This window comes from Pseudomonas sp. 910_23, from assembly GCF_052850795.1.
Genome location: NZ_VXCZ01000001.1, coordinates 1 through 115,343, shown reverse-complemented (window position 1 = coordinate 115,343; position 115,343 = coordinate 1). Strand labels below are relative to the sequence as shown.

Sequence of the window (115,343 nt, the reverse complement as noted above, 5' to 3'; positions counted from 1 at the left end):
CCAAGGCACTGCAGGTCGACACCTTGCTGCCGCCCGTCACCGAGCGCTTTCCCTGGGCCGGGCATATCGGCTTGAAGATGTTGCCGCAAGTGGTCGCAGAGGTAGAGGCCAGCAGCAGTTGCCTGGTCTTTACCAACACCCGGGCGCAATCGGAGATCTGGTATCAGGCGATTCTCGATGCCCGCCCGGACTGGGCCGGATTGATTGCCCTGCACCACGGCTCGTTATCGCGGGAGACCCGGGATTGGGTGGAGCGAGCATTGAAAGATGGGCAGCTCAAGGCGGTGGTGTGCACCTCCAGCCTCGACTTGGGTGTGGACTTCCTGCCGGTGGAGCGAGTGTTGCAGATCGGCTCCGCGAAAGGTGTGGCGCGGCTGATGCAACGCGCCGGGCGCTCCGGCCATGCACCGGGTCGGCCGTCACGGGTGACGCTGGTGCCGACCCATAGCCTGGAGCTGGTGGAGGCTGCTGCCGCCCAGGATGCAATTGCGCAGCGGCGCATCGAAGCGCGGGAATCGCCACACAAGCCGCTGGATGTGCTCGTGCAACACTTGGTCAGCATGGCCCTAGGGGGTGGGTTTACCCCGGATGCGCTGCTGGCGGAAGTGCGCGGCGCCTGGGCCTATCGCGATCTCACCGAAGCGGATTGGGCCTGGGCCCTGGGGTTTGTACGCCATGGTGGCCTGTCACTTACCGCCTATCCGGATTACCGCCGTGTGGAGCCCGATGAGCATGGCATCTGGCGTGTCCCGGATGCCCGCCTGGCACGCCGTCACCGCATGAGCGTCGGTACCATCGTCAGTGATGCCAGTATCCAGTTGAAATTCTGGAGCAAGGGTGGCGGCGGCAAGAACCTGGGCAGTGTCGAAGAGGGCTTTATTGCGCGGCTCAAGCCGGGAGATGGGTTTCTGTTCGCCGGGCGTTTGCTGGAATTGGTGCGCGTGGAAAACATGACCGCCTACGTGCGCCGCAGCAGCGCGAAAAAAGCCGCGGTGCCACGCTGGAATGGCGGGCGTATGCCGCTTTCCAATGAACTGGCCCAGGCGGTGGTCGAACGTTTTGATGCGGCGGCGCATGGGCACTTCGACGGCCCGGAGATGCAGGCGGTACAACCGTTGTTGCACACCCAACTGCGCTGGTCTGGCCTGCCGACGCGCGACAACCTGCTCGCCGAAACCCTGCAATCGCGAGAAGGCTGGCACCTGTTTCTGTACCCCTTCGCCGGCCGTCAGGTACACCTGGGCCTGGCGAGCTTACTGGCGTGGCGGGTCAGTCAGCAGCAGCCGGTGACCTTCTCCATAGCCGTGAATGATTATGGCCTGGAACTGTTGAGCGCCACGCCGGTGAACTGGTCGTTGTTGTTGAATACGGCGTTGCTGAGCCCCCAGCGCTTGCTGGAGGATGTGGCCGCCAGCCTTAACGCAGGAGAACTGGCCCTGCGCCGCTTTCGCGAAATCGCGCGGATCGCCGGGCTGGTGTTTGCCGGGTATCCCGGTGCGCCGAAAAGCACGCGGCAGGTGCAGGCTTCCAGCGGATTATTCTTTGAAGTGTTCAAGCAATATGACCCGCAGAACCTGCTGCTGGCCCAGGCAGGGGAAGAAGTCTTGCGCGATGAGTTGGATATTCGTCGGCTGGAAGAGACATTAAGTCATCTATCGGCACTGAAACTGGACGTGCATACGATTCAGCGGCCCACGCCCCTGGCCTTCCCGCTGTTGGTGGAACGAATGCGCGAAAGCATGAGTTCGGAGAAGTTGTCGGAGCGCATCGCACGGATGGTCAAGGACCTGGAAAAAGTCGCCGACAAAGGAAAAGCTTGATGCATTGTGCACTGACGCTTGCAGGCGAAGAACTGTGGTTATTGGCGGACAAGGCCGTGTACTGGCCCGCTCGTCAGTGCCTGCTTATTGCCGATGCGCACTTTGGCAAAGCATCGGCCTATCGCAGCCTGGGACAACCTGTGCCCCAGGGCACCACCACGACCAATCTGGAACGCCTGGACAGGCTGTTGTCGGCACTGCCGTGCGCGCAGTTGATCTTTCTCGGTGACTTCCTGCATGGCCCAGGTTCTCACGCCAGCGGCACCCTCAGCGCGATCCGGGCCTGGCGTGCACGCAATGGCGAACTGGCCTTGACCTTGATTCGCGGTAATCACGATAAACGCGCCGGCGATCCCCCGGACGACTTGAGAATTGAGGTGGTCCCGGAGCCGCTATTGATGGGCCCTTTCGCCTTGCAACACGAACCCGACGTTCACCCCAGCCACCACGTATTGGCGGGGCACGTGCATCCGGTGTATCGCTTGCGCGGCAAAGGCCGTCAGCGCTTGCGCCTGCCGTGCTTCCAGATCGGTGAGCGGGTCAGCCTGCTGCCGGCGTTTGGCGCATTTACGGGAGGTTATGCCGTGGAGCAGGGTGATGACCGCCGAATCTTTGTGATCGGCGATCAAACCGTTTGGCCGATTCAGTGAAGTGCTGACCGGCCGTCCGAATATCAGGCGACGGGGGCCGGTGGTGGCTCGTCAGGCAGGGTAGGCTCACCTGGTTCGGTGGGCTGTGGGTAATCGGGCTCTGGTTGGCCGGGGGGAATGCCGCCCGCGTGAGCGGGGTTAGCCATCAGGGACCAGGCCAGAACACCAATCTGGTTGGGTTCAAGCCGGGCGAGTTCTGCGCTGATTCGCGGGTCGATCTTCATAAGGTACTCCTCAAGCGTGGCCCGACGCGTTTTGCACGCGCCGAGGCAGTACACCTGAATAGAGTCACTTTGTGCAGACTAATTCCCTTTAACCGTAGGAGCTTTCGATCAAGCGCGTGGGAGAGTGACGCCACGCTGGCCCTGGTACTTGCCGGCGCGGTCTTTGTAGGACACTTCACAAGCCTCGTCGGACTGCAGGAATAGCATCTGTGCCACGCCCTCATTGGCATAGATCTTTGCCGGCAAGGTGGTGGTGTTGGAGAACTCCAGGGTCACATGACCTTCCCACTCCGGCTCAAGCGGGGTGACGTTGACGATAATGCCGCAACGAGCGTAAGTGCTTTTACCCAGGCAGATGGTCAATACGTCGCGGGGAATGCGGAAGAATTCCACGGTACGCGCCAGGGCGAAGGAGTTGGGCGGGATGATGCACACGTCGCTCTTGACGTCGACGAAGCTTTTTTCATCGAAGTTCTTCGGATCGACAATCGCCGAATTGATGTTGGTGAACACCTTGAATTCATCGGCGCAACGCACGTCATAGCCATAGCTGGAGACCCCGTACGAAATCACCCGCTCGTCACCTTCGCCACGAATCTGGCGCTCGACGAACGGCTCGATCATGCCGTGTTCCTGCGCCATGCGGCGAATCCACTTGTCCGATTTGATGCTCATGGCGGTGTCCTGAATAGCGAGGTGGAAAAATCTGTGGGCCATCTTACCGGGGCCAGCCTTGGGGTTCAAAGGCCGCAAGGGTTTTCTTGATCAAAGCCCTGCCCGCTATAAGCCTCAGCCAACGCGGCCGGGGCCGGGATTGCCGTCAGGGATGGCTGTAAATACCACCGCCAGTCACGAAAATAGAGAAACCTTCGGAAATACCATTGGCACGTTCCGGAAAAAGGGTTAAGGTGGCGCCACTGTGCTGCTTGTGTCACTGAGAATCTCTACACGATATGTTGAATTTCGATCCAACCATCTCCAAGAATTTTTCCTGCTCTTTGCACTCAGTCTCGGCCAGGGCTTTTCCTGAGTCGCAGTTAACTTTGTCCAAGGAGTTACACCATGTCTAATCGCCAAACTGGTACCGTTAAGTGGTTCAACGATGAAAAAGGCTTCGGCTTCATCACTCCACAATCCGGTGACGACCTGTTCGTTCACTTCAAAGCTATCCAATCCGACGGCTTCAAAAGCCTGAAAGAAGGCCAACAGGTTTCTTTCATCGCTACCCGCGGTCAGAAAGGCATGCAAGCTGAAGAAGTTCAAGTTATCTAACTTGTACTGACTCAGTCGAAAAAACCCCGCCCTTAAAAGCGGGGTTTTTTTATGCCTGGATTTTGAGAGAGGCCTGAACAAAAGCCGGGCATAAAAAATGTGGGAGGGGGGCGTACCCCCTCCCACATCCAAGCTTTCAAGCTTTCAAGCTTTCAAGCTGCGTCGCTTACTGGAACAACGACTCACTCGACAAGCCATTCTTCTCAAGGATCTCACGCAAGCGCTTGAGGCCCTCCACCTGGATCTGCCGCACCCGCTCACGGGTCAGGCCAATCTCCAGGCCTACATCTTCCAGGGTGCTGCTCTCGTGACCACGCAGGCCGAAGCGGCGAATCACCACCTCACGCTGCTTGTCCGTAAGCTCTGACAGCCACTGGTCAATACTTTGGGAAAGATCATCGTCCTGCAACAGCTCGCAGGGATCGGTCGGGCGATCATCCGTCAGGGTGTCCAGCAGGGTTTTATCCGAATCCGGCCCCAGCGAGACATCGACCGACGATACACGCTCGTTAAGGCCCAGCATGCGCTTGACCTCCCCTACCGGTTTTTCCAGCAGGTTGGCGATCTCTTCAGGCGAAGGTTCATGATCGAGTTTTTGCGTCAGCTCACGCGCCGCCCGCAGGTAGACGTTGAGCTCCTTGACCACATGGATCGGCAGCCGGATCGTGCGGGTCTGATTCATGATCGCCCGTTCGATGGTCTGGCGAATCCACCAGGTGGCATACGTCGAGAAGCGGAAGCCCCGCTCGGGGTCGAACTTCTCCACCGCCCGAATCAAGCCCAGGTTGCCCTCTTCGATCAAGTCCAGCAGCGACAGCCCACGATTGACGTAGCGTCGGGCGATTTTCACCACCAGGCGCAGATTGCTTTCAATCATGCGTTTGCGCCCAGCCGGATCGCCCTTCTGCGACAAGCGCGCAAAATGGACTTCTTCTTCGGGAGTGAGCAGAGGGGAAAAGCCGATTTCATTGAGGTACAACTGAGTCGCATCGAGCGCCCGAGTGTAGTCAATGTACTTGTGTTGCTTTAACGCGGAGGCGTTCCTGGATTTGGTACGAACTGAAGGTGGTGCCGCTCCTTCATTATCTGACATCGGATCCGTATCGATGCCGGCCTCCATAAGGAGAACCTCATCGTCGATGTCAAACTCCGGCGCTTCTTTACTGAGAGCCATTGTTATAGTCCTTTGGTGAGTTCGACCTCAAGCTCAAGCGACGCCTTTATCCTTGGCAACGCTGGAGCCTGTTCCTTCTACGTGAGGGAACAGGCTGTGCAACACATCAACGACGGGGCAGGAATTGCAGCGGATCTACAGGCTTCCCTTGGCGGCGAATCTCAAAGTGCAGTTTCACCCGGTCTGTGCCCGTTGAACCCATTTCGGCAATTGTCTGTCCGACTTTGACCTGCTGCCCCTCCCGAACCAACAGCCTGCGGTTATGACCGTAGGCACTGACGTAGGTATCGCTGTGTTTGATGATGACCAGCTCGCCGTAGCCCCGTAGACCACTCCCGGCGTACACCACCGTCCCATCAGACGCAGCTAAAACAGGCTGTCCCAAATCCCCGGCGATATCAATGCCTTTATTCAAACTACCGTTTGAAGAGAATTTTCCAATCAGTACGCCATTTGAAGGCCATCCCCAGCCGGTCGGCGCCGGCCCTGCAGGTGGCAACGGCGCGGGTGCGGGCTTGCTTGCAACGCTAGGCGAAGCACTGCCTGCAGGCCGGGTGATGACGGTGGTTTTGCTCGAAGACGATGGCGAAGATCCCGACTTTGTCACAACTGCCGTAGCCGCCGAACCTGTGCGGCCATCGAAACGAATGGTCTGCCCTGGATGAATGGTGTAGGGCACGGGAATGTTGTTACGAGCGGCCAGCGCCTTGTAGTCCCAGCCATAACGGAAGGCAATGGAGAACAGTGTGTCGCCTTTGCGCACCACATACTGGCCCGTGGTCACCGTGGGCCGCTGCGGTGCTGCGTTGGTGCGGTCAACGACACGCGCACCGCCCGATGGAGTGCTCGAGCAGGCGGCCAATAAGGAACTCAAGACAAGGCCAAGCACCAGTCGCTGAAAGCTTGTTTTACTCATTCGCTGCGCAGGACCTGTGAGACTCACCCGCCGCTCCCTTTGTGGTGGCTGAACGTTAACGCCTGGATCAGGCTTGAAATATGACGCAAGTATAACTGGGCATTGGCTTTTTACTGGCACCCGACTGAAACGAAAAATTCATCTTGTTCAATTGCGGCTGCCAAGCCTGTTGATTCAATAGACCCCGGCGTAAGACACATCCTCGCCAGCAGAATTCACTGCCAGGGAATAAATGCTCAGGCCAAGGGGCCATTCAACAGCGGCACGAAGCGCACCGCGCCCAGCACGTGCCGGGAAAAACCTTCTTCCTCGCGGATAATAAGCATCAACTGTTGCACTTCGCCGGAGCCCACCGGGATGACCAGCCGCCCGCCCGGCGCCAACTGATCCAACAGAGCTTGAGGCACATCGGTGGCCACGGCGGTGACAATAATGCCGTTGTACGGCGCCAGCGCCGGCCAGCCTTCCCAGCCATCGCCCCAGCGAAACACCACGTTGCGCAGGTTCAGTTCTACCAGGCGCTCCTTGGCACGGTCCTGCAGCACCTTGATGCGCTCTACCGAAAACACTCGCTCTACCAACTGTGACAGCACAGCTGTCTGGTAACCGGAGCCGGTGCCGATCTCCAGCACCTTGTCCAGGGGCCCGGCCGCCAGCAACAGCTCGCTCATGCGCGCAACCATGTAGGGCTGGGAGATGGTCTGGTTGTGGCCGATAGGCAACGCCGTGTCTTCATAGGCGCGGTGCGCCAGGGCCTCATCGACAAACAGGTGCCGCGGCGTACGCCGAATCACTTCCAGCACCTGGGCGTTGGACAAGCCTTCTTCGTACAGACGCTGGATCAACCGCTCCCGGGTGCGCTGGGAAGTCATCCCGATGCCACGGCGCAACAAGTCGTCTTGTTCACGAGCCATCAACGCAGTCCCTCCAGCCAGCCATCGAGGCCACTGAAGGCATCACTGAAGGTGCGATCCAATTGCAACGGGGTAATTGACACATAGCCTTGCATCACCGCATGAAAATCCGTGCCTTCCCCGCCATCCTCGGCATCACCGGCCGCGGCGATCCAATAGCCTTCCTTGCCGCGCGGGTCGACCACCTTCAGGGGCGCCGCCGCGCGCGCGCGATGGCCCAGGCGTGTCAGCTGGATACCGCGGATACGGTCGAGGGGCAGATTGGGAATATTCACGTTGAGTACCGTACGCGGCGGCAGGTCCAGAGACTCATGGGCCTGCACCAGCTTGCGCGCGAAATACGCCGCGGTCGCCAGGTTATCCAGTTGCCGCGAAGCAAAGGAAAAGGCGAACGCGGTGCGCCCCAGGAAGCGCCCTTCAAGGGCCGCCGCCACGGTGCCGGAATACAGCACGTCATCACCCAGGTTGGCGCCCAGGTTGATTCCCGACACCACCAGGTCCGGCTCATGCTCCAGCAAACTGTTGATTGCCAGGTGCACGCAGTCGGTGGGGGTGCCGTTTACGCTGATAAAGCCATTGGCCAGAACCTGCGGGTGCAGCGGACGGTCGAGCGTCAGCGAACTGCTGGCGCCGCTCTTGTCCTGGTCGGGGGCAACCACCACGCACTCGGCGTAATCCTGCAGCGCAGCATAGAGCGCGGCAAGACCGGGTGCGGTGGCACCGTCATCGTTTGATATCAGAATACGCATGGGCTGTCCGTCTGCCCCACCGGCACCAGATCAACAAGCTCGCGCACCAAGACAGTGGCGAAGCATCCGGCCGGCAGGACGAATTCCAATTGCAGAATGTCAGGCCCGGGATAATGCCACGTCAACCCGCCAATGGGCAGTCGCAGAATGCGACGTTCCTGGCTCATTCCTGCATTCACCAGCCAATCACGTAGGTCGGATTCGCTGGCAGCGACAGATTGTTCCAGATCATGCGTAAGACCTTTCGCCGGCGAGTCGCCTTCGCCCCATTGTGGGCCAGTCGGGTGCAAGTCCAGGATCGCCAGGCGCGGGTCGCTGCATTCAGCCTCCCCGGCAGGGAAAAAGCTGCGACTGTCGGTAAAGGCCAGCAGGTCACCCACCTGGGCGCGCTGCCAGGAACCGTCGGCGACACGCGCTGCCAGCACTTTGTTGAACAAGTAGCTACGAGCGGTGGACAGCAACCGCGAACGCACGTTGCGTTGCTCCGGCAGGGCCTTGCGAGCAGCCCATTCACGGGCATCCACCACGTTGCCACCGTTGTGGCCAAAGCGCTGGGCGCCGAAATAATTGGGAATGCCATGCCGGGCAATCAACTGCAAACGCGCGTCGATGGCGGCGGTATCGCCGGCCAGTTGGGTCAGACGCAAGGTAAAGCCGTTGGCCGAATGCGCACCACGTTGCAACTTGCGCTTGTGGCGGGTGGTTTTCAGGATCTTGAGGGTGTCGTTTTCCGCACCGCTCAGGTCCGGGTCGGCCTTGCCGGGCAACTGTACGCTGAACCATTGGCGGGTCAGGGCCTGACGGTCCTTGAGCCCGGCATAGCTGACGGTGCGCAGCGGCACACCGGCGGCCTTGGCGATACGCCGTGCGGCCTCTTCAGTATTCAAGCCGCGCTTTTCCACCCACAGCCACAGGTGCTCACCGTCACCAGTCAACGGAATGTCCAGCACCTCATCAACCTGGAAGTCTTCTGCCGTCGCCTTCAGCACCGCGCTGCCCAAGGCCTCGCCGTAGGCCCGCGGGCCCAGCAGTTGCAAATCGTTCATGCGCGCAGCAACAAGGCAACGGAGTGCACGGCGATGCCCTCTTCACGACCGGTAAATCCGAGCTTTTCGGTGGTGGTGGCTTTCACGTTGACTTGATCCAGTTCAATTTGCAGGTCTGCGGCAATCAGCGCACGCATCGCTTCGATATGGGGGGCCATCTTGGGCGCCTGGGCCACGATGGTGTTGTCGACGTTGCCGACCTTCCAGCCCTTGGCATGGATCAACCCGACCACATGGCGCAGCAACACACGACTGTCCGCACCTTTGAAGGTCGGATCGGTGTCCGGAAAGTGCTTGCCGATATCGCCCAATGCCGCCGCGCCGAGCAAGGCATCGCTCAAGGCATGCAAGACAACGTCGCCGTCGGAATGAGCCAGCAACCCATGGTGGTGTGCGATGCGCACGCCGCCCAAGGTGATGAAATCGCCCTCAGCGAAACGGTGCACATCGTAGCCGTGGCCAATACGCATAAAAAAACGCCCCGATTTAATTCAGGGCGTGATTCTACCTACTTTTGCCTCACATTAACCGAGCAAAGCACGACCATGATGGCGCAAATGGTCTTCGATGAAGCTGGCGATGAAAAAGTAGCTGTGGTCGTAGCCAGGTTGCAGGCGCAGTTCCAACGGATGGTTGGCCGCCTTGGCCGCTTGCTGCAGGGCCTCGGGCTTGAGCTGAACCGCAAGGAAGTCGTCACGATCGCCCTGGTCCACCAGTAGCGGCAGTTTTTCCGAGGCTTCGCTGATCAGCACGCAGGCATCCCATTCACGCCACTTGGAACGCTCTTCGCCCAGGTAACGGGAAAAAGCTTTCTGGCCCCAGGGGCAGTCCATCGGATTGTTGATTGGCGAAAACGCCGACACCGATTGGTAGCGTCCCGGGTTACGCAGCGCGCATACCAATGCGCCATGTCCGCCCATGGAGTGACCGCTGATGCCGCGTTTAGCCGACGCCGGGAAATGCGCCTCCACCAAGGCCGGCAACTCCTGCACTACGTAGTCATGCATCCGATAGTGCTGGGCCCAGGGCTCCTGCGTGGCGTTCAGATAGAAACCAGCGCCGAGGCCGAAGTCCCAGGCGTTGTCCGGATCGTCCGGCACACCGGGGCCGCGCGGGCTGGTATCCGGTGCGACGATAATCAAACCCAGCTCGGCGGCCATGCGCTGGGCGCCAGCCTTCTGCATGAAGTTCTCATCGGTGCAGGTCAAGCCGGACAGCCAGTACAGTACCGGCAACTTACCGCCCTGCTCTGCTTGCGGCGGCAGATAGACGGCGAAGGTCATGTCGCAACCGAGCACATCGGAATGATGCTTGTAGCGTTTATGCCAGCCGCCGAAGCTCTTCTGGCATGACAGGTTTTCCAGACTCATGGCCGACCTCAGAAGTGAATGACGGTACGAATGCTCTTGCCTTCATGCATCAGGTCAAACGCTTTGTTGATATCTTCAAGGCCCATGGTGTGGGTGATGAAGGTGTCCAGCGGGATCTCACCGGTCTGGGCCATTTCCACGTAGCTTGGCAGCTCTGTGCGCCCACGCACGCCACCGAATGCCGAACCGCGCCAGACGCGCCCGGTGACCAGTTGGAACGGACGCGTAGCGATTTCCTGGCCGGCACCGGCCACGCCGATGATCACCGACTCGCCCCAGCCTTTATGGCAGCACTCAAGCGCCGCACGCATCAGTTGCACATTGCCGATGCACTCGAAGGAAAAGTCCACGCCGCCGTCGGTCAAATCGACAATCACGTCCTGGATTGGGCGGTCGTAATCCTTCGGGTTAATGCAGTCGGTAGCCCCCAGTTGCTTGGCGATTTCGAACTTGGCCGGGTTGATGTCGATGGCAATGATGCGACCGGCCTTGGCCTTGACCGCGCCGATCACGGCCGACAGGCCGATACCGCCCAGCCCGAAGATAGCCACGGTGTCACCCGGTTTGACCTTGGCGGTGTTGAGCACCGCGCCGATGCCTGTGGTGACGCCGCAACCAAGCAGGCAGACTTTTTCCAGCGGCGCTTCCTTAGGAATCTTGGCCACGGAGATTTCCGGCAACACGGTGTACTCGGAGAACGTCGACGTGCCCATGTAGTGGAAAATCGGCTGGCCCTTGTAGGAAAAGCGCGTAGTGCCATCCGGCATCAGGCCTTTGCCTTGGGTAGAACGGATGGCCTGGCACAGGTTGGTCTTGCCCGACAGGCAGAATTTGCACTTGCCGCATTCCGGGGTGTACAGCGGGATCACATGATCGCCGACAGCGACTGAAGTTACGCCCTCGCCGATGGCTTCGACCACTGCGCCGCCTTCGTGACCCAGGATCGACGGAAAAATGCCTTCCGGGTCCGCACCCGACAACGTATAGGCATCGGTGTGGCACACGCCGGAGGCAACCACCCGCAACAGCACCTCGCCAGCCTTGGGCATGGCGACGTCCACTTCCACGATCTCAAGGGGCTTCTTGGCTTCGAAGGCTACGGCGGCGCGGGACTTGATCATCCGGGTTTCTCCAGGGGGTTAAAAATTGATTGCAGCAGTGTAAAACATGGCTGTCTGATTAATAATCCAGGCGAAAGCAAAACTTTATTGCTGTACAGGGATAATGACCATGCTGGAAAACCGCTGGGAAGGCATCGACGAATTCGTCGCAGTGGCCGAGTGCAGCCAATTCACGGCGGCGGCCGAGCGCCTGGGAGTATCGTCGTCCCATATAAGCCGCCAGGTGGCACGCCTGGAGGAGCGGTTGCAAACGCGCCTGTTGTATCGCAGTACACGCAAGGTGACGCTGACCGAAGCGGGTCAGACGTTTCTGCAGCATTGCCAGCGTTTGCAGGATGGTCGCGAAGAAGCCCTGCGGGCGGTAGGCGACCTCACCAGCGAACCCAAGGGCATGTTGCGCATGACCTGCGCAGTGGCCTATGGCGAGCGCTTTATCGTGCCACTGGTGACCCGGTTCATGGCGCTCTATCCGCAACTGCGGGTGGATATCGAACTGAGCAACCGTCAATTGGATCTGGTGCACGAGGGCCTGGATTTGGCCATCCGCCTGGGTCGCCTGCAAGACTCGCGCATGGTCGCCAGCCGCCTGGCACCGCGGCGCATGTACCTGTGCGCCTCCCCTTCCTACCTGGAACGCTATGGTCGGCCACATAGCTTGTCGGAACTGAGTCGGCATAACTGCCTGATCGGCAGCTCGGATATCTGGCAACTGGCCCAGGACGGGCGGGAATTTTCCCAAAGGGTTCAGGGAAACTGGCGCTGTAACAGTGGGCAGGCGGTGCTGGATGCGGCGCTGCAAGGTGTAGGGCTGTGTCAGCTGCCGGATTATTACGTGCTGGAGCATTTGCACAGTGGTGCGCTGGTGTCGTTGCTGGAGGCGCATCAGCCACCGAATACGGCGGTGTGGGCGCTGTACCCGCAGCAGCGGCATTTGTCGCCGAAGGTCAGGAAGCTGGTGGACTTTCTCAAAGAAGGCTTGGGTGACAATTCGGTCTATCGAACATAAACAGCTACCGTTCGTGCATTGCCTGGACACCGGTTAATAACCGCTTTCATTAGAAAACCAGGCAAGCCCATGACGTCCAACACTCGGCAACTCCAGCATATCAATCATTTTGTCCGAAAGGTTCTGGCCGACTTTCCGGTGCCCAGCGCAATCGCAGCCCAATTGCTTTGCGAGCAGCTACAACCATTCACTCAGGAACAACTGGACCCGGATACTACGTTCCTGACCACTCTGGAATACAACCTCGACAATCCCAATGCACCCTACACTGCAGTGATAGTCCAATCCATGAGCCTGACCGAGGCCATGATCTGCAATGCGCCCCATGCCCCTGGCGGCATGATCAACAACACGGGCTTTTCCACTATCGCGCCGTACTTCAATATCGTCGATGAACTGCCGCGCCTGATGGATAACCGCATACCGCAAATGTTCAACGAAGAGTTCATCACTTCCGGCTGGATCCCGCCCAGACGGTATGAGGCGCTTTACCGGCAAAGCGAACCTCAGGTCTACGACCCGACCACCCAACTGGAGATCGCACCTGCTGTTCTCAGAAAGGTGATTGACTCAAGCAACTTTGAACAAACCTATGACAAGGCCATCACCCAATTCTGGGGGGAGCATCGGGACAATTACACCACCCTGATGCGCATTGCCTTCGCCAAGGCTTACCTCAATCAGTACGAAGAATTCACGCTCACCGAAGCAGAACGGCAACTGGCCGCACGAGCGGCAGGTATCGGCGTCGACAGGGACGCCAGCAACCTGACCCTTGAAGATTTTCAGGCGCCCTACTCACCGGATAAAAACTTATCCGTGCGCGTGCTGCGCATTCATCAGTTCGACGCCACCGACATTCTTACGATTACCGACACCCAGAGCCAGATCACCCTGCTGTACGTCCCCGGCAACTCCTCCCCCATCCATGGTTTCAACAGCCCAACGGACATGCGCAATGCGCTGGTGAAAGTGGCCAAGGACCCGACCCAGCGCAAAGCGCTGACCAACCACTTTGAACCCGACTCGATTGACTCCGGCCTGATCTACTGTGGTGTCGAGGAAGCATTGATCGGTATGGCGATGTACCCGGAATCTTCCAGCCCCCCCGGTTTTTTCAATAGCTTGTTGCGCAACGGTTATTGGGACCCCGAGCAATACATTAATAACCCAATGTATCCGGCGCTCAGAAGCAACCCATTTGCGTTTATCGCACGACAGATCCGCAGTCGGATTGCAAAATTGGCAGCCAAAACCTTTATCTCGCCCTTGGACACATTCAAAGCCGACACCCTCGACGCCTTGGATAAAGCCTGCCTGCTGGCGATCCCCGTGGCTCTGACCATGGGCACCGCGTTGCTGGCGGAGTTTTGTTTCATTACCTCAGGTTTGACTGGCATGGCGATCGGCGCCGATGACGTGCTCAAGGACAAACCCCACGCCGTTGAGCGCATGGTGTTCGGCGCCCTGAACGCGCTCCCGGTGGTTATCCACGGCATCAGCAAAGGCGCGAGCAGTCTCGAGGCGTTACGCCCCGTGCTTGGCCCGGCTACGCGGGCAGAGGAGGGCCAGATCAACGTCAAGGTGATCACTCAGGCCTCCGCCCAAACCGAGACTCGCCCCCTGGTCGCTGCAACATCTCCCAGCGGCTTGCAGACCGTCAAGATTCAGGGCGAGACCTTCCTGACCTACAAAAGCCCGAATGACTGGGGTTCTTTTGAGCTGTTCGTGAATAATCCAGAAGCCCCCGAGAAGACTCAAGCCACGGGTCTCTACGCTATTCAGAGCTCCGACCTGCAATGGCGACGTGCCGGATTGACCGGAGGGGGGGCATTTCGCAATGCCTGGCAACGGGTTTACAAACTGTTCGATAGCACCCAGCAGTTGAGTTTCTTCAGCGCCTACCAGATGCCAGCGCCCGTGCGCGAGACCGTCGTGCAGATGCTCACCGACACCAGCTCATTTTCGGAAGATTTCGAACCCTTCGGAATGGATGCACAGTCGATCAGCAACGCCCGGAGACTGTTCTTTGAGAAAAGGAGCCAATTAAACCAGGATTCGGCGATCTTCTTTCACCACCTGCCCTACTCGCCCCTGCAGCCGGTCCTCCCCCGCTTGAGCTTGAACGAATCACAGCAAAGCATTATCGAGAAACTGCTACGTGCCAGTGACGGCCTCGTGATCGGCGAAAGCCACAGCGCCGAATCGAGCAAAGCCTTTCTGATCGACAACATGCAGATACTCGCCAGCCAAGGTGTCAAACGCATCTACTTCGAACATCTGCTGACGGATGTGCATATTCCGATGCTGAAGGCTTTTTACCGGTCGAAGAACGCCCCTATGGCCGAGGCGCTGACAAACTTCCTGAACGGGATCTACCCATTGCCCCGAAACCACTATTACTCATTCACAAACGTCGTGACCAAAGCCCGAGAGGCCGGAATCAAGATCCAGCCGATCGACTGCACCGTGAGCTACATACTTCGCGATATGCGCGACAGTGCGGGAACCCTGCGCCAGCGGATGATGAACTATTACGCTACCGAGGTGATTCAGTGGATCCAGACCTCCAAGCGCCAACCCGGTAAATGGGTCGCACTGGTGGGCGATACCCACACCAATACGTTCAAGGACATCCCTGGGCTGGCCGAACTCACCGGCAGCATCGGCCTGCGGATAGAAGATAGGATGGGCACCCACCCGTTGGGCATCGAAGTCGATCCGGGGCGCACCGCCAGCCTGGGCCTGAACAAAGGGGAAGGCACGGTCAAAGCCAACCTGGTCTTGCGCGTTGATCCTGCCGCGTTGCAGCACTCAATGGAATCACAGCCCGGCCCTTCGCACAGTCGAGTGGTGAAGTCGGCCCAGGCACTGCTGACACGGCCAGGCCAATTCATGCTCACCGAGGCCACCCACATTGACTATCGGTCCCGACGCGGGGACCTGCGCAGTTTCAGGATCAACAGCCAGGAAGGCCGGAACTCCATCAACGTGGTCGGCTGGCCTATTGATGAGAAGCCATTCGACAGCATTGAGGCATTGGTGAGCGAGCTGAAAACCCTGCCCGGGTTGGAGCAAGTCTACGGCTGAGGGTCAGGACGCCTGATAAGCCCGGCGCTGACGCAGCCATTCAAGGTCTTCGGGGCGGGTGACCTTGATATTGTCCGCACGCCCTTCGACCAGCCGCGGCGCCTGGCCGGACCATTCCATGGCCGACGCTTCGTCGGTGATCACGGCGTCCGCCACCAGGCTGTCGGCCAAGGCGCGGTGCAAGGCCCCCAGGCGGAACATCTGCGGCGTATAAGCCTGCCAGATCAGGCTACGGTCAACGGTTTCCACCACGCGGCCATGCTTGTCGACGCGCTTGAGCGTGTCGCGAGCCGGCACCGCCAGCAGACCGCCCACCGGGTCATCCGCCAGTTCAGCCAGGAGTTTGTCGAGGTCATCACGGCTCAAGTTAGGCCGCGCCGCGTCATGCACCAGCACCCAGTCATCATCGCTGGCACCCAGGGCATTAAGGTGCAGCAGTGCATTAAGCACCGAGCCCGAGCGTTCCGAGCCACCGTCCGCACGCTGGATGCGCAGGTCTGTGGCGCACGCCAGGGTGGGCCAATAAGGATCATCAACAGCAAGACTGACCACCAAGCCCTTGAGCGAAGGGTGGTCGAGAAAACAGCCGAGGCTGTGTTCGAGAATAGTGCGCCCGCCCAATTGCAGGTATTGCTTGGGACGGTCCGCGGCCATACGGGCACCGACGCCCGCGGCAGGAATCACGGCCCAGAAGGCCGGTAGATCGTTGTTCATTGGGCCAACTGGTAGAGGGTCTCGCCCTCCTTGACCATGCCCAACTCATGGCGAGCCCGCTCTTCAACGGTCTCCGTACCTTTTTTCAGCTCAAGCACTTCGGCGTCCAGGACACGGTTGCGCTCCAGCAGGCGTTCGTTTTCGGCACGCTGGTCGGCAATTTGCTGGGTCAGCTCTTCCACCTGCGCAAAGCTGCCATTACCGACCCATAGGCGGTACTGCAGGCCAGCCAGCAACAAGAGCAAGACGAGGAACAACCAATTGGGACTGCGCATCGAAATCCGGATATCCAGTGAAAAAAGACAGTCATGCAAACCTTTTGCAGCAACTGATAGCACAAAGCCTGGAAAAACCAGGCTTGCGCTTGTCAGTCAGCAGATTAGCGCCGAAATTCACACTTTCGTGAAATTTCTGACGCAACCCGCCGACTTTTTACCATTTACTGCTTAGCCGCGAAACTCGCCGCGACCGTTGTACTTTGCTTTACCTGCCAATTGCTCTTCGATGCGCAGCAATTGGTTGTACTTGGAAACGCGATCGGAACGGCACAGGGAGCCGGTCTTGATCTGGCCCGCCGAAGTGCCCACGGCCAGGTCGGCAATGGTGGAATCTTCGGTTTCGCCGGAGCGGTGGGAGATCACGGCGGTGTAGCCCGCAGCCTTGGCCATCTGGATGGCTTCCAGGGTTTCGGTCAAGGTGCCGATCTGGTTGAACTTGATCAGGATCGAATTGGCGATCTTCTTGTCGATGCCTTCTTTAAGGATCTTGGTGTTGGTCACGAACAGGTCGTCGCCCACCAGCTGGATTTTCTCGCCGATCTTGTCGGTGAGGATTTTCCAGCCATCCCAATCGGACTCGTCCAGGCCGTCTTCGATCGAGATGATCGGGTAGCGCTGGGTCAGGCCCTTCAGGTATTCAGCGAAACCTTCTGAGTTGAACACCTGGCCTTCGCCGGACAGGTTGTACTTGCCATCCTCAAAGAATTCGCTGGCCGCACAGTCCAGGGCCAGGGTCACGTCGGTGCCCAGTTTGTAGCCAGCGTTGGCCACAGCTTCGGAGATCACTTTCAGCGCATCTTCGTTGGACGCCAGGTTAGGTGCGAAACCACCTTCGTCACCCACGGCGGTGCTCAGGCCACGGGCCTTCAGTACAGCCTTGAGGTGATGGAAAATCTCGGTGCCCATGCGCAGGCCTTCGGAGAAGGACTTGGCGCCCACCGGCTGCACCATGAATTCCTGGATGTCGACGTTGTTATCCGCGTGCTCGCCACCGTTGATGATGTTCATCATCGGTACCGGCATCGAGTAGACGCCCGGGGTGCCGTTCAGGTTGGCGATGTGCGCGTACAACGGCAGGTCCTGGTCCTGAGCTGCTGCCTTGGCGGCAGCCAGGGACACGGCGAGGATTGCATTGGCGCCGAGGCTGCCTTTGTTTTCAGTGCCGTCGAGCTTGATCATCGCGTGGTCCAGGGCTTTCTGGTCCAGCGGGTCCTTGCCCAGCAACAGGTCACGAATCGGACCGTTGATGTTGGCTACAGCCTTGAGTACACCCTTGCCCAGGTAACGGCTCTTGTCGCCATCACGCAGTTCCAGCGCTTCGCGCGAACCGGTGGAAGCACCGGACGGCGCGCAGGCGCTGCCGATGATGCCGTTATCGAGAAGCACGTCGGCTTCGACGGTGGGGTTGCCACGGGAGTCGAGAACTTCACGACCTTTGATGTCGACGATTTTTGCCATTGTTGTAAACACTCCAAAGTTGACGAAAACGACGCAGCTGAAGGAAATCTTTTGACCGACCGCAAGGGTGGAACAACGGGGCAGGCTTGCAGACGACAAGGCTCAGGCCCAAGGGCCTGAGCATTTAGCGTGGGAAATTCTACCGGAGAAATGGCAGTTACGCGGTCTCTACCGTCGGAAAACTCTTGACCAGCTCGTCCAACTGCTTGAGTTGGGCCAGGAATGGCTCCAGCTTGTCCAGGCGCAGGGCGCATGGGCCATCACATTTGGCGTTGTCCGGGTCTGGGTGGGCTTCAAGGAACAGGCCTGCCAGGGACTGGCTCATGCCCGCCTTGGCCAGGTCGGTGACCTGGGCACGTCGCCCACCGGCAGAGTCCGAACGACCGCCGGGCATTTGCAGCGCGTGGGTCACGTCGAAGAACACCGGGTATTCGAACTGTTTCATGATGCCGAAACCGAGCATGTCCACCACGAGGTTGTTGTAGCCGAAGCTCGAACCACGCTCGCAGAGGATCAACTGGTCGTTACCCGCTTCCACGCACTTGCTCAGGATGTGTTTCATCTCCTGAGGGGCGAGGAACTGGGCTTTCTTGATGTTGATCACAGCGCCGGTCTTGGCCATGGCCACCACGAGGTCGGTCTGGCGCGACAGGAAGGCCGGCAACTGGATGATGTCGCACACCTCGGCGACCACGGCAGCCTGCTCAGGCTCGTGGACGTCGGTGATGATCGGCACGCCGAAGGCTTGCTTGATGTCCTGGAAGATCCGCATGCCTTCTTCAAGCCCCGGGCCGCGATAGGAGGTCACGGAAGAACGGTTGGCCTTGTCGAAACTGGCCTTGAACACGTATGGGATGCCCAGCTTCTGGGTAACCCGCACGTATTCTTCACAGACCTGCATCGCCATGTCGCGGCTTTCCAGCACGTTCATGCCGCCGAACAGCACCATGGGCTTGTCGTTGGCAATCTCGATATCGCCTACGCGAATGATCTTCTGGGCCATCAGGGTTACGCCTTCTTCTGATGTTGCGTCAGTGCTGCTTTGACGAAACCGCTGAACAACGGGTGACCGTCGCGCGGCGTCGAGGTGAACTCCGGGTGGAACTGGCAGGCCACGAACCACGGATGATCCGGCGCTTCGACCACTTCAACCAGCTTGCCGTCACCGGAGCGACCGGAAATCTTCAGGCCAGCCTCTTTGATCTGCGGCAGCAGATTGTTGTTCACTTCATAGCGGTGACGGTGACGCTCGACGATTACGTCCTTGCCGTAGCAGTCGTGTACCAGCGAGCCGGCTTCCAGCAAGCAGTCCTGCGCACCAAGGCGCATGGTGCCGCCCAGGTCGGACGTTTCGGTACGGGTTTCAACGGCGCCGGTGGCGTCTTCCCACTCGGTGATCAGGCCGACGACCGGGTGGCCGCTGCTGTGATCGAACTCGGTGGAGTTGGCGTCTTTCCAGCCCAGCACGTTACGGGCGAACTCGATAACGGCCACTTGCATGCCCAGGCAGATACCCAGGTAGGGCACCTTGTTCTCGCGAGCGTATTGCACCGCGGTGATCTTGCCTTCCACGCCACGCAGGCCGAAACCGCCCGGCACGAGAATCGCGTCAACGCCTTCGAGCAGCGCAGTGCCCTGGTTCTCGATGTCTTCGGAATCGATGTAGCGCAGGTTGACCTTGGTACGGTTGCTGATGCCGGCGTGGCTCATCGCTTCAATCAGCGACTTGTACGCGTCCAGCAGCTCCATGTACTTGCCGACCATGGCGATGGTGACTTCATGCTCAGGGTTGAGCTTGGCGTCGACCACGGCTTCCCACTCGGACAGGTCCGCGCCATTGCACTGCAGGCCGAAACGCTCGACCACAAAATCATCCAGCCCCTGCGAATGCAGGATGCCCGGGATCTTGTAGATGGTGTCGGCGTCTTCCAGCGCGATCACCGCACGCTCTTCAACGTTGGTGAATTGCGCGATCTTGCGGCGCGAGGAAATGTCGATCGGGTGATCGGAGCGGCACACCAGTACGTCCGGTTGCAGGCCGATGGAACGCAGCTCCTTGACCGAGTGCTGGGTAGGCTTGGTTTTGGTTTCGCCGGCGGTGGCGATGTACGGCACCAGTGTCAGGTGCATCAGCATCGCGCGCTTGGCGCCGACTTCGAAACGCAGCTGGCGGATGGCTTCAAGGAACGGTTGGGATTCGATGTCACCCACGGTGCCACCGATCTCGACCATCGCCACGTCGGCATCGCCTGCACCCTTGATGATGCGGCGCTTGATTTCGTCGGTAATGTGCGGGATCACCTGGATGGTTGCACCCAGGTAGTCACCACGGCGCTCTTTGCGCAGCACGTGCTCGTAGACACGGCCGGTGGTGAAGTTGTTGTTCTGGGTCATGGTCGTGCGGATGAACCGCTCGTAGTGGCCCAGGTCCAGGTCGGTCTCGGCGCCGTCGTGAGTGACGAACACTTCACCGTGCTGGAACGGGCTCATGGTGCCCGGGTCAACGTTGATGTACGGGTCCAGCTTGAGCATGGTGACTTTAAGCCCCCGCGCCTCCAGGATGGCCGCCAATGAAGCGGAGGCAATGCCTTTCCCCAATGAAGAAACAACACCGCCCGTGACGAATATGTAGCGCGTCATGAAAAACCCTAGAAGTCTGCGTTAAAGCGGTCCGAGCCGCCGGGGAAAGCGAAGGAAGGCCGAAGCCCCCGATCACCTGCATTAATCACAGTGCACCTTTCAAAAAAACCGCCGCGTTGTGACAGACCAGCAAGGAAACACCGGTACGTTGATCGCTACACATTTTTTGGAATCGCCCAGCAAAGACTGCTTGGTAATCGGCAACTGCTGCGATTCAGTCGAATCCACAGAAGTTGTATCAAGAAGGGAGCGTAGTCTACCGGAAAGGCGCTATCAGCTCAAACCTTGATCGCAGGTCTGTGGCAACCAATGTAATTGCCAGTCATCCAGCGGGCTGGCCCTCAGCCCCGCAATGGTTGGTACAGCCAGCAATTGCTCGCCCCGATAGACCAGCGGCAATCTGCCACGGACGAAGCCCGGCATACCACTTTCATTCAACAGGCGCTTGAGATCACGCCGGCCTCGACCTGGCACTTCGACGATTTCGCCACCCTGGCGATAACGAATCGACAAGGGTCCCTCGGGAGCCTTGCCGGCAAACATCAGTTGGCCGTTGCCGGGTAACTCTAGTGGATTTCGCGGATCGGGCCAGCTCACTGACACGTCGGAAAATTCCGACCACGTGGAAGGCAGCCACCAAATGCGTTCGCCGCAACGATGAAGCTGACCGTCGGCCAGGCGCCATAACGGCTGTGCGTCCCCCTTGGCATCGCGCAGGGCATACCAACTGGCCCAGTGGTCACTGTCGGGAAGACGAGTCAGGGGATTCAGCCAATGCCGCAGGGCGTTGCGCTGGCGGGCATCGGAAAGATCGCGCAACGGAGCAAGGGTCAAGGAGGGTAAAGGCAACCAGGGAAACGCTGAAGGCTGATCGGCTGCGGTCAGATCCATGTGCGCCAGTTCGTCGAGCAGGCCCTGGGCTTCACTCAGGTGCTCGGCAGTGCGCGCCAGGCTTGATACTGCCTGAGGCCAGCGCTGCGTCAGCGTTGGAAAGACCTGGTGACGCAGGTAATTGCGCGAGAACCGTGGATCGGCGTTCGAAGGGTCTTCAATCCACTTCAATTGGTGTTCGTGGGCGTAGGCTTGCAGTGCTCCGCGGGAAACCGCCAGCAATGGCCGCACCAAGTGCCCCGTCGCCAACGGGCGACGCTCGGGCATTGCCGCCAACCCACGCACTCCGGCTCCGCGTAACAGGCGGAACAGCAGGGTCTCGGCTTGATCGTCGCGATGCTGGGCGGTGAGCAGCACCTCCCCTGCCCCGATCACCTCGGTAAACGCCTGGTAACGTGCGTTACGCGCGGCACGCTCCAGGCTGGCACCGGGTTGCACCTGCACACGCAAGACCTGCAAAGGTATGCCCAGGCTGTCACATAACGCTTGGCAATGACTGGGCCAGGCGTCAGCGGCCGCTTGCAGCCCATGATGGACATGCACAGCGCTGATGGGCGGCAGGGTTTCGGTGTTTGCCAGGGAAGCCAGAAGGTGCAGCAGGACGGTGGAATCGAGGCCACCGGAGAATGCAATGCGCCAGGCCGGAGCATTGCGCCAGGGGGCCAGGGTTTTCAGGAGTCTGGCGGGTAGAGCCGGTTTCATCAGATGTCCCCGCCGCAAATCTGGAATACATAAGCCGAGCATACACAAAGCAAATGTGGGAGGGGGCTTGCTCCCGATTGCTGAGTGTCAGTCACTGCATCTGGTGACTGATCCACCGCTATCGGGAGCAAGCCCCCTCCCACATTGAGTTACGGCGTCGACTTTAGAGACCGTAGCTCATAAGGCGCTCGTAACGACGGGCCAGCAGCGCTTCGTTATCCAGCTTCTTGAGCATCGCCAGTTGCGAGCCCAGTTCAGCACGGATGGTCGCGGCAGCCGCGGCCGGGTCACGGTGGGCGCCGCCCAGTGGCTCGGCGATCACTTTGTCCACGATACCCAGGCCCTTGAGGCGATCGGCGGTGATGCCCATGGCTTCAGCCGCATCCGGCGCCTTCTCTGCGGTTTTCCACAGGATCGAGGCGCAACCTTCCGGCGAAATCACCGCGTAGGTCGAATATTGCAGCATGTTCAACTGGTCGCACACGCCAATGGCCAGCGCACCGCCGGAACCACCTTCACCGATCACGGTGGCGATGATCGGGGTTTTCAGGCGAGCCATGACCCGCAGGTTCCAGGCAATCGCTTCACTCTGGTTGCGCTCTTCGGCGTCGATACCCGGGTATGCGCCCGGAGTGTCGATGAAGGTCAGGATCGGCATCTTGAAGCGCTCGGCCATTTCCATCAGGCGGCAAGCCTTGCGGTAGCCTTCCGGACGCGGCATACCGAAGTTGCGACGGACTTTCTCGCGCACTTCACGACCTTTCTGATGGCCGATCACCATTACCGGCTGGTCGTCCAGGCGAGCGATACCGCCCACAATGGCCGCGTCGTCGGAGAAGTGGCGGTCGCCGTGCAGCTCATCGAACTCGGTGAAGATGTGTTCGATGTAGTCCAGGGTGTACGGACGGCGCGGGTGGCGAGCCAGGCGCGCGATCTGCCAACTGGTCAGCTTGCCGAAGATGTCTTCGGTGAGTGTGCTGCTTTTGTCTTGCAGGCGAGCGATTTCGTCGCCGATATTCAGCGAATTGTCATTGCCGACCAGGCGCAGCTCTTCGATCTTGGCTTGCAGGTCAGCGATCGGCTGTTCGAAATCAAGAAAATTCGGGTTCATAAGCGTCCGTCTTGGGTCGACGGCCAAGGAGTGCCTGGCCAGCCGGTTGTCTATTCGCGCCCTACCTTAAGGGAGAGGCGCGTTTAGGTCGAGATTAAATGTTCAGCCGAGGTCAGGGGTACTGACCGTCAACGGTATTGGAGGAAGACGTTGTCTCGCCCGAACTGGTCACGCAAAGCTTGAATCAAGCCATCAGCCGGATCAATCCGCCACGTCTCACCAAACTGCAACATGGCCTTGGCGTCGCTGCCGGTGTACTCCATGGTTACCGGGCACGCGCCGCGGTGGCGCTTGAGCAGGTCACCCAACCAGCGTAGCTGATCGCCCTTGAGCGCTTCGGTCTTGACCTTCAAGCGCAGGCTTTCGGCCAGGTTGGTGCGCGCATCTTCCATGCTCATCACCCGTTTGATACGCAGGCGCAGGCCACCGGAGAAGTCATCATTGCTGACCTCCCCTTCCACCACCACCATGGCGTCGGTCTGCAAAAGCGACTGGGCGGAGTGGAACGCGTCGGCAAACAGTGACGCTTCGATCCGGCCCGAGCGGTCATCCAGGGTGATGAAGCCCATTTTGTCGCCCTTTTTATTTTTCATCACCCGCAGGGCGATGATCATGCCGGCGACGGTCTGGGTATCCCGCGCGGGCTTGAGGTCGATAATGCGCTGGCGGGCGAAACGGCGGATTTCGCCTTCGTACTCGTCAATCGGGTGGCCGGTGAGGTACAGGCCCAAGGTGTCTTTCTCACCTTTGAGGCGTTCCTTGAGGGTCAGCTCCTTGGCCTTGCGATGATTGGCGTAGACATCCGCATCCTCTTCGACGAACAGCCCGCCAAACAGGTCGGCGTGGCCGCTGTCATGGGTGCGGGCAGTCTGTTCGGCAGCCTTGATCGCCTCTTCCATGGCGGTAAGCAGCACCGCACGGTTACGGTCGATATTGGCCTGGTAAGCCTTCGGCTCATCATGGAAATACGGGCCGAGACGGTCGAGCGCGCCGCTGCGGATCAAGCCATCAAGGGTACGTTTGTTGATGCGCTTGAGGTCAACACGCGCGCAGAAGTCGAACAGGTCCTTGAATGGCCCATCCTGACGCGCTTCGGTGATGGCCTCCACCGGGCCTTCGCCCACGCCCTTGATCGCGCCGAGGCCATAGATGATGCGACCTTCGTCATTCACCGTGAACTTGAACTCAGAGGCGTTCACGTCCGGCGCATCCAGGCGCAGCTTCATGGTGCGCACTTCCTCGATCAAGGTCACGACCTTGTCGGTGTTGTGCATATCGGCCGACAGTACCGCAGCCATGAACGGCGCCGGGTAGTGGGCTTTCAGCCAGGCGGTCTGGTACGACACCAGGCCATAGGCGGCGGAGTGGGATTTGTTGAAACCATAACCGGCGAATTTTTCTACCAGGTCGAAGATGTTACCGGCCAGGTCGGCGTCGATGTTGTTGGTGGCGCAACCTTCAATGAAACCGCCGCGCTGCTTGGCCATTTCCTCGGGTTTCTTTTTACCCATTGCGCGACGCAGCATGTCCGCACCACCGAGGGTGTAGCCGGCCATTACCTGGGCGATCTGCATCACCTGTTCCTGATACAGGATGATGCCGTACGTCGGCGCCAATACAGGCTTGAGGCCTTCGTATTGATAGTCGGAGTGCGGGTAAGCCAGCTCGGCGCGACCGTGCTTGCGGTTGATGAAGTCATCCACCATGCCCGATTGCAGCGGGCCCGGACGGAACAGCGCCACCAGTGCGATCAAGTCTTCCAGGCAGTCGGGCTTGAGCTTTTTGATCAGCTCTTTCATGCCCCGGGATTCAAGCTGGAACACCGCCGTGGTTTCGGCCTTTTGCAGCAGGCTGTAGGTCGGTTTGTCGTCCAGCGGGATAAACGCGATATCCAGCGGTTCTTCGCCGACCTTGGCGCGGTCGCGGTTGATGGTCTTGAGTGCCCAGTCGATGATCGTCAGGGTACGCAGGCCGAGGAAGTCGAACTTCACCAGACCGGCCGCCTCCACGTCATCCTTGTCGAACTGGGTGACCAGGCCGTCGCCTTCTTCATCGCAGTAGATCGGTGAAAAGTCGGTGAGCTTGGTCGGCGCGATGACCACACCACCGGCGTGTTTACCGACGTTACGCACCACGCCTTCGAGCTTGCGCGCCATGTCCCAGATTTCGGCGGCTTCTTCATCGACCTTGATAAAGTCGCGCAGGATTTCTTCCTGCTCGTAGGCTTTTTCCAGGGTCATGCCGACTTCGAACGGGATCATCTTCGACAGGCGGTCGGCCAGGCCGTAGGACTTGCCCTGCACCCGCGCCACGTCGCGAATTACCGCTTTCGCCGCCATGGAACCGAAGGTGATGATCTGACTTACCGCGTTGCGGCCGTATTTCTCGGCCACGTATTCAATCACGCGGTCACGACCATCCATGCAGAAGTCGACGTCGAAGTCGGGCATCGACACCCGTTCCGGGTTCAGGAACCGTTCGAACAGCAGGTCATATTCCAGCGGGTCAAGGTCGGTAATCTTCTGAACATAGGCCACCAGCGAGCCAGCACCTGACCCCCGACCGGGACCTACCGGTACGCCGTTGTTTTTGGCCCACTGGATAAAGTCCATTACGATCAGGAAGTAGCCGGGGAATCCCATCTGGATGATGATATCCAGCTCGAAATTCAGCCGATCAACGTAGACCTGGCGCTTGGCTTCGTAGTCTTCAGTGGTGTCCTTGGGCAGCAGAACGCTAAGGCGTTCTTCCAGGCCATCGAACGACACTTTGCGAAAGTATTCGTCGATGGTCATGCCATCGGGTATCGGGAAGTTGGGCAAAAAGTGCTTGCCCAGTTTCACTTCGATGTTGCAGCGCTTGGCGATCTCGACGGAGTTTTCCAGGGCCTCGGGCAAATCGCTGAACAGTTGCGCCATTTCATCGGCGCTTTTGAGGTATTGCTCTTCGCTGTAATTCTTCGAGCGGCGCGGGTCATCCAGGGCCCGGCCTTCGCCGATGCACACGCGGGTTTCATGGGCCTCGAAATCTTCTTTCTTGATAAACCGCACATCGTTGGTCGCTACCAGCGGCGCACCCAGCTTATCGGCCAGGGCTACGGCAGCATGCAGATGTTCTTCATCGTTGGGGCGGTTGGTACGCTGGACTTCCAGGTAGAAACGGTCCGGGAATACCTGCATCCACTCACGCGCCAGTACCTCGGCTTCCTGGGGATTACCGCCCAGCAACGCGATACCGATCTCGCCCTCTTTAGCCGCCGAGAGCATGATCAGGCCTTCGCTGGCTTCGGCCACCCACTCGCGCTCGATGATGATCGAGCCGTTGCGCTGGCCGTCGATAAAGCCACGGGAAATCAGCTCGGTGAGATTGCGATAACCCACGCCGTTCATCGCCAGCAGGCTGATGCGGCTCAGTGGGTTATCCGGGTCCTTGTTGGACAGCCACAGGTCGGCGCCACAGATCGGTTTGATGCCGGCGCCCATGGCGTTCTTGTAGAACTTGACCAGGGAACACATGTTGTTCTGATCGGTTACCGCCACCGCAGGCATATTCATGCCCACCAGGGTTTTGACCAGTGGTTTGATCCGTACCAGGCCGTCGACCAGGGAGTACTCAGTGTGCAGGCGCAGGTGAACGAATGAAGCCGGCATAGTGATCCTGTCTTGATACATGAAAACAACAAGGCCCGGATTGTACCGGGCCTTGGTAAAAACATCAGCCTTGCTGCTAAACCTCGATCAGACTTTCGCGGGCCTCATAAGCCAGGCGTACCGGGGCAAACGAGCGGCGATGGATCGGGGTCGGGCCCAGCCGAGCCAGGGCTTCCAGATGAACGGGCGTCGGGTAGCCTTTATGGCCGCCAATCCCGTAGCCGGGGTAGATCAGTTCGAACGCAGCCATTTCACGGTCACGGCTGACCTTGGCCAGGATCGAGGCGGCGGCAATGGCTGGAACCTTGCTATCGCCCTTGACCACCGCTTCCGACGGCATCGCAAGCTTCGGGCAACGGTTGCCATCGATCATCGCCATTTTCGGGGTGATATGCAGCCCTTCAACAGCACGCTGCATGGCTAACATGGTTGCATGGAGGATATTAAGTTTGTCGATTTCCTCGACTTCAGCGCGAGCGATATGCCAACTCAGGGCCTTTTCACAGATCTCGTCATAGAGCTTTTCGCGACGGGCCTCGGTAAGCTTTTTCGAATCATTGAGGCCCAGGATCGGGCGGTTCGGATCTAGGATTACCGCCGCCGTGACCACTGCGCCACACAGCGGGCCGCGTCCTACTTCGTCAACACCGGCCACCAGTTCGTGAGCTTGGGCAACCAGGCTGAAATCCAGCCCCATTTGCGTGGTCATAAGGCTTCCTGTTTATGGCCGATCAAGGTCAGCACGGCGTCGGCCGCCTGGTTCGAGGCATCACGACGCAACGTGCGATGAATGTCGTCGAAACCACGGGTCTGCTCTTCGCCGCCGTCAATCAAGGGCAGTAGGGTCTGCGCAAGCGCTTCAGGCGTTGCATCGTCCTGCAACAACTCTGGCACCAGCAGGCGCTGGGCCAGCAGGTTGGGCAGGGAGATATAAGGGCTCTTGACCATGCGCTTGAGAATCCAGAAGGTCAGCGGCGCCAGGCGATAGGCTACAACCATTGGCCGCTTGTACAGCAAGGCTTCAAGGGTGGCAGTGCCCGACGCAATCAACACCGCATCGCAGGCTGCCAGAGCCAGATGGGACTGGCCGTCAAGCAGGGTCAGCGGCAGGTTGCGACCTTCCAGCAGGGTCTCGATCTGTGCGCGGCGTTGCGGGCTGGCACACGGCAGCACGAAGCGAACCCCCGGTTTTTGTGCCTGCAGACGTTCGGCAGCATCAAAAAACAGCGCGCCCAGGCGCCCTACCTCACCGCCACGACTGCCCGGCATCAACGCCACCAAGGGGCCGTCGGGCAAGCCCAGTTCGGCACGCGCGGCAGCACGATCGGCTTGCAACGGAATGGCATCGGCCAGGGTATGGCCGACAAACCGCACCGGTACGCCCTTCTCTTCGTAGAACCTGGCTTCGAACGGCAACAGGGTCAACATCAGGTCGCAGCCTTCGCGGATCTTCAACACGCGCTTCTGCCGCCACGCCCATACGGATGGGCTGACGTAGTGCACGGTCTTGATCCCGGCCTGACGCAATTTGAGTTCGATATTGAGCGTGAAATCCGGTGCATCGATGCCGATAAAGACGTCAGGCTTTTCATCGATCAGCGTCTTGATCAACAGCTTGCGGCGAGCGAGCAGCTCACGCAGGCGTCCCAACACCTCCACCAACCCCATGACCGACAGCCGCTCCATGGGGAAGTAGGAGGCAAGCCCTTCGGCCTGCATCAGCGGCCCACCCACGCCAATAAACTCCACCGCAGGATGCTGGGCCTTGAGGGCTCGCATCAGGCCAGCACCCAGAATATCGCCGGACGCTTCACCGGCCACCAGCGCAATACGCAAATTGGCCATGATCAGCGTGTGATGCCGCGAGTCGACGCCTGGATCGAGTCACGGAACACCGCGACTTCCGGAAACAGGCTTGCCGGCTCGGTCAGTTCGGTCAGCGCCTGCTCAACCGTCAGCCCCTGACGGTAAACCGTCTTGTAGGCACGGCGTAGAGCGTGGATCGCCTCTTCGCTGAAACCGCGGCGGCGCATGCCTTCGAAGTTCATGCTGCGAGCCTCGGCAGGGTTGCCGAACACCGTCACGAATGCAGGGACATCCTTGCCAATGGCGGTACCCATGCCGGAAAAGCTGTGGGCACCGATATGGCAGTACTGATGCACCAGGGTGAAACCGGACAGGATTGCCCAGTCGTCAACGTGCACATGGCCTGCCAACGCAGTGTTGTTGACCAGGATGCAATGGTTGCCGATCACGCTGTCATGGCCGATGTGCGCATAGGCCATGACCAGGTTGTGATCACCCAAAGTGGTTTCAGCGCGATCCTGTACGGTGCCGCGGTGAATGGTGACGCCTTCACGGATGATGTTGTGGTCACCGATTACCAGGCGTGTTTCTTCACCCTTGTACTTCATGTCCGGGGTGTCTTCGCCTACCGAGGAAAACTGGTAGATACGATTGTGTTTGCCAATACGGGTCGGACCTTTAAGGATCACGTGTGGCCCGATGACAGTCCCCTCGCCGATTTCCACACCTGCGCCGACGATCGACCAAGGGCCGACCTCAACGTCGGCGGCCAGTACGGCCGACGGATCGATGATTGCGCGAGGGTCAATCAAACTCATAGTTTGCGTTCCGCACAGATGATCTCGGCAGAGCACACCGGCTTGCCATCTACCGAGGCCTGGCATTCGAACTTCCAGATCTGGCGCTTGCAGCTGATGAACCTGGCTTCCAGGATCAACTGGTCACCCGGGGTGACCGGGTTGCGAAAACGCAGCTTGTCGGAGCCCACGAAATAGTAAAGCGTGCCGTCGGCAGGCTTGAGGTCGAGCATTTTGAAACCAAGGATACCGGCAGCCTGGGCCATCGCTTCGATGATCAACACGCCCGGCATGATGGGATGCGCTGGGAAGTGACCGTTGAAGAATGGTTCGTTGATGCTGACATTCTTGTAGGCACGAATGCGCTTTTCCTCGACATTGAGGTCCACTACGCGGTCCACCAGCAGGAACGGGTAACGGTGAGGCAGGTATTCGCGAATCTCGTTGATGTCCATCATTTCGGGGGGAAGCCTGTAATAAAGATTGGGGGCGGGCGAACTAAGCGCACGCCCCGCTAGCAAATCAAGGAGGCAGTCTAGCGGCTGTGCACACTTGATATGGAAATGGTATCAGCCTTCAGATGAAGCATTACCGCCAGGGGTCACGTCCCCAACACGCTTTTCCAGCTGTTTGATACGTCGTGCCATGTCGTCGATCTTCCTCAAACGCGCCGCACTCTTGCGCCATTCAGCCGCAGGTTGCATGGCGGTACCGGAAGAATAGGCCCCCGGCTCGGTAATCGAGTGAGTCACCATGGTCATGCCGGTGATAAAGACGTTGTCGCAAATATCGATATGCCCCACCAGCCCGACGCCGCCGGCGAGCATGCAATGCTTGCCGATTTTGGTGCTGCCGGAAATACCCACGCACGCAGCCATGGCGGTGTGATCGCCAATCTGTACGTTGTGGGCGATCTGGATCTGGTTGTCGAGCTTCACGCCGTTACCGATCACCGTATCGGCCAAAGCCCCACGATCCACCGCAGTGTTTACACCGATCTCCACATCGTCGCCGATCAATACGCCGCCGACCTGGGCAATCTTGTGCCAGACACCTTTGGCGTTGGCAAAGCCAAAGCCTTCGCCGCCGATAACAGCGCCGGACTGAATGACCACACGCTGACCAATACGCACATCGTGGTAGAGGGTTACACGTGGGGCCAGCCAACCATTGGCACCGATTTCACAGCGTGCGCCGATAAAGCAGTGGGCGCCCACGGTGACACCTGCACCAATACGCGCCCCGCTCTCGATCACTGCAAACGCACCGATGCTGGCCGCAGGGTCAACCTGGGCATCATCGGCAATTACCGCAGATGGGTGAATGCCACCGGCCGCTTTCGGCTTGGGATCGAACAGGTGTGACGCCTTGGCGTACGACAGGTACGGGTCGGCCACCACCAGCGCATCCCCGATAAACCCTTCAGCGTCAGCGGCCTTCAGCAACACGGCTGCGGCCTGGCAATCAACCAGGTATTTACGGTATTGGGGATTTGCGAGGAAGCTCAACTGAGCTGGGCCAGCCTCCTGCAAGGTGGCTAGCCCAGTAATTTCTTTCTCCGGGGAGCCACGCAAGGTGGCTCCCAGGAACTCGGCCAACTCGCCGAGTTTGATAGTCGCGGTCATGGCTTACTTCAGCTGGTTCATGCGCTCGATCACCTGACGGGTGATGTCGTATTGAGGCTTGACGTCAATCACGGCGCCGCGCTCGAACACCAGGTCAAAGGCACCCTTCTTGATGACTTCTTCCACGGCGCTGTCGAGCTTGGGCTTGAGCTGCTTGAGCATTTCACGGTCGGCAACAGCCTTGGCTTCGTTCAGCTCCTTGGACTGGAACTGGTAGTCACGGGCCTTTTGCTTGAATTCAAGCTCCAGACGCTCGCGCTCGCCTTGCTGCATCTTGTCGCCACCGGCTACCAGACGATCCTGGATGCCCTTGGCGCTGCTTTCCAAGGTTTTGAGCTTGGTCAGCTGCGGACCGAATTTTTTCTCGGCATCCACGGCGTACTTCTTGGCCGCGTCGGATTCCAGCAGAGCCATCTGATAGTTCAGGACGGCGATTTTCATTTCGGCGAAGGCCGGGGTGGTTACCAGCACAGTGGCCAGCAGGACCAATTGAGTCAACTTACGCACGATGTACTCCTACAGAATCCGTTGTCGTTATCTTGGGTCAGACGCTTAGAACGTCTGGCCGAGGGAGAATTGGAAAATCTGGGTTTCAGCGTTATCCGGTTTCTTGATCGGCATGGCCAGAGCAAAGCTCAACGGGCCCAGCGCAGTCACCCAGGTCACACCCACACCCACGGAGCTCGCCAGGTTGCTGAGGCTCACGTCGTTGCACTGGGTGTTGGACTTCAGACCGCTTGGGTTCTTGATCTGCTCGCACTTGGAGTCGAACACGTTACCCACGTCCCAGAAGACCGAAGTCCGCAGGGAACGCTGGTCCTTGACGAACGGCAGCGGGAACAGGATTTCGGCACCACCCTGGATCAGCACGTTACCACCGAACGGCAGCGGGTCGTTGTCATCATCGCGGCGAGTACCGACGTTACCGGTTTGGTCAACACCGCGGCTTGGGGTACCACGAGGCCCCAAAGTGCTGTCCTTGAAGCCACGCACCGAGTTGAAACCACCTGCGTAGTAGTTCTCGTAGAACGGCAAGCCATCGGTCGAACCATAACCGTCGCCATAGCCCAGCTCTGTGTGCAGGCGCATGGTGTAGTTATCGCTCAACGGCTGGAACAACTGGCCGCGGTAATCGAGTTTGAAGAACGACAGGTCGCTGCCCGGTGTGGTGACTTCCGCAGTCAGGCTCTGGGAATGACCACGGGTTGCCAGGACACCTTTGTTCAGGGTCGACTCGGACCAGCCGGCAGATGCCTTGAAGTTCAGGAACTTGTCACCTTCACGACGAGTGAAGTCGAAGATCTCGTCCACGGTATATACACCGGTCTTGATCTCGTCCTGTTGCGCGGTGATGCCAAAGGTCAGGCGCGAGGTTTCGCTGATCGGGTAACCGATGTTTGCGCCCACACCCAGGCTGTCGATCGCATAGCTTGCAACGTCGACGTCGAGGTCTTTGTAGTCGGTGGTGCGGTAGAAGGCGTTATAGCCCAGGCTCACACCGTCAGCTGTCCAGTAGGGGTCGACATAACCGAAGTTATAGCGGCTCTGGTATTCGCTTCGGGTCAGGCCGATGGAAACCTTGTTACCGGTACCGAGGAAGTTGTTCTGGGTGATCGAGCCACCCAGGATCAGGCCGGCGCTCTGTGCGAAACCGACGCTGGCGGTGATCGAGCCCGAAGCTTGCTCTTCAACGGCGTAGTTCACGTCAACCTGGTCATCCACACCCGGTACGGCCGGGGTTTCGACGTTGACTTCCTTGAAGAAGCCCAGACGCTCAAGACGGGTCTTGGACTGGTCGATCAGGTAGGTCGAAGCCCAGCCACCTTCCATCTGACGCATTTCACGACGCAGCACTTCGTCCGCAGACTTGGTGTTGCCACGGAAGTTGATGCGGTTTACGTAGGCGCGCTTGCCAGGATCGACGACGAAGGTGATGTCTACCGTGTGATCTTCATCATTCGGGGTCGGCACGCCGTTGACGTTGGCGAAGGTATAGCCTTCGTTACCCAGGCGGCGAGTGATCAGTTCGGAGGTAGTGGTCATCAGCTTGCGCGAGAACACCTGATCCTTCTGCACCAGCAGCAGGGACTTGACCTGGTCCTCAGGGACTTTCAGGTCGCCGCTGAGCTTGACGTCACGAACCTTGTACTTCTCGCCTTCGTTGACGTTCACGGTGATATAGACGTGCTTCTTGTCCGGGGTGATGGACACCTGGGTCGAAGCGATGTCCATGTTGATGTAGCCACGGTCCAGGTAGTAGGAGCGCAGGCGTTCAAGGTCACCGGAAAGTTTTTCACGGGCGTATTTGTCATCGTTCTTGAAGAACGACAGCCAGTTGGTGGTCTTGAGCTCGAACAGGTCGATCAGGTCGTCATCAGCGAATTTGGTGTTGCCCACCACGTTGATGTGCTGAATGGCCGCGACGGTACCTTCGTTGATGTTGACCTTGAGGCCCACACGGTTACGAGGCTGCGGGATCACTTCGGTTTCCACGGTCGCGGAGTAGCGGCCCTGGGCAACGTACTGGCGTTGCAGTTCGTTACGCACACCCTCAAGGGTCGCGCGCTGGAAGATCTCGCCTTCGGCCAGGCCGGATTGCTTCAGGCCCTTCATCAGGTCTTCAGTGGAGATGGCCTTGTTACCTTCGATCGCGATACTCGCAACGGAAGGTCGTTCGACGACCGTGATGACCAGGACGTTGCCTTCGCGACCCAGTTGGATATCTTGAAAGAACCCGGTTTTGAACAGCGCACGAGTGGATTCCACCAGGCGACGATCATCCGCCTGTTCCCCGACGTTCAACGGCAAGGCACCAAAGACGCTACCCGCGGAAACCCGCTGGAGGCCGTTGACGCGAATATCGGAGATGGTGAAGGACTCGGCGTGAACTTCGGCGATCATCAATACGGTGAGAACCGCAGTTAGCAGCAGACGTTTCATGAAGTCCTTTCTTATTCCAACTGGCAATAAACAAACTGCCGCAAAATGCGGCAGATTCGCAATTCAGCGAAGCGTTACAGTCGTCCCAGATCGTTGACCAGAGCTAACAACATCACCCCGACCACCAAACTGATACCGATCTGTATCCCCCAACCCTGCACCCGATCCGACAAGGGGCGACCACGCACCCACTCGACCAGATAAAACAGCAGATGCCCCCCATCCAATACTGGAATGGGCAGCAAATTCAGAACCCCAAGGCTAATACTCAGATAAGCCAGGAAATTCAGGAAATCCGCAACACCCGACTGGGCAGAAGCGCCCGCCACTTTAGCAATGGTTATCGGTCCACTCAAGTTTTTTACCGAGAGCTCACCGAACAACATTTTCTTGAGGGATTCGAGGGTCAGTACGCTCATGGTCCAGGTGCGTTTCGCACCCTCGCCAATCGCGGCCAAAGGCCCGAAGCTGACCTCTCGAACCATCGATGGCGGCCATTCGACACCTTTGACCCCGGCACCCAGGTAACCCCCGGCCGCCTTGGCCTCCCCGCGAACCGACAAGGTCACGGGAACGTCGATTTGAGCACCCTCGCGCTCAACTTTCAGCACAATTCTGGTATCAGGACGCACACGTACCAGGTCGACCACTTGCTGCCAGTCACCCAGCGCCTGGCCATCGAGGGCCAGCAGGCGATCACCGGTTTTCAGGCCTGCGGCCTGGGCCGGACCTTTCGGATCCAGCTCAGCCAGTACCGGCGGCAAGGCCGGACGCCAAGGACGAATCCCCAGGGATTTGATCGGATCAGGCTCATCGGCGCCCTTGAGCCAGTGGTCCAGAGCCAACGCCCGCGGGGTTTCGGCACTGGAATCCTGGTCACGCACCACCACATTGACGGTGCCACTTTCACCCAGGCGGCGCACCAACTGCAAATTGACCGCGCCCCAACCGGTGGTCGGCTCGCCATCAATGGAAACAATTTCCTGCCCTGCCACCAAGCCGGCCCTGGACGCGATGCTGTCCGCCTCGACTGCACCGATGACCGGGCGCACCTGCTGGCTGCCCATCATGGCCAGAACCCAGAAGAACACCATTGCCAACAGGAAGTTGGCGATCGGGCCCGCTGCAACAATTGCGATACGCTGACGAACGGTCTTGCGATTGAAAGACTGATCCAATTGATCAGCCGGCACTTCACCTTCGCGCTCATCGAGCATCTTGACGTAGCCACCCAACGGGATAGCGGCAATCACGAACTCGGTGCCACGACGATCATGCCAGCGCAACAATGGCATGCCGAAACCAACGGAAAAGCGCAATACCTTGACGCCGCAACGACGCGCCACCCAGAAGTGGCCGAATTCGTGGAAGGTAACCAGCACACCCAGAGCAACCAGGGTGCCGACAATCATGTAGAGCGCACTCATCTAATTTCTCCGCATTTCAATCCGATGCCTGAAGGCTCAAACGCGCCCACCCTAACGTGTGTCGCGATCCAGCCATTGCTGGGCCAAGGCTCGGGCCTTGGTATCAGCCTCAAATACCGCTCCCAGGTCATTTACAGCCACGACTGGCTCAAGATTCAGGACGTCCTCGATGATACTCGCGATCTGCGGAAAGCGGATGCGCCGTTCGAGAAACGCCGCCACGGCCACTTCATTGGCCGCATTGAGCATGGCCGGCGCGCTGTTACCCGCCTCGGCCGCTTGCCGCGCCAGACGCAGGCACGGAAAACGCTGCTCGTCCGGGGCTTCGAAGTCCAGGCGCGCAATCGCAAACAGGTCCAGGGGCGCTACGCCGGAATCGATCCGCTCCGGCCAGGCCAAGGCATTGGCGATCGGCGTGCGCATATCCGGGTTGCCCAACTGCGCCAACACCGAACCGTCCACGTAATCGACCAAAGAGTGGATCACACTTTGCGGATGGATCACCACCTCGACCTGATCAGGCCGTGCATCGAACAACCAGCACGCCTCGATCAGCTCCAGGCCTTTGTTCATCATGCTCGCCGAATCCACGGAAATCTTGCGCCCCATGGACCAGTTCGGATGAGCGCAGGCCTGATCGGGAGACACATGCTCAAGCTCAGCCAGCGGAGTCTGCCGGAAGGGGCCACCGGACGCCGTCAGCAGAATCCGGCGCACACCGACCTGGCTCAAGCCGCGGGCGAAATCCCCGGGCATGCACTGGAAGATTGCGTTGTGCTCGCTGTCCAGCGGCAGCAGGACCGCCCCACTCTTGCGCACGGCTTGCATGAAGAGTGCGCCAGACATGACCAGGGCTTCTTTATTGGCCAGCAGAATTTTCTTGCCGGCATCGACTGCCGCCAGGGTAGGACGCAACCCCGCCGCGCCGACAATCGCCGCCACCACGGTATCCACATCGGCGTCGGCCGCCACCTGGCACAACCCCGCTTCCCCGACCAGCACCTGGGTGGTCAACCCCGCAGCCCGCAGATCATCCTGCAGCCCACGGGCCGCCGCGGCCTCAGGCACTACGGCAAAGCGCGGTGAGTGGCGCACGCACAAGGCCAGTAATTCGCGCAAACGCGTGAAGCCGGTCAGGGCGAAAACCTGGTAACGATCCGGGTGACGAGCGATGACATCCAGGGTACTCAGCCCCACGGAGCCGGTCGCGCCCAGTACGGTAACCTGCTGCAGGCCGCTCACGAAGCGATCATCCACAGCAACACCGCGAAGATCGGCAGCGCGGCAGTGAGGCTGTCGATGCGATCCAGCACGCCACCATGACCCGGCAGCAGGTTACTGCTGTCCTTGATCCCGGCCTGGCGCTTGAACATGCTCTCGGTAAGGTCACCCACCACCGAGATAAACACGACGATAGCGGTGCCCAGCAAGGCCAGCAGAATCTCTTTCACCGACCAGTCACGCACCAAACCGACCACCAGCGTGATCAGTAGCGTCAAGGCCAGGCCACCGTATACGCCTTCCCAGCTCTTGCCCGGGCTGACGGCCGGAGCCAACTTGCGCTTGCCAAATGCGCGACCAGAGAAGTAGGCGCCGATATCGGCCCCCCATACCAGCACCATCACGGCCAGGATCAATTCATTACCGATGGGGTAGCGCTTGATTTCCACCAGCCCTTGCCAGGCCGGCAGCAGGATCAGCAAGCCGATCACCAGCTTGCAGGCCACGCTGGACCATTGACCGCTGGTGCGTGGGTAAGTCAGCACCAGGAATGTTGCCAACGCCCACCACAGCACCGCCGCCCCCAATACCCAGGGTGCGATGTCCGGCAGGATGTACATCAGGAACAACAACACCGCGACCACTGCGGCGTACGCCACACGCGGCAACTGGTTGCCGAAGCCTGCCAGGCGCGCCCATTCCCAGGCACCCAGGCTCACGACCAGACCGATAAACAGCGCAAAGCCGGACCCTTCAAGCAGGAAGAAACCGCACAAGGCAATCGGCAGCAGGATCAGCGCCGTGATGATTCGTTGTTTAAGCATTTAAACCCGGGCTCCAGCTTCGATCTGCTCGCTCGTTTTACCGAAACGACGCTGACGGGAAGCGAAATCGGCCAGCGCATTGCGCATGGCATCGTGTTTGAAGTCCGGCCAGAACAGGTCGGAGAAGTACAACTCGGTATAGGCTAGCTGCCACAACAGGAAATTGCTGATGCGATGCTCACCACCGGTACGGATACACAAGTCCGGCAACGGCAGGTCGCCGGTCACCAGGCAGGTTTGCAACAGTTCGGGCGTGATGTCGTCGGGGCGCAGATGGCCGGCCTGCACTTCGCGGGCAAGCCGTTGCGCAGCCTGGGCGATATCCCACTGGCCGCCGTAATTGGCTGCGATCTGCAGCACAAAACGATTACTGCCTGCGGTGATAGCCTCGGCTTCGCGCATGGCCACTTGCAGTTCCGGGTGGAACCGCGAGCGATCACCAATGATGCGCAGACTGATGTTGTTGTCATTGAGGCGCTTGGCCTCACGACGCAGCGCCTTGAAAAACAGGTCCATCAAGGCACTGACTTCGTCGGCGGGCCGCTGCCAGTTCTCACTGGAAAAGGCGAACAAGGTCAACACTTCGACCTTGGCCTCGGCGCACACCTCAATCACCGCCCTTACCGCGTCAACACCCGCTTTATGCCCGGCAACACCCGGCATAAAGCGTTTTTTCGCCCAGCGATTATTCCCATCCATGATGATCGCGACATGGCGCGGCACCACGGAGGGCACAGTCTGCTTGGTCTTTTCCATAAAGGCGTCCTGACCCCTTATACGGCCATCAGGTCCTTTTCTTTTTCTTCGGTAGCCTGGGTGATCTTGGCTTCGGCGTCCTTGGTCAACTTGTCGATATCAGCAACGGCACGACGCTCTTCGTCTTCGCTGATTTCCTTGTCCTTGACCAGCTTCTTCAGGTCACCCAACGCATCGCGACGGATGTTACGCACGGCAACGCGCGCATCTTCAGCGGCACTGCGCGCCTGCTTGGTGAAGCCCTTGCGGGTTTCTTCGGTCAGGGCTGGCATGGAGATCAACAACAACTCGCCGAGGTTGGTCGGGTTGAGGTTCAGACCGGCGCTCTGGATCGCCTTGTCGACTGCCGCGAGCATGTTGCGCTCGAAGGCCACGACTTGCAGGGTGCGCGAGTCCTTCACGGTCACGTTGGCCACGCCGCTGAGCGGGGTGTCGGAACCGTAGTAAGGCACCATCACGCTGCCCAGGATGCTCGGGTGCGCCTTGCCGGTACGGATCTGACCAAATGCATGGCTCAGGGATTCCAGGGATTTCTGCATACGCGCCTGGGCGTCTTTCTTGATTTCATTGATCATTGTTGGCCTTCCTCGATCAGAGTCCCTTCCGCGCCGCCGTGTACGATATTCAGCAGGGCGCCGGGCTTGTTCATGTTAAATACGCGCAGCGGCATCTTGTGGTCGCGGCACAGGCAGATAGCAGTCAGGTCCATCACACCCAGCTTGCGATCCAGCACTTCATCGTAGGTCAGATGATCGAACTTCTCGGCATGCGGGTCTTTGAATGGGTCTGCAGTGTATACGCCATCTACCTTGGTGGCTTTGAGCACCACGTCGGCATCGATTTCGATAGCGCGCAGGCACGCCGCCGAATCCGTGGTGAAGAACGGGTTGCCTGTGCCAGCGGCAAAGATCACCACTTCCTTGGAGTTCAGGTGGCGCATGGCTTTGCGGCGATCGTAGTGATCGGTCACGCCAACCATGGAGATAGCCGACATCACGATGGCCGAGATATTGGCACGCTCCAGGGCGTCGCGCATGGCCAGGGCGTTCATCACAGTGGCCAGCATGCCCATGTGGTCGCCAGTGACCCGATCCATACCGGCCGCACTCAGTGCCGCGCCGCGGAACAGATTGCCGCCGCCGATCACCAGGCCGACCTGCACACCGATACCGACCAATTGGCCGACTTCCAGCGCCATGCGGTCAAGCACCTTGGGGTCGATCCCGAACTCTTCCGAGCCCATGAGGGCCTCGCCGCTGAGCTTGAGTAGAATGCGTTTATAGCGAGCCTGATAACCACTGCCCTGCTGAGCCATTGCGAATCTCTCCTGCGGCGTATTTTTTAAAAATTCTTGGCGAGCCGTTTACGGCTTGCGTTCACTCTAGCTGGACGCTGTCACAGCGCCATCGGAACACGGCTTTGTAAGCCAGTTCCGAGAGGAAACCAAATAAAATTGGCCTTCCCATTTGAAAAGAGGCTGCGCGCGTGAGCGGGCAGCCTCTTTCGGCGACAGTTTGGGACTGTCTTATTGCTTGGCGGCAGCCAGCTGGGCAGCAACTTCTTCAGCGAAGTTGTCGACCGGCTTCTCGATGCCTTCGCCTACTTTGAAGTAAGTGAAGGAAACGATTTCAGCACCGGCTTTCTTGGCCAGTTCGCCAACCTTGATTTCAGGGTTCTTGACGAACGCCTGCTCAACCAGGCTTGCTTCGGCCAGGAACTTGCTGATACGGCCTTTGACCATGTTCTCAACAATGTTTTCTGGCTTGCCTTTGATTTTTTCTTCGTTCAGCTGCAGGAACACAGCTTTTTCGCGCTCGATCGCTTCGGCAGACACTTCCGAAGGCAGCAGGAACTCAGGGTTGCTTGCAGCAACGTGCATAGCGATGTCTTTGGCCAGCTCAACGTCGCCGCCTTTCAGAACAACTGCTACACCGATTTTGTTGCCGTGCAGGTAACCACCAACAACATCACCTTCAACGCGAACCAGGCGACGGATGTTGACGTTTTCGCCAACCTTGCCGACCAGTACCAGACGAGCTGCTTCTTGAGCTTCGATCAGAGGCTCAACAGTGGTCAGCTTGTCAGCGAAGGCTTTTTCGACGCTGGCAGCAACGAATGCCTTGAAGTCATCCTGCAGAGCCAGGAAGTCGGTCTGCGAGTTGACTTCCAGCAGAACGGCGGATTTGCCGTCTTCTTTCAGGGCGATAGCGCCTTCAGCAGCGACGTTGCCTGCTTTCTTGGCAGCCTTGATGGCGCCGGAAGCACGCATGTCATCAATGGCTTTTTCGATGTCGCCGCCGGCCTTGGTCAAGGCCTTTTTGCAATCCATCATGCCTTCGCCGGTACGCTCACGCAGTTCTTTAACCAACGCTGCAGTAATCTCTGCCATTTCAAAATCCTCTTGGATAGGTTTTCAACCATTCCACCCGATCAAACGGGCGATCAATTCTTCCCGAATTTCCGTTGTAGGCCGCTGCACGTTACAAATGATGTAGCTGCGCTGCCGACAAATGGTTTTCGAGGTGGCAAAAAGGGGGCCAAGCCCCCTTTTTGCTTACTGAGTCAACGCCAGGGCGTCAGTTACTCAGCGGCAGCTACCGGAGCTTCTTCAACGAACTGCTCGGTACCGCCAGCAACGTGGTTGCGACCACGGATTACAGCGTCAGCCATCGAACCCATGTACAGCTGGATAGCGCGGATTGCGTCATCGTTGCCTGGGATGATGTAGTCAACGCCTTCCGGGCTGCTGTTGGTATCGACTACGCCGATAACCGGGATGCCCAGCTTGTTGGCTTCGGTGATCGCGATGCGCTCGTGATCAACGTCGATAACGAACAGTGCGTCAGGCAGACCGCCCATGTCCTTGATACCACCCAGGGAACGATCGAGCTTTTCCAGGTCACGGGAGCGCATCAGCGCTTCTTTCTTGGTCAGCTTGGCGAAAGTACCGTCTTCAGCTTGCACTTCAAGGTCACGCAGACGCTTGATGGAAGCACGGATGGTTTTGAAGTTGGTCAGCATGCCGCCCAACCAGCGGTGATCGACGTACGGCGAACCGCAACGTGCTGCTTCTTCAGCAACGATCTTGCCAGCGGAACGCTTGGTGCCGACGAACAGGATCTTGTTTTTGCCCTGGGCCAGACGCTCTACGAAAGTCAGAGCTTCGTTGAACATTGGCAGGGTTTTTTCAAGGTTGATAATGTGAATCTTGTTACGCGCGCCGAAAATGTATTTACCCATTTTCGGGTTCCAGTAACGGGTCTGGTGACCGAAGTGCACACCGGCCTTCAGCATATCGCGCATGTTGACTTGGGACATGATAGTTCCTTAATAAGTCGGGTTTGGCCTCCACGTATCCCAATGACCAACCAGCGGCATCAAGGCCTCCGGCACCCAGGTCATCGTGTCGACACGTGTGTGGATTTAAGCTTTTCGGGGTATCCCCGGAAAGCGGCGCATTTTATACCACAGCAAGGGCGAAAACGAAACCCGCAATCACACCTGACCGCAGCGATCTGTGCGCAAGCCGTTGAATAGAGCGGATTTACCCCCACCCTATAGATAGAAGCGATCGTCAGGGGCTCATGGTTTACCGCCCGCGTCTGTTAGAATCGCGTTTTTTGTGGCTTGTGCGAATTCAGCAACCTTTTGTCGCACGCCCGTAAACCGTATTGATTTCAGCGCGTCGCGCTAGAGAGAGCCTGTATGACCGTTAGTTTGAAAACCGCCGAAGACATCGCCGGCATGCGCATCGCCGGCAAACTGGCCGCTGACGTGCTGGAAATGATTGCAGAGCATGTAAAGCCGGGCGTCACCACCGAAACCCTGAACCAGATCTGCCACGACTATATCGTCAATGTGCAAAAGGCCATCCCTGCGCCGCTGAACTACAAAGGCTTCCCCAAGTCGATCTGCACCTCGGTCAACCATGTGGTGTGCCACGGCATTCCCGGTGACAAGCCGTTGAAGGACGGCGACACCCTGAACATCGACGTCACCGTGATCAAGGACCGCTACTTCGGCGACACCAGTCGCATGTTCCACGTCGGCAACGTGCCGGTCTGGGCCGAGCGCCTGTCCCAGGTGACCCAGGAATGCATGTACAAGGCCATCGAAATCGTCAAGCCAGGCTGCCGCCTGGGTGACATCGGTGAAGTGATCCAGAAGCACGCCGAAAAGAACGGCTTCTCGGTGGTGCGCGAATTCTGCGGCCACGGCATCGGCACGGTGTTCCACGAAGAACCACAGATCCTGCACTACGGCCGCGCCGGCACCGGCATGGAACTCAAGGCAGGCATGACCTTTACCATCGAGCCGATGATCAACCAAGGCAAGGCCGATACCAAGGTGCTGGGCGACGGCTGGACCGCTATCACCAAGGACCGCAAGCTCTCGGCTCAGTGGGAACACACGCTGCTGGTCACCGAAACCGGCTACGAGATCTTCACGTTGCGCGCAGACGACACCATTCCTCGCGTTTCGGCGTGAGGGTTGCTTCGGTTTTCCAGCTTCAACCGTGTGACTGACTCAATAGATAGATAGGAAAGCCGACCGATGCCCCAGGTGGATCCCGAACTCTTCGACCGTGGCCAGTTCCAGGCCGAGCTGGCATTGAAGGCGAGCCCCATCGCCGCCTTCAAGAAAGCCATCCGCCAGGCGCGCGAGGTGCTCGACGCGCGTTTTCGCAGTGGTCGGGACATCAGACGACTGATCGAGGACCGCGCCTGGTTCGTCGATAACATCCTGCAGAAAGCCTGGGAACAGTTCAGCTGGAGTGCAGACGCCGATATCGCCCTGGTGGCGGTCGGCGGCTACGGTCGCGGCGAACTGCACCCCTACTCCGACATCGACCTGTTGATCCTGCTGGACAGCGCCGACCACGAAACCTTTCGTGATTCCATCGAGCGTTTTCTGACATTGCTGTGGGACATCGGCCTGGAAGTCGGCCAGAGCGTGCGCTCGGTGGATGAATGCGCCGAAGAGGCCCGTGCTGACTTGACGGTGGTCACCAACCTGATGGAAAGCCGCACCATCTGCGGCCCCGAGCGCCTGCGCCAGCGCATGCTCGAAGTCACCAGCACCGCACACATGTGGCCGAGCAAGGATTTCTTCCTGGCCAAGCGCGCCGAACAGAAGGCGCGGCACCACAAGTACAACGACACCGAATACAACCTGGAACCCAACGTCAAAGGGTCCCCGGGCGGGCTGCGGGATATCCAGACGATTTTGTGGGTGGCGCGCCGCCAATACGGCACGCTGAACCTGCGCGCCCTGGCTGGCGAAGGCTTCCTGGTGGAGAGCGAAAACACCCTGCTGGCCTCGTCCCAGGAGTTCCTGTGGAAGGTGCGCTACGCCCTGCACATGCTCGCCGGGCGCTCCGAGGACCGCCTGCTGTTCGATCACCAACGCTCCATCGCCACCCTGCTGGGCTTTGAGGGCGAAGACGCGAAGACCAGCATCGAAAGCTTCATGCAACAGTACTACCGGGTGGTCATGAGCATTGCCCAGCTCAGCGACCTGATCATCCAGCACTTCGAGGAGGTGATCCTGGCCCCCGAAGACGAAGCGCCGCCGCAGCCGATCAATGCGCGCTTCCAACTGCATGACGGTTATATCGAAGCACGTAACGACAACGTGTTCCGCCGCACCCCGTTCGCCATGCTGGAAATCTTCGTGCTGATGGCCCAGCAGCCGGACATCAAAGGCGTGCGCGCCGATACTATCCGTTTGCTGCGGGAAAACCGTCACCTGATCGACGACGAATTTCGCAACGACATCCGCAATACCAGCCTGTTTATCGAACTGTTCAAGTGCCGCATCGGCATCCACCGCAACCTGCGGCGCATGAACCGCTACGGCATCCTCGGGCGCTACCTGCCGGAGTTCGGCTTTATCGTCGGGCAAATGCAGCACGACCTGTTCCACATCTACACCGTCGATGCCCACACCCTGAACCTGATCAAGCACCTGCGTAAGTTGCAGTACACCCAGGTGTCAGAGAAATTCCCACTGGCCAGTAAACTGATGGCCAAGCTGCCCAAGCCTGAGCTGATCTACCTGGCGGGCCTGTATCACGACATCGGCAAGGGTCGCCATGGCGATCACTCGGAAATCGGTGCAGTGGACGCCGAAGCCTTCTGCCAGCGCCACCAACTGCCCCTCTGGGACAGCCGCCTGATCGTCTGGCTGGTGCAAAACCATCTGGTGATGTCGACAACCGCCCAGCGCAAGGACTTGTCCGACCCGCAGGTGATCCACGACTTTGCCGGCATCGTCGGCGATGAAACCCGTCTCGACTATCTTTATGTGCTGACCGTCTCCGACATCAACGCCACCAACCCCACGTTGTGGAACTCCTGGCGCGCCAGCCTGTTGCGCCAGCTGTACACCGAGACCAAGCGCGCCCTGCGCCGCGGCCTGGAGAACCCGGTGGACCGCGAAGAGCAGATCCGCCGCACCCAAAGTGCGGCCCTGGATATTCTGGTACGCGGTGGTAACGACCCGGACGACGTCGAACAGCTCTGGTCGCAACTGGGCGACGACTATTTCCTGCGCCACACAGCCGGCGATGTGGCTTGGCACAGCGATGCGATCCTGCAGCAGCCGGCCGACGGTGGCCCGTTGGTCTTGATCAAGGAAACCACCCAGCGCGAATTCGAAGGCGGCACGCAGATCTTCATCTACGCGCCGGACCAGCACGACTTTTTCGCCGTGACCGTGGCCGCCATGGACCAGCTCAACCTGAACATCCATGACGCTCGGGTCATCACCTCCAGCAGCCAGTTCACCCTCGACACCTACATCGTGCTCGACACCGACGGCGACTCTATTGGCGATAACCCGGCGCGGGTGAAAAAGATCCGCGAAGGCCTCACCGAAGCCCTGCGCAACCCGGACGATTACCCAACCATCATCCAACGCCGGGTGCCGCGCCAGCTCAAGCATTTTGCCTTTGCGCCCCAGGTGACCATTTCCAACGACGCGCAGCGACCGGTGACGGTGCTGGAACTCAGCGCGCCGGATCGCCCGGGCCTGCTGGCGCGCATCGGCGGGATTTTCCTGGAGTTCGACCTGTCGTTGCAGAATGCCAAGATTGCGACCCTCGGCGAACGGGTGGAAGACGTGTTCTTCATCACCGACGCTGATAACCAGCCGCTGTCCGACCCTGAGCTGTGTCGCCGCCTGCAGGATGCGATCGTGGAACAATTGAGCGTGACCCAGGAACCCGGCGTTGAGCTGACCCGACTGACTATTTGAATTCTTAACTTTGTGAACACGAGTCATGTGGGAGCTGGCTTGCCTGCGATGCAGACACCTCGGTCCGTCAGGTCGACCGCAGTGATGCCATCGCAGGCAAGCCAGCTCCCACAGGGGCCGCGCTCACCGTGATAGAGGCTTATATGAACAACGCCCTTAACCAGTTGCAGCCCTACCCTTTCGAGAAACTGCGCGCCCTGCTCGGCAGCGTGACGCCGAACCCGGACAAACGCCCGATTGCACTGTCCATCGGCGAACCCAAGCACAAGTCCCCGACCTTTGTCGCCGAGGCGCTGAGCAACAACCTCGACCAGATGGCGGTGTACCCCACCACGCTGGGTACCCCTGCCCTGCGTGAAGCCATCGGCGCCTGGTGCGAACGCCGCTTCAATGTGCCCAAGGGCTGGTTGGACCCGGCGCGGAACATCCTGCCGGTCAACGGCACCCGTGAAGCCCTGTTCGCCTTCACCCAGACCGTGGTCAACCGTGGCGACGATGCGCTGGTGGTCAGTCCCAACCCGTTTTACCAAATCTACGAAGGCGCCGCGTTCCTGGCCGGGGCCAAGCCGCATTACCTGCCGTGCCTGGATAGCAATGGCTTGAACCCGGACTTCGACGCCGTCTCCCCCGACATCTGGAAACGTTGCCAAATCCTGTTCCTGTGCTCCCCAGGCAACCCGACCGGCGCGCTGATCCCGGTCGACACACTGAAAAAACTCATCGCCCTGGCCGACGAATACGACTTCGTGATCGCCGCCGACGAATGCTACAGCGAACTCTACTTCGACGAACAAACCCCACCGCCTGGCCTGCTCAGCGCCTGCGTCGAACTGGGGCGCCGGGATTTCAAACGCTGTGTGGTGTTCCATAGCCTGTCCAAGCGTTCCAACCTGCCAGGCCTGCGCTCAGGTTTCGTGGCCGGCGACGCCGACATCCTCAAGGCCTTTTTGCTGTACCGCACCTACCATGGTTGCGCGATGCCGGTGCAAACCCAGCTAGCCAGCATCGCTGCCTGGCAGGACGAGGCCCATGTACTGGCCAACCGTGACCTGTACCGCGAAAAGTTCGATGCGGTGCTGGCGATCCTCAAACCGGTGCTGGATGTACAAAGCCCGGACGGCGGCTTCTATCTGTGGCCGAAGGTGAACGGTGACGACGCGGACTTCTGCCGCGATCTGTTTGTGGAAGAACATGTGACGGTAGTACCGGGCTCTTACCTGTCCCGCGAAGTCGACGGTTTCAACCCAGGCGCAGGGCGTGTGCGCCTGGCATTGGTTGCGCCATTGGCCGAATGTGTCGAAGCGGCTGAGCGGATTCGCGATTTCATACAGCGCCGCGTTTGAGTTTCAAGCCGCTCCCACACCGTGGGAGCGGCCATTACCGATGTATCTTGCACCCATCAATGGGAACAAAGCCTGTTAAATGCTCCACCCACGTTCATCTGGTACACACGCTCAGGTGAACGACATGCCCCTCACCATCCCAACCCGTCCCGTTTCTCCTCACTCCGTGAACGCACCTCACAGTAGAGCCAAACGCGGCGTCGCCATGCCGGACAAACTATGGCCTCAACATTCAGTGCTGACCATCTCGCGACTGAACATGACACAGGAACAAAAGGATCTGGTACAGCACAACATCAATAAATGGGCGCCGCACACTAACCTCTACTTGAAATTTATTGACAGCCCTAACGGTGACATACGCATTACTGCAGACAATAACAGTCACGCCGGATGGTCAAGCGTGGGAACCGATGCAAAAAACGTCCCCCTCTCCAAACCGACCATGAGTATTGGCTTCAAAGATTCACCGGACGGCATTGCCGCGACGGTTCAACACGAATTCGGCCACGCCCTGGGTTTGAAGCATGAGCACCAGCATCCGGATCGCACACTGGACCTGAATAGACAGAATATCTATGACGAGTACGAGTCGCGTAGGCAATTCAGCTATGAGGCCGATAACAATATCATCAGGACTTTTTCACGCCCCCAGGTAACAGCCTCTGCAAACTATGATGACAAATCCATCATGCACTATGGCTTTCCTGCTTCAAGACTCAACGGTGGTCCCCCCATCCCGCGCAACTTCAAACTGTCTGAAGACGATAAAAAGTTCATGCAGTCGCTTTATCCAGAAGATAAAACTCTCTTGGGCAAACTGCTCAATTCAAGCATCCGGGCAATGATCAGTTCCAGCCCTACTTAACACTTCCCAAGTTCGCTTCACTCATATCCAGATCCGCCAATACCTCGCGCAGTACATCGTCGCCAATCTGATGCTGGCGACTCAAACGGTAGAGCTCCAGGCGCTGCGCACGTAGCGCCTTGAGCCTCAGCCTGCGCTCCAGTTGATCCATTTGCAGCGCCAGTGCCTGAGCCTCGGCCGAGTCATTGAATACGTCCAACTGATGACGATACTCCGCCATCAGCCGCGCCTTGAGCTCGGTGGCCAATGCAGCCTGAGCGGCATCCGGCGTTTCGGCTTCGACGGGTTCTTCGACCTCCAACGCATGGATCGCCGCCACGGCGGTCTTTTTCCAGGCCTCGCGCACTTCGTTGTGGCGCTTCTCATCCGGACTTTTCTCCACACCACGCAACAGCAACGGCAGGGCAATGCAGGCGGCGACCAGCGATAGCAGGATGACCCCGGCGGCGATAAAGATCAGCAGGTCACGCTCAGGGAAATCCTGGCCCGGCGCCAACAGCAAGGGCACCGACATGACACCCGCCAACGTCACCGCACCGCGGACACCGCCGACGGTCAGCAACCAGCAGGAGCGCGCCGTCGGCACCAGGGTCAGCGCGCTTTTGCCACGCAGCCTGCGCAGCAACCCCGACAGCCGCCAGATGCTCTGCACCCAGATAAACCGCAGCACCACCAGCACCAGAAAGATCGCCACCACGTCCAGGCAGCGGTACAACAGGGTGGGCCACAGGGTGGTTTCGTGGCTGACCACAGCCTTGATGATGTCCGGCAGTTGCAGGCCGAGCAGCAGGAAAATCAGGCCATTGAAGGCAAACTCCAGCAGCGACCAGACGCTGCGGTTGAGCAACCGCGTACTGGTCTGGCGCGGCAGCAGGTCGAGCCAGCTCTGCATCATGCCCGCCGCCACCGCCGACAAAATGCCCGAAGCGCCCAGACGCTCAGCCAACACGTAGGCAGCAAAGGGCAACAACAGCATGAACACCACATGGGTCGCGGGGTCATCCCAGCCCCGTGCAATCATCCACGCGCGCAGACGGCCGACCAGCCAGCTCAACGCCACCCCGACCGCCAAGCCGCCCACGGCGACCAATACAAAGGTCAGGCTGGCATCCGCCAGGGAAAACACCCCAGTCAACGCCGCCGCCAGGGCAAACTTGAAGGTCACCAGGCCTGACGCGTCATTCATCAGCGCCTCGCCTTGAAGCATGTGCATCAGCGGTTTAGGCAAGCGATTCTGAGAAATGGCCGACACCGCCACGGCATCCGTTGGGGATAAAACCGCCGCAAGGGCAAAGGCCACCGGCAAGGGGATCGAGGGCAGCAACCAATGAATGAAGTAGCCGGCGCCGACCACGGTAAACAGCACCAGGCCCACCGCCAATGTCAGAATCGGGCCACGCAGGCGCCACAGTTCGCGCTTGGGCATGCGCCAGCCATCGGAAAACAACAGCGGCGGCAGGAACAGAAACAGGAACAGCTCCGGATCCAACGCCACATGCAGCCCCAATGTGGGCCAGGCCAGCAAGGCGCCGGCGGCAATCTGTAGCAAGGGCAACGGTAGCGGGATGATGCGTCCGACCAGACGCGAAAAGCTGACCAGCATCAGCAGGATAAGAACGGTGTAGGCGGTTTGCATAACGCGGGTTTCCCGGACAATCGACTTGCAACGACACATCAGGCAACAACTGGCCGTTGAAGTGCCATATTACCCCGCTATGTTACTCGCCTAAGCCGCGCACCGGCTTTTGCACAAAAGTCGCAGGATGCTGACGAGCGGCGCCGAAACCGGCTGGTCGTGGCATAATCCGTGATCTTTCATTTTTCATTGGTCCAAAGGGGGGCAATTCCTTGACCGCTTCAAGCAAAACCCTGCACCTTTTCGGCATCAAAGCCTGCGACACCATGAAAAAGGCGCGCACCTGGCTCGATGAGCACGCGCTGAGCTACGAGTTCCATGACTACAAAACGGCCGGTATCGACCGTGAACACTTGACCCAATGGTGCAACGAGCACGGTTGGCAGGTGGTTTTGAACCGTGCGGGCACCACCTTTCGCAAACTCGAAGACGAACGCAAAGCCGATCTCGATCAGTCGAAAGCCATTGAATTGATGCTCGCACAACCCTCGATGATCAAGCGCCCGGTGCTCGATCTCGGTGACAGAACCCTGATTGGCTTCAAGCCAGATAGTTATTCGGCGGCCCTCAAGTAGGCCAGCCTTCCATTTTTGTAGAGGTAACAGCATGTCCAATTCCCTGTTCAGCCTGGGCTTCGGCGTCGGCACTCAGAACCGCCAAGGTGCTTGGCTGGAAGTGTTTTACGCACAACCGTTGCTCAACCCGTCAGCCGAGATCGTTGCCGCCATTGCGCCGATCCTGGGTTACACCGAGGGCAACCAGGCGATCACGTTCACCATCAGCCAAGCGCTGCAACTGGCAGATGCACTCAAGAACGTCGACGCCACTCAAGCCGCGCTGCTGAATCGCCTGGCTGAAAGCCACACCCCACTGGTTGCCACACTGCTGGCCGAAGACGCCGCGCTGACCTCCACGCCAGAGGCCTACCTCAAGCTGCACTTGCTGTCCCATCGCCTGGTCAAGCCTCACGGCCTGAACCTGGCAGGCGTGTTCCCGCAGTTGCCGAACGTGGCCTGGACCAGCCAGGGCGCCATCGACATCGCCGAACTTGCCGAGCGCCAGCTCGAAGCGCGTCTGCGTGGCGAGCTGCTGGAAGTGTTCTCGGTGGACAAGTTCCCGAAAATGACCGACTACGTGGTACCGGCCGGCGTGCGCATCGCTGACGCTGCGCGTATCCGCCTGGGCGCCTACGTGGGCGAAGGCACTACCGTGATGCACGAAGGCTTCGTCAACTTCAACGCCGGCACCGAAGGCCCGGGCATGATCGAAGGCCGTGTATCGGCAGGTGTGTTCGTCGGCAAGGGTTCGGACCTGGGCGGCGGCTGCTCTACCATGGGCACCCTGTCGGGCGGCGGCAACATCGTGATCAAGGTGGGCGAAGGCTGCCTGATCGGCGCCAACGCCGGTACCGGCATCCCGTTGGGCGACCGCAACACCGTGGAGTCGGGCCTGTACATCACCGCCGGCACCAAGGTTGCGCTGCTTGACGAGCAGAACCAGTTGGTCAAGGTGGTCAAGGCGCGCGAGTTGGCCGGTCAACCGGACCTGCTGTTCCGCCGCAATTCCGAGACCGGTGCCGTGGAGTGCAAAACCCACAAATCGGCCATCGAACTGAACGAAGCGCTGCACGCTCACAACTAAGCAGCCACTCGATGCCACTAGCGGGCCGCACCTTCGGGTGCGGCTCGCTTATACGAGTCTTGATCACCATGCTTGTGCCCTCCCCCTGGCGCGCCGATTTCCCGGCGATCGCCACCCTGCAAAGGCAAGACCAGACCTATCTGGACAGCGCCGCCACCGCCCAAAAACCCCAGGCCCTGCTGGATGCCATCAGCCATTACTACGCCAATGGCGCAGCCAATGTGCACCGCGCCCAGCATTTGCCGGGGGCCCATGCGACCCAAGCCTTTGAGGACAGTCGCAGCAAGGTCGCGCAGTGGTTGAATGCAGGCGACAGCGGGCAGGTCGTATTCACCCACGGCGCAACCTCTGCGCTGAACCTCTTGGCCTATGGCCTTGAGCACCTATTCAATGCGGGCGATGAGATAGCCATCAGCGCCCTGGAACACCACGCCAACCTGTTGCCCTGGCAGCAATTGGCCAAACGGCGTGCGCTGACGCTGGTGGTATTGCCCCTGGACGATGACGGCGTGATCGACCTGCAAGCCGCCGCATCATTGATCGGCCCGCGCACGCGCCTGCTGGCGGTGAGCCAGTTGTCCAACGTGCTGGGCACCTGGCAGCCGCTGGAAGCGCTACTGACGCTGGCCCAGGCAAACGGTGCCCTGACTGTTGTGGATGGCGCCCAAGGCATCGTGCATGGTCGCCACGACGTACAGGCCCTGGGCTGCGATTTCTACGTATTTTCCAGCCACAAGCTCTACGGCCCGGACGGCGTCGGCGTGCTGTTCGGTCGCAACGCTGCCCTGCATCACCTGCGCCACTGGCAGTTTGGCGGCGAGATGGTGCAGCAGGCAGATTATCAAGGCGCCAGCTTCCGCCCTGCTCCACTGGGGTTCGAAGCCGGCACGCCGCCCATTGCCGGCGTGATCGGCCTGGGTGCCACCCTGGATTACCTGAGCTCACTGGATCAGCACGCCGTGACCGCCCATGAAGCGGCACTGCACGACTATTTGCTGCGCGGGCTGAAAGCACGCAATGGCGTGCGCGTACTGGGATCACCGCAAGCAGCGCTGGTGAGCTTTGTGGTGGACGGTGTGCATAACGCCGACCTGGCTCACCTGTTGACCGAGCAAGGCATCGCCGTGCGCGCCGGGCATCACTGTGCAATGCCACTGCTCAAGGCCATGCACTTATCCGGCGCCATTCGAGTGTCCCTGGCGCTGTACAACGACTCCGATGACCTGGAGCGCTTCTTTGAAGCGTTGGACCAGGCGCTGGATATGTTGCGATGAGCTTGCCAGTGGACGCGATGGCTGCGCTGCAGGCATTCCAGGCTGTCGGCGGTTGGGAGCAGCGCGCGCGGATGCTGATGCAATGGGGCGAGCGACTGCCCGCGTTGGCGGATGATGAAAAGGTCGACGCCAACCTGGTGCAAGGCTGTGAAAGCCTGGTGTGGTTGGTGGGGCATTTGCAGGACGGCCATTGGCAGTTTGCTGCCAGCAGCGAGGCGCGAATGATTCGCGGGTTGGTGGCGCTGTTGCTGGCGCGGGTCAATGGGTTGTCGGCTGATGAACTGCAAGCGGTGGATTTGCCGGGTTGGTTTGCCCAACTGGGCCTGTCCCGGCAGCTGTCACCATCGCGCACCAACGGCTTGAATGCAGTCCTGCAACGTATGCGCGAACTAAGCCATACACACAACTGAATGTGGGAGGGGGCTTGCTCCCGATGGCGGCGTATCAGCCACCAGATCTATCAATCTGACACTCCAACTTGATAGCAACCGACGGTAACCACGATGCGAAGCGAGCCGCTCTTGATCTCGATCTTAGGCGCCCCGTTAAACCACGCTGGCCCAAATCCATGGCGGATTGCGGGCACACCGAGCCTAAGCGAGGTGCCGAGTGGTGGGGCAAGAGCCCTTTTGGTTACTTTTGGCTGGGCCGGCATTCCGGGCTCTTTTCCAAAAGTGACCCGCTGTAAAAGCGGAACCAATAGCGGCCGTTACCTAAATAACGGATATGTACTCGGTCTAGTCCAACATCCTGGTCGGCCCTGAGGCCGCCATCGGGAGCAAGCCCCCTCCCACATTTTGAACGGTGTAAAGCTCTGAGACTCAGAGGGGCTTGACCCGTTCCGAAGGTCTGCGCACCCCAGCCACAATCTTGTCCACCGCCTTGGTCGCCGCCACCATCCCGAAGGTAGCCGTGACCATCATCACCGCGCCAAACCCGCCCGCGCAGTCCAACTTTACGCCGTCGCCAACAAAACTCTTCTGCAAACAGATGCTGCCGTCCGGCTTCGGATAGCGCAGCTGCTCGGTGGAAAACACGCAGGGCACACTGTAATGGCGAGTCACTGTGCGCGAGAAACCGTAGTCCCGCCGCAGTGTGGAGCGCACCTTCGAGGCCAGCGGGTCATTGAAGGTGCGGTTCAGGTCGCACACCTGGATCAGCGTCGGGTCAATCTGCCCGCCAGCGCCGCCGGTGGTGATGATCTGGATCTTGCGGCGCTTGCACCAGGCAATCAGCGCCGCCTTGGCGTTGACGGCGTCGATGCAGTCGATCACGCAGTCGATGTTCGGGGTGATGTACTCCGCCATGGTGTCGCGGGTAACGAAGTCCGCGACGGCATGCACCGTGCACGCCGGGTTTATGCCGCGCAGGCGCTCGGCCATCACTTCGACCTTGGGCTTGCCCACGGTGCTGTCCAGGGCGTGCAACTGGCGGTTGCTGTTACTCACGCAGACATCGTCCAGGTCAAACAGCGAAATCTCGCCCACCCCGCAACGGGCGATCGCTTCCGCCGCCCAGGAGCCCACGCCGCCGACGCCGACAATCGCCACGTGGGCCGCTTTCAAGCGTTCCAGCCCTTCGATGCCGTACAAGCGGGCGACGCCTGCAAACCGCGGATCTTCTGTACTCATGATCATTACCCCAAAAACCGGCGCGCATTATGGACTACAGCGCGACAAGTTCGAAGCTTCCAGCTACAAGTAAAGAACTTAGGTGGACTTTCGCAGACTAACGTCCGGCTTTTCTCTGCCTGCTATACGCTCAGGGAAAGGCCGGTGTAGGATGCGCGCCGTTCGGCGTAGGCCGACACCTCTTTTCGTTCCGCACCTTTTGGAACCTGACATAACCATGGCATCGCGTAAATTTGGACTCAACCTGGTGATCGTGCTGGCCATCGCCGCGCTGTTCACCGGTTTCTGGGCGCTGATCAACCGCCCAGTCACCGCTCCCAACTGGCCTGAACAGATCTCCGGGTTTTCCTACTCGCCGTTCCAGCAAGGCCAGTACCCGCAGAAGAATCAGTTTCCGACTGAAGAGCAGATGCGTCAGGACCTTGCGATCATGAGCAAGCTGACGGACAACATCCGTACCTACTCGGTCGATGGCTCCCTGGGCGAAATCCCCAAGCTGGCCGAAGAGTTCGGCCTGCGCGTGACCCTGGGGATCTGGATCAGCCCGGACCTTGAACGCAACGAGCGTGAAATCCAGCGTGCCATCGAGATCGCCAATAACTCGCGCAGTGTCGTGCGCGTGGTGGTCGGCAACGAAGCCTTGTTCCGTGACGAAATCACCCCTGAAGCGCTGATTGTGTTGCTGGACCGCGTGCGCGCTGCCGTGAAAGTGCCGGTGACCACTTCCGAGCAATGGCACATCTGGGAAAAGAACCCGCAACTGGCCAAGCACGTCGACCTGATCGCGGCGCACATCCTGCCGTTCTGGGAGTACATCCCGATGGACAAGGCCGGCCAGTACGTACTCGACCGTGCCAAGGATCTGAAGAAAGCCTTCCCGAAAAAGCCGCTGCTGCTGTCGGAAGTTGGCTGGCCGAGTAACGGCCGTATGCGCGGTGGTAATGAATCGTCGCCGGCTGACCAGGCCATTTACCTGCGCACCCTGGTAAACAAGCTTAACCGCCAGGGTTACAACTACTTCGTGATCGAGGCCTTCGATCAGCCGTGGAAAGTCAGTGACGAAGGCTCGGCAGGTGCTTACTGGGGCGTGTTCAACGCCGCGCGCCAGCAGAAATTCAATTTTGAAGGCCCGGTCGTTGCTATCCCGCAATGGCGGGTGCTGGCCATCGGCTCGGTGGTGCTTGCACTGCTGTCCCTGACCCTGTTGATGATCGACGGCTCGGCGCTGCGCCAGCGGGGCCGGACCTTCCTGACCTTTATTGCGTTTCTGTGCGGGTCGGTACTGGTATGGATCGGCTACGACTACAGCCAGCAATACAGCACCTGGTTCAGCCTGATAGTCGGCGTGTTGCTGGCCCTCGGTGCTCTCGGCGTATTTATCGTGTTGCTGACCGAAGCCCACGAACTGGCGGAAGCGGTATGGACCCACAAGCGCCGGCGTGAATTCCTGCCGGTAGAAGGCGATTCGGACTACCGTCCGAAAGTGTCGATCCACGTGCCGTGCTACAACGAGCCACCGGAGATGGTCAAACAGACCCTCGACGCCCTGGCTGCCCTCGACTATCCGGACTACGAAGTCCTGATCATCGACAACAACACCAAGGACCCGGCGGTATGGGAACCGGTGCGCGACTACTGCGAAACCCTGGGCCCGCGCTTCAAGTTTTTCCACGTCGCACCCCTGGCTGGTTTCAAGGGGGGCGCGTTGAATTATCTGATCCCGCACACCGCCAAGGATGCCGAAGTGATCGCGGTGATCGACTCGGACTACTGCGTGTCACCCAACTGGCTCAAGCACATGGTGCCGCACTTCGCCGATCCGAAAATCGCCGTGGTGCAGTCGCCCCAGGATTACCGCGACCAGAACGAAAGCACCTTCAAGAAGCTCTGCTACGCCGAATACAAAGGCTTCTTCCATATCGGCATGGTTACCCGCAACGACCGTGACGCGATCATCCAGCACGGCACCATGACCATGACCCGTCGCTCGGTGCTTGAGGAACTGGGCTGGGCCGACTGGTGCATCTGTGAAGACGCCGAACTGGGCCTGCGCGTGTTCGAGAAAGGCTTGTCGGCAGCGTACTACCACGACAGCTACGGCAAGGGCCTGATGCCGGATACCTTTATCGACTTCAAGAAACAGCGTTTCCGCTGGGCCTACGGCGCGATCCAAATTATCAAGCGTCACACCGCCAGCCTGATACGTGGCAAAGACACCGAATTGACTCGCGGCCAGCGCTACCACTTCCTCGCGGGCTGGTTGCCGTGGGTAGCGGATGGCATGAACATCTTCTTTACCGTCGGCGCGCTGTTGTGGTCGGCGGCGATGATCATCGTGCCGACACGGGTCGACCCGCCGTTGCTGATTTTCGCAATCCCGCCGTTGGCGTTGTTCGTGTTCAAGGTCGGCAAGATCATCTTCCTCTACCGTCGTGCCGTAGGGGTGAACTTGAAAGATGCGTTCTGCGCGGCCCTGGCCGGGTTGGCGCTGTCCCATACCATCGCCAAGGCGGTGTTGTATGGCTTCTTCACCACCAGCATTCCGTTCTTTCGCACGCCGAAAAACGCGGACAACCATGGCTTCTGGGTAGCGATCTCTGAAGCCCGCGAAGAAATGTTCATCATGCTGCTGCTGTGGGGCGCCGCGCTGGGGATCTACCTGGTGCAGGGCCTGCCAAGCAATGACATTCGCTTCTGGGTCGTGATGTTGCTGGTGCAGTCGCTGCCCTACGTGGCTGCGCTGATCATGGCGTTCTTGTCGTCGCTGCCGAAACCGGCGCCGAAGGCTGAGCCCGCCACGGCTGTGTAAAAACTTGCGCAATGCACTAAACGGCGGCCTCTGGCCGCCGTTTTGCTATAAGATAACGGCCCTTTTGTGAGACTTGGCCTGGCCCAATTCTATGTGGGAGCTGGCTTGCCTGCGATGCAGACGCCGCGGTCTGACAGGCATACCGCAGCGATGCTATCGCAGGCAAGCCAGCTCCCACATTGGAATTGCGTCGCTCCAGGCTCGATATTTCCACATTCGTCCTGCGCCCATCACACGCTTTCCGGAGTTTCCCCATGACGGCCCATGCCGACCTTTCGCCGACCCTTCAACTGGCCATCGACCTGATCCGTCGCCCCTCGGTCACGCCGATCGATGCCGATTGCCAGAAGCTGATGATGCAGCGCCTGGGCGACGCCGGTTTTACGCTTGAACCGATGCGTATCGAAGACGTAGACAATTTCTGGGCCACCCACGGCAAACACGAAGGCCCGGTGCTGTGCTTCGCCGGCCATACCGACGTGGTGCCGACCGGCCCGGTGCAGGCCTGGCAGAACGACCCATTCGACGCCTTGATCGATGAAAACGGCATGCTTTGCGGCCGTGGCGCGGCAGACATGAAAGGCAGCCTGGCGGCGATGCTGGTGGCGGCGGAACGCTTTGTCACCGACTACCCGGACCACAAGGGCTCGGTCGCCTTCCTGATCACCAGCGACGAAGAAGGCCCGGCGCATCACGGCACCAAGGCCGTGATCGAACGCCTGGCTGCACGCAAGGAACGCCTGGACTGGTGCATAGTCGGCGAACCGTCGAGCACCACCCTGGTGGGCGATGTGGTCAAGAACGGCCGTCGTGGCTCCCTCGGTGCCACCTTGACCGTACGCGGCGTACAGGGCCACGTGGCTTACCCGCACCTGGCGAAGAACCCGATCCACCTGGCTGCAGCGGCTCTGGCCGAGTTGGCTGCCGAGCATTGGGATGACGGCAACGCCTTCTTCCCGCCGACCAGCTTCCAGATTTCCAACCTCAATTCCGGCACCGGCGCCACCAACGTGATCCCCGGCGACCTGACGGCGGTGTTCAACTTCCGCTTCTCGACCGAATCCACCGTCGAGGGCCTGCAACAGCGGGTCGCGGCCATCCTGGATAAACATGGCCTGGACTGGCATGTGGATTGGGCGCTGTCGGGCCTGCCGTTCCTCACCGAGCCGGGTGCGCTGCTGGATGCAGTATCTGCCAGTATCAAGGCGATCACCGGGCGTGAGACCAAGGCGTCCACCAGCGGCGGTACTTCCGATGGGCGCTTTATCGCCACGCTGGGCACCCAGGTGGTCGAGCTGGGCCCGGTCAACGCGACCATCCACCAGGTCAACGAACGCATCCTGGCCAGCGACCTCGATGTGCTGACCGAAATCTATTACCAGACCCTGATCAAGTTGCTCGCCTGATGCTTGCCTGCCCCATTTGCAGCGCACCGCTCAACGCGGTGGACAATGGCGTGGCGTGCCCGGTCGGGCACCGTTTCGACCGTGCGCGCCAGGGCTACCTGAACCTGTTGCCGGTGCAGCACAAGAACAGCCGTGACCCGGGCGATAACCTGGCCATGGTCGAGGCACGCCGTGACTTCCTCAACGCCGGGCACTACGCCCCGGTGGCCAAGCGCCTGGCCGAGCTGGCCGCCGAGCGCGCACCGCAGCGCTGGGTCGACATCGGCTGTGGCGAGGGTTACTACACCGCGCAAATCGCCGAGGCGCTGCCCGACGCCGATGGCTATGCCCTGGATATATCCAAGGAGGCGGTCAAGCGCGCGTGCAAACGCAACCCGGCGCTGACCTGGTTGATCGCCAGCATGGCCCGAGTACCCTTGGCCGATGCCAGCTGCCAGTTCCTCGCGAGCGTGTTCAGCCCGTTGGACTGGCAAGAAGCCAAGCGCCTGCTCAGCCCCGGCGGCGGCTTGATGAAGGTCGGCCCGACCAGCGGCCACTTGATGGAACTGCGCGAGCGCCTGTACGACGAAGTGCGCGAGTACACCGATGATAAACACCTGGCCCTGGTGCCGGAGGGCATGAGCCTGGCGCACAGTGAAACCCTTGAGTTCACCCTGAGCCTGGCCGAGCCTGCCGACCGCGCCAACCTGCTGGCCATGACGCCTCATGGCTGGCGGGCCAGTGCCGAGCGCCGCGCCGAAGTGATCGAGGCGGCCGAGCCGCTGCAGGTCACGGTGTCGATGCGCTACGATTATTTCGTGCTTCAATAGCTGACTTTACAAATATCCGCGAATGGATTTTCGAATCCCGCAACGAGGAACATCCATGCGCCAACCCGATATCGAGATTTACCTGAAAGATGCCGACGTCGATCACAAGGCCATCGCCGCCTGGCTGGGCGCCGCCCTGGGCCCTTGCTCCGACTGGGTCCAGAGAGGCCAGACCTACAAGTGCAAGGCCGGCAGCGTGCCGGTTACGTGGCTGCCCAAGGCTGTAGGCAAATGGAACAGCCTGTACCTGGAAAGCGACCAGACCCCGTGGGACGACGACATCGCCTGCGCCCGCGCCGCGTTTGCCGCATTGAATGTTGAAGTGCGCTGCGCACCGGGGACGTGGGTTGAGGAAGAAGGCGAGGAAAGTGCCGATACCTGGATTCGCATCAGCGCAGATGGTGAAGAGCAGATCACCTGGAAAACCGCCTGATCTATAGCTGTTAACCCAATCAAAATGTGGGAGGGGGCTTGCTCCCGATAGCAGTGGGTCAGTCTATATATTTAGTGACTGACACTCTGCAATCGGGAGCAAGCCCCCTCCCACATTGGTTCAGTGCTGAACTTACAAACCGACCACATCCTCGGCCTGCAAGCCCTTCTCGCCCGTGACCACGGCGTATTCCACCTGCTGGCCTTCGGCCAACGAGCGGTGGCCTTCACCGCGAATGGCGCGGTAGTGCACAAACACGTCCTTGCCGTCTTCACGCTGGATAAAGCCGTAGCCCTTTGCATCGTTGAACCACTTCACATTGCCGGTTTCGCGCGTTGCCATCTGTTCACTCCCACTGGTTTTTTATTGTTGAGTCGCACGTATTGAACTGCCGAGTATAAGACAGGCTCAAAAACCATCAACTCAAGTTTACATCGCTGCTTTTTTGCCGATTTTCGGTGAATACGGCACACTACCTGCCCGAGCATCTGCTCGGTTTTTTCCACTTGAAGCAGTTCGCCTATGACCCGCTCCCCGTTCCGCCGTCTGGTGTTTGGCACCTTGCGCCGACTGTTGTACCTCTGGGTTCGCTCGGAGACGATCAACCAGTCGTCCCTCACCCTTAACCTGGACCGCAGCCGGCCGGTTTTCTACGTCCTGCAATCACCCTCCCTCACCGAGTTGGCGGTGGTCGATGCCGAGTGCACCAAGGCCGGCTTGCCGCGCCCGGTGCTGCCAGTGTCGGTAGGCCCATTGATGGAGCCCGCGGCGTTCTTCTATCTCACGCCGGATCCGGATTGGCTCGGCCGCCAGGACAAGCGCGGTGCACCGCCCACCCTGACACGCCTGGTCAATACCCTCACCGAGCACGCCGAAGAGAATGCACAAATCATTCCCGTCAGCGTGTTCTGGGGCCAGTCTCCTGCAAGCGAGTCCAGCCCGTGGAAACTGCTGTTTGCCGACAGTTGGGCGGTGACCGGGCGTCTGCGCCGGTTGCTGAGCATCCTGATCCTGGGGCGCAAGACCCGCGTGCAATTCTCCGCGCCAATCAACCTGCGTGAATTGATCGAGCACAATAAAGGTCACGAACGCACCGTGCGCATGGCCCAGCGCATCCTGCGCGTGCACTTTCGTAACCTGAAGACGGCAGTGATCGGTCCCGACCTGTCTCACCGCCGTAACCTAGTGAAGGGGCTGGTGAATATGCCGCTGGTGCGCCAGGCCATTTTTGATGAAGCCGAACGAGAAAAAATCTCTGCGGAAAAAGCCAAGGCCCTGGCGCTGCGCTACGGCAACGAGATTGCCTCGGACTACACCTACACCGCGATCCGTTTTCTGGAAGTGGTGCTGAGCTGGTTCTGGAACAAGATCTACGACGGTATCAAGGTCAATAACATCGAAGGCGTGCAGAAGGTGGCCCAAGGCTACGAGGTGATCTATGTGCCTTGCCACCGCAGCCACATCGACTACCTGCTGCTGTCGTACCTGCTGTTCAAGAACGGCCTGACCCCGCCGCACATCGCGGCCGGTATCAACCTCAACATGCCAGTGATCGGCAGCCTGCTGCGCCGTGGCGGTGCGTTCTTCATGCGCCGCACCTTCAAGGGCAACCCGCTGTACACCTCGGTGTTCAATGAATACCTGCACACCCTGTTCACCAAGGGGTTCCCGGTGGAGTACTTCGTCGAAGGCGGCCGCTCGCGCACGGGGCGCATGCTGCAACCGAAAACCGGGATGCTGGCGATTACCCTGCGCAGCTTCCTGCGCTCCTCGCGTATGCCGATCGTGTTCGTGCCGGTGTATATCGGCTATGAACGCGTGCTCGAAGGCCGCACCTACCTCGGCGAATTGCGTGGCGCGAGCAAGAAGAAAGAGTCGATCTTCGATATTTTCAAAGTGGTCGGCGCCCTCAAGCAGCGCTTCGGCCAGGTCGCGGTCAACTTCGGTGAGCCGATCAAGCTGGCCGAATTTCTCGACGCCGAGCAACCGGACTGGCGCGCCCAGGAACTGGGCCCGAACTACAAGCCGGCGTGGCTCAACGAAACCACCAACCGCCTTGGCGAGCAGGTGGCGCGGCACTTGAACGAAGCCGCGGCGATCAACCCGGTGAACCTGGTGGCCCTGGCCCTGCTGTCGACCACACGCCTGGCCCTGGATGAACAAGCCATGGCGCGCCAGCTCGACCTGTACCTGGCGCTGCTGCGTCGCGTTCCCTACTCGCCCCACACGACCTTGCCGGAGGGCGATGGCCTGGCGCTGATCAAGCACGTCAAGGACATGAAGCTGCTGTCGGAACAAAGCGACGCCTTGGGCAAGATTGTCTACCTGGACGAACAGAACGCCGTCCTGATGACCTACTACCGCAACAACGTGCTGCATATCTTCGCCCTGCCGGCGTTGCTGGCGAGCTTCTTCCAGAGCAGCTCGCGGATGAGCCGCGAACAGATCCTGCGCTACACCCGTGCGCTCTACCCGTACCTGCAATCGGAGCTGTTTATCCGCTGGTCGCTGGAAGAGTTGGACACCGTGGTCGACCAGTGGCTGGACGCGTTTGTCGAACAAGGCCTGCTGCGCTTCGAAAACGCTGTGTACCTGCGCCCGGCGCCGAGTTCGCGACAATTTGTGCTGTTGACGCTGTTGTCCAAGAGCATCGCCCAGACCCTGCAACGGTTCTACATGGCGATATCGCTGCTGCTCAACAGCGGCCAGAACAGCATCAGCGCCGAAGAACTGGAAGACCTGTGCACGATCATGGCCCAGCGCCTATCAATCCTGCACGGTCTCAACGCCCCGGAATTCTTCGACAAGAGTCTTTTCCGACATTTTATTCAGACGTTGCTGGAGCAAGATGTGCTGCGTCGCGATGAAGCCGGCAAGCTGGGCTATCACGACCTGCTCGGCGAACTGGCTGAAGGCGCCGCCAAACGCGTGCTGCCGGCCGATATTCGCCTGTCGATCCGCCAAGTGGCCTTGCACCGCGTAGATGGCGCAGCCGAAGCGCTGGCGCAAGCAGAAGCGGTCACACCTGAACAAAGCCGTTAGATTGACTGAGGCGCCGGGCGGATTCCGGCGCCGTTGAAAAGGAGCTGCACCATGAAAAAGATCATTCTCCTGGGCCTGACCGCCCTGCTCGGAGCCTGCCAATCAATGACCCCAACCCCAAAAGCCAGCCTCGACGGCGAAGTGTTCTATCTGCAACGTATTGCCCTGCCGCCTGCTGCCACCTTGAGCGTCAGCCTGCAAGATGTGTCCCTCATGGACGCCCCGGCCGTGACCCTCGCCGAACAGAAAGGCCCGGTCAAAGGCCAGGTGCCTCTGCCGTTTCACCTGAGCTATGACCCGGCCCAGGTCAAGCCAGGCCATACTTACTCGGTCAGCGCTCGCATCGAACTGGAGGGCAAGCTACTGTTCATCACTACAGAGCGGCACGCCGTGCAACTCAATGGCCAGGATCCACAGCCGCTGCGCCTGCGGGTTGATGCGGTCGCACACTGATCAATTCACGTCATAAGGAAGCGCCCATGCTCCGCAAATCTCTTCGCCTCACTGCCCTGTGTGCCGGCTTGCTGTTCGGTGCCAACGCCATGGCCCTCGACCTTGGCAGCCTGTCCCAGGGCGATGCCAGCGGCGGCCTGAAGGATGCCTTGACCCAAGGTGCGCAGATTGCCGTCAAACAACTGGGCAAGCCCGGTGGTTTCAGCAACAACCCGGAAGTAAAAATCGGCCTGCCAGGCAAGCTCGGCAAAGTCGCCGACAAGCTGAAAATGTTCGGCATGGGTGACCAGGTCACACAGCTGGAAACCAGCATGAACGCAGCGGCTGAAACCGCCGTGACCCAGGCCCAGCCGATTCTGGTCAATGCGGTGAAAAACATGAGCGTGACCGACGCCAAGGGCATTCTCAGCGGTGGTCAGGACTCTGCCACCCAATACCTGAACAAAAGCAGCCGAGAGGAAATCCGCGCCAAGTTCCTGCCCATCGTCAAGGCCGCTACCGACAAGGTCGGCGTGGCTCAGCAGTACAACGCCCTGGCCGGCAAGGCCGCGGCCTTCGGCGCCGTGGATGCCAAGAGCGCCAACGTCGAAAACTACGTGACCGAGCAAGCGCTGGATGGTTTGTTCAAGATGATTGCGCAGCAGGAAGAGACGATTCGCAAGAATCCGGCGGCGGCTGCCACCAGTTTGGCAAAGAAGGTGTTTGGAGCGCTGTAACCCCGCACTACGACCCTACTGCGCCAAGGCCGCTGGTAACGGGCCTTGGCGCAGTTGTTTCAGGTCAAGCCTGTCACGGGTTTAACGAAACAGCGGATACAAAGGTCTGCTGGGTGATTGATACCCGTTGACCGGTTGTTGATGCAGGTATGACGGGTTGTGATATCTGGTGGGTTGGGCATAGCTAAAATGCGGGCGGTGGTAATGACCTGAACTGCCATGATGAGGTCTATACGGTTGGGTAACCGCGAAATCATTTCGCGGCGCATGATTACCCAGCAAGGCCCCGAGAAAAGCCCCTTTGAAAGCCGCAATCGCATTAAAGAACGACATGTAAAACTCCATGAACTCAATGAAAAGGCCTGGCCGCCACATGGCAGTGCCAAGTCCTCTGCCTGTCCGTCAGGCATTGCCTGAGTGGAGTTACAAGGGCAAGCGTTCCATCTGAGCGACTGCGTGTTTGCATCGGTATGTAAATACTGCCCGGTGGGAATCAGGGGATGGCCAGGCACCGGCCTGGCAGAGAAACCCGAAAAAAACACATGTACGGGAAACAGCAAACACCTCGCTACGCTACCTCCTTCCTGACTCTGAACCACGCCGCGTACAACGCCGGCAAAAACAACAGCGTCAACGCCGTCGCCACAATCAACCCGCCCATGATCGCCACAGCCATGGGCCCGAAAAACACGCTGCGCGACAGTGGGATCATCGCCAGCACCGCCGCCAGGGCCGTCAGCACAATCGGACGAAAGCGTCGCACGGTCGCTTCGATAATCGCCTGCCACGGCGCCAGTCCGGCCTTGATGTCCTGCTCGATCTGGTCCACCAGAATGACCGAGTTACGCATGATCATTCCCGACAACGCGATCGTGCCAAGCATGGCGACGAAGCCAAAGGGTTGGCGGAATACCAGCAGGAACAAGGTCACACCGATCAGGCCCAGGGGGGCAGTCAGAAAAACCATCGCCGTGCGTGAGAAACTGCGCAATTGCAGCATCAGCAAAGTCAGCACCACCACGATGAACAGCGGCACGCCGGCCTTCACCGAGTTTTGCCCGCGAGCAGAGTCTTCGACGGTGCCACCCACTTCCAACAGGTAACCGTCCGGCAGTTCGGCACGCACACCTGTGAGCGTCGGCAGGATCTGCTGCACCAAGGTCGCCGGTTGTTCCTTGCCGTAGATATCGGCACGCACGGTCACGGTCGGCAGGCGGTTGCGGTGCCAGATGATGCCTTCTTCGAAACCGTATTCGAGGGTGGCGATCTGCGACAGCGCCACGCTTTTACCATTGTCAGTGGGTACGGCAAGGCTCGGCAGCAGCGACAGCTCGGTGCGTTCGTGGACGGTACCGCGCAGGAGGATCTCGATCAATTCGTTGTCCTCCCGGTATTGGCTGACGCTGGAACCGGTCAGGGAACTCTGCAGGAATTTCGACAGGTTGGCAGTACTCACGCCAAGGGCGCGCGCCCGGTCCTGGTCGATATTCAGATACACGATTTTGCTCGGCTCTTCCCAGTCCAGATGCACGTTAACCACGTGGGTGTTTTCGCGCACCTTGGCCGCCACTTTGCGGGCCAGGGCGCGGACCTCTTCGATGTGTTCGCCGGTCACGCGAAACTGCACCGGATAGCCCACGGGCGGGCCATTCTCCAGGCGAGTGACCCGCGAGCGCAGCTCGGGGAACTGCTCGTTGAGCGTTTCAATCAGCCAGGTGCGCAGGCTTTCACGCTCCTCGATGGTGTTGGCCAACACCACGAACTGCGCGAAGCTGGCGGCCGGCAGTTGCTGGTCCAGCGGCAGGTAGAACCGCGGCGAGCCGGTGCCCACGTAGGCCACATAGTTTTCGATACCCGCGTGCGCCTTGAGCAATACCTCCAGACGCTTGACCTGCTCGGCGGTGTTGCTCAGGGAGGCGCCTTCGGCCAGTTTCAGGTCGACCATCAGTTCCAGGCGCCCGGAAGCAGGGAAGAACTGCTGCGGTACAAAGCGGAACAACGCGACCGAGCCGATAAACAACAGCAGGGTCAACACGATGACCGTCTTGCGCCGACGTATACACCACTCCACCAAACGTCTTACACGCTGGTAGAAAGGCGTGCCGTAGGGATCCGGGCCGTCGGTGCCGTGCTTGGCCGCGTGAATTTTCGCCAGGTCCGGCAGCAGCTTTTCCCCGAGATACGGTACAAACACCACGGCAGCCACCCAGGAGGCCAATAAGGCAATGGTCACCACTTGGAAGATCGAGCGAGTGTATTCACCGGTGCTCGACTGCGCAGTGGCAATCGGCAAAAAGCCCGCCGCCGTGATCAAGGTACCGGTGAGCATGGGGAATGCTGTGCTGGTCCAGGCGAAGCTCGCAGCCTTGAGCCGGTCGTAGCCCTGCTCCATTTTGATCGCCATCATTTCCACAGCGATGATCGCGTCATCCACCAGCAAACCCAGGGCCAGCACCAGAGCGCCAAGGGAAATCTTGTGCAGGCCGATGCCCAGGTAATACATGCTGGCAAATGTCATCGCCAGTACCAGCGGGATCGCCAGGGCGACCACCATGCCGGTGCGCACACCGAGGGAGAAAAAACTCACCAGCAATACAATAGCCAATGCCTCGGCGAGCACCTGGACGAATTCGCCGACGCTGGTCTTCACCGCTGCCGGTTGGTCGGACACCTTGCGCAGCTCCATGCCCGCAGGAAGGTTCTTTTGCAGGCGTGCGAATTCATTCTCAAGAGCTTTGCCCAGTACCAGAATATCCCCACCGTCGCGCATGGCCACGGCCAGGCCGATGGCGTCCGCGCCCATATAACGCATGCGCGGTGCCGGTGGGTCGTTGAAGCCCCGATGGATATCGGCCACGTCGCCGATACGAAAGGTGCGATCGCCCACTCGAATCGGGAAGTCGCGAATCTGCTCCACGGTTTTGAAGTTGCCAGACACGCGCAACTGCACACGCTCGCTCGGGGTTTCAAAAAAGCCGGCGGTCGATACGGCATTTTGTTCCTGCAACGCCTGCTGTACTGCGGCCAACGGCAAACCCAGGGTGGCAAGCTTGAGGTTGGACAGTTCGATCCAGATCTTCTCGTCCTGCAGGCCAAGCAACTCGACCTTGCCCACGTCCGGCACCCGTTGCAGCTGAATCTGGATGCGGTCGGCGTAGTCCTTGAGCACCGCATAGTCAAAACCATCGCCGGTCAGGGCGTAGATATTGCCGAAGGTGGTACCGAACTCGTCGTTGAAAAATGGCCCCTGGATATCCGGTGGCAAGGTTTGGCGGATGTCGCTGATTTTCTTGCGCACCTGGTACCACAACTCAGGAATTTGCGCCGAACGCATCGAGTCGCGGGCGATGAAAGTGACCTGGGATTCGCCAGGGCGCGAGAAAGACACAATGCGCTCGTACTCACCGGTCTCCATCAATTTTTTCTCGATGCGTTCGGTAACTTGGCGCGACACCTCCTGGGCCGTGGCGCCGGGCCAGTTGGTCTTGATCACCATGGCCTTGAAGGTAAAGGGCGGGTCCTCGCTTTGCCCCAGCTTGGTGTAGGACAAGGTGCCGACCACGGCCAGCAGGATCATCAAAAACAGTACGATCTGGCGATTACGCAGCGCCCATTCGGAAAGATTGAAACCCATCGGGATTACTCCTTGGCCGCCAGATTCACGACACGGTTGGAGCGATCCACAGGGCGCACTTGCTGGCCCTCATGCAGCACATGCACGCCTGCGGCAACCACCCAGTCGGTGGGAGCCAAGCCTTCGAGCACCGGCACATTTTTTTCACCGAACGCACCAATGCGCACCGTCGTACGCTCAAGGGTGTTGTCCGGCTTTACCCGCCAGACGAAGGACGCGCCGTTCTCTGCGCTGAGGGCAGACAGCGGTACCGAGAGCGCAATGACGCCGTCGGTTTGTATGAATACGCGCGCGCTCTGGCCCAGTTCGGCAGGGACTTTACCGCCGGTGAAGGCTACACGGGCGGCGAAGGTGCGGGATTTCGGGTCGGCTGCGGGTGACAGTTCACGGATGCGTCCGGCGAAGCGCTGTTCGGGCTGGCTCCACAACTCTACCGACACCGGCTGGCCGACCTTGAAGCGGCCGAAGCCTTGCTCGGGCAGGCTGATCAGCACTTCGCGCTCACCATCGGTGGCCAGGGTGAACACGGTCTGCCCCGCCGAGACCACTTGGCCGACTTCGACAGCACGCTTGGCGACCACGCCGTCCTGGGGCGCGCGCAGCACAGCATATCCGGCCTGGTTGCTCGACACGTCGAACTCGGCCTTGATCTGCTTCAGGCGCGCTTCACCTGCTCGGTAGAGGTTTTCGGCGTTGTCGTACTGCGAGCGGCTGACCATCTGACGGTCCATCAGGGTCTTGTAGCGATCGCGCTCAGCGCGCACCAGGTTCAGATTGGCCTCAGCGCCGGCCACTTGGGCACGGCTGGCTTCCAGTTGCAGGCGCACATCCTGGGGGTCAAGTTCAGCCAGTGGCTGGTTGGCCTTGACCCGCTCGCCCTCTTCCACCAGCCGCTTGCTGACTTTGCCGCCGATGCGAAAGGCCAGGTCCGGCTCATAACGGGCACGTACTTCACCGGGGTAGCTGTCCATTGCCTGTGCCGAGGGCTGCGGCTGCACCACCATGGCGGGGCGGACGGTGGCCTGGGTCGCTTCTTCATGGCCGCAGGCGGCCAATAAAAAGACCAGGCTGACAGGCAAAGCAAGGGGCAGGAACGCGCTGCGCATGCTGAAGGACCTTTCGCAAATGGAGCTTGGAATAATTATACTGGCCGGTATGTTATTAATACCAAACTCGCCAGTCCAGTATTAAAGGTGAAAATGTCCGACAATCCTGTGAACACCGCCAGCCCCGGGCGTCCCAAGGACATGGCAAAACGCCAGGCAATCCTCGAAGCCGCGAAATCCCTGTTCCTGGGCAATGGCTACGCGAACACCAGCATGGATGCCGTCGCGCTTGCGGCGGGCGTCTCGAAACTCACCGTCTACAGCCACTTCACCGATAAAGAGACGTTGTTCACCGCGGCGGTGGTGGCCAAATGTGAAGAGCAATTGCCGGTAATGTATTTCGAGCTACCCGAAGGCATGCCCGTAGAGACGGTATTGCTGAACATCGCACGGGGCTTTCATCGGCTGATCAACAGCGAGGAGTCCGTGAACCTGCATCGCCTGATGATGACCACCGGCAATCAGGACGTGAAGCTCTCGCGGATCTTCTTCGAAGCCGGCCCCATGCGCATGTTGCAAGGCATGGAGCGCCTGCTCGGCAAGATCGACCAGAGCGGTGCCTTACACATCGACAACCCCTTCAAAGCGGCGGAGCACTTCTTTTGCCTGCTCAAGGGCACGGCGAACTTTCGCCTGTTGTACGGCTGCGGCGGGCAACTGAGCGCAGAAGAGGCAGAAGAGCATGTGCAGGACGTGGTGAAGTTGTTTATGCGGGCCTATCGCAGCCCGGTCTCGACAACAGCGTAGGGTGCAGCAACCGACCCTAAACACGATGCGAAGCGAGCCGCTCTTGATCTTGATCTGCTTTTGATCTTGATCTTAAGCGCCCCGTTAAACCACGCTGGCCGGAATTCGACAGGGATTTGGGGGGTAAACCGGCAGGGATGCCGGTTTAGCCGCCCCGCGCCATGGATGGCGCGTGGCGGCGGCCCCCAAAATCCATGGCGGATTACGGGCACACCGAGCCTAAGCGAGGTGCCGAGTGGTGGGGCAAGAGCCTTTTGGTTACTTTGGGGCTCTTTTCCAAAGTGACCCGCTGTAAAAGCGGAACCAATAGCGGCCGTCACCTGAATAACGGATATGTACTCGGTCTAATCCAACATCCTGGTCGGCCCTGAGGCCGCCATCGGGAGCAAGCCCCCTCCCACATTTGGATCTCGCAGCATCACGAATATGAGTGCTGTTGCTTGCAGCTTATGGCTTGAGCGCTTTCTTGGGATAAATATCGTAGCGGCTGGACTTGCCATCCAACGCATGACTCGGCTTGGGCCCGTCAATGCACGGCGCCTTGCGCGGGCGCTTGACCACCACACGGTGGCTGGCCAAAGCCAGGGCGGCAGCGAGCAAGGCCGGTGCATCCGGATCATCGCCCACCAACGGTCGAAACAGGCGCATTTCCTTCTTCACCAGGGCGGTTTTCTCACGGTGTGGAAACATCGGGTCCAGGTAGATCACCTGGGGCGGCTCGCCCTCCCAATTGAGCATCACATCGATGGAGTTGCCCTTGAGCAGCTTCATGCGCGCCACAATCGGTGCCACTTCAAAATCCTGCGCAGCGCGTGCCAGGCCGTCTTCGAGCAAGGCACCGATCAACGGCTGGCGTTCGATCAGGCTCATCTCGCACCCCAGGCTGGCCAATACGAACGCGTCCTTGCCCAACCCGGCCGTGGCGTCCAGCACCTTGGGCCGTACGCCCTGGGCGATGCCCACGGCCTTGGCGATCATTTGCCCACTGCCACCGCCATATAAACGCCGATGCGCCGCGCCGCCTTCGACAAAGTCGACCCGCACCGGCCCCGGCGCATCGGGCCCAAGCTGCTGCAATTGCAGGCCCTGCTCGCCCACTTGCAGGGAAAAATCCGCATCCGCCACCTGTAAAGGCAAGCCCAGCAGCGAAGCCCACTGCTCGGCGCAGGCCTGGAAACTGTCGGCCAACGCCTCGACCTGGATGCGGCTGGCCGCTGGTTGTTCGTTCATCAATCGCTACGCTCAAAAATATTAAGGATCGGCAAACAGCGGCCGATAAAAACAGCAGTCAGGTATTTTGCCAGAGCTGAGCGTCGACCGAGAAAAATGTCAGACATTCTTCCCCTAACCATCGGTGTACTGCCGACCCACAACCACTACGGCCTGCGCAATACTCAAGCGCTGGCCGGGGTGAGTCATGTGTGGCAGGACTTCTTCGCCCGGGCGCTGGCCGAACAGCTCGGTGAAGCGCCGCAGGCACTGGCCGCCAAGGCGCCTGCACCTGCCGACCCTTCGGTCGAACCCGGCGAAGGCGCCGACATGCTCTCGCAGATCCTCACCCAGCGTGAGTGTGACGTGAAAGACACCGAGATCGCCCCGCCTGAGCCGCTGTTCCTGCCGATTGCCGAATTCGAAACCGAGTTGCTGCCACCGGCGCCGATACCCTTCCCGGAAGAAGAACTCGTCGCCCAGCAGCGCCAGCAAGATTTCGACAGCGGTTGGGTCCGCCCGATTGTGCTGAACGCCGGCCAACCACTACCAGAGCCCGGCCCGGCCCCCGAGCCACGCACACTGCACTTGCCGATTGCCGAGTTCGAACTGGACCTGTTGCCACCGGCTGCCGAGCCATACCCCGAAGAAGAATTGATGGCGCAACAGAAGGCGCTGGATTTCGACTACTACTGGGCGCGCCCACTGGTGACCCACAACCTGCGCCTGGCCGCTTAAGCCTCAGCGACACACCCACCATCGCCCCATATCCAGGTGAAAATGGTTGCGGTGAGCAGCGTTGTAATCCGGGCTCAGCACCACGTTGAAATCATCACAGGCACCATCGCGCACCAAGCGCAGGAAACGCGCACTGTCGCCCTCCCCCGGCCAATCCTTCAACACGCTGATGCTGCGCCCGTCCACCAGACGAAAACCAGCGATATCCAAGGCATTGGCCGAGGCATGTTGGCTCAGGCGCCCGTCGGCACGGTTGTAAACATTACGGCAGGCAAAGCTGCCCAAATGCTCGACCCGACTCACCGCCTGGCCGAACACTGCCTGGGCCGCCGGTTGCAGGCTGTGACGCTCGAACAACGCGAACGCCACAGCCAGGGGGCAACTGGCCAGAAAGCTGCTGCTCAGAGCCACCTCAGCGCCCTGCACACGCAGGACATTGCGCAACGGGCACGCCGCATCGGCAGCGGTATCCGCCTGACGGCTGACCCGCAGGCCGGAGGTTTTCAAGACTTGGTCACACAGCGCCGGATCATCCTGCAAACGGCTGAGCTTGTAGCGCGTGAGCAGGTTGGGACTGGCGCGCACATCCAGGGGTGCCCAGGGGTTCCACTCAGCCGGCATCGGCACCCAGCCACGCCAGACGCCCAGCGCGAAAGCGCCCGCCAGCAGCAACAGCAGGCCCAGCAGTTTTATCGAACCCACGGCTCAATCCTTGAAAAATCGGATGTCTAGGGGGCGTTCTCAATTAGTTTCCCCGCCGGGGAAACTAATTGAGAACGCCCCCTAGAGTAACCCCAGTTGCTGCGCAACGGGCTCTCGATGCAGGGTGGGCAGCGGCGGCAGGCCGGGCAGGCGCGCCATCAGCTGTGCATGAAAGCGCAACGCCAGTTGTGCCGCGAGGCGGTTGTCCGAGGTGTGCAGGAATATGTACGGCGTGCGTCCCTCTTCGATCCAACTGGCGATCTTTTCCACCCATGGGATCAGGAACGGGTCATTGGCCTCCAGCTCCGGATGCCCGATGAAGCGTACCTGGGGAAACTGGGTCAGCGCCGCCGGTCGCGGTGGCACCTTGGGCTTTTTGGATTGGGCGTGCAGCACTGCCGCCGAGGTTGACGTACAACTGAACAGGGCGCGAGGGTCGAGGCAGATGCGCTCGACGCCACGATCGCGCAACAGGCGGTTGAGCATACGCTCGGCGTCTCCCTTGGCGAAGAACTGCTCGTGCCGGACTTCCACGGCCAATGGACGATCAATGCCATCGAGGAAACCGGCCAGTTCGGCCAGGCGCTGCGGGGTGAACCCTTTTGAGAGCTGCAGCCACAGCGGTGAAACGCGCTCACCCAAAGGGCTCATCAAACTGACAAAACTCTCTGCCGCAGGCAATTGCTCGCGCAAGTCACCCGCATGGCTGATATCCCCTGGGAATTTGGCGGTGAAGCGAAAGTCAGCCGGCATGATCTCGGCCCAGCGCTGCACGGTAGCGGCCGAAGGTCGAGCATAAAACGTGGTATTGCCTTCAACCGCATTGAAGACTTGAGAATAGAGCCCGAGGTAATCGCTGGAACGCGCCTCCACCGGGTACAGGTACTCACGCCAGGCGTTTTCACTCCAGGACGGGCAACCAATGTAATAAGGCAAACCCATCAGATATGAATGTCGAGACCCAGCACTTCCATATCCCATTCGACAAAGCCGGCGGTGGTCAGGTAACTGGCCAGGGCGGTGGCAACGCTTTTGCTCATGGAGCGGGGGAAGACCATGTCTTGCTGGCGGGCAGGAACGCCGCTGATACGTGCGCTCCCGGCCCCCTTGGCGCTGGAGGGCGAATCAGCGTGGACTTCAATGAAGTCCGGCGAATCCTCCACGGACTCGTCTACCGTCACGTTCGCCTTGCGTGGCTTACGTTTGAGAGGGTAGGACTGTGAGGAGAAGCCGTCTATACGCATACATGCAGACTCGGTATCAATGATGGCAATTTAGCGGCACTTTCCGTAGTGCGCAAATGCTCTGGTGATAACTAGAACACATAATTTGTAAAAGGTTTAAAAACCGCGGCAAATTCTGACGATTGGCGAAATTTGCCACCGAATGCCCACATTTTTGGCGTCAAATAATCCCGCGCTCGGCCTTTGTCTGCGCCACTTTGTCGCGCAGGTAAACCGGTGCCGCTTGATCCGCCGGGATCGCCTCGCCGCGTTCGAATGCAAAACGTGCCAACGCCAGCAGATCTTCGGCATGAGGCAACATCGCAGCGTCCTGCCCTACCAAATGCACGTCGATGCGTTCGCCATAACCCCAGCCGGTGCCGGCACCGAACCACTCACCGCTGGCATCAGCCGGCAACCCTGCCGCTTCTGGCGGCTGCACTGCCTCCACGCCCACCAGACGCATTTCACCGGCAGTTTCGCGGTAGCAGCCCCAATAGACTTCATCCATCCGCGCATCAATCGCCGCGGCCACTTGCGTGGCGCCGTGTTCGCGCAGTGCGCGCTGGGCCAGCACGGCAAGGTTGGACACCGGTAACACCGGACGCTCCAACGCAAACGCCAGGCCCTGCACCACGCCAATGGCAATGCGCACACCAGTAAAGGCACCGGGGCCGCGACCAAAGGCGATGGCATCCACGGCAGCCAGGGTGATACCGGCGTCTTCGAGCAACTGCTTGATCATCGGCAGCAACTTCTGCGCGTGCAGGCGCGGGATCACCTCGTAGTGGCTCGTTACCTTGCCATCGTGCAGCAAGGCAACGGAGCAAGCTTCAGTCGCGGTGTCCAGGGCCAGCAGGGTGCTCATCGGTGTGGGTGTCCAAATCGGGAAAAAAGTGCGCCAGTATAAACAACAACGGCCCGCAAGCGGGCCGTTGTACGCAAAGCTGATGGCGGGATCAGCTCAGTGCTTGCATCACCTTGGCGGTAATGGCTTCTACCGAACCCACGCCAGGGATATGGCTGTACTTCGGCTTGCCTTGGGCCGCGGACAACTTCTGGTAGAAGTCCACCAGTGGCTTGGTCTGGGAGTGATAGACCGACAAGCGATGACGCACGGTTTCTTCGGTGTCGTCTTTACGCTGCACCAGGTCTTCACCGGTGACATCGTCCTTGCCTGCCACTTTTGGCGGGTTGTAGACGATGTGGTAAACGCGACCCGAGCCTTCGTGAACGCGGCGACCGGCAATACGCTGGACGATTTCTTCGTCTTCTACGGCGATTTCAACCACCGCATCCAACTCAACACCCGCCTTCACCAAGGCTTCAGCCTGGGGAATGGTGCGAGGGAAACCGTCGAACAGGAAGCCGTTCTTGCAATCTTCCTGGCTGATGCGTTCCTTGACCAGGTTGATGATCAGATCATCGGAGACCAGGCCGCCGCTGTCCATCACGCTCTTGGCGATCAGGCCCAGCTCGGTGCCGGCTTTGACAGCAGCACGCAGCATGTCGCCGGTGGAGATTTGTGGAATGCCGAATTTTTCAGTGATGAACTTTGCCTGAGTACCTTTACCGGCCCCGGGAGCTCCCAGCAGAATGACGCGCATCGATGTGCTCCTCAATTTTTTATAGAGATGACGCTCGGATTCGCCGCGTGGGGCCAATCTCGTAAAAATATGGGTCCAGGCCGATCAAACGGCCAAAGGCTGATCAAGATACACAGCGGGCCCTCACCATACAAGCCGCCAAAAGTAGGAGAAACCCGCACCCGGCATACGTCAGCGACAGGGTGTGCCTGAGCGCAACCCGCCTCCTCAAACAACGACCGCCCTTTTCAGGGCGGTCGTCGTGGTTGATCCGCAAGCCGTTGAGAACACGCAAGAAACCTCAACCGGTGTTGCGCAAACCGGCGGCAATACCGGCCACGGACACCAGCAGCGCCTGTTCCAGAGGGCTGTCTTGCGCCGCCTCTTGCCGACGGGACCGCGCCAGCAACTCGGCCTGCAACAGGTGCAACGGGTCGAGGTAGGTGTTGCGCAGGCGGATGAACTCCAAGGTGTCAGGGCTATGGGCCAGCAACTGCGACTGGCCGGTCAAGCCAAGCACCACATTACAGGCCTGCGACAATAGGTCGCGTAAATGCGCACCCAATGGCAGTAGGTCTGGCTGCACCAGGCGCTCGTCATAAAGACGGGCGATATCGGCATCGGCCTTGGCCAGCACCATTTCCAGCATGTCGATGCGCGTGCGGAAAAACGGCCACTGTTCACGCATCTGCGCCAGCAACTCACCTTCCCCCCGCTCCAGCGCCTTGCTCAATGCCGCCTCCCAGCCGAGCCAGGCAGGCAGCATCAGGCGCGTCTGGGTCCAGCCGAAGATCCACGGGATCGCGCGCAAGCTTTCAATCCCACCTGCGCGACGCTTGGCCGGGCGGCTGCCCAGGGGCAAACGGCCCAACTCCTGCTCCGGCGTGGACTGGCGAAAATACTCGACGAACTGCGGATTTTCCCGCACCACGGCGCGGTAAGCGCTGACACCGTCTGCCGCCAATTCGTCCATCAAGTGACGCCAGGCAGGCTCCGGTGGTGGCGGCGGCAGCAGTGTCGCTTCCAGCACGGCGGCCAGGTAGAGGTTGAGGTTCTGCTCGGCGATATCCGGCAAGCCGAATTTGAAGCGGATCATCTCGCCTTGTTCCGTGGTGCGGAAACGCCCTGCCACCGAGCCCGGCGGCTGCGACAGGATCGCCGCGTGGGCCGGGCCGCCGCCACGACCAACGGTGCCACCACGACCATGGAACAACAGCAGTTCCACCTGCTGTTCGCGGCAGATATCGACCAGACGCTCCTGCGCCCGGTATTGCGCCCAGGCGGCGGCGGTAGTGCCTGCGTCCTTGGCCGAGTCGGAGTAGCCGATCATCACTTCCTGAGGCCCCTGCAACCGCGCGCGATAACCCGGCAGTTGCAACAGCCGCTCCATCACCGGCCCGGCGTTATCCAGGTCAGCCAGCGTTTCGAACAACGGCACCACACGCATCGGTCGTTGTACGCCCGACTCTTTCAACAGCAACTGCACCGCCAGCACATCCGAGGCGGCACCCGCCATGGAGATAACATACGAGCCCAATGAGGCAGCCGGTGCGGCGGCGATTTCCTTGCAGGTATTGAGCACCTCGGCGGTGTCTGCCGAAGCTTTGAAATACCCCGGCAGCAACGGCCGACGACTGGCCAGTTCCTGGGTCAGGAAGCTGATGCGTGCGTCTTCGTCCCAATCCTCATAACGCCCAAGGCCCAGGTAGTCAGTGATTTCAGTCATGGCCGCCGAGTGACGGCTGGAGTCCTGACGCACATCCAGGCGCACCAGGAACAGCCCGAAGGTCACCGCACGGCGCAAGCAGTCGAGCAGCGGCCCATCGGCGATCACGCCCATACCGCATTCATGCAGGGACTGGTAGCACAACTCCAGCGGGTCCAGCAGGTCGCGGTTGTTCTGCAACACTTCGGCAGGCGCCGGGGTGCTGGCCGTCAACGAAGCGTGGGCCCAATGGCGCGTGGCGCGCAGGCGTTCGCGCAGTTGCTTGAGCAAGGCGCGATAGGGTTCGACGCTGTCGCCGACCTTGGCTTGCAACGCCGGGCTGGCCTGTTGCATCGACAGCTCGGAGGCCAGCTGATCGATGTCGCGCAAGTACAAGTCCGCTGCCATCCAGCGCGCCAACAGCAGCACCTCGCGGGTAACCGGCGCGGTGACATTGGGGTTGCCGTCACGGTCGCCGCCCATCCACGAGGCAAAGCGAATCGGCGCAGCCTCCAGGGGCAGGCGCAAGCCGGTAGCAGCGTGCAGGGCCTGGTCAGCCTTGCGCAGGTAATTGGGAATGGCGTGCCACAGCGAATGTTCGATCACCGCAAAGCCCCACTTGGCTTCGTCCACCGGGGTGGGCCGGATGCGGCGAATTTCTTCGGTGTGCCAGGCTTCGGCGATCAGCCGTTGCAAGCGTTCGCGGATCTGCTCGCGTTCGGCGTTGGTAAGGTCACGGTGGTCCTGGAGGGCCAGTTGCGCGGCGATGGCATCGTATTTCTGGATCAGGGTACGGCGAGCCACTTCGGTGGGGTGGGCGGTGAGCACCAGTTCGATCTCCAACCGTGCCAACTGCCGGGCCAGGGATTCATGGCTGTGCCCTTCGCTTTTCAGGCGCGCCAGCAACTCCGGCAACACCCGGGACTCAAAAGGCGCTGGTTGCGATTCATCGCGCCGATGAATCAGTTGATATTGTTCGGCAATGTTGGCCAGGTTGAGGAACTGGTTAAAGGCCCGGGCAACAGGCAGCAACTCGTCCTCTTGCAACTGATTCAAGCTGGCACTCAGTTCGTCGCCGGCCGCCTTGTCCGAGACTGCGCCGCGGCGGTCAGCCTTGGCGCCTTTGCGGATTTGCTCGATCTTGTCGAGAAAGTCATCGCCGTACTGCTCTCGAATGGTGTTGCCCAACAGTTCACCCAGCAGGTGAACATCCTCACGCAAGCGTGCATCGATATCACTCATCAGCCAATCTCCAGCCAGAAATCCGGGACGCGCAGGTGTTCCAGAGTGCCGTCGGCGTCGGTTTCTGACAAGGCCGAACGCAAACGACTTTAAACCTTGTGGCTTAAAGCTAGTCTCAAGCATGAGCCGTCGCGTTATTCACGCAGGCGGCTGGTCACTCATCACCGCCTGCCAACGCAGGCTTATTGAGGTAGCCATGAAAATTCGAGAACTGGCCCAGCATTGGGAAGAAACCGCCAAGGGTCGCCTGACCAAGACTGAGTACGCGATTCATCTGGATGTGGAATCTGCCGCAAGGCTGGCCGCCATTGCCGAGATGTACCCCAAGCGCCACGTCGAAGAACTGCTCGGCGAGCTGATCGGCGCCGCCCTTGAAGAGCTGGAAGAAAGCTTTCCCTATATCAAGGGCGACCAAGTGATTGCCACCGATGAAGAGGGGGACCCGCTGTATGAAGACGTGGGGCTCACACCCCGGTTTCTGACGTTGTCCCGCCGCTATTTACATGATTTGTCCGCCAGCGCTGACGAACAGAAACACTGAAAAACATTTTATTGACGTCAATCCAACCCAGGTATTCCGGGCTTTTTACAGGCTCGGAGTACCGTTGCGCGCTGCGAAAGTTCCATCTTTTGAACACTGACCACTCAGTCAGATATTTTTTCAGGCAATTCGCCATATCCGCTGAACTTTTGAAAAAAGCCTCAGGTCACAGCCAGTAGCCATCACTTGTGGAACGGTCGTTTGAACTGGCCTCATGAGCTTTACCGCCGGGCCCGCAACCGATACGCCACGATGGATTTTGATGTTTTTCAGGAGTTATCCAATGGAGTTGAAGACGATGAACACCAGCACCGCCAAATCCTCGTTTAACCACCTGCGCGGGCTCAAATTGGCCGCGCTGGCAATCGGCACCAGCTTCGTTCTGGCAGGCTGCGCCGGCAACCCTCCAACCGAGCAGTACGCCGTGACCCAATCGGCCGTTAACAGCGCCGTGAGCGCTGGCGGTACCGAGTTTGCAGCCGTGGAAATGAAGTCGGCTCAGGACAAGCTCAAAGAAGCTGAAATCGCGATGCACGACAAGAACTACGAGAAAGCTCGTCAGCTGGCTGAACAAGCCGAATGGGACGCCCGCGTCGCCGAGCGTAAAGCCCAGGCTGCCAAGGCTCAACAGGCTGTGAAGGACTCCCAGAAAGCTGTTGAAGAACTGCGTAAGGAAGGCATGCGCCCAGCTGCAATCATGCAGAAGTAAGCCACTGCCCCTTGATTGCATCGCACCTGATATCGAATTGAAAGGACGACACGACTATGCGTAAACAATTGATGATCCCTGCCCTGCTAGCGATGAGCGTTGCCTTGGCGGCCTGCTCCACCCCGCCGAACGCGAACCTGGAAAATGCACGGACTAACTTCTCGGCCCTGCAAACCAACCCGCAAGCCACCAAACTGGCAGCCCTGGAAACCAAAGACGCCAGCGAATGGCTGGACAAGGCTGACAAGGCATACCGCGACAACGAAGACGAGAAGAAAGTCGACCAACTCGCTTACCTGACCAACCAGCGTGTTGAAGTTGCCAAGGACACCATCGTCCTGCGCGAATCCGAAGCCAAGCTGAAAAATGCCGGTGACGAACGTGCCCGCGCCCTGCTGGACGCCCGTGACGCGCAAATCAAGCAACTGCAAAACAGCTTGAACGCCAAGCAAACCGATCGCGGCACCCTGGTGACTTTCGGTGACGTACTGTTCGCCACCAACAAGTCCGACCTGAAATCCAGCGGCCTGGTGAACATCACCAAGCTGGCGCAGTTCCTGCGCGATAACCCGGATCGTAAAGTGATCGTTGAAGGCTACACCGACAGCACGGGTTCCGACTCGTACAACCAGAGCCTGTCGGAGCGTCGCGCAGCTTCCGTGCAACGTGCACTGGCTCAACAAGGCGTGGATATCTCGCGCATCGTGACCCAGGGCTACGGCAAGGAATATCCAGTTGCCGACAACGGCAGCGTTTCGGGCCGTGCCATGAACCGTCGCGTTGAAGTGACCATCTCCAACGACAACCAGCCAGTCAAGCCACGGTCTTCCGTTGCTAACTGATTGATTGTTGCCGGATAAAAAAACCCACCTCGCGGTGGGTTTTTTTTGGCTAGGAAAAATTGATTGGGCGATCTGTGTCTTCATCAGGCGGTTTTATCATGCCGGGGTCTTTGCAGCCCTGCGCCGAACTGCCTGCCGACTTGTTACGCGCCTGCTCCAGCGCATCTTGTCGTTCTAACGCCTGATGCGCCCTGACCATCGCCAGCATATTGCGTATCGCATCAATATTTATCACCACCGTCCCAGCCCCGCTGTAAAGAAGTCACACCACCGTTTGTGGCGGTTTACGCAATTCAGTTCCAGGCGACTTCTTGAGGAGATACTGTGGTGGCACCGGCACGCCGTGGGCCGGCCACACTCATGCCCCCCCCAAATCACTGGCAGGCTTTCAAAGGCAGGGGATTAAAACGCGATAGAGCCCGGGCTGTCGCCGCCGCCCACCTGAATCTGGCCTTGGCCAGATGTGCCACCTGGGTCTTTTGCCTCCAGGGCGGCTCTTTCTTCCAACAACTTCTTCAGCTTTTCGAGCAGTTCTTCAAGGCTCTCCCCGCCTCCAGCCCCCTGGGCCCCGCCCGAACCCTGCGAACCTTCGCCGCGCTTGGCTTGAATTTTATCCCGGATGTCCTGAATTAGCTGATCCAGGCCCTGCGAGGGTGCCTCGGAGCCAACTGAATAGCCCGCGCCAACTGAAAGTGAACCGCCGATACCGTCCATAAACTCGTACTCCAGATTAGTTAATACAATGCACTGATCAGACAAGCTGATCAGTCCACGATCTGTGGCAAGCGAGTACAGATGGTTCCAGGCTATATAGATTCGGACAGACCTCGCCTGACTAATCAGGAGACTTGAAGGACGTTTTCATACAACGGTGGTGTTAGGACTCACTGCTGCAGTTGCGGAGTTTCCTGCCCCATGCAACGCACGGCCTGCTTCTTGTTGTTCACCAGCACGCCGCTCAAGCCTTTTTGCTCGGTATCAAACATCACCAACACGCCGTCAACGCACTGCGCCACCTGCGCGGCAGGGGTCAGGGAAATTTTGTAATCCTCCCCCGGCACGGTTTTGAGCATGGTGAAATCGCTGAGCAGCAACGCATCTTGCGGCTTGGCGAAGTGCAGGTAGCCGTAATACCACAAGCACCCAACGGTACCGATGATAGTGCCGATGCCGGTGAGGATCAGCGGGATCATGTTGCGTTCTTCACTCATTGCGGGCTCTCTGATGAATCAACTTTAGGAATTGGATAATTCGGAATCTCGCCCAGTCGGCGCAGGCCGTTGAAGTGCTGCGGGTCGTCCAGGTAACGCAGCATGACGGTTTGCCAGGTCTTGTCGGCAAAGGTCTGCACATGGCCGCCACGGGTCAGTTGCAACACCCTTGGCGCAGGGGCCACTTGATACAGGCGGATGCCATTGGCCACTGGCACGATGGGATCATCCAGGCTGTGGAACAACAGTTTTGGCACACCGGTCAGTTGGGGCATGGCATTGATTGCACTGTCGGCGTCGGGCACCAGCCACGACAGGGGCACCTGCAACGACCAGGTTAACCAGGACGTGCTCAGGGCGAATTGTCCTACGTCACGATAACTGGCGGGTACGCCATCCAGTATCAGCGCCTTGAGCTGGGGTTGACGCGCCGGATGGGCCGCCAGGTAATGCACCGCCAGCGCGCCGCCCAGGCTTTGGCCGAGCACAATCAACGGCTGACCCTGGGTTTCAGGAGCTTTGTCGAGCCAGCTGAATGCTGCGTCTATATCCTGATAGATCGCCGGCAAGGACGGTTTGCCTTGCGAAAGCCCATAGCCGCGATAATCGAGCAACAGCACTTGATAGCCTTGCTCCGGCAACCACCAACTGCCGCCCAGATGCCAGGCGAGATTACCGCCGTTGCCGTGCAGGTGCAGCACCGTTCCCTTCAGAGGTACGCCGGGTTTAGCCGGCAACCACCAGGCGTGGAGCTTGAGGCCGTCAGCAGTGGTGATAGTGACGTCGCGGTATTGCAGGCGGGCTTTTTCCGGCGTGAAGGGCAGGCCCGGCTCGGGATAGAACAGCAAGGAGCTGCAGCCGTTCAATGTGAGTAGCAGGCATAAGATGCCGAGGATTCTCATCCGTTGAAACCTCGTAGGTGAGTTGAAACCTGAAGTCTTGTGAAGATCCAATGGTGGGAGGGGGCAAGCCCCCTCCCACACGGTGACCCGGTTGCTTCAATGAAATACCTAAAGGATATTGGAGTAATCCGCCTCGATCCGATCCAGGCTCAAGTGGTTGAGGAAGTTGGAAAAACACATCCACGCCGCCAGCGCGTTCATATCGCGAAACTGCTCCGGCAGGTACTTGGGCGGTACCACCAGCCCCTCGTCTACCAGTTGGCGCAGGGTGCGCATGTCTTCCAGGGTGGTCTTGCCACAGAACAGCAGCGGCACTTGTTCCAACTTGCCTTTGCGCACGGCGAGCTGGATGTAGTTGTAGACCATGATAAAGCCCTTGAGGTAGGACAAATCCTTGGTAAACGGCAGACCGGTCGGCACTGAACCACGGAACACCCGGCTGGCGTTGCCATAGCTTTCGGCCATTTCAAAGCCTTGCTCACGGAAGAACTCGAACACCTGCAGGAAGTCGGCGCCCTCCTCCACCATATGGATGGCGCGGGTACGGTTGGTCAATTTACGCAGGCGGCTGGGATAGGAGGCAAACGTGATGATTTCCATCAGGATCGCCAGGCCCTCCTGGGTCACGGTGGACGACGGCGGACCCTTGGACAGGAACGTGCAGATTGGCTGGTTCTGGCCATTGAGCGTGGTGCCCACATGCACCAGCCCTTCATGCACTTCCAGGGCGCGCACGTCGCGGTCGTTGAACATCGCGTCGGCGCGGATCTTGATATAGTCGGCGCCCGCCGCCGCATCCGCGACGATACCGTCGGACTCGAACACGCGGATGGTCTCTTCTGCCTCGCCAAACACCTTGTTCAGACGCGTTTGCAGCAGGCTCACCGCATCCTTGGCGGTGAGGGTCTTGGCTTCGTCCTTCAGATCGCCCCGGCCATCGATATTGTTCAGGTAGTCCGACAGCATCAGCCCCAGATCTGCCAGGGTCGGGTCGCCGGCGTGGAACGCATCGGAGGCAGCGCCGTACAGTTCCTGGGATATCAGGCCAAAGTCCTCGGTGCCGCGCGCTTCAAGCATACGCACCACCATGCGGTATTCGCGGCACATGCGCCGCATGATCTGCCCCACCGGGCTGAACTGGCCCAGGCGGCGGGTGATGTCGCGCTCGATGTTCTGGAACTCCAGCTTCACCGCACTGGAATCGAAAGACAGGGGCCGGTTCAGGTAGTAATCGCGGTCCACGGCAGGCATGGCTTTGCCCTTGGCCTTGAGGAATCCCTGGCGGATGTTCTCGTCCCACTTCACTGCGTCGAGAACCCGGATCGGTGTCTGCGCCAGCACAATGCGATCGGACAAGCTGCGTATCGTCTGCTGGTAATCGTCCACCCGGTGTTTTCCTCTTTAAACGTTGAGCGTTGTCAGGCTTTGCTCGAATGCTGTCAGACCGAGGCCAATACCAGGTGCATGTAACGCTTGAGGATTTCAAGCATCTCTTCACCGGTCAGAGGCTCTGCGCCGCCCAACAGGCCCTGATATTCCATCCGACTGATGATAGCCGTCAACACCTTGGCATCCTGCTGCGGCTCACGGGAGCCCAACACCTGAAAAAACTGCCCGGTGCCCTGCAACAGAATCTGTTGATGGGAGCGCACCAGTTCAGCCAGTCGCGGGTTCAGCAGGGCCTCCTGGCGAAACGCCTGCTCGGCCATCAGGTATTCGCGGCGGTTGGTCAGTTGGCGCAGCACGTAATCGGCGGTCAGCCGGGCAATGTCATCGGCCAGTTGCTCGCGCGACTGCGGGCTGCCATCGCCATAGGCAACCATCTCGCGCAACAAGCCCTCGTTACGCACCCACAGTTTGCCCATGAAGGCCGCGCTGCGCTCGACGTATTGGGCGAAGGTGTCGGTGAGCAGGTCATCGATATCCTTGAAATAGTAGGTGGTGGCCGACAACGGCACACCCGCCTCCGCCGCGACGGCTCGATGGCGTACGGCACGCACCCCTTCGCGCACCACGATGCGCATGGCCGCATCGAGAATGTCCTGGCGGCGTTGTTCGCTGCCCCGGCGGCTGGCCTTGCGGCCCTGGTACTGAACGCTTTCAGCCACGGCAGCAGCAATGCCGGCGGCACCTTCTTGAGCCATTACGCGGTTCACCACACTTCTTCCTTTAAAAGTGACACTGGAATACGCCACATAAAAAAGCCGCCTTATAAAAGGCGGCTTCGGATTTCGCAACGGTTACGCTTGTGGCCGCATGTGCGGGAACAGGATCACATCGCGGATCGATGGCGAGTTGGTCAACAACATCACCAGCCGGTCGATGCCGATGCCTTCACCAGCCGTCGGCGGCATGCCGTACTCCAGGGCACGTACGAAGTCGGCGTCGTAGTGCATGGCTTCGTCATCGCCGGCGTCCTTGTCGGCCACCTGAGCCATGAAGCGCTCGGCCTGATCTTCCGCGTCGTTAAGCTCGGAGTAGGCGTTGGCGATTTCGCGGCCGCCGATGAACAGTTCGAAACGGTCAGTGACGTTCGGGTTGTCGTCGTTGCGACGCGCCAGCGGCGACACTTCGAACGGGTACTGGGTAATGAAGTGTGGCTGCTCCAGCTTGTGCTCGACCAGCTCTTCGAAAATCATCACCTGCAATTTGCCCAGGCCTTCAAAGCCCAACACCTTGGCGCCGGCTTTCTTGGCGATGGCGCGAGCCTTGTCGATGTCGTTCAGATCGTCAGCGGTCAGCTCAGGGTTGTACTTGAGGATCGAGTCGAACACCGACAGACGCACGAACGGCTCGCCGAAGTGGAACACCTTGTCGCCGTACGGCACGTCGGTAGTCCCCAGAACAAGCTGCGCCAGTTCACGGAACAGTTCTTCGGTCAGGTCCATGTTGTCTTCGTAGTCGGCGTAGGCCTGGTAGAACTCCAACATGGTGAATTCAGGGTTGTGACGAGTCGAGACGCCTTCGTTACGGAAGTTGCGGTTGATCTCGAACACCTTCTCAAACCCGCCGACCACCAGACGCTTGAGGTACAGCTCCGGCGCGATACGCAGGAACATTTCCATGTCCAGCGCGTTGTGGTGGGTTTCAAATGGCTTGGCTGCGGCACCACCGGGGATGGTTTGCAGCATCGGCGTTTCCACTTCCAGGAAGTCACGCTGCATCAGGAAGCTGCGGATGTGGGCAATGACTTGCGAACGCACACGGAAGGTCTGGCGCACGTCTTCGTTGACGATCAGGTCAACGTAACGCTGGCGATAGCGCTGCTCGGTGTCGGTCAGGCCGTGGTGCTTGTCCGGCAGAGGGCGCAAGGACTTGGTCAGCAGGCGCACGCTGGTCATTTCGACGTACAGGTCGCCCTTGCCGGAACGGGCCAGGGTGCCTTCTGCGGCGATGATGTCACCCATGTCCCAGGTTTTCACCGAGGCCAGGGTCTCTTCCGAGAGGGTTTTACGGTTGACGTAAACCTGAATACGCCCGGTCATGTCCTGAATCACCATGAACGAGCCACGGTTGAGCATGATGCGACCTGCCACCTTGACCGGGATCGCCGCTTCTGCCAGCTCTTCCTTGGTCTTGTCCGCGTACTGTTTCTGCAAGGCATCGCAGTAGTTGTCGCGGCGGAAGTCGTTGGGGAAGGCGTTACCCTTGGCGCGCTCGGCAGCAAGCTTTTCCTTGCGCAGGGCGATCAGGGAGTTTTCTTCCTGTTGCAGGGCTTGCGGGTCGAGTTGTTGGTCGCTCATGTCTTTTGAAATTCCATCACAGGTACGTTTTCCCCAGCCTTCGGCTGGGGATCGCGAGCAAGCTCGCTCCTACAGGGGTGTTACAGGCCGGATTTCAGGCTGGCTTCCAGGTATTCGTCGATATCACCGTCGAGTACCTTGTCGCAGTCGCTGCGTTCGATGTTGGTGCGCAGATCCTTGATCCGCGACGCATCGAGTACATACGAACGGATCTGGTGACCCCAGCCGATATCCGACTTGGTGTCTTCCAGCGCCTGGGAAGCGGCGTTGCGCTTCTGCATTTCCTGCTCGTACAACTTGGCCCGCAGCATTTTCATGGCGGTATCCTTGTTGGCGTGCTGGGAACGTTCGTTCTGGCAACTGACCACGGTGTTGGTCGGTACGTGGGTAATACGTACGGCCGAGTCAGTGGTGTTTACGTGCTGACCACCGGCACCGGAGGAACGGTAGGTGTCGATGCGCAGGTCGGCGGGGTTGATCTCGATTTCCACCTTGTCGTCGATCTCTGGCGAGACGAAAACGGCGGAGAACGAAGTGTGACGACGGTTGCCGGAGTCGAACGGGCTCTTGCGCACCAGGCGGTGCACACCGATTTCGGTACGCAGCCAGCCAAAGGCGTATTCACCCTTGATATGCACGGTCGCGCCCTTGATACCGGCGACTTCACCGGCGGACAGTTCCATGATGGTCGCGTCGAAACCGCGCTTGTCGGCCCAGCGCAGGTACATGCGCAGCAGGATGTTGGCCCAGTCCTGGGCCTCGGTGCCGCCGGAACCGGCCTGGATGTCCAGGTAGGCGTTGTTCGGGTCCATTTCATGGCTGAACATGCGGCGGAATTCGAGCTTGGCGAGGTTTTCCTCGAGACGGGCCAGCTCGGCGACGACATCGCCCACTGCGCCTTCATCATTTTCTTCGACAGCCATGTCCAGCAGGTCACGGCAATCGGCCAAACCGGTGTTCAGTTCGTCGAGGGTGTCGACGATCTGCGCCAGCGCAGCGCGCTCGCGCCCCAGTTCCTGGGCGTATTCAGGTTTGTTCCAGACACTCGGATCTTCAAGCTCGCGGTTGACCTCGGTCAGACGCTCATGCTTTTGATCGTAGTCAAAGATACCCCCGAATAGTTTCGGAGCGCTCGGACAGGTCCTTGATGGTGTTAAGGATCGGGTTGATTTCCATGGCGGGCAGCACTCGTTGGCGAACTTTTGAAAGCCGGCGAGTATAACGGCAAACGGCTGGGAACGGCAGTCCGCTTGGCCGATTCTGCCAAGGCGGCGCTTCCTCTCCTCACGCTAGCTTCGCTAACAGATGCGCGACCACCAAAGCGTTTCCTGCGGGAGGGCGATACCCCGCGTTAGAAAAACCACACCTACTACTCGCTCAAAAATGACCGTTCATCTGTTTATACAAATAATCTGAACATCAAAATCAGAGCCCGCCTAAAAGAGCACAATCCAACCCACCCTAACAAAAACAAACAATTAGGTTTCTAGCCAAATCGCCCCAAGACTCAAGTCACAAATATACAAGAATATAAATACATCAGTTTCAGACCCGTCTTACAAATACTCCTACAGACATAAAATCAAATCAAAACGCCATCAGTTTTTTATTCCTTCCCGCTCAAATAAGTTCGATCAAAGCGACTGAGCTTTTTCTTCAGGACGTACAAACTTTCAAACTCGATCACTCTCACAAAAAACGGAGAGACCCTATGGCCCAGCAAGGGTGGCAACCAGGACAACCTTTAGAACTCAAGCCCACGATAATTACCGCCGGGAGACGAAACACTTATTGGGGTGGCGAAGGCGGAGGCTACGCAGGAAGTGGAGATGGCTGGGGCCTTCAAGAAGGGCCTCGTCGAGGTGAAGGAGACCGTAGCCGCTTCAAGCAGTTTGACTTCCCTAGCACCACCGCTGATTTCATTGGAGAGCAACAGTACAACCAATCCTTGATTGACGCAGAGTACAGCGCACGGTTCGCAACGCTAACGACTGAAACTGAACGCGAACTGGCAGAGAAACAGCAAGCCGCGAAAGCTTCACAGCCACTCACAGAGACAGCCTCAGCCATTCTCGATCAAAAAATCGCACTTGAAATCATCGACGCGAAAAAAACCAAATACGCCAATACTGCGCCACTCATCTATGGGCTCTATGATCAAAGCCCTTTTTATCTGATGGAAAACTTAACCTATACAAAACTACGTGAAACGCTTGCATCCTCTGACCCGATAAAAAATTTGGGCGATACTTACACACTTTACGACAACGTTTGGAGAGCCGCGCAAGAACTCAAGGCTCTCTCGCTCTCCATAGACATTCTGGCTAAAAAACTTTCAGGGTTGGCAAAGGCCCGGCAAACGTTGGAGGCCAATTTAGCCGAACATGATCCTGGCTGGGCAAATTTACACAATGAGTATCTGAAGGCCATTGCCGATGAGTTGGAAATTCAGGTGCAGTTGCTGCCGGAATATTTGCAGGTGGAACTCACCTCTCTTGCAGGTTCTGTCGTTGGATTGACACCCGACCAGACCCTCATGCTTTACAAAAACACGCTGGACAAAATGATCGAAGAAACGATGGCTGCGATCAAACCTATTGACCCACCGTTAGCCATAAACCGGAACGGGTTGATGATTTACTATCCCGCAGCCAACCCACGGGTTACACCGCCACTGAGCAAACCCGAGCTTGAGGGGCTGAAACAACTTATTTATCTGCAGCAGAACACCGCGCTTGGAGTGAGATGGCTCAGCCACCATGATTTTGTGCTGAGGTCAGAGTCCGCGCGGTTCCTTGCCAACGCCTCCAATGCAATCAGCGACCTCGCGGGACGTGCGCAGCAGGTAGCCACGGCCCAGGCGCGTATTGAAGCGGTACGAGTAGCCAATACCTATCGACTGTCGGGCACTGCTGCTGCGACTCAAGCGATAGTCATGACCTCAGTCGGGACAATCGCAACAGCAGAAGGGATTACCATCACGCTGCAAGCTGCTATTCGGTCAGCAGTGGCCGCATTGACGGAGTTGGTCGCAAGTACCGCGAGTGGCTTAATGGTCGGTGTTTCAGCGTTGGTCTATTCCCCCAAACTCGCAAATGGAGAACTTCCAGAGCGTTATGCGCTTGGTACACCGATCTCAACCTTGGTACCAGACCTCAACGAGTCGACGATAACCTCGGCAGTCAACGGCACAATAGACCTGCCGGTTCGAATGAGTTCGAAGACGGCTACCGATGGGCGGTCAGAAGTATTCGTGGTCACTGCCGACGGTACAAGCGTGCCTTCCAAGGTCAAGGTGGTTGCTGCGACCTATGATCCTGGGCAGAAGGTATACACCGTCACGACAAGTGACACTCCACCAAGAACGTTGATCTGGACACCTATCGTTGCCCCTGGGGATAGCTCAACAACGCTGCCCGTTGATCAATCTGAACCGCCTGTCTATACGGGAGCTACCGTAACTCCCGTTGAAGGAAGGATTGACAGTTTTCCAGCCGCTGCTGAGGCGGGATTTGACGACTTCATCACTGTCTTCCCGGTCAACTCTGGCTTACCTCCCATCTATGTGTTTTTCAGGGATCGACGGGAAGACCCAGGAGTTGTGACAGGCAACGGGCAATCTATAACCGGTTCCTGGCTAGGAGCGGCCTCACAAGGGGAAGGCTCCCCTATACCTTCGCAAATTGCCGACAAGCTTAAAGGTCAGGAGTTTAAAAACTTCAGAGCATTTCGCGAAGCCTTCTGGAAATCTATTGCGAACGACTCGGAACTGGCGAATCAGTTCAACCGTCAAAACCTACAAAGAATACTTAACGGCAAAGCCCCATATACAAGCGAATTAGAGCATGCAGGAAAATCTGGTAAATTCGAGCTCCACCATAAGATATTCATCTCCAAAGGCGGAGACGTTTTCGACATAGACAACATCTACATAGTCACGCCAAAACTCCACAAACAAATTCATGGTAAAGGTAATTAGGATGAAAACTTCAATTTCCGAGTACACAGAAACCGAATTTTTAAACTTCGTAATCTCTCTTTGTGACGCGAGTGCTCGTACTGAGGAAGAAGATGACGAAATGCTATTAGAGTTCACGCGCCTTACAGAACATCCTGACGGATCAGATCTCGTCTACTATCCGAGAGATGACAGAGAAGACAGCCCTGAGGGCATCGTAAAAGAAGTCAAAGAATGGCGCGCCGCTAATGGTAAGCCTGGCTTTAAAGAGGGGTAACGCCCCGGCAAACTCCGTCATCGGCTAGGCATTGATGGCGGAGTTCTTGTTTCAACCTTTCTTCATTCGCACTCAACTCACAAGCTTTGAAATTCCAGGTGTAGGATGGGCATAAATTCCTCACCTGGAGTTACGCTGGTCCCGACTCACTCAATCCCCACCTGATTGCGCCCATTATGCTTGGCCGTATACAGCCCCTTGTCCGCCGCCATGATCAGTTGCCGGCAGTCCGTGCCCTGCACCGGCGTCAACGTCGACAAGCCAATGCTGATGGTCAGGCTCGCCCCTTCTGCCGGGGCAATGTGCGGGATTTTCAGGGCCGCCACCGCCATGCGCAATTTTTCTGCAACCAACCGTGCGCCGCCCGGCGAGGTATTGGGCAGTACCAGCGCGAACTCTTCGCCGCCGTATCGCGCCGGCAAGTCCGAAGGGCGGCTGCTGGCGTCGCGGATAGCGGCGGCGACTTTGCGCAAGGCTTCATCGCCTTCGACGTGGCCGAAGCTGTCGTTGTAGGTCTTGAAGAAGTCCACGTCGATCATCAGCAGCGACAGTTGGGTCTGGTCGCGCATGGCACGGCGCCACTCCAGTTCCAGGTATTCGTCGAAGTGGCGGCGGTTGGACAGCCCGGTCAGGCCGTCGGAGTTCATCAGGCGTTGCAGCACCAGGTTGGTATCCAGCAACTGTTGCTGGCTGACCCGCAGCGCACGGTAGGCCGCGTCACGCTGCAACAGCGTCATGTAGGACCGCGAGTGGTAGCGGATACGCGCCACCAGTTCGATGTTGTCGGGCAGCTTGACCAGGTAATCGTTGGCGCCGGCCGCAAAGGCCGCACTCTTGATCAGCGGGTCTTCCTTGGTGGACAGCACGATGATCGGGATATTCGCGGTCGCCGGGTGATTGCGGTATTCACGCACCAAGGTCAGGCCGTCGAGGCCGGGCATCACCAGGTCCTGCAGGATCACCGTCGGCTTGATGCGGATCGCCTGGGCAATCGCCTGGTGCGGGTCAGCGCAAAAGTGGAAGTCGATGTTTTCTTCATGGGCCAGGCCGCGCCGCACGGCTTCGCCGATCATGGCCTGATCGTCGACCAGCAGCACCATGGCGGCGTTCTCATCGGTCTTGAAGTCGTCGAGCTGTAAATCATTCATGTGCAGTCACCTGAATTACTACCTGCAAGCCAGCACGGCGGGAGATTTTCGATCATTTTGCAAAGACCTCCAGCAATCGGGGCGCAATTCTATCCAGTGGGCGAATTTCAACAGCAGCATCAATCGCCGCCGCCGCTTTGGGCATGCCGTACACCGCCGAGCTCTGCTGATCCTGGGCGATGGTCAAATATCCTTGTTCGCGCATCAGCTTGAGGCCCTGGGCCCCGTCGCGCCCCATGCCGGTCAGTAGTACGCCGACGGCGTCACCGGTCCAGTAACTGGCGACGCTTTCGAAAAACACGTCGATGGAGGGCCGGTAAATCTCGTTCACCGGCTCTGCGGTATAGGCTAGCGTGCCATTTTTCAACAAGCGAATATGATGGTTGGTGCCGGCCAGCAAGACCACGCCGGCCTGGGGCGGCTCGCCCTCACAGGCCAGGCGCACGGGCAGGCCGGAGGCGCTGCTCAGCCACTCGGCCATGCCGGCGGCGAAGACCTGGTCCACATGCTGCACCAGCACGATGGCGGCGGGAAAATCCCGCGGCAAGCCCTTGAGCAGAACCTCGAGGGCCGCCGGGCCACCCGCTGAAGAACCAATGGCCACCAGCCGTTGACGCTTGCCTGTGCCCCGTTGCGGTGGGGTTTCGGCACGCACGCGCGTGCCGCGCTGGCCGATCAACCAACCGATATTCAGGATCTTGCGCAATAGCGGTGCCGCCGCATCCTTGGGGTTGCCTACGCCCAGCGCCGGGGTATCCACCACATCCAGCGCTCCGTGGCCCATGGCTTCGAATACGCGGCTGACGTTGGCCTGGCGGTCGACAGTAACGATCACGATAGGGCAAGGCGTGTCAGCCATGATCTGCCGGGTAGCCTCCACCCCATCCATCACCGGCATGATCAGGTCCATCAGGATCAGGTCCGGGGTCAGCTCGGCACAGCGGCGCACCGCTTCCAGGCCATTGCTGGCCACCCACACCACCTCGTGGGCGGGCTCAAAGCTCAAGGCGCGGCGCAAGGCCTCTATCGCCAGGGGCATGTCATTGACGATCGCAATCCTCATGCCCGGGCGCCTCCAATCAGTTCAACCACGGCGTCGAGCAAGGCGTCGTCATGAAAACTGGCTTTGGCTAAATAATAGTCGGCGCCCGCGTCGAGTCCACGACGTCGGTCTTCTTCACGATCCTTGTAGGAAACCACCATCACCGGCAACGATTGCAGGCGACTGTCACGACGCAAAAGTGTGACCAATTCAATACCGTCCATGCGAGGCATATCAATATCAGTGATAAGCAGGTCGAAGTCCTCGGAGCGCAATGCGTTCCAGCCATCCATGCCATCGACCGCAACAGCGACTTCATAACCACGATTGAGTAATAATTTGCGTTGCAGCTCGCGTACGGTCAGCGAGTCGTCTACCACCAGCACGCGCTTGCGCGGTGCTTCGGTGGCCTGCTGGCTGCGCCGGGCGATACGTTCCAGGCGGCCGGTGTTGAGCAATTTATCCACCGAACGCAACATGTCTTCGACATCGACGATCAACACCACCGAGCCGTCATCGAGCAACGCCCCTGCGGAAATATCCTGGACCTTGCCCAGGCGATCATCGAGCGGCAACACCACCAGGGTGCGTTCACCGATAAAGCGCTCCACGGCAATCCCGTACACGGCATCGCGCTCGCGGATCACCACGACTTTCAGGGTCTGCGAAGGACTCTGCCCCGGTGGGCGCTGCAGCAGTTGGCTGGCGGCAACCAGGCCCACATGCCGGCCCTCGTGCCAGAAATGCTGGCGGCCTTCCAGTTGCACAATGTCGTCGGGAGCCAGGTCACACATGCGTTCAATGTGGGCCAGGGGGAAGGCATAGGCTTCTTCGCCCACGTCCACCACCAGGCTGCGCACCACCGACAAGGTCAACGGCACTTCCAGATGGAAGCGACTGCCCTGCCCCGCCGTCTGCTCCAGTACCACCGCGCCACGCAGTTGGCGAACCATATGCTGCACTGCATCCAGGCCAACGCCACGACCGGACACCTCGGTGACCTTGTCGCGCAAGCTGAACCCCGGCAGGAACAGGAACGTCAGCAGTTCCTCTTCGCTCAGGCGCAGGGCAGTTTCCACCGGCGACAGATTACGTTCGACAATGGTGCCGCGCAGGCGCTCCAGATCGACACCGTTGCCGTCGTCGCTCAATTCCAGTACCAGCAACCCGGCTTGATGGGACGCACGCAGGCGGATCAGGCCTTCCGCCGGTTTGCCCGCCAGCAGCCGCTGCTCGGGCGTTTCGATGCCGTGGTCGACCGCATTGCGCAGTAAATGAGTGAGCGGTGCTTCAAGTTTTTCCAGGACGTCTCGATCGACCTGGGTCTTTTCGCCTTCGATTTCCAGGCGCACTTGCTTGCCCAGGCTGCGACCGAGGTCACGCACCATGCGCACCTGCCCCGCCAGCACGTCGGCAAACGGTCGCATGCGGCAGGCCAGCGCGGTGTCGTAAAGCACCTGGGCGCGCTGGCCGGCCTGCCAGGCGTACTCGTCAAGTTCCGCGTTTTTATCCGCCAGCAGTGCCTGAGCTTCGCTCAACAAGCGGCGGGTATCGGCCAGGGCTTCCTGAGTCTCAAGATTCAAATCCAGGTGCTTGAGGTGACCGTCCAGGGTATCGAGGGCGCGCAGGCTGTTGCTTTGAATGCGCTTGAGGCGTTGCATACTGGCCAGGTGAGGCTTGAGCCGCTGGGTTTCCACCAAGGACTTGCTCGACAGGTCCAACAGGCTGTTCAAGCGCTCGGCGGTAACCCGCAGTACACGCTCGCCACCCTCGGTGATGCGCTTGTTCTGACGCGGTGGCTCACTGCTGACGGGCGGTGCAACCTCTGGCTCTTGCGGCAATGCTTCAACGATAGGCGCCGGAGCAGGCTCGGGCTCGGCTTTTGGCGCCGGCGTAGCGGGTGGCTGCGCCGGGTCAAGCAGACGCTCCATCAACGCCACGTACGCCTGGATATCCAACGGCCCCACGCTGTTGCCTGGCGTGGCGATACGCATCAGCAGGTCAGTGCCTTGCAACAACGCATCGATATGTTCCGGTTGCAGGTACAGACGACCTTCCTGGGCGCTGACCAGGCAATCCTCCATGACGTGGGCCACGCCGACCCCGGCATCCACCCCAACAATCCGCGCCGCGCCCTTGAGCGAATGTGCGGCGCGCATACAGGCTTCAAGTTGATCCGCCTGGGTCGGGTTGCGCTCCAGGGCCAGCAGGCCGGCGCTCAATACCTGGGTTTGCGCATCGGCCTCCAGGCTGAACAGCTCCAACAGCGAGGCATCACGCATCTGGTCGGGGGTCATGCGAGGCTCCGGGTCACGGCGGACAACAATTGCGCTTCGTCCAGCCAGCGCAGGCTGCGGCCTTTGAACTGCAACACACCTTGGGTATAGCGTGCGCTGGCCTGGGTACCGGAGGCCGAGGCCGCGTTCAAGGTGCGCTCATCGATGGCATGAATGCCATCCACTTCATCCACCGGCACGACGATCGGACCGTCCTGGGCGGCAATGATCAACATGCGCGGCATGATCCGCCCGCCACTGGGCCCGCTGCTGGTGCTGTCCAGGCCCAGCAGTTCCACCAGCGATAGGCACGCCACCAGCGCACCCCGCACGTTGGCCACCCCCAGCAGCGCACGGGAACGCTGGTGCGGCAAGGAGTGGATCGGTTGCAATGGCGCCACTTCCACCAGGCAGCGGGTGGCGATACCGAGCCATTCTTCACCGAGGCGGAACATCAACAGCGAACGGGTGACCACCTCGCTACCCGCTTCGGCAGCGGCCTGCGAGCGCTGATCATCCTGCTGCAGGGCATAGCGGTCGAGCAGGCGCGTGGCGGCGGCGGAATACACCGAGCAGTTGCGGCAGTGAATATGCTCGTCCAGCAGTGGGCAGGACCTGTCGCCATGAATGCCGATACGGTTCCAGCAGTCATCGATGGCTTGGGTATCGGTCAGCGTCAGGTCCAGGCCTGCGGTGTCGAGCGCGTCAGGGCTGTTCATCGTTCGGACTCACTGTGTGCTCGCTCGCTACGGGCGGCGCGGGCTTGTAGCCGGCGCGCTCCCGCACTGTCGCCCTGGGATTCGAGCAACGCAGCCAGATGCATCAAGGCCTGCGAATGCTGCGGTTCCAGGTACAAGGCTTTTCGGTAATACCCCTGGGCTTCCAAGGCGCTGCCGGCAACATCGCTGAGCAACCCCAACCAGTAGAACACCTGGGCAACCGGCGGGTGGCTGCTTAAATAACGCTCACAGGCGTCCCGGGCCTCGGCACTTTTGCCTTCATTGGCCAGGGTCGCGATCTGGCCGAGCAAATCCCCTGCGTCGGTGTGGGGCACCTTGACCGGCGGCACCTGAGTGCTGACCGTGCTGAACGGACGCGGCTTGAGTGGTATCGGTGCTGCACTGCGCTGCGGTGCTGGCGCAGGCATCGGCACGAATACCGGCGGCGGGGTCTGCTCTATGTGTCGACTGAAGGCAAAGGATTGCGGCACGCCAATCGAACGCATGCCATGGCGCCCCAGCAGGCTGCCCTCGGCCGGGCCGATAAACAGCACGCCGTCCACATGAGTCAGTTCCTTGAGCACATCAAAGACTTTCTTCTGGGTCGGCTGGTCGAAGTAGATCAATAGGTTGCGGCAGAACACAAAATCGTAGGTCGGCTCGTTGGCCAGCAGTGTCGGGTCGAGCAAGTTGCCCACTTGCAGACGCACTTGCTCGCGCACCCGGTCGGCGATGCGGTAACCGCCCGTTTCTTCTGTGAAGTGGCGGTCGCGAAATTCGAGATCGGCCCCGCGAAACGAGTTCTTGCCGTACACACCGCGCCGGGCACGTTCCACCGACAGCGGGCTGACGTCCATCCCCTGAACCTTGAACTGATGGGGCGCCAGGCCCGCATCCAACAAGGCCATGGCAATCGAATAGGGCTCTTCGCCAGTCGAACACGGCAGGCTGAGGATGCGCAGCGCGCGCATCTGCTTGATCTCGGCCAGGCGCAGCAGGGCCAGGCGAGCCAAGGTCGCGAAGGATTCGGGATAGCGGAAAAACCAGGTCTCGGGAACGATCACCGCTTCGATCAGTGCCTGCTGCTCGTCGTGGGAATGTTGCAGGAGCTGCCAGTAAGCTTCCGTCGACTGCGCCTGGGAGGCTTGGCAGCGCTGGCGCACCGCACGCTCGATGATCGCCTCGCCCACCGAGGCAACGTCCAGGCCGATGCGTTCTTTCAAGAACGCCGAAAAACGCGGGTCACTGCTCATAGGCTTAACTCGGCGGAAAACAGCAAGGCGCGTACTTCAGCGCTCAGCAGTTCGGCAATGCCAATCCACTGCATCAAGCCCTGTGCATCCTCGCGTACCGGCCCCAGGTAGGGCGCCTGCTGGTTGTCCACGCCATAAGGCTGGAACTCGGCGGGGTCGCAACGCAGGGTGTCGGTGGCCTGCTCCAGGATCAGCCCCAGCCCACGCGCTTCACTCCAGGGTTGCGGCTGGTAGTTGACCAGCACCAGCCGCGTGCTGGTGCGAGCCTGGGCCGGGGTGCCGAACGTCAGGGCACTGACATCGATTACCGGCACCAGCGTACCGCGATGCGCAAAAATACCCGCCACCCACAGTGGCGCATGGGCGATGGGTTTGAGCGGCAGGCGCGGCAGCACCTCCGCCACTTCGGTGGCCTTGAGGGCAAAGCGTTCGTTGCCGATGCGAAACACCAGGAACAACGCCGTTTTCGCTGCCGGGACGGCGACGCGTTTAGCCGCGAGATCGCTCATCAGACTTTGAAACGCGACACGCCACTGCGCAGACCCACCGCGACCTGGCTCAGCTCATCAATGGCAAAGCTGGCCTGACGCAGGGATTCGACGGTCTGGCTGCTGGCATCGCCCAATTGCACCAGCGCGTGGTTGATCTGTTCGGCGCCGGTGGCCTGGGCCTGCATGCCTTCGTTGACCATCAACACCCGCGGCGCCAGGGCCTGTACCTGGTGGATGATCTGCGACAGTTGCTCGCCCACTTGCTGCACTTCGAACATACCCCGGCGGACTTCCTCGGAGAACTTGTCCATGCCCATCACGCCCGCCGACACCGCTGACTGGATCTCACGCACCATTTGCTCGATGTCGTAGGTTGCCACGGCAGTCTGGTCGGCCAGGCGGCGCACTTCGGTGGCCACCACGGCAAAGCCGCGACCGTACTCACCAGCTTTCTCCGCCTCGATGGCGGCATTGAGAGACAACAGATTGGTCTGGTCAGCCACCTTGACGATGGTCACCACCACCTGGTTGATGTTGCCGGCCTTCTCATTGAGGATCGCCAGCTTGGCGTTGACCAGGTCGGCGGCGCCCATCACCGAGTGCATGGTCTCTTCCATGCGTGCCAGGCCCTGCTGGCCGGAACCGGCGGCCACCGAGGCCTGGTCGGCGGCGGTGGACACTTCGGTCATGGTACGCACCAGGTCCTTGGACGTGGCCGCAATCTCGCGGGAGGTGGCGCCGATTTCCGTGGTGGTGGCTGCGGTTTCCGTGGCGGTGGCCTGTTGCTGCTTGGAGGTCGCGGCGATCTCGGTGACCGAGGTGGTGACCTGCACCGACGAACGCTGCGCCTGGGACACCAGGGCAGTCAGCTCGGTCATCATGTCGTTGAAGCCGGTTTCGACCGCGTTGAATTCGTCCTTGCGCTCCAGGTTCAGGCGCTTGCTCAGGTCGCCGGTACGCATGACTTCGAGGATCTGCACGATACGCTGCATCGGCGCCATGATCGCGCGCATCAGCAACAGGCCGCACAGCGCCGCGGCGAGAATCGCCAGCAGCAGCGAGACGCCCATGCTGACCTTTGCCGCTGCTACGGCATCATCGATGGCAGCGGTGGCATTGTCGGCGACCTGTTTGTTCTCATTGATGATGTCGTTGAGCTTCATGCGGCCTGCGGTCCAGGCGGGGGTCAGTTGCTCGTTGAACAGCCTCAGCGCCTCGGCCGAGTTGTTGCTCTGATGAGCCGCCAGGACCTGGGCAAGAATGGCGTTGTAGTTCTGGTGCAGTTTTTCGAAGGCATCGAATTCGGTGCGATCCTGGGTGATATTGATCGTGCCCGCGTAACTGGCCATGTGCTGCTCAAGCCGCGCTTCAAATGACTTGTAGTCCTGCTTGTCTTCATCGGAAATGCCCTGGTTTTCGTGGATCCCGACCAGTTCCTGGGTTTGCAGGTAGCTGTCGACCCAGGCGCTGCGGATCATAGAGCTGAAAAACACGCCGGGCACGGCGTCGTCGCGCACGGAGTTTTCGCTGGCTTCGATCTTGAGCAGGCGCGAATAGGAGAGCACCACCATCAGCAGCATGATGGCGATAATTACCGCAAAGCTCGCCAAAATCCTTTGGCGCAGGGTCCAGTTCTTCACAGTAATTCCTCGCAGGGGCATTCAAATGGAGGGGAGTATAGCTGAGCGGATGCTCGGGTTTATCAACGCTTTTGAGGGGGGATCCACAGAATGCGTAAGTGGGATGGGTGGTACGTGTGCCTAGGGAGATCCAACTGATGGGCCGCAGTTCAAATGTGGGAGGGGGGCTTGCTCCCGATGGCGGTCTTGTAGTCGACCGGGATCTTGGATCAGACCGAGTACATATCCATTGCTGCGGTAACGGTTGCTATTGGTTCCGCTTTTACAGCGGGTCACTTTTGGAAAAGAGCCCGGAATGCCGGCCCAGCCAAAAGTAACCAAAAGGGCTCTTGCCCCACCACTCGGCACCTCGCTTAGGCTCGGTGTGCCCGTAATCCGCCATGGATTTGGGAGGCCGCCGCCACGCGCCGTCCATGGCGCGGGGCGGCTAAACCGGCATCCCTGCCGGTTTACCCCCCAAATCCCTGTCGAATTCCGGCCAGCGTGGTTTGACGGGGCGCCTAAGATCAAGATCAAAAGCAGATCAAGAGCGGCTCGCTTCGCATCGTGGTTAGCGGGGCAGAGCTGCGTCGATAGCCTTACTTATGCGTTGAGCCGTACTTGCTTTTCCAACTCCAGCTTTAAGCCGGGTTCAAGTTTCAGTTGGCGGGCCAGTTCATCCAGGTAGGCTTTTTCCATGAAATTTTCCTCATCCACCAGCATTACGCTGGCGATGTACATTTCGGCGGCCATTTCCGGGGTGCTGGCGGCGCGGGCGACGTCGGTGGGGTCCAGGGGCTTGTTAAGTTCGGCGTGCAGCCAGTGTTGCAGTTCCTGGTCGTTGTCCAGCTTGGTGAATTCGCCTTCGATCAACGCGCGCTCGCGCTCATCCACATGGCCGTCTGCCTTTGCGGCGGCCACCAGTGCCTTGAGAATGCCCTGGCTGTGTTGTTCAACCTGGGCCGGAGGCAGGCGGTCGATGGTTTGTGGTTCGCCTTGGGGGGCGCTGGCTTGCTGGGCTTGCCAGTTGCCGTAGGCTTTATAGGCAATCACACCCAATGCGGCCAGGCCGCCGTAGGTCAGGGCCTTGCCGCCGAATTTGCGCGCTTTTTTGTTGCCCAGCAGCAAGCCCATGGCTCCAGCCGCCAGGGCGCCGCCGCCGGCACCGCCGAGCATGCTGCCCAGCCCGCTACCGCCGAGTAAACCGCCAAGGGCGCTTTTGTCGTTGGATTTGCGTTGGCCGCCAGCCTTGTTTTGCAACATATCCTGGCCAGACTTGAGCAACTGATCGAGCAATCCGCGGGTATTCATTCGTAGCCTCCAGACACTTGGGTTCATAGGACCAATAGGCCCCCAGCGTAAGACGAAGTGCCAAAAAGCCGCGATCTAGAGTGCTTCCAGATGTAACGCGGGTATTCGACCAGGAAATGTCTTGTTGCATATGCAGCGCCATCATCCCGCCATCAATCAATTTGCCTTGTTCATCGAACCGCTTAAGCTATCCGGCGTCTGTTTATTGTCCGTTGCGTTTGGCCGAAGGCATGTCCGAACCGTTATTTCTGATCCGCTACGTGCCAGGAACGGCGCGGGATTTGCTCACGACAGGTTGTCTCTATGCACCGCAGGAATTTGCTCAAAGCATCCATGGCCATTGCGGCTTACACCGGTTTGTCGGCCAGCGGCCTGCTGGCCGCGCAGGCTTGGGCCGGGAACCGTGCCGCCGACGGCAAAGCCGTGGCGTTCGATTTCGAAGCGCTCAAGGCGCAAGCCAAGCAACTGGCCACCCGTGGCTATCAAGACACTAAGCAGGTGCTGCCACCCACCCTGGCCACCATGACCCCGCAGAATTTCAACGCCATTGGCTACGACGGTAACCATTCGTTGTGGAAAGAGTTGAACGGTCAACTGGACGTGCAATTCTTCCATGTCGGCATGGGCTTCAAGACGCCGGTGCGCATGCACAGTGTCGACCCCAAGACCCGCGAGGCTCGCGAAGTGCATTTCCGCCCTTCACTGTTCAACTATGAAAAAACCACGGTAGACACCCAGCAACTGACCCGCGACCTGGGTTTTTCCGGCTTCAAGCTGTTCAAGGCGCCGGAGTTGGACCGCCATGACGTGCTGTCGTTTCTCGGCGCCAGCTACTTTCGCGCGGTGGACTCCACCGGCCAATATGGCCTGTCGGCCCGCGGCCTGGCGATTGATACCTACGCGAAAAAACGCGAGGAATTCCCCGACTTCACGCAGTTCTGGTTCGAAACTCCGGACAAGAATGCCACCCGCTTTGTGGTCTACGCCCTGCTTGACTCGCCAAGCGCCACCGGCGCCTACCGCTTCGATATCGACTGCCAGGCCAACCAGGTGGTGATGGCAATCGACGCGCACATCAATGCACGCACTGCCATCGAACAATTGGGCATCGCCCCCATGACCAGCATGTTCAGCTGCGGCACCCATGAGCGGCGCATGTGCGACACCATCCACCCGCAAATCCACGATTCGGACCGCCTGGCCATGTGGCGCGGCAATGGCGAGTGGATCTGCCGCCCGCTGAACAACCCGGCCAAGCTGCAATTCAACGCGTTCGCCGACACCGACCCCAAAGGCTTCGGCCTGGTGCAGACCGACCATGAGTTCGCCAGCTACCAGGACACCGTCGACTGGTACAGCAAACGCCCAAGCCTGTGGGTTGAACCTACCACCGCGTGGGGCGAAGGCTCGATCGACCTGCTGGAGATCCCCACCACCGGCGAAACCCTGGACAATATCGTCGCCTTCTGGACCCCGAAAAAGCCCGTGGCCGCGGGTGATTCGCTCAACTATGGCTACAAGTTGTACTGGAGCGCACTGCCACCGGTGAGCACGCCGCTGGCGCAGGTCGACGCAACCCGGTCAGGCATGGGTGGTTTCACCGAAGGTTGGGCGCCCGGCGAGCATTACCCGAAGGTGTGGGCGCGGCGTTTCGCCGTAGACTTCAAAGGCGGCGGGCTGGATCGCCTGCCAGCGGGCACCGGCATCGAGCCGGTGGTGACCTGCTCCCATGGTGAGGTGAAGGATTTCAGCGTGCTGGTGCTGGATAACATCAAGGGCTATCGCATCCTGTTCGACTGGTACCCCACCAGCGACAGTGTGGAGCCGGTGGAGCTGCGCCTGTTTATTCGCACCCAAGACCGCACCCTGAGCGAAACCTGGCTGTATCAGTACTTCCCGCCCGCACCGGAGCAGCGCAAGTACACCTGAAATTAACCGCCTGATCATTCCCACGTCGCAGCGTGGGAATGATCGCAGGTGGCTTAGAACCGCGATACGCTTTTCATCGCGCCAATCAGATACCGCATCGCCACCTGATCACTCTCGGTCAGCGCCCGGTACTGGGCCAGCAACTCCATTTCATCCGAACTCAACCTTCGACCCCGCAATGACATCCGGCGGCTCAGAAAAGACGCCATCGCACCCGCTACGCCATAGGATTTGGCCATGGACCACTACTCCTGATATCAGTCAAATACTCCTGGTGCCCATTTCCAAACTCCCCCGAAGCACAACGCTTTCGTGGTCAAGCAGCCTACCTCCCTGGGCTAGGAACCAGGCTAACCCTAAGCTTAGAAACTATCTCGTGGCACGTGGGATTTTTTTAGAGTATTCACTTAAAAAAATGGCCTCGGTAATAAAACCCTACAGCGCTTGCTTACGCCGTGGTCGATACAGGACGCGAGTTCTGGCAACCGCAAGAAAAAACCCACCGTATCAGGGTGGGTTCGACCTAACTGTGCGCGGGATCAATCCCGCAGATCCGACTCATGAATCGGCTGGTCCCGATGGGTTGCCCGCTGGTACTGCGCCGGCCAGATAGCCTTGCGCCCGCCCAGGTCATCGTCGGCATGCAGCGGCCAGTACGGGTCGCGCAGCAGTTCACGGGCCAGGAAGATGATGTCGGCCTGGCAGGTGCGCAGGATGTGCTCGGCCTGGGCCGGTTCGGTAATCATGCCAACCGTGCCGGTGGCGATGCCCGACTCCTTGCGCACGCGCTCGGCGAAGCGCGTCTGGTAGCCAGGGCCGGTGGGGATCTCGGCATTGGCGGCGGTGCCCCCGGAGGACACGTCGATCAGGTCGACGCCCAGTTCTTTGAGGCGGCGCGCCAACTCCACGGTTTCATCCGGGTTCCAGCCGTCCTCCACCCAATCGGTGGCCGATACCCGCACAAACAGTGGCAACTCCTGAGGCCAGGCCGCACGTACGGCCTTGGTCACCTCCAGTACCAGGCGAATGCGGTTTTCGAACGAGCCGCCGTAGTGGTCCTGACGCTGGTTGCTGATGGGCGAGAGAAACTGGTGCAGCAGGTAGCCATGGGCAGCATGGATTTCCACCACTTCAAAACCTGCGGTCAAGGCACGCTTGGCGGCAGCGACAAAGTCGGCGATTACTTGCTGGATCTGCCCTTCGTCCAATTGCTTGGGCTGGGTGTGATTGGGGTCGAAGGCAATCGGCGAAGGGCCCACCGGCACCCACCCGCCCTCCTCCGGCTTGACGCTGCCATGCTTGCCGATCCAGGGCCGATGGGTGCTGGCCTTGCGCCCGGCATGGGCCAGTTGAATACCCGCCACCGCGCCCTGGGCCGCGATAAAGCGCGTGATACGCCGCAGCGGCTCGATCTGGGCGTCGTTCCACAGGCCCAGGTCCTGGGCGGTGATACGCCCATCAGCCGTCACGGCGGTGGCTTCGGTGAAAATCAGCCCCGCGCCCCCCACGGCTCGGCTGCCGAGATGCACCAGGTGCCAGTCATTGGCCAGGCCGTCGTCGCTGGAGTATTGGCACATCGGCGAGACCGCGATGCGGTTGAGCAGGGTCAATTGGCGCAGGGTATAGGGTTCGAGCAGCTGACTCATGGCGCACCTCTTCTGGGTTCTATGGGCACTGTTCAACAGTGTTTAGAGCCTAGTCGACAACCACCGATTGCACAGGGTTCAGAAAGGAAAGCGGGAGCCGATTGCCGGCTCCCGTTATGCAGCGCCTTACATTTCGACCTGGGTGCCCAGCTCGATCACACGGTTTACCGGCAGCTTGAAGAAGCGCAGGTTACCGTTGGCGTTCTTCAACATGAAGGCGAACAAGGTTTCGCGCCAGCGCGCCATGCCCTTGATGCGCGAGGCGATCACGGTCTCGCGGCTGAGGAAATAGGTGGTGCGCATCGGGCTGAAATCCAGATCATCCAGATGGCACAGCTTCAGCGCTTCGGGCACGTCCGGCTCATCGGTGAACCCGAAATGCAGGATCACGCGAAAGAAGCCTTCGCCGTAGGAGTCCACCTCGAAACGCCGTGCGGCAGGCACCCGTGGAATGTCTTCGTAGACCACCGTCAGCAGCACCACCTGCTCATGCAGCACCTGGTTGTGCAGCAGGTTATGCAACAGCGCGTGGGGCACCGCATCCGGGCGCGCGGTCAGGAACACCGCCGTGCCCTGCACGCGATGAGGCGGCTGCACGCGGATGCTGCTGATAAAAATCGGCAATGGCAGCCCACCCTCGTCGAGGCGCTCGACCAGCAATTGCTTGCCGCGCTTCCAGGTGGTCATCAACACGAACAACACGATCCCCGCCAGTACCGGGAACGCGCCGCCCTGGATCACCTTGGGCACGTTGGCGGCGAAAAACAGACCGTCCACCAGCAAGCAGCAGAGCAACACCGGCACCGCCAGCACTGGTGGCCACTTCCACAGCAACAGCATGACCGCCGACACCAGGATGGTGGTCATCAGCATGGTGCCGGTCACCGCTACGCCGTAGGCCGACGCCAGGGCACCGGAAGATTCGAAGCCCAGCACCAGCAGGATCACGCCCACCATCAACGACCAGTTCACAGCGCCGATGTAGATCTGGCCTTGCTCGGCACTCGAAGTGTGCTGGATGTGCATACGCGGGATGTAACCCAACTGGATCGCCTGGCGGGTCAACGAGAACGCACCGGAAATGACTGCCTGGGACGCGATCACGGTCGCCAGGGTGGACAAGCCCACCAGCGGGATCAGCGCCCAGCTCGGCGCCAGCAGGTAAAACGGGTTGCGCGCGGCCTCCGGATCGCCCAGCAGCATCGCGCCCTGGCCGAAATAATTGAGCACCAGCGCCGGCAGCACCAGGATGAACCAGGCACGGGCGATGGGCTTGCGCCCGAAGTGGCCCATGTCGGCGTACAACGCTTCGGCGCCGGTCAAGGCCAGCACCACCGCGCCAAGAATTGCCACGCCGATGCCGGGGTGAACCATAAAGAAGCGCACGCCCCATGCTGGGTTCAGCGCACTCAATACTTCAGGCTGCTGCAGAATGCCGTATACCCCGAGGCCGCCCAGCACCAGAAACCAGGTGACCATCACCGGGCCGAACAGCTTGCCGATACGATCGGTGCCGTGCTTCTGGATCAGAAACAACGCCACCAGCACGATCAACGCGATGGGCACCACCCATTTTTCCAGGCCGTCGAACGCCAGCTCCAGGCCTTCAATGGCCGACAATACCGAAATCGCCGGGGTGATCATGCTGTCGCCATAAAAGAGCGCCGCGCCACACAGGCCGCACACCACCAGGAAACTGCGCAATTTAGCGCGCTCCCCGGCTGCCCGCCGCGCCAACGCCGTGAGCGCCATGATGCCGCCCTCGCCCTGGTTGTCGGCACGTAGCACGAACAACATGTACTTGATCGACACCACCCAGATCAGCGACCAGAAGATCAGCGCCAGTATCCCCAACACGCCGTCATGGTTGACCTGTACTCCGTAACCGCCGTTGAACACCTCTTTAAGGGTGTAGAGCGGGCTGGTCCCGATATCGCCATAAACCACCCCCACCGCCGCCACCAGCATGCCAATCGGCTTGGCGTTTGAATGCTCGGCACCTGCTGCCTGACTACTTGCCTGACCCATCAACCACTCCTGCCCTTTGACCCAAGGTCTTTTATAAACAGCACGACTAAGCTGACCCTAGCATGCGCTGTTTTACTTCTCGAAACAGACGTTTTATTGACCCAAGGGCATTACCCGTGCGCAACGGCGCGAAGCATAGCGCAGCACTCGTCGCATTTCCCTGCATAAAGCTGGTCAAGTGCGCTGCCCGCCGATAGAATTGCGCACTTTTTGATCAGAGGCGCACCAAGCGCCCATCCGTTGCCTTGTCGTGCACGACCGGCAGCGTCATTCAATACCGAGGTTAGACATGTCCACCACCATCGCAAAAGCCAACCCCAAGGTTGGCTTTGTTTCCCTGGGTTGCCCGAAGGCTCTGGTCGACTCCGAGCGCATCCTCACGCAATTGCGGATGGAAGGCTATGACGTCGTGTCCACGTACCAGGACGCCGATGTGGTGGTGGTCAACACCTGCGGCTTCATCGACTCGGCCAAGGCGGAGTCGCTGGAAGTGATCGGCGAAGCCATCAAGGAAAACGGCAAGGTCATCGTCACCGGCTGCATGGGTGTGGAAGAAGGCAATATCCGCAACGTACACCCCAGTGTGCTGGCCGTGACCGGCCCGCAGCAGTACGAGCAGGTGGTCAACGCCGTCCACGAAGTGGTGCCGCCACGCCAGGACCACAACCCGCTGATCGACCTGGTGCCGCCCCAAGGCATCAAACTGACCCCACGCCACTACGCGTACCTGAAGATATCCGAGGGCTGCAACCACAGCTGCAGCTTCTGCATCATCCCGTCGATGCGCGGCAAACTGGTAAGCCGCCCGGTGGGTGATGTGCTTGACGAGGCCCAGCGCCTGGTCAAATCCGGCGTCAAGGAGTTGCTGGTAATCTCCCAGGACACCAGCGCCTACGGCGTCGACGTGAAATACCGCACTGGCTTCTGGAACGGCGCGCCGGTGAAAACCCGCATGACCGAACTCTGCGAAGCCCTCAGCAGCTTGGGCGTGTGGGTGCGCCTGCACTACGTTTACCCGTACCCGCACGTGGACGAGCTGATCCCGTTGATGGCCGCTGGCAAGATCCTGCCGTACCTGGACATCCCGTTCCAACACGCCAGCCCCAAAGTGCTCAAGGCAATGAAACGCCCGGCGTTCGAAGACAAGACCCTGGCGCGTATCAAGAACTGGCGCGAGATCTGCCCGGAGCTGATCATCCGCTCCACCTTCATCGTCGGCTTCCCCGGCGAGACCGAAGAAGACTTCCAGTACCTGCTCGACTGGCTGACCGAAGCGCAGCTGGACCGCGTCGGCTGCTTCCAGTACTCGCCAGTGGAAGGCGCTCCGGCCAACCTGCTGGACCTGGCCGTGGTGCCGGACGACGTCAAGCAAGATCGTTGGGAGCGCTTCATGGCGCACCAACAGGCGATCAGCTCTGCACGCCTGCAACTGCGCATCGGCAAGGAAATCGAAGTGCTCATCGACGAAGTCGACGAGCAAGGCGCCGTTGGCCGCTGCTTCTTCGATGCGCCGGAAATCGACGGTAACGTGTTTATTGACGATGCCAGCGGCTTGAAGCCGGGCGACAAGGTCTGGTGCACCGTGACCGACGCCGACGAGTACGACTTGTGGGCTGAAAAGCGCGACTGAAGCGTGTTTGCGTAATATTTTGAAAAAGCCCCGCCTCTGACAAGATGCGGGGCTTTTTTAGGTCTATCGTTTTGCCCATCAGCGCCGATTACGGCAAGGGGCAGCGGGCATGCGTCAGCATTCGGTTATCCACACACCTAAAACCAGCGATTACGCGCGCTTGGCGCAGATCTGGGAAGACTCGGTACGCGCCACCCACGATTTTCTGCCGGGCAGCTATATCGACTTGCTGAAAAACCTGGTGCTGACTCGCTACCTGGACGCGGTGATGCTGATCTGCACCAAGGACTCACGCCAGCGCATCACCGGGTTCGCCGGGGTGGCGGCGGGCAAAGTGGAGATGCTGTTTATCGACCCGCAACACCGTGGTCAGGGCCTGGGGCGGCAACTGCTGCGCTATGCGATCGAACATATGAATGCCGATGAGCTGGACGTCAACGAACAGAACCCCCAGGCCCTGGGTTTCTACTTCAAGCAAGGCTTCGAAGTGATCGGACGCACGGAGCATGATGGCCTTGGCCAGCCTTACCCGTTGCTGCATTTGCGTTTGCGCACATCTGTGGGAGCTGGCTTGCCTGCGATGCGAGCGACGCGTTAGCTCAGGTTGACCGAGGTGATGCCATCGCAGGCAAGCCAGCTCCCACAAAAAGCCACTACCTGAAATGGGGCCGGGATTAACCGGCGCCAGGCAGGTACAATAGCCGCCCCCTTTTGTTACGGCCCTTGTCATGACTGACCCCATACGCCTCTCCAAACGCCTTATCGAACTGGTCGGTTGCTCCCGTCGGGAGGCTGAGCTGTTTATCGAAGGCGGCTGGGTCTCGGTGGACGGCGAAGTGATCGACGAGCCGCAGTTCAAGGTCACAACCGAAAAAGTCGAGCTGGACCCAGAGGCCAAAGCCACCCCACCAGAGCCGGTGACCATTCTGTTGCACGCGCCGGCAGGCATGGACGCTGAAACCGCCATGGCCACGATCAGCGCCGAGACCTTGTCTGAAGAACACCGCTTCAGCAAGCGCCCGCTCAAGGGGCATTTCCTGCGCCTGACCGCCAGCGCCGACTTGCAAGCCAAGGCCAGCGGCTTGCTGGTGTTCACCCAGGACTGGAAGATTCTGCGCAAGTTGACCGCCGATGCCGCCAAGATCGAGCAGGAGTACGTAGTAGAAGTCGAAGGCGACATGGTTGCCCACGGCCTCAACCGCCTGAACCACGGCCTGACCTACAAAGGTAAGGAACTTCCCGCTGTGAAAGCCAGCTGGCAGAACGAAAACCGCCTGCGCTTTGCGATGAAAAACCCGCAACCCGGCGTTATCGCGCTGTTCTGCGAAGCTGTTGGCCTGAAAGTCATCGCCATCCGCCGTATCCGCATCGGCGGCGTGTCCATTGGCAAGGTGCCATTGGGCCAATGGCGCTACCTGTCCGGCAAAGAGAAGTTCTAAGCCGTTCCCCTTTTCCCGACACCGCCTGATTGGGCGGCGTCATCAGTTCAATAGCAGGATTGCTCACCATGATTCACAACGACGTACTGCGCAGCGTGCGCTACATGCTCGACATCAGCGACAACAAGATGGTCGAGATCATCAAGCTCGGCGGCATGGACGTGACCAAGGAAGACCTGCTGACCTACCTCAAGAAAGATGAGGAAGAAGGCTTCGTGTTCTGCCCGGATGAAGTCATGGCTCACTTCCTCGATGGCTTGGTCATCTTCAAGCGCGGCAAGGACGAAAGCCGTCCACCGCAGCCGATCGAAACGCCGGTGACCAACAACATCATCCTGAAAAAGCTGCGCGTGGCCTTCGAACTGAAGGAAGACGACATGCATGCCATCCTCAAGGCAGCGGAGTTCCCGGTGTCCAAGCCAGAGCTGAGCGCGCTGTTCCGCAAGTTCGGCCATACCAACTACCGCACCTGTGGTGATCAGTTGCTGCGTAACTTCCTCAAGGGCCTGACCTTGCGGGTCCGTGCCTAAGCCATGAGTTACCAGGTCTCGCCCGTCGGTTTCGTACGCTCCTGCTTCAAGGAGAAGTTCGCCATCCCGCGCCAACCGCAACTGGCACCGGCTGCCCGTGGCGTGCTGGAGTTGGTGGCGCCGTTCGACCAGGGCGAGGCCGTGCAGGGGCTGGAACAGGTCAGCCATGTGTGGTTGCTGTTCCTGTTTCATCAGGCCCTGGAAGACAAGCCACGCCTGAAAGTGCGCCCGCCACGCCTGGGCGGCAATACGTCCATGGGCGTGTTTGCCACCCGTGCCACCCACCGACCTAATGGCATTGGCCAATCGGTGGTCAAGCTGGACAAGGTGGAACCGGGGCGACTGTGGATTTCCGGGATCGACTTGCTCGATGGCACGCCGGTGCTGGATATCAAGCCATATGTGCCCTATGCCGACATTGTCGACAGCGCTACCAACACCATTGCCAGCAGCGCGCCGCAACTGATTGCGGTGCAGTGGCTGAAGACGGCGCTGCAACAGGCGCAAGGCCACGCTCAACGCCTCGGCGAGCCGTTGGTGGAACTGATTGAGCAGTGTTTGGCGCAGGATCCGCGGCCGGCGTATCAGGTTCCTACGTCGGAACGGGAATACGGTGCGCAATTCTGGGATGTGGATGTGCGCTGGCACTACCCGGAACCCGGGATGATTTGTGTGCTGGAAGTGGTTCCCGCCGGATAAACCGGAGACTGAATTTGGGAGGGGGCTTGCCCCCTCCCACATTTTGATCTGCTTACTGACGCGGTATTACTTCTCGACGAACGCACGCTCGATCAGGTAATCACCCGGCTCACGCATCCGTGGCGAAACCTTCAGGCCGAAGCTGTTCAGCACTTCGCTGGTCTCATCCAACATGCTTGGGCTGCCGCACAGCATGGCGCGGTCGTCTTCGGGGTTGATCGGTGGCAGGCCGATGTCGCTGAACAGCTTGCCACTGCGCATCAGGTCGGTCAGGCGGCCTTCGTTTTCGAACGGCTCGCGGGTCACGGTCGGGTAGTAGATCAACTTGTCACGCAGGGCCTCGCCGAAGAATTCGTTCTGCGGCAGGTGCTCGGTGATGAATTCGCGGTAGGCGACTTCGTTGACGTAGCGCACGCCGTGGCACAGGATGACTTTTTCGAAACGCTCGTAGGTCTCCGGGTCCTGGATCACGCTCATGAACGGCGCGAGGCCAGTGCCGGTGCTGAGCAGGTACAGGTGTTTGCCCGGCTTCAAATCGTCAAGCACCAGGGTGCCCGTCGGTTTTTTGCTGATGATGATCTCGTCGCCTTCCTTCAAGTGCTGCAATTGGGAAGTCAGCGGGCCATCCGGCACCTTGATGCTGAAGAACTCCAGATGCTCTTCCCAGTTTGGGCTGGCAATCGAGTAAGCACGCATGAGCGGGCGGCCGTTGGGCTGTTGCAGGCCGATCATCACGAACTGACCGTTCTCGAAGCGCAAGCCCGGATCGCGGGTGCACTTGAAGCTGAACAGAGTGTCGTTCCAGTGATGAACACTGAGGACACGCTCGTGGTTCATGTTGCTCATGTACGGGGGACTCCTGGAAATGGGTCTGCGCCAAAGGTAAGGATGCGCAATTGCACAGCATTCTAATGGCGGCGACAATATCTGTTAACTGGATTATTAAGATAAGGGTTATCGGTTATATCGATATGCGATTTACTCTCCGTCAACTGCAAGTTTTCGTCGCCGTCGCCCAGCAGGAAAGCGTCTCGCGCGCTGCTGGCCTTCTGGCCTTATCTCAATCCGCCGCCAGCACGTCGATCACCGAGCTGGAGCGTCAATCCAGCTGCCAATTGTTCGACCGCGCCGGCAAACGCCTGAGTCTCAACGCCCTCGGTCACCAGCTATTGCCCCAGGCGGTTGCACTGCTGGACCAGGCCAAAGAGATCGAGGACCTGCTCAACGGCAAGTCCGGCTTCGGCTCCTTGGCGGTCGGCGCGACCCTGACCATCGGCAATTACTTGGCGACGCTGCTGATTGGCAGCTTTATGCAGCAGCATCCCGAAAGCCAGGTGAAACTCCATGTGCAGAACACTGCACATATCGTGCATCAGGTAGCGCACTACGAAATTGACCTGGGTCTAATTGAAGGCGACTGCAGCCACCCGGATATCGAGGTGCAGACGTGGGTAGAAGATGAGCTCGTGGTGTTTTGTGCGCCGCAGCATCATTTGGCCAAGCGTGGCGTGGCCAGCATGGACGAATTGACCCACGAAGCGTGGATACTGCGCGAACAAGGCTCGGGCACGCGCCTGACGTTTGACCAGGCCATGCGCCATCATCGCAGCGCGCTGAATATCCGTCTGGAACTGGAACACACCGAGGCGATCAAGCGGGCAGTGGAGTCGGGGTTGGGGATCGGCTGCATTTCGCGGCTGGCGCTGCGCGACGCGTTCCGCCGGGGCAGCCTGGTACCGGTGGAAACCCCGGATCTGGACCTGGCCCGGCAGTTCTACTTCATCTGGCATAAGCAGAAATACCAGACCTCGGCGATGCGCGAGTTTCTCGAACTGTGCCGCGCTTTCACCGCCGGGGTGCAGCGCAGCGACGAGATCGTACTGCCGAGTATTGCCTGATCGTTAGATCAGGATCACCGCCCACACCAGGGTGATCATGGTCAGTGCCACAAATTGCGCGGCGCTGCCCATGTCCTTGGCGTTCTTCGACAGCGGATGGCGGTCCAGGGAAATACGGTCAATGGCCGCTTCTACCGCAGAGTTGAGCAACTCGACAATCAACGCCAGCAGGCACACCGCAATCAGCAGTGCCCGCTCGACCCGGCTGACCTGCAGGAAAAAGCTCAAAGGGATCAGGATGACGTTCAACAACACCAACTGACGGAACGCCGCCTCGCCGGTGAAAGCTGCGCGCAGACCATCCAGGGAATAGCCCCCTGCATTGAAGATACGTTTGATACCGGTTTGACCCTTGAAAGGCGACATAGATGTAGGCAACTGAACCAAAGAAGTGGGGAAGCTAGATCACGCAAAGTCAAAAAAGCGTGAAGCGGCTGTAACTTAATGTTGCGAGATTGACTCAAGTTGTTGCAAGAGCAACGCCGCCTGGGTCCGGGTACGCACTCCCAGCTTACGGAAAATCGCCGTTACATGGGCCTTGATGGTCGCTTCCGACACGCTCAATTCGTAGGCAATCTGCTTGTTCAGCAAACCTTCGCAGACCATGGTCAGCACCCGGAACTGCTGGGGTGTGAGACTGGCCAGGCCATCACGGGCGGCCTTGGCTTCGTCGGACACGTTGATTTGTTCAAACGCCTGGGGCGGCCAGGACACATCGCCGTCCAATACCGCGCGCACGGCTTTCTGGATCTCTTCCATCGCGCTGGACTTGGGAATGAAGCCACTGGCGCCAAACTCCTTGGAGCGCACCACCACGTCGGCTTCCTCCTGGGCCGAGACCATCACCACGGGGATCTGCGGGTATTGCCCGCGCAGCAGCACCAGCCCGGAAAAGCCGTAGGCACCGGGCATGTTCAGGTCGAGCAGCACCAGGTCCCAGTCGGATTTTTCGGTGAGGCGAGCTTCCAGTTCGGCGATGCTGGCCACTTCGACCAGGCGAACATCAGGGCCAAGCCCCAGGGTGACTGCCTGATGCAGAGCGCTGCGAAACAGCGGATGGTCATCGGCTATCAGGATTTCGTATGTGGCCATTGGTTAAATGATCCTGTTTTTTATGGCAGCCCTGATGGTTCAGGGCTCACCAATACACAAGGCGACGGCCTGGCAGCTATCGCCACAGGGCCTGCTCAACGTCAAAAGCACATGAAACGACGTCGAGCATTCACGGTTGCGCCCCAATCGGCGCCCAGCATGACCAGCGTAGCCTGGAGGGTCAAGCGCTACGCCCGTGGGCATTCTAGCGGGTTGCGGGTTCAGGGTGCCATCATGCAAACGTCGTCTGGCTAGGCTGCCGGTATATAGGGTGCAAGGCGCATATGGACAGCGTCCATCGGGTCCAAGGGCATTTGGAACTTGGCTGCCAGGTAATGGGCGCTGAATACATCGAGGTAGGCGTCCAGCACTTCGCTGGCAGTCAAGTCTTCGGCCAGCTCCAGGCACAGCGCCGCCACCTCGGCAGTACAGAAATGGTCATCACGCTTAGAACGCCGCAGCTTGTAGCGCGATAACTGCTCAGGGGCGAGGCTCAGGACTGGCAAATGCTCCAGGTAGGGGCTTTTGCGAAACATCTTGCGCGCTTCGCTCCAAGTGCCATCCAGCAGGATAAACAGCGGACGCTTGCCCTCCTCCACGCGGACTTGACTGACCACCCGTTGCGGCGCCACAAACTCGCCGGGAAATACGATGTATGGCTGCCACTGCGGGTCAGCCAACAACGTCAGCAAATCAGGATCTACCTCGGTACGTGACCAGGCAAATGCCGTGGTGTCGCCGATTACATCGGCAATGAGCCAGCCCGTATTGCTCGGCTTCATCGGTTCAACGTCGTGCATCAGCAGGCACATGGCTGACTTGGCCGCGACTTTGGGCCGCCAGGCGCACAAGCAATATTCGGGAATCACCCGACAGCCGGGGCAGCGCTCAGCCCGGGAACCACGATTGAGAAACGGCCTGATGGCACGCGCCAGGCGTTGGGTGCGCAAGCGGGAAACGGCGTGGCTCATCGGGCACGCGGCGAAGAAAAGGAAATCGACACGGAACAAACTCGTGAAAAACAGAAGTGCCCGCAGTTTACCAGCGATACGCCTGGCTGTAGTGGCAAGGGCTCACCTATAATTGCGCGCCACTGAACGCACAGCGCAGTGGCTGGTCTATGCACCAGTAACCGAATCAGGAGAGTTTCATGCTGCGTTCCATGCTGCGCCTTGTTGCCCCATCCCTCGCCATAGCGTTGGTCTTGCCTATGGGCGCCCACGCGGCCTCGCTGCTGGAGGCTCAAATGAACAGGAAACTGCAAAGCGTCGCGGCCGAAAGCAACAAGGACCTGCCCCGGGAAATTGATGAAAAGACCCTGGAAGTGGCCTACACCGTTGAAGGTATGCAGCTGATTGATCACCTCAGCGTTCAGCCTGATCGTGCCGAACAGATGCGTGCCAACCCCAAGGCTGTGTATTTCCAGCTCGGCCGCAGCGTCTGCACCAACCCAGGCTACCGCGAGCTGATGGCCAAGGGCGCAGTGATGCGCTATGAAATCACCGAGAACAAAAGCAACCGCCCTGTGGCATCGGTCAAGTTCGTTGAAGCGGATTGCCCGGCACCGGCTGCGGCGAAGAAGAAAAAGTAAGCACGATTTGACCGTCGCGCGCTGCTGTCCAGCGGCGCGCACTCCCCCGCTCCAGCTCCTGCCAACGACTAAACTACGCGATGAGTAACCAATAAGCGGTTGCCAGCCAAGGGTTTTTCGGCCCATGATCAAGCCATCCCATACGCCCGCCCACAGCTACTTCAATGCTGTTCTGTAACACTTTCAGGGCATAAGCGGCCTGCCCTCCTGTGGCATGCAACGACACATGCAGTGTCGTGGCCCCGACGACGCTCTCGTCGACTATCCAGGCCCTGTAAAGAAGGAGAAGTTGAATGCCTTATGAATCCAATGATCAGTTGCTTCGTCATTTTGAAGAAAACGGGACCGACCTCACGCAGCAGGTCGACGCGCAAATCCAGTTGATCGCCCCCAACAGCCCGAATATCCCCCTTTATCGCGACATGATCCTTACCGTTCTGCGCATGGCCCAGGACGACCGGGATCGCTGGAATGCCAAGATCACCCTGCGCGCCATTCGTGAATTGGACCATGCATTTCGCGTACTCGAACAATTCAAGGACCGGCGCAAGGTGACGGTGTTCGGCTCGGCACGTACACCTGTGGAAAGCCCACTGTATGCACTGGCCCGAGAGGTGGGTGCAGCATTGGCGCGCTCCGACCTGATGGTGATCACCGGCGGTGGCGGCGGCATCATGGCGGCAGCCCACGAAGGCGCGGGCCTGGCGCACAGCCTGGGGTTCAATATCACGCTACCCTTTGAACAGCACGCCAACCCCACTATCGATGGCACCGAAAACCTGCTGTCATTCCACTTCTTCTTTACCCGCAAGCTGTTCTTCGTCAAGGAAGCCGATGCGCTGGTGTTGTGCCCTGGCGGTTTCGGCACCCTGGACGAGGCTCTGGAAGTACTGACCCTGATCCAGACTGGCAAGAGCCCGCTGGTGCCAGTCGTGTTGCTGGATGCGCCGGGCGGTGGGTTCTGGCAAGGTGCCCTGGACTTTATCCGCAGCCAGTTGGAAGCCAACCGCTATATCCTGCCCACCGACCTCAAGCTGATACGCCTGGTCTACAGCGCCGAAGAAGCAGTGGATGAAATCAACCAGTTCTATGCCAACTTCCACTCCACCCGTTGGTTGAAACGCGAGTTTGTGGTGCGCATGAACCACCCTCTCAGTGAGCGTGCTCTGGCCCATTTGCAGCAAGAGTTTGCCAGCCTGCGGCTCAGTGGCGAGTTTCAACAGCTCGCCTATACAGGCGAAGACCATGACGAACCAAGGTTCAGTCACTTGACCCGCCTGATGTTCAACTTCAATGGCCGCGACCAGGGGCGACTGCGTGAATTGGTGGATTACATCAACCTGCCGGAAAACTGGGCACAGGCCCAAGGCAAGACGCAGCAACGTGTGACGTCACTGCCGGCGTAGTTTTTTGCAGG

104 protein-coding genes (1 of these 104 running past the window's edge) are annotated in these 115,343 nt (G+C 59.6%); 36 read left to right on the top strand and 68 right to left on the bottom strand.

Features of this window, described 5'->3' with window-relative positions:
* On the top strand, positions 1-1,820 hold the 3' portion of the coding sequence (locus FW800_RS00520; RefSeq protein WP_103733458.1) for a ligase-associated DNA damage response DEXH box helicase. 661 nt of this gene lie to the left of the window's left edge; only the last 1,820 of its 2,481 coding nucleotides appear in the window; its start codon lies beyond the left edge, outside the window; the stop codon is at positions 1,818-1,820.
* Positions 1,820-2,470 (top strand): ligase-associated DNA damage response endonuclease PdeM, encoded by a 651-nt coding sequence (gene pdeM, locus FW800_RS00515; RefSeq protein WP_078820477.1) that lies wholly within the window; start codon positions 1,820-1,822, stop codon positions 2,468-2,470. Before FW800_RS00520 ends, pdeM begins: the two co-directional genes overlap by 1 nt.
* A gap of 23 nt (positions 2,471-2,493) precedes the next feature.
* On the opposite strand, the gene FW800_RS00510 is transcribed toward pdeM, so the two are convergent.
* A complete protein-coding gene (locus FW800_RS00510) occupies positions 2,494-2,694 on the bottom strand; it encodes a hypothetical protein (protein WP_032877358.1) in 201 nt (66 codons plus the stop codon).
* A gap of 108 nt (positions 2,695-2,802) precedes the next feature.
* Positions 2,803-3,369 carry a dCTP deaminase gene (dcd, locus tag FW800_RS00505; protein WP_003189215.1) on the bottom strand — a complete coding sequence of 189 codons (567 nt, stop codon included), beginning with the start codon at positions 3,367-3,369 and terminating at the stop codon, positions 2,803-2,805.
* A 387-nt stretch (positions 3,370-3,756) separates the two neighbouring features.
* On the opposite strand from dcd, the gene FW800_RS00500 reads away from it, so the two are divergent.
* Entirely contained in the window at positions 3,757-3,966 is a 210-nt protein-coding gene (locus FW800_RS00500; protein ID WP_002554837.1) for a cold-shock protein, read from the top strand.
* A 166-nt stretch (positions 3,967-4,132) separates the two neighbouring features.
* Here the strand turns inward: FW800_RS00500 and rpoS are convergent, their stop codons facing one another.
* From rpoS to FW800_RS00460, 8 genes are all read right to left on the bottom strand, one after another.
* On the bottom strand, positions 4,133-5,140 hold the full coding sequence (gene rpoS / locus FW800_RS00495; RefSeq protein WP_032877359.1) for an RNA polymerase sigma factor RpoS: 1,008 nt from the start codon (positions 5,138-5,140) through the stop codon (positions 4,133-4,135).
* A 106-nt stretch (positions 5,141-5,246) separates the two neighbouring features.
* On the bottom strand, positions 5,247-6,083 hold the full coding sequence (locus tag FW800_RS00490; protein WP_032877360.1) for a peptidoglycan DD-metalloendopeptidase family protein: 837 nt from the start codon (positions 6,081-6,083) through the stop codon (positions 5,247-5,249).
* Between the two features lie 209 nt (positions 6,084-6,292).
* Complete coding sequence (locus FW800_RS00485) at positions 6,293-6,928, bottom strand: protein-L-isoaspartate(D-aspartate) O-methyltransferase (protein WP_010176736.1); 636 nt, start codon at positions 6,926-6,928, stop codon at positions 6,293-6,295.
* A gap of 41 nt (positions 6,929-6,969) precedes the next feature.
* Positions 6,970-7,719 carry a 5'/3'-nucleotidase SurE gene (gene surE, locus FW800_RS00480; RefSeq protein WP_005785760.1) on the bottom strand — a complete coding sequence of 250 codons (750 nt, stop codon included), beginning with the start codon at positions 7,717-7,719 and terminating at the stop codon, positions 6,970-6,972.
* Positions 7,707-8,765, bottom strand: a complete 1,059-nt coding sequence (gene truD, locus FW800_RS00475; protein ID WP_032877362.1) for a tRNA pseudouridine(13) synthase TruD — start codon at positions 8,763-8,765, stop codon at positions 7,707-7,709. Before truD ends, surE begins: the two co-directional genes overlap by 13 nt.
* Positions 8,762-9,235 (bottom strand): 2-C-methyl-D-erythritol 2,4-cyclodiphosphate synthase, encoded by a 474-nt coding sequence (gene ispF, locus FW800_RS00470; protein ID WP_032877363.1) that lies wholly within the window; start codon positions 9,233-9,235, stop codon positions 8,762-8,764. Before ispF ends, truD begins: the two co-directional genes overlap by 4 nt.
* Positions 9,236-9,289: 54 nt before the next feature.
* Positions 9,290-10,135: an S-formylglutathione hydrolase gene (gene fghA, locus FW800_RS00465; RefSeq protein WP_032877364.1), complete on the bottom strand. Its 846-nt coding sequence runs from the start codon at positions 10,133-10,135 to the stop codon at positions 9,290-9,292.
* 8 nt (positions 10,136-10,143) lie between these two features.
* A complete protein-coding gene (locus FW800_RS00460) occupies positions 10,144-11,256 on the bottom strand; it encodes an S-(hydroxymethyl)glutathione dehydrogenase/class III alcohol dehydrogenase (protein WP_005785751.1) in 1,113 nt (370 codons plus the stop codon).
* Positions 11,257-11,365: 109 nt separating this feature from the next.
* Between FW800_RS00460 and FW800_RS00455 the strand changes: the two genes are divergently transcribed.
* Entirely contained in the window at positions 11,366-12,262 is an 897-nt protein-coding gene (locus FW800_RS00455) for a LysR substrate-binding domain-containing protein (protein ID WP_005785749.1), read from the top strand.
* Positions 12,263-12,331: 69 nt separating this feature from the next.
* Entirely contained in the window at positions 12,332-15,352 is a 3,021-nt protein-coding gene (locus FW800_RS00450) for a membrane-targeted effector domain-containing toxin (RefSeq protein WP_446436755.1), read from the top strand.
* 3 nt (positions 15,353-15,355) lie between these two features.
* On the opposite strand, the gene ispD is transcribed toward FW800_RS00450, so the two are convergent.
* From ispD to rpsB, 23 genes are all read right to left on the bottom strand, one after another.
* Positions 15,356-16,066 (bottom strand): 2-C-methyl-D-erythritol 4-phosphate cytidylyltransferase, encoded by a 711-nt coding sequence (ispD, locus tag FW800_RS00445; protein WP_446436754.1) that lies wholly within the window; start codon positions 16,064-16,066, stop codon positions 15,356-15,358.
* The gene (gene ftsB, locus FW800_RS00440) at positions 16,063-16,341 is read right to left on the bottom strand and encodes a cell division protein FtsB (protein WP_003189195.1); all 279 of its coding nucleotides are present in this window, start codon (positions 16,339-16,341) and stop codon (positions 16,063-16,065) included. The genes ispD and ftsB overlap by 4 nt, the downstream gene beginning before the upstream one ends.
* A 171-nt stretch (positions 16,342-16,512) precedes the next feature.
* Entirely contained in the window at positions 16,513-17,802 is a 1,290-nt protein-coding gene (gene eno, locus FW800_RS00435) for a phosphopyruvate hydratase (protein ID WP_032877366.1), read from the bottom strand.
* Between the two features lie 157 nt (positions 17,803-17,959).
* Entirely contained in the window at positions 17,960-18,805 is an 846-nt protein-coding gene (kdsA, locus tag FW800_RS00430) for a 3-deoxy-8-phosphooctulonate synthase (RefSeq protein ID WP_003189190.1), read from the bottom strand.
* Between the two features lie 5 nt (positions 18,806-18,810).
* On the bottom strand, positions 18,811-20,442 hold the full coding sequence (locus FW800_RS00425) for a CTP synthase (protein WP_005785740.1): 1,632 nt from the start codon (positions 20,440-20,442) through the stop codon (positions 18,811-18,813).
* A 273-nt stretch (positions 20,443-20,715) separates the two neighbouring features.
* Positions 20,716-22,035: a tRNA lysidine(34) synthetase TilS gene (gene tilS / locus FW800_RS00420; protein ID WP_446436753.1), complete on the bottom strand. Its 1,320-nt coding sequence runs from the start codon at positions 22,033-22,035 to the stop codon at positions 20,716-20,718.
* 163 nt (positions 22,036-22,198) lie between these two features.
* On the bottom strand, positions 22,199-23,146 hold the full coding sequence (locus tag FW800_RS00415) for an acetyl-CoA carboxylase carboxyltransferase subunit alpha (RefSeq protein WP_003189182.1): 948 nt from the start codon (positions 23,144-23,146) through the stop codon (positions 22,199-22,201).
* Positions 23,147-23,274: 128 nt separating this feature from the next.
* Complete coding sequence (gene dnaE, locus FW800_RS00410) at positions 23,275-26,796, bottom strand: DNA polymerase III subunit alpha (RefSeq protein WP_032877369.1); 3,522 nt, start codon at positions 26,794-26,796, stop codon at positions 23,275-23,277.
* 76 nt (positions 26,797-26,872) lie between these two features.
* Positions 26,873-27,505, bottom strand: coding sequence for a ribonuclease HII (gene rnhB / locus FW800_RS00405; RefSeq protein ID WP_032877370.1), 633 nt, complete (start codon positions 27,503-27,505; stop codon positions 26,873-26,875).
* The gene (gene lpxB, locus FW800_RS00400) at positions 27,502-28,641 is read right to left on the bottom strand and encodes a lipid-A-disaccharide synthase (RefSeq protein ID WP_032877371.1); all 1,140 of its coding nucleotides are present in this window, start codon (positions 28,639-28,641) and stop codon (positions 27,502-27,504) included. The genes rnhB and lpxB overlap by 4 nt, the downstream gene beginning before the upstream one ends.
* Positions 28,642-28,643: 2 nt before the next feature.
* Positions 28,644-29,420 (bottom strand): acyl-ACP--UDP-N-acetylglucosamine O-acyltransferase, encoded by a 777-nt coding sequence (gene lpxA / locus FW800_RS00395; RefSeq protein ID WP_228309471.1) that lies wholly within the window; start codon positions 29,418-29,420, stop codon positions 28,644-28,646.
* Entirely contained in the window at positions 29,417-29,857 is a 441-nt protein-coding gene (gene fabZ, locus FW800_RS00390; RefSeq protein ID WP_005785726.1) for a 3-hydroxyacyl-ACP dehydratase FabZ, read from the bottom strand. The genes lpxA and fabZ overlap by 4 nt, the downstream gene beginning before the upstream one ends.
* Before the next feature lie 111 nt (positions 29,858-29,968).
* Positions 29,969-31,024, bottom strand: a complete 1,056-nt coding sequence (lpxD, locus tag FW800_RS00385; protein ID WP_005785724.1) for a UDP-3-O-(3-hydroxymyristoyl)glucosamine N-acyltransferase — start codon at positions 31,022-31,024, stop codon at positions 29,969-29,971.
* A gap of 3 nt (positions 31,025-31,027) precedes the next feature.
* Positions 31,028-31,531, bottom strand: coding sequence for an OmpH family outer membrane protein (locus tag FW800_RS00380; protein ID WP_003172279.1), 504 nt, complete (start codon positions 31,529-31,531; stop codon positions 31,028-31,030).
* Positions 31,532-31,576: 45 nt separating this feature from the next.
* Positions 31,577-33,964 (bottom strand): outer membrane protein assembly factor BamA, encoded by a 2,388-nt coding sequence (gene bamA, locus FW800_RS00375; RefSeq protein ID WP_078820469.1) that lies wholly within the window; start codon positions 33,962-33,964, stop codon positions 31,577-31,579.
* 74 nt (positions 33,965-34,038) lie between these two features.
* A complete protein-coding gene (gene rseP, locus FW800_RS00370; protein ID WP_103733453.1) occupies positions 34,039-35,391 on the bottom strand; it encodes a sigma E protease regulator RseP in 1,353 nt (450 codons plus the stop codon).
* A gap of 51 nt (positions 35,392-35,442) precedes the next feature.
* A complete protein-coding gene (ispC, locus tag FW800_RS00365; protein ID WP_005785718.1) occupies positions 35,443-36,633 on the bottom strand; it encodes a 1-deoxy-D-xylulose-5-phosphate reductoisomerase in 1,191 nt (396 codons plus the stop codon).
* A complete protein-coding gene (locus tag FW800_RS00360; protein ID WP_122735318.1) occupies positions 36,630-37,436 on the bottom strand; it encodes a phosphatidate cytidylyltransferase in 807 nt (268 codons plus the stop codon). The genes ispC and FW800_RS00360 overlap by 4 nt, the downstream gene beginning before the upstream one ends.
* The gene (gene uppS, locus FW800_RS00355) at positions 37,437-38,192 is read right to left on the bottom strand and encodes a polyprenyl diphosphate synthase (protein WP_032877375.1); all 756 of its coding nucleotides are present in this window, start codon (positions 38,190-38,192) and stop codon (positions 37,437-37,439) included.
* 17 nt (positions 38,193-38,209) lie between these two features.
* Complete coding sequence (gene frr, locus FW800_RS00350; RefSeq protein WP_032877376.1) at positions 38,210-38,767, bottom strand: ribosome recycling factor; 558 nt, start codon at positions 38,765-38,767, stop codon at positions 38,210-38,212.
* On the bottom strand, positions 38,764-39,507 hold the full coding sequence (gene pyrH, locus FW800_RS00345; protein ID WP_003189161.1) for a UMP kinase: 744 nt from the start codon (positions 39,505-39,507) through the stop codon (positions 38,764-38,766). Before pyrH ends, frr begins: the two co-directional genes overlap by 4 nt.
* A 210-nt stretch (positions 39,508-39,717) precedes the next feature.
* Positions 39,718-40,581, bottom strand: coding sequence for a translation elongation factor Ts (gene tsf, locus FW800_RS00340; RefSeq protein ID WP_005785711.1), 864 nt, complete (start codon positions 40,579-40,581; stop codon positions 39,718-39,720).
* 191 nt (positions 40,582-40,772) lie between these two features.
* A complete protein-coding gene (gene rpsB, locus FW800_RS00335) occupies positions 40,773-41,510 on the bottom strand; it encodes a 30S ribosomal protein S2 (RefSeq protein ID WP_003189158.1) in 738 nt (245 codons plus the stop codon).
* 387 nt (positions 41,511-41,897) lie between these two features.
* On the opposite strand from rpsB, the gene map reads away from it, so the two are divergent.
* The 4 genes from map to FW800_RS00315 all read left to right on the top strand — a co-directional run bounded on the left by map (position 41,898) and on the right by FW800_RS00315 (position 47,660).
* Entirely contained in the window at positions 41,898-42,680 is a 783-nt protein-coding gene (gene map, locus FW800_RS00330; RefSeq protein ID WP_032877377.1) for a type I methionyl aminopeptidase, read from the top strand.
* Between the two features lie 66 nt (positions 42,681-42,746).
* Positions 42,747-45,449 carry a [protein-PII] uridylyltransferase gene (locus FW800_RS00325; protein ID WP_032877378.1) on the top strand — a complete coding sequence of 901 codons (2,703 nt, stop codon included), beginning with the start codon at positions 42,747-42,749 and terminating at the stop codon, positions 45,447-45,449.
* A gap of 143 nt (positions 45,450-45,592) precedes the next feature.
* Positions 45,593-46,792: a succinyldiaminopimelate transaminase gene (gene dapC / locus FW800_RS00320; protein WP_078820466.1), complete on the top strand. Its 1,200-nt coding sequence runs from the start codon at positions 45,593-45,595 to the stop codon at positions 46,790-46,792.
* 124 nt (positions 46,793-46,916) lie between these two features.
* Positions 46,917-47,660, top strand: a complete 744-nt coding sequence (locus FW800_RS00315; protein ID WP_446436752.1) for a M12 family metallopeptidase — start codon at positions 46,917-46,919, stop codon at positions 47,658-47,660.
* Here FW800_RS00315 and FW800_RS00310 read toward each other — a convergent pair.
* Positions 47,653-49,296: a Na+/H+ antiporter gene (locus FW800_RS00310; protein WP_032877381.1), complete on the bottom strand. Its 1,644-nt coding sequence runs from the start codon at positions 49,294-49,296 to the stop codon at positions 47,653-47,655. The two genes, FW800_RS00315 and FW800_RS00310, sit on opposite strands and share 8 nt — an antisense overlap.
* A 266-nt stretch (positions 49,297-49,562) precedes the next feature.
* Between FW800_RS00310 and FW800_RS00305 the strand changes: the two genes are divergently transcribed.
* The 4 genes from FW800_RS00305 to FW800_RS00290 all read left to right on the top strand — a co-directional run bounded on the left by FW800_RS00305 (position 49,563) and on the right by FW800_RS00290 (position 52,621).
* On the top strand, positions 49,563-49,871 hold the full coding sequence (locus tag FW800_RS00305) for an arsenate reductase (protein ID WP_241092152.1): 309 nt from the start codon (positions 49,563-49,565) through the stop codon (positions 49,869-49,871).
* Between the two features lie 31 nt (positions 49,872-49,902).
* Entirely contained in the window at positions 49,903-50,937 is a 1,035-nt protein-coding gene (gene dapD, locus FW800_RS00300; RefSeq protein WP_032877456.1) for a 2,3,4,5-tetrahydropyridine-2,6-dicarboxylate N-succinyltransferase, read from the top strand.
* Positions 50,938-51,005: 68 nt separating this feature from the next.
* Positions 51,006-52,211 carry an aminotransferase class V-fold PLP-dependent enzyme gene (locus FW800_RS00295; RefSeq protein ID WP_228309425.1) on the top strand — a complete coding sequence of 402 codons (1,206 nt, stop codon included), beginning with the start codon at positions 51,006-51,008 and terminating at the stop codon, positions 52,209-52,211.
* Positions 52,208-52,621, top strand: a complete 414-nt coding sequence (locus FW800_RS00290) for a SufE family protein (protein WP_103733446.1) — start codon at positions 52,208-52,210, stop codon at positions 52,619-52,621. Before FW800_RS00295 ends, FW800_RS00290 begins: the two co-directional genes overlap by 4 nt.
* Positions 52,622-53,032: 411 nt before the next feature.
* On the opposite strand, the gene tcdA is transcribed toward FW800_RS00290, so the two are convergent.
* Positions 53,033-53,842, bottom strand: coding sequence for a tRNA cyclic N6-threonylcarbamoyladenosine(37) synthase TcdA (tcdA, locus tag FW800_RS00285; RefSeq protein ID WP_005785557.1), 810 nt, complete (start codon positions 53,840-53,842; stop codon positions 53,033-53,035).
* Between the two features lie 217 nt (positions 53,843-54,059).
* On the opposite strand from tcdA, the gene FW800_RS00280 reads away from it, so the two are divergent.
* From FW800_RS00280 to FW800_RS00265, 4 genes are all read left to right on the top strand, one after another.
* Positions 54,060-56,651: a glycosyltransferase gene (locus FW800_RS00280; RefSeq protein WP_005785555.1), complete on the top strand. Its 2,592-nt coding sequence runs from the start codon at positions 54,060-54,062 to the stop codon at positions 56,649-56,651.
* Between the two features lie 254 nt (positions 56,652-56,905).
* On the top strand, positions 56,906-58,057 hold the full coding sequence (dapE, locus tag FW800_RS00275; protein ID WP_446436751.1) for a succinyl-diaminopimelate desuccinylase: 1,152 nt from the start codon (positions 56,906-56,908) through the stop codon (positions 58,055-58,057).
* The gene (locus FW800_RS00270) at positions 58,057-58,866 is read left to right on the top strand and encodes a putative RNA methyltransferase (RefSeq protein WP_032877462.1); all 810 of its coding nucleotides are present in this window, start codon (positions 58,057-58,059) and stop codon (positions 58,864-58,866) included. The genes dapE and FW800_RS00270 overlap by 1 nt, the downstream gene beginning before the upstream one ends.
* 55 nt (positions 58,867-58,921) lie before the next feature.
* Positions 58,922-59,299 (top strand): hypothetical protein, encoded by a 378-nt coding sequence (locus tag FW800_RS00265; protein WP_005785549.1) that lies wholly within the window; start codon positions 58,922-58,924, stop codon positions 59,297-59,299.
* 132 nt (positions 59,300-59,431) lie between these two features.
* On the opposite strand, the gene FW800_RS00260 is transcribed toward FW800_RS00265, so the two are convergent.
* Positions 59,432-59,641, bottom strand: a complete 210-nt coding sequence (locus FW800_RS00260) for a cold-shock protein (RefSeq protein WP_003219353.1) — start codon at positions 59,639-59,641, stop codon at positions 59,432-59,434.
* Positions 59,642-59,821: 180 nt separating this feature from the next.
* Here FW800_RS00260 and plsB point away from each other — a divergent pair, with 180 nt between their 5' ends.
* The 3 genes from plsB to FW800_RS00245 are packed head-to-tail and all read left to right on the top strand — an operon-like array spanning position 59,822 to position 63,510.
* Entirely contained in the window at positions 59,822-62,341 is a 2,520-nt protein-coding gene (plsB, locus tag FW800_RS00255; RefSeq protein WP_032877465.1) for a glycerol-3-phosphate 1-O-acyltransferase PlsB, read from the top strand.
* A 51-nt stretch (positions 62,342-62,392) separates the two neighbouring features.
* Positions 62,393-62,794 (top strand): YbaY family lipoprotein, encoded by a 402-nt coding sequence (locus FW800_RS00250; protein ID WP_216090831.1) that lies wholly within the window; start codon positions 62,393-62,395, stop codon positions 62,792-62,794.
* A 26-nt stretch (positions 62,795-62,820) separates the two neighbouring features.
* On the top strand, positions 62,821-63,510 hold the full coding sequence (locus tag FW800_RS00245; protein ID WP_005785540.1) for a DUF4197 domain-containing protein: 690 nt from the start codon (positions 62,821-62,823) through the stop codon (positions 63,508-63,510).
* 81 nt (positions 63,511-63,591) lie between these two features.
* On the opposite strand, the gene FW800_RS00240 is transcribed toward FW800_RS00245, so the two are convergent.
* From FW800_RS00240 to FW800_RS00230, 3 genes are all read right to left on the bottom strand, one after another.
* Positions 63,592-63,843, bottom strand: a complete 252-nt coding sequence (locus FW800_RS00240; RefSeq protein WP_143508414.1) for a hypothetical protein — start codon at positions 63,841-63,843, stop codon at positions 63,592-63,594.
* Positions 63,844-64,078: 235 nt separating this feature from the next.
* Complete coding sequence (locus FW800_RS00235) at positions 64,079-67,144, bottom strand: efflux RND transporter permease subunit (RefSeq protein WP_223017665.1); 3,066 nt, start codon at positions 67,142-67,144, stop codon at positions 64,079-64,081.
* Positions 67,145-67,149: 5 nt separating this feature from the next.
* The gene (locus tag FW800_RS00230) at positions 67,150-68,250 is read right to left on the bottom strand and encodes an efflux RND transporter periplasmic adaptor subunit (RefSeq protein WP_032877470.1); all 1,101 of its coding nucleotides are present in this window, start codon (positions 68,248-68,250) and stop codon (positions 67,150-67,152) included.
* A gap of 93 nt (positions 68,251-68,343) precedes the next feature.
* Here FW800_RS00230 and FW800_RS00225 point away from each other — a divergent pair, with 93 nt between their 5' ends.
* Positions 68,344-68,997, top strand: coding sequence for a TetR/AcrR family transcriptional regulator (locus tag FW800_RS00225; RefSeq protein WP_032877471.1), 654 nt, complete (start codon positions 68,344-68,346; stop codon positions 68,995-68,997).
* Positions 68,998-69,444: 447 nt separating this feature from the next.
* Here FW800_RS00225 and FW800_RS00220 read toward each other — a convergent pair whose 3' ends face one another.
* Entirely contained in the window at positions 69,445-70,227 is a 783-nt protein-coding gene (locus tag FW800_RS00220) for a class I SAM-dependent methyltransferase (protein ID WP_032877472.1), read from the bottom strand.
* A gap of 96 nt (positions 70,228-70,323) precedes the next feature.
* Between FW800_RS00220 and FW800_RS00215 the strand changes: the two genes are divergently transcribed.
* Positions 70,324-70,944: an energy transducer TonB gene (locus tag FW800_RS00215; RefSeq protein WP_216090829.1), complete on the top strand. Its 621-nt coding sequence runs from the start codon at positions 70,324-70,326 to the stop codon at positions 70,942-70,944.
* A gap of 3 nt (positions 70,945-70,947) precedes the next feature.
* Here FW800_RS00215 and FW800_RS00210 read toward each other — a convergent pair whose 3' ends face one another.
* The 6 genes from FW800_RS00210 to ppc form a co-directional block, all read right to left on the bottom strand.
* A complete protein-coding gene (locus tag FW800_RS00210; protein WP_446436750.1) occupies positions 70,948-71,646 on the bottom strand; it encodes an extensin-like domain-containing protein in 699 nt (232 codons plus the stop codon).
* An 81-nt stretch (positions 71,647-71,727) separates the two neighbouring features.
* Positions 71,728-72,588 (bottom strand): DUF72 domain-containing protein, encoded by an 861-nt coding sequence (locus FW800_RS00205; protein WP_078820457.1) that lies wholly within the window; start codon positions 72,586-72,588, stop codon positions 71,728-71,730.
* Positions 72,588-72,890: a hypothetical protein gene (locus FW800_RS00200; RefSeq protein WP_032877477.1), complete on the bottom strand. Its 303-nt coding sequence runs from the start codon at positions 72,888-72,890 to the stop codon at positions 72,588-72,590. The genes FW800_RS00205 and FW800_RS00200 overlap by 1 nt, the downstream gene beginning before the upstream one ends.
* A 160-nt stretch (positions 72,891-73,050) precedes the next feature.
* Entirely contained in the window at positions 73,051-73,737 is a 687-nt protein-coding gene (gene tsaB / locus FW800_RS00195) for a tRNA (adenosine(37)-N6)-threonylcarbamoyltransferase complex dimerization subunit type 1 TsaB (protein WP_446436749.1), read from the bottom strand.
* 91 nt (positions 73,738-73,828) lie between these two features.
* Positions 73,829-74,476, bottom strand: coding sequence for an adenylate kinase (adk, locus tag FW800_RS00190; protein ID WP_005785523.1), 648 nt, complete (start codon positions 74,474-74,476; stop codon positions 73,829-73,831).
* A gap of 280 nt (positions 74,477-74,756) precedes the next feature.
* Positions 74,757-77,402, bottom strand: coding sequence for a phosphoenolpyruvate carboxylase (ppc, locus tag FW800_RS00185; protein ID WP_446436748.1), 2,646 nt, complete (start codon positions 77,400-77,402; stop codon positions 74,757-74,759).
* A 196-nt stretch (positions 77,403-77,598) separates the two neighbouring features.
* Here ppc and FW800_RS00180 point away from each other — a divergent pair, with 196 nt between their 5' ends.
* From FW800_RS00180 to FW800_RS00170, 3 genes are all read left to right on the top strand, one after another.
* On the top strand, positions 77,599-77,943 hold the full coding sequence (locus FW800_RS00180) for a hypothetical protein (protein ID WP_005785520.1): 345 nt from the start codon (positions 77,599-77,601) through the stop codon (positions 77,941-77,943).
* A gap of 283 nt (positions 77,944-78,226) precedes the next feature.
* Positions 78,227-78,652, top strand: coding sequence for a DUF4398 domain-containing protein (locus tag FW800_RS00175; RefSeq protein WP_005785519.1), 426 nt, complete (start codon positions 78,227-78,229; stop codon positions 78,650-78,652).
* A gap of 56 nt (positions 78,653-78,708) precedes the next feature.
* Entirely contained in the window at positions 78,709-79,494 is a 786-nt protein-coding gene (locus FW800_RS00170) for an OmpA family protein (protein WP_005785517.1), read from the top strand.
* Between the two features lie 402 nt (positions 79,495-79,896).
* Here the strand turns inward: FW800_RS00170 and FW800_RS00165 are convergent, their stop codons facing one another.
* The 7 genes from FW800_RS00165 to prfB form a co-directional block, all read right to left on the bottom strand.
* Positions 79,897-80,208 (bottom strand): hypothetical protein, encoded by a 312-nt coding sequence (locus FW800_RS00165; protein ID WP_446436747.1) that lies wholly within the window; start codon positions 80,206-80,208, stop codon positions 79,897-79,899.
* Between the two features lie 170 nt (positions 80,209-80,378).
* Positions 80,379-80,705, bottom strand: coding sequence for a hypothetical protein (locus tag FW800_RS00160; RefSeq protein ID WP_017529735.1), 327 nt, complete (start codon positions 80,703-80,705; stop codon positions 80,379-80,381).
* Positions 80,702-81,607, bottom strand: coding sequence for an alpha/beta hydrolase (locus FW800_RS00155; RefSeq protein ID WP_446436746.1), 906 nt, complete (start codon positions 81,605-81,607; stop codon positions 80,702-80,704). The genes FW800_RS00160 and FW800_RS00155 overlap by 4 nt, the downstream gene beginning before the upstream one ends.
* 108 nt (positions 81,608-81,715) lie before the next feature.
* Positions 81,716-82,993: a flavohemoglobin expression-modulating QEGLA motif protein gene (locus FW800_RS00150; RefSeq protein WP_005785511.1), complete on the bottom strand. Its 1,278-nt coding sequence runs from the start codon at positions 82,991-82,993 to the stop codon at positions 81,716-81,718.
* Between the two features lie 53 nt (positions 82,994-83,046).
* The gene (locus tag FW800_RS00145) at positions 83,047-83,763 is read right to left on the bottom strand and encodes a TetR/AcrR family transcriptional regulator (RefSeq protein WP_446436745.1); all 717 of its coding nucleotides are present in this window, start codon (positions 83,761-83,763) and stop codon (positions 83,047-83,049) included.
* An 84-nt stretch (positions 83,764-83,847) separates the two neighbouring features.
* Entirely contained in the window at positions 83,848-85,350 is a 1,503-nt protein-coding gene (lysS, locus tag FW800_RS00140; protein ID WP_005785507.1) for a lysine--tRNA ligase, read from the bottom strand.
* Between the two features lie 80 nt (positions 85,351-85,430).
* Positions 85,431-86,526 (bottom strand): peptide chain release factor 2 gene (gene prfB, locus FW800_RS00135; RefSeq protein ID WP_098465888.1). Its coding sequence is split into 2 segments (ribosomal slippage): positions 85,431-86,453 and positions 86,455-86,526, totalling 1,095 coding nucleotides; the frame shifts between segments, so codons are not numbered across the junction.
* 535 nt (positions 86,527-87,061) lie between these two features.
* Here prfB and FW800_RS00130 point away from each other — a divergent pair.
* Together FW800_RS00130 and FW800_RS00125 are read left to right on the top strand one after the other, a co-directional pair.
* Complete coding sequence (locus tag FW800_RS00130; RefSeq protein ID WP_446436744.1) at positions 87,062-89,329, top strand: S-type pyocin domain-containing protein; 2,268 nt, start codon at positions 87,062-87,064, stop codon at positions 89,327-89,329.
* Between the two features lies 1 nt (position 89,330).
* Positions 89,331-89,585 (top strand): bacteriocin immunity protein, encoded by a 255-nt coding sequence (locus tag FW800_RS00125; protein ID WP_078820448.1) that lies wholly within the window; start codon positions 89,331-89,333, stop codon positions 89,583-89,585.
* Positions 89,586-89,731: 146 nt separating this feature from the next.
* Here the strand turns inward: FW800_RS00125 and FW800_RS00120 are convergent, their stop codons facing one another.
* From FW800_RS00120 to FW800_RS00085, 8 genes are all read right to left on the bottom strand, one after another.
* The gene (locus FW800_RS00120; protein WP_032877485.1) at positions 89,732-90,733 is read right to left on the bottom strand and encodes a response regulator; all 1,002 of its coding nucleotides are present in this window, start codon (positions 90,731-90,733) and stop codon (positions 89,732-89,734) included.
* A gap of 52 nt (positions 90,734-90,785) precedes the next feature.
* Positions 90,786-91,796: a chemotaxis response regulator protein-glutamate methylesterase gene (cheB, locus tag FW800_RS00115; RefSeq protein WP_005785497.1), complete on the bottom strand. Its 1,011-nt coding sequence runs from the start codon at positions 91,794-91,796 to the stop codon at positions 90,786-90,788.
* On the bottom strand, positions 91,793-94,072 hold the full coding sequence (locus FW800_RS00110; RefSeq protein WP_194440212.1) for a hybrid sensor histidine kinase/response regulator: 2,280 nt from the start codon (positions 94,070-94,072) through the stop codon (positions 91,793-91,795). The genes cheB and FW800_RS00110 overlap by 4 nt, the downstream gene beginning before the upstream one ends.
* Positions 94,069-94,770 carry a chemotaxis protein CheW gene (locus FW800_RS00105; protein ID WP_005785492.1) on the bottom strand — a complete coding sequence of 234 codons (702 nt, stop codon included), beginning with the start codon at positions 94,768-94,770 and terminating at the stop codon, positions 94,069-94,071. The genes FW800_RS00110 and FW800_RS00105 overlap by 4 nt, the downstream gene beginning before the upstream one ends.
* Positions 94,767-96,023: a CheR family methyltransferase gene (locus tag FW800_RS00100; RefSeq protein WP_446436743.1), complete on the bottom strand. Its 1,257-nt coding sequence runs from the start codon at positions 96,021-96,023 to the stop codon at positions 94,767-94,769. Before FW800_RS00100 ends, FW800_RS00105 begins: the two co-directional genes overlap by 4 nt.
* The gene (locus tag FW800_RS00095; protein ID WP_446436742.1) at positions 96,020-96,532 is read right to left on the bottom strand and encodes a chemotaxis protein CheW; all 513 of its coding nucleotides are present in this window, start codon (positions 96,530-96,532) and stop codon (positions 96,020-96,022) included. The genes FW800_RS00100 and FW800_RS00095 overlap by 4 nt, the downstream gene beginning before the upstream one ends.
* Positions 96,532-98,154, bottom strand: a complete 1,623-nt coding sequence (locus FW800_RS00090; RefSeq protein ID WP_446436741.1) for a methyl-accepting chemotaxis protein — start codon at positions 98,152-98,154, stop codon at positions 96,532-96,534. Before FW800_RS00090 ends, FW800_RS00095 begins: the two co-directional genes overlap by 1 nt.
* 582 nt (positions 98,155-98,736) lie before the next feature.
* Positions 98,737-99,444 (bottom strand): tellurite resistance TerB family protein, encoded by a 708-nt coding sequence (locus FW800_RS00085; RefSeq protein ID WP_248134378.1) that lies wholly within the window; start codon positions 99,442-99,444, stop codon positions 98,737-98,739.
* Positions 99,445-99,747: 303 nt separating this feature from the next.
* On the opposite strand from FW800_RS00085, the gene FW800_RS00080 reads away from it, so the two are divergent.
* Positions 99,748-101,373: a glucan biosynthesis protein D gene (locus FW800_RS00080; protein WP_446436740.1), complete on the top strand. Its 1,626-nt coding sequence runs from the start codon at positions 99,748-99,750 to the stop codon at positions 101,371-101,373.
* Positions 101,374-101,426: 53 nt separating this feature from the next.
* Here the strand turns inward: FW800_RS00080 and FW800_RS00075 are convergent, their stop codons facing one another.
* From FW800_RS00075 to FW800_RS00065, 3 genes are all read right to left on the bottom strand, one after another.
* A complete protein-coding gene (locus FW800_RS00075; protein ID WP_005785481.1) occupies positions 101,427-101,612 on the bottom strand; it encodes a hypothetical protein in 186 nt (61 codons plus the stop codon).
* 300 nt (positions 101,613-101,912) lie between these two features.
* Positions 101,913-103,019 (bottom strand): NADH:flavin oxidoreductase/NADH oxidase, encoded by a 1,107-nt coding sequence (locus FW800_RS00070; RefSeq protein WP_194440210.1) that lies wholly within the window; start codon positions 103,017-103,019, stop codon positions 101,913-101,915.
* A 126-nt stretch (positions 103,020-103,145) separates the two neighbouring features.
* The gene (locus FW800_RS00065; protein WP_446436739.1) at positions 103,146-105,047 is read right to left on the bottom strand and encodes a potassium transporter Kup; all 1,902 of its coding nucleotides are present in this window, start codon (positions 105,045-105,047) and stop codon (positions 103,146-103,148) included.
* Between the two features lie 289 nt (positions 105,048-105,336).
* Between FW800_RS00065 and rimO the strand changes: the two genes are divergently transcribed.
* The 5 genes from rimO to tsaA all read left to right on the top strand — a co-directional run bounded on the left by rimO (position 105,337) and on the right by tsaA (position 109,345).
* On the top strand, positions 105,337-106,677 hold the full coding sequence (gene rimO / locus FW800_RS00060; RefSeq protein ID WP_003231334.1) for a 30S ribosomal protein S12 methylthiotransferase RimO: 1,341 nt from the start codon (positions 105,337-105,339) through the stop codon (positions 106,675-106,677).
* Positions 106,678-106,786: 109 nt separating this feature from the next.
* Positions 106,787-107,275 (top strand): GNAT family N-acetyltransferase, encoded by a 489-nt coding sequence (locus FW800_RS00055; RefSeq protein WP_446436738.1) that lies wholly within the window; start codon positions 106,787-106,789, stop codon positions 107,273-107,275.
* Between the two features lie 130 nt (positions 107,276-107,405).
* The gene (locus tag FW800_RS00050) at positions 107,406-108,116 is read left to right on the top strand and encodes an rRNA pseudouridine synthase (protein WP_446436737.1); all 711 of its coding nucleotides are present in this window, start codon (positions 107,406-107,408) and stop codon (positions 108,114-108,116) included.
* 68 nt (positions 108,117-108,184) lie between these two features.
* The gene (locus FW800_RS00045; RefSeq protein WP_005785469.1) at positions 108,185-108,646 is read left to right on the top strand and encodes a DUF1456 family protein; all 462 of its coding nucleotides are present in this window, start codon (positions 108,185-108,187) and stop codon (positions 108,644-108,646) included.
* A gap of 3 nt (positions 108,647-108,649) precedes the next feature.
* Positions 108,650-109,345, top strand: coding sequence for a tRNA (N6-threonylcarbamoyladenosine(37)-N6)-methyltransferase TrmO (gene tsaA, locus FW800_RS00040; protein WP_103733430.1), 696 nt, complete (start codon positions 108,650-108,652; stop codon positions 109,343-109,345).
* 66 nt (positions 109,346-109,411) lie between these two features.
* On the opposite strand, the gene fpr is transcribed toward tsaA, so the two are convergent.
* Positions 109,412-110,191, bottom strand: a complete 780-nt coding sequence (gene fpr / locus FW800_RS00035; protein ID WP_003189055.1) for a ferredoxin-NADP reductase — start codon at positions 110,189-110,191, stop codon at positions 109,412-109,414.
* A 125-nt stretch (positions 110,192-110,316) separates the two neighbouring features.
* Here fpr and FW800_RS00030 point away from each other — a divergent pair, with 125 nt between their 5' ends.
* Complete coding sequence (locus tag FW800_RS00030; RefSeq protein ID WP_010212678.1) at positions 110,317-111,243, top strand: LysR family transcriptional regulator; 927 nt, start codon at positions 110,317-110,319, stop codon at positions 111,241-111,243.
* Between the two features lie 3 nt (positions 111,244-111,246).
* Here the strand turns inward: FW800_RS00030 and FW800_RS00025 are convergent, their stop codons facing one another.
* From FW800_RS00025 to FW800_RS00015, 3 genes are all read right to left on the bottom strand, one after another.
* Entirely contained in the window at positions 111,247-111,609 is a 363-nt protein-coding gene (locus FW800_RS00025; RefSeq protein ID WP_003189051.1) for a diacylglycerol kinase, read from the bottom strand.
* A gap of 75 nt (positions 111,610-111,684) precedes the next feature.
* Entirely contained in the window at positions 111,685-112,335 is a 651-nt protein-coding gene (gene erdR / locus FW800_RS00020; protein WP_005785464.1) for a response regulator transcription factor ErdR, read from the bottom strand.
* A 251-nt stretch (positions 112,336-112,586) separates the two neighbouring features.
* The gene (locus tag FW800_RS00015) at positions 112,587-113,306 is read right to left on the bottom strand and encodes a tRNA-uridine aminocarboxypropyltransferase (RefSeq protein WP_046071232.1); all 720 of its coding nucleotides are present in this window, start codon (positions 113,304-113,306) and stop codon (positions 112,587-112,589) included.
* 179 nt (positions 113,307-113,485) lie between these two features.
* On the opposite strand from FW800_RS00015, the gene FW800_RS00010 reads away from it, so the two are divergent.
* Both FW800_RS00010 and FW800_RS00005 read left to right on the top strand, forming a co-directional pair.
* On the top strand, positions 113,486-113,926 hold the full coding sequence (locus FW800_RS00010; RefSeq protein WP_103733429.1) for a PA3611 family quorum-sensing-regulated virulence factor: 441 nt from the start codon (positions 113,486-113,488) through the stop codon (positions 113,924-113,926).
* 293 nt (positions 113,927-114,219) lie between these two features.
* Positions 114,220-115,332, top strand: coding sequence for an LOG family protein (locus tag FW800_RS00005; protein ID WP_032877501.1), 1,113 nt, complete (start codon positions 114,220-114,222; stop codon positions 115,330-115,332).
* Positions 115,333-115,343: the final 11 nt, after the last annotated feature.

Excerpts from the sequence above, each read along its gene's own strand:
- pdeM (WP_078820477.1), top strand. The coding sequence starts at position 1,820 with ATGCATTGTGCACTGACGCTTGCAGGCGAAGAACTGTGGTTATTGGCG.
- FW800_RS00510 (WP_032877358.1), bottom strand. The coding sequence starts at position 2,694 with ATGAAGATCGACCCGCGAATCAGCGCAGAACTCGCCCGGCTTGAACCC.
- dcd (WP_003189215.1), bottom strand. The coding sequence starts at position 3,369 with ATGAGCATCAAATCGGACAAGTGGATTCGCCGCATGGCGCAGGAACAC.
- FW800_RS00500 (WP_002554837.1), top strand. The coding sequence starts at position 3,757 with ATGTCTAATCGCCAAACTGGTACCGTTAAGTGGTTCAACGATGAAAAA.
- rpoS (WP_032877359.1), bottom strand. The coding sequence starts at position 5,140 with ATGGCTCTCAGTAAAGAAGCGCCGGAGTTTGACATCGACGATGAGGTT.
- FW800_RS00485 (WP_010176736.1), bottom strand. The coding sequence starts at position 6,928 with ATGACTTCCCAGCGCACCCGGGAGCGGTTGATCCAGCGTCTGTACGAA.
- surE (WP_005785760.1), bottom strand. The coding sequence starts at position 7,719 with ATGCGTATTCTGATATCAAACGATGACGGTGCCACCGCACCCGGTCTT.
- truD (WP_032877362.1), bottom strand. The coding sequence starts at position 8,765 with ATGAACGATTTGCAACTGCTGGGCCCGCGGGCCTACGGCGAGGCCTTG.
- ispF (WP_032877363.1), bottom strand. The coding sequence starts at position 9,235 with ATGCGTATTGGCCACGGCTACGATGTGCACCGTTTCGCTGAGGGCGAT.
- fghA (WP_032877364.1), bottom strand. The coding sequence starts at position 10,135 with ATGAGTCTGGAAAACCTGTCATGCCAGAAGAGCTTCGGCGGCTGGCAT.
- FW800_RS00460 (WP_005785751.1), bottom strand. The coding sequence starts at position 11,256 with ATGATCAAGTCCCGCGCCGCCGTAGCCTTCGAAGCCAAGAAGCCCCTT.
- FW800_RS00455 (WP_005785749.1), top strand. The coding sequence starts at position 11,366 with ATGCTGGAAAACCGCTGGGAAGGCATCGACGAATTCGTCGCAGTGGCC.
- FW800_RS00450 (WP_446436755.1), top strand. The coding sequence starts at position 12,332 with ATGACGTCCAACACTCGGCAACTCCAGCATATCAATCATTTTGTCCGA.
- ispD (WP_446436754.1), bottom strand. The coding sequence starts at position 16,066 with ATGAACAACGATCTACCGGCCTTCTGGGCCGTGATTCCTGCCGCGGGC.
- ftsB (WP_003189195.1), bottom strand. The coding sequence starts at position 16,341 with ATGCGCAGTCCCAATTGGTTGTTCCTCGTCTTGCTCTTGTTGCTGGCT.
- eno (WP_032877366.1), bottom strand. The coding sequence starts at position 17,802 with ATGGCAAAAATCGTCGACATCAAAGGTCGTGAAGTTCTCGACTCCCGT.
- kdsA (WP_003189190.1), bottom strand. The coding sequence starts at position 18,805 with ATGGCCCAGAAGATCATTCGCGTAGGCGATATCGAGATTGCCAACGAC.
- FW800_RS00425 (WP_005785740.1), bottom strand. The coding sequence starts at position 20,442 with ATGACGCGCTACATATTCGTCACGGGCGGTGTTGTTTCTTCATTGGGG.
- tilS (WP_446436753.1), bottom strand. The coding sequence starts at position 22,035 with ATGAAACCGGCTCTACCCGCCAGACTCCTGAAAACCCTGGCCCCCTGG.
- FW800_RS00415 (WP_003189182.1), bottom strand. The coding sequence starts at position 23,146 with ATGAACCCGAATTTTCTTGATTTCGAACAGCCGATCGCTGACCTGCAA.
- dnaE (WP_032877369.1), bottom strand. The coding sequence starts at position 26,796 with ATGCCGGCTTCATTCGTTCACCTGCGCCTGCACACTGAGTACTCCCTG.
- rnhB (WP_032877370.1), bottom strand. The coding sequence starts at position 27,505 with ATGACCACGCAAATGGGGCTGGATTTCAGCCTGGTTGCCCAAGCTCAC.
- lpxB (WP_032877371.1), bottom strand. The coding sequence starts at position 28,641 with ATGGCCAATTTGCGTATTGCGCTGGTGGCCGGTGAAGCGTCCGGCGAT.
- lpxA (WP_228309471.1), bottom strand. The coding sequence starts at position 29,420 with ATGAGTTTGATTGACCCTCGCGCAATCATCGATCCGTCGGCCGTACTG.
- fabZ (WP_005785726.1), bottom strand. The coding sequence starts at position 29,857 with ATGATGGACATCAACGAGATTCGCGAATACCTGCCTCACCGTTACCCG.
- lpxD (WP_005785724.1), bottom strand. The coding sequence starts at position 31,024 with ATGACCGCGACTATCAAACTCGGCGAGTTGGCCGAGTTCCTGGGAGCC.
- bamA (WP_078820469.1), bottom strand. The coding sequence starts at position 33,964 with ATGAAACGTCTGCTGCTAACTGCGGTTCTCACCGTATTGATGATCGCC.
- rseP (WP_103733453.1), bottom strand. The coding sequence starts at position 35,391 with ATGAGTGCGCTCTACATGATTGTCGGCACCCTGGTTGCTCTGGGTGTG.
- FW800_RS00360 (WP_122735318.1), bottom strand. The coding sequence starts at position 37,436 with ATGCTTAAACAACGAATCATCACGGCGCTGATCCTGCTGCCGATTGCC.
- uppS (WP_032877375.1), bottom strand. The coding sequence starts at position 38,192 with ATGGAAAAGACCAAGCAGACTGTGCCCTCCGTGGTGCCGCGCCATGTC.
- frr (WP_032877376.1), bottom strand. The coding sequence starts at position 38,767 with ATGATCAATGAAATCAAGAAAGACGCCCAGGCGCGTATGCAGAAATCC.
- pyrH (WP_003189161.1), bottom strand. The coding sequence starts at position 39,507 with ATGGCTCAGCAGGGCAGTGGTTATCAGGCTCGCTATAAACGCATTCTA.
- tsf (WP_005785711.1), bottom strand. The coding sequence starts at position 40,581 with ATGGCAGAGATTACTGCAGCGTTGGTTAAAGAACTGCGTGAGCGTACC.
- rpsB (WP_003189158.1), bottom strand. The coding sequence starts at position 41,510 with ATGTCCCAAGTCAACATGCGCGATATGCTGAAGGCCGGTGTGCACTTC.
- map (WP_032877377.1), top strand. The coding sequence starts at position 41,898 with ATGACCGTTAGTTTGAAAACCGCCGAAGACATCGCCGGCATGCGCATC.
- FW800_RS00325 (WP_032877378.1), top strand. The coding sequence starts at position 42,747 with ATGCCCCAGGTGGATCCCGAACTCTTCGACCGTGGCCAGTTCCAGGCC.
- dapC (WP_078820466.1), top strand. The coding sequence starts at position 45,593 with ATGAACAACGCCCTTAACCAGTTGCAGCCCTACCCTTTCGAGAAACTG.
- FW800_RS00315 (WP_446436752.1), top strand. The coding sequence starts at position 46,917 with ATGCCCCTCACCATCCCAACCCGTCCCGTTTCTCCTCACTCCGTGAAC.
- FW800_RS00310 (WP_032877381.1), bottom strand. The coding sequence starts at position 49,296 with ATGCAAACCGCCTACACCGTTCTTATCCTGCTGATGCTGGTCAGCTTT.
- FW800_RS00305 (WP_241092152.1), top strand. The coding sequence starts at position 49,563 with ATGAAAAAGGCGCGCACCTGGCTCGATGAGCACGCGCTGAGCTACGAG.
- dapD (WP_032877456.1), top strand. The coding sequence starts at position 49,903 with ATGTCCAATTCCCTGTTCAGCCTGGGCTTCGGCGTCGGCACTCAGAAC.
- FW800_RS00295 (WP_228309425.1), top strand. The coding sequence starts at position 51,006 with ATGCTTGTGCCCTCCCCCTGGCGCGCCGATTTCCCGGCGATCGCCACC.
- FW800_RS00290 (WP_103733446.1), top strand. The coding sequence starts at position 52,208 with ATGAGCTTGCCAGTGGACGCGATGGCTGCGCTGCAGGCATTCCAGGCT.
- tcdA (WP_005785557.1), bottom strand. The coding sequence starts at position 53,842 with ATGAGTACAGAAGATCCGCGGTTTGCAGGCGTCGCCCGCTTGTACGGC.
- FW800_RS00280 (WP_005785555.1), top strand. The coding sequence starts at position 54,060 with ATGGCATCGCGTAAATTTGGACTCAACCTGGTGATCGTGCTGGCCATC.
- dapE (WP_446436751.1), top strand. The coding sequence starts at position 56,906 with ATGACGGCCCATGCCGACCTTTCGCCGACCCTTCAACTGGCCATCGAC.
- FW800_RS00270 (WP_032877462.1), top strand. The coding sequence starts at position 58,057 with ATGCTTGCCTGCCCCATTTGCAGCGCACCGCTCAACGCGGTGGACAAT.
- FW800_RS00265 (WP_005785549.1), top strand. The coding sequence starts at position 58,922 with ATGCGCCAACCCGATATCGAGATTTACCTGAAAGATGCCGACGTCGAT.
- FW800_RS00260 (WP_003219353.1), bottom strand. The coding sequence starts at position 59,641 with ATGGCAACGCGCGAAACCGGCAATGTGAAGTGGTTCAACGATGCAAAG.
- plsB (WP_032877465.1), top strand. The coding sequence starts at position 59,822 with ATGACCCGCTCCCCGTTCCGCCGTCTGGTGTTTGGCACCTTGCGCCGA.
- FW800_RS00250 (WP_216090831.1), top strand. The coding sequence starts at position 62,393 with ATGAAAAAGATCATTCTCCTGGGCCTGACCGCCCTGCTCGGAGCCTGC.
- FW800_RS00245 (WP_005785540.1), top strand. The coding sequence starts at position 62,821 with ATGCTCCGCAAATCTCTTCGCCTCACTGCCCTGTGTGCCGGCTTGCTG.
- FW800_RS00240 (WP_143508414.1), bottom strand. The coding sequence starts at position 63,843 with ATGTCGTTCTTTAATGCGATTGCGGCTTTCAAAGGGGCTTTTCTCGGG.
- FW800_RS00235 (WP_223017665.1), bottom strand. The coding sequence starts at position 67,144 with ATGGGTTTCAATCTTTCCGAATGGGCGCTGCGTAATCGCCAGATCGTA.
- FW800_RS00230 (WP_032877470.1), bottom strand. The coding sequence starts at position 68,250 with ATGCGCAGCGCGTTCCTGCCCCTTGCTTTGCCTGTCAGCCTGGTCTTT.
- FW800_RS00225 (WP_032877471.1), top strand. The coding sequence starts at position 68,344 with ATGTCCGACAATCCTGTGAACACCGCCAGCCCCGGGCGTCCCAAGGAC.
- FW800_RS00220 (WP_032877472.1), bottom strand. The coding sequence starts at position 70,227 with ATGAACGAACAACCAGCGGCCAGCCGCATCCAGGTCGAGGCGTTGGCC.
- FW800_RS00215 (WP_216090829.1), top strand. The coding sequence starts at position 70,324 with ATGTCAGACATTCTTCCCCTAACCATCGGTGTACTGCCGACCCACAAC.
- FW800_RS00205 (WP_078820457.1), bottom strand. The coding sequence starts at position 72,588 with ATGGGTTTGCCTTATTACATTGGTTGCCCGTCCTGGAGTGAAAACGCC.
- FW800_RS00200 (WP_032877477.1), bottom strand. The coding sequence starts at position 72,890 with ATGCGTATAGACGGCTTCTCCTCACAGTCCTACCCTCTCAAACGTAAG.
- tsaB (WP_446436749.1), bottom strand. The coding sequence starts at position 73,737 with ATGAGCACCCTGCTGGCCCTGGACACCGCGACTGAAGCTTGCTCCGTT.
- adk (WP_005785523.1), bottom strand. The coding sequence starts at position 74,476 with ATGCGCGTCATTCTGCTGGGAGCTCCCGGGGCCGGTAAAGGTACTCAG.
- ppc (WP_446436748.1), bottom strand. The coding sequence starts at position 77,402 with ATGAGTGATATCGATGCACGCTTGCGTGAGGATGTTCACCTGCTGGGT.
- FW800_RS00180 (WP_005785520.1), top strand. The coding sequence starts at position 77,599 with ATGAAAATTCGAGAACTGGCCCAGCATTGGGAAGAAACCGCCAAGGGT.
- FW800_RS00175 (WP_005785519.1), top strand. The coding sequence starts at position 78,227 with ATGGAGTTGAAGACGATGAACACCAGCACCGCCAAATCCTCGTTTAAC.
- FW800_RS00170 (WP_005785517.1), top strand. The coding sequence starts at position 78,709 with ATGCGTAAACAATTGATGATCCCTGCCCTGCTAGCGATGAGCGTTGCC.
- FW800_RS00165 (WP_446436747.1), bottom strand. The coding sequence starts at position 80,208 with ATGGACGGTATCGGCGGTTCACTTTCAGTTGGCGCGGGCTATTCAGTT.
- FW800_RS00160 (WP_017529735.1), bottom strand. The coding sequence starts at position 80,705 with ATGAGTGAAGAACGCAACATGATCCCGCTGATCCTCACCGGCATCGGC.
- FW800_RS00155 (WP_446436746.1), bottom strand. The coding sequence starts at position 81,607 with ATGAGAATCCTCGGCATCTTATGCCTGCTACTCACATTGAACGGCTGC.
- lysS (WP_005785507.1), bottom strand. The coding sequence starts at position 85,350 with ATGAGCGACCAACAACTCGACCCGCAAGCCCTGCAACAGGAAGAAAAC.
- FW800_RS00130 (WP_446436744.1), top strand. The coding sequence starts at position 87,062 with ATGGCCCAGCAAGGGTGGCAACCAGGACAACCTTTAGAACTCAAGCCC.
- FW800_RS00125 (WP_078820448.1), top strand. The coding sequence starts at position 89,331 with ATGAAAACTTCAATTTCCGAGTACACAGAAACCGAATTTTTAAACTTC.
- FW800_RS00120 (WP_032877485.1), bottom strand. The coding sequence starts at position 90,733 with ATGAATGATTTACAGCTCGACGACTTCAAGACCGATGAGAACGCCGCC.
- cheB (WP_005785497.1), bottom strand. The coding sequence starts at position 91,796 with ATGAGGATTGCGATCGTCAATGACATGCCCCTGGCGATAGAGGCCTTG.
- FW800_RS00110 (WP_194440212.1), bottom strand. The coding sequence starts at position 94,072 with ATGACCCCCGACCAGATGCGTGATGCCTCGCTGTTGGAGCTGTTCAGC.
- FW800_RS00105 (WP_005785492.1), bottom strand. The coding sequence starts at position 94,770 with ATGAACAGCCCTGACGCGCTCGACACCGCAGGCCTGGACCTGACGCTG.
- FW800_RS00100 (WP_446436743.1), bottom strand. The coding sequence starts at position 96,023 with ATGAGCAGTGACCCGCGTTTTTCGGCGTTCTTGAAAGAACGCATCGGC.
- FW800_RS00095 (WP_446436742.1), bottom strand. The coding sequence starts at position 96,532 with ATGAGCGATCTCGCGGCTAAACGCGTCGCCGTCCCGGCAGCGAAAACG.
- FW800_RS00085 (WP_248134378.1), bottom strand. The coding sequence starts at position 99,444 with ATGAATACCCGCGGATTGCTCGATCAGTTGCTCAAGTCTGGCCAGGAT.
- FW800_RS00080 (WP_446436740.1), top strand. The coding sequence starts at position 99,748 with ATGCACCGCAGGAATTTGCTCAAAGCATCCATGGCCATTGCGGCTTAC.
- FW800_RS00075 (WP_005785481.1), bottom strand. The coding sequence starts at position 101,612 with ATGGCCAAATCCTATGGCGTAGCGGGTGCGATGGCGTCTTTTCTGAGC.
- FW800_RS00070 (WP_194440210.1), bottom strand. The coding sequence starts at position 103,019 with ATGAGTCAGCTGCTCGAACCCTATACCCTGCGCCAATTGACCCTGCTC.
- FW800_RS00065 (WP_446436739.1), bottom strand. The coding sequence starts at position 105,047 with ATGGGTCAGGCAAGTAGTCAGGCAGCAGGTGCCGAGCATTCAAACGCC.
- rimO (WP_003231334.1), top strand. The coding sequence starts at position 105,337 with ATGTCCACCACCATCGCAAAAGCCAACCCCAAGGTTGGCTTTGTTTCC.
- FW800_RS00055 (WP_446436738.1), top strand. The coding sequence starts at position 106,787 with ATGCGTCAGCATTCGGTTATCCACACACCTAAAACCAGCGATTACGCG.
- FW800_RS00050 (WP_446436737.1), top strand. The coding sequence starts at position 107,406 with ATGACTGACCCCATACGCCTCTCCAAACGCCTTATCGAACTGGTCGGT.
- FW800_RS00045 (WP_005785469.1), top strand. The coding sequence starts at position 108,185 with ATGATTCACAACGACGTACTGCGCAGCGTGCGCTACATGCTCGACATC.
- tsaA (WP_103733430.1), top strand. The coding sequence starts at position 108,650 with ATGAGTTACCAGGTCTCGCCCGTCGGTTTCGTACGCTCCTGCTTCAAG.
- fpr (WP_003189055.1), bottom strand. The coding sequence starts at position 110,191 with ATGAGCAACATGAACCACGAGCGTGTCCTCAGTGTTCATCACTGGAAC.
- FW800_RS00030 (WP_010212678.1), top strand. The coding sequence starts at position 110,317 with ATGCGATTTACTCTCCGTCAACTGCAAGTTTTCGTCGCCGTCGCCCAG.
- FW800_RS00025 (WP_003189051.1), bottom strand. The coding sequence starts at position 111,609 with ATGTCGCCTTTCAAGGGTCAAACCGGTATCAAACGTATCTTCAATGCA.
- erdR (WP_005785464.1), bottom strand. The coding sequence starts at position 112,335 with ATGGCCACATACGAAATCCTGATAGCCGATGACCATCCGCTGTTTCGC.
- FW800_RS00015 (WP_046071232.1), bottom strand. The coding sequence starts at position 113,306 with ATGAGCCACGCCGTTTCCCGCTTGCGCACCCAACGCCTGGCGCGTGCC.
- FW800_RS00010 (WP_103733429.1), top strand. The coding sequence starts at position 113,486 with ATGCTGCGTTCCATGCTGCGCCTTGTTGCCCCATCCCTCGCCATAGCG.
- FW800_RS00005 (WP_032877501.1), top strand. The coding sequence starts at position 114,220 with ATGCCTTATGAATCCAATGATCAGTTGCTTCGTCATTTTGAAGAAAAC.